We start from the raw sequence: 113,215 nt of genomic DNA, 5'->3' as shown, positions 1-113,215 counted from the left end.
TGCCGGACGTTCGACGACGGCGACGGTCCCCCGCCCCGCCCACCCGGCAGATCCGAGCGTCATCACGACCTCGGCGACATGGGTAGCGCCGACGTCGTAAGGCGGGTCGGCGAGTACGAGATCGACGGCCCTCGCCGCGCCCGCGGCCAGGACGGCCGCCACGTTTCCCCGCCGCACCACCGCACCGGTCGCACCGAGGGCCGCGATGTTCTGCTCGATCACCGCTGCTGCGCGCGGATCGGATTCCACGAACAGCGCCGTCGCGGCTCCTCGGGACAGCGCCTCCAAACCGAGCGCGCCAGAGCCCGCGTAGAGATCGAGCACGCTGATGCCGCTAAAGTCCATCCGCGCCGACAGCAGATTGAACAGAGCTTCGCGCACCCGGTCCGTCGTCGGCCGGGTGCCCCGGCCCGACTTCTGCTGCGGCACCGCGATCCGGCGGCCCCCGAAAGAGCCGGCGACGATCCGGGTCAGGATTCGTCCCCGGTCGCTTCGCCGCTGCTCGCCGAACCGATGACCACCAGAAGATCTCCGCCTTCGACCTGCGCGGTCGCCGCGACGGCGACGCGGCCGACGGTGCCCCCCTTGGGCGCGGTGATCGCGGCCTCCATCTTCATCGCCTCGATGGTCGCGATGGTCTGCCCCGCTTCGACGGCGTCGCCCTCGGCCACGCTGACCGTGACGACTCCCGCGAACGGGGCCGCGACGTGGTCGGGGTTGGTCCTGTCGGCCTTTTCGGCGGCGGGCACGTCGCTGGCCACACTGCGGTCACGCACCACGACCGGCCTGAGTTGTCCGTTGAGGATGCACATCACTGTGCGCATACCGCGCTCGTCGGGGTCCGAGATCGCCTCGAGACCGATCAGCAGTTCCACACCCCGCTCGAGCTGAACGCGATGCTCGTCGCCGTGGCGCAGGCCGTAGAAGAACTGGTTGGCCGACAGCGTCGATGTGTCGCCGTAGAGCTCGCGATGCGCCTCGAATTCCTTTGTCGGACCGGGGAACAACAACCTGTTCAGCGTCGCCTGGCGCTCCGGGCCCGCCTTGGCGAGTGCCGCCGTGTCCTCCGCGGAAAGATCCTCCTGCGGTTTGGCGGGCGCGCGTCCGGCAAGCGCCTTGGTCCGCAGCGGTTCCGGCCAGCCACCAGGCGGGTCACCCAGTTCACCGCGCAAAAACCCGATCACCGAATCCGGGATGTCGTAACGCTGCGGCTCGGAGGCGAATTCGTCGGCGGACACTCCCGCGCCGACCAGCGCCAGCGCCAGGTCGCCGACGACTTTCGAGGACGGGGTGACCTTGACCAGGCGGCCGAGGATCCGGTCGGCCGCGGCGTAGCTGGTCTCGATCTCCTCGAAGCGGTCGCCGAGCCCGAGCGCGATGGCCTGCTGCCGCAGGTTGGACAATTGCCCCCCGGGAATTTCGTGGTGATACACCCGTCCCGTGGGCGTGGTCGGGCCCGCCAGGGCAACATCGAAGGGGGCGTACACCTTTCGCAGCGCTTCCCAGTACGGCTCGAGGTCGCACACCGCCGCCAACGACAGCCCGGTGTCGTATTCGGTGTGCGCGGTGGCCGCGACGATCGAACTCAGTGCAGGCTGGCTCGTCGTCCCTGCCAGCGGCGACGACGCGCCGTCGACGGCACTCGCGCCGGCCTGCCAGGCCGCCAGGTAGGTGGCCAACTGCCCGCCCGGGGTGTCGTGGGTGTGCACGTGCACAGGCAGGTCGAAGCGGCTGCGCAGCGCGCGCAGGAGCATGTCGGCGGCCTGCGGGCGCAACAGACCGGCCATGTCCTTGATGCCGAGCACGTGCGCGCCCGCGTCGACGATCTGCTCGGCCAGCTTGAGGTAGTAGTCCAGCGTGTAGAGGTTCTCCCCCGGATCGGACAGATCGCCGGTGTAGGACATCGCGACTTCGGCGACGGCCGTTCCGGTTTCGCGCACGGCGTCGATCGCCGGGCGCATCGAGTCGACGTTGTTGAGGGCGTCGAAGATGCGGTAGATGTCGATTCCGGTCGCCGTGGCCTCCTGGACGAAAGCGTGGGTCACCGATTCCGGGTACGGCGTGTAGCCGACGGTGTTACGACCGCGCAGCAGCATCTGCAGACAGATGTTGGGCACGGCCTCGCGCAGTGCGGCGAGGCGGTCCCACGGATCCTCCTTGAGGAAGCGCAGCGCGACGTCATAGGTTGCGCCGCCCCAGCATTCGATCGAGAGCAGCTGCGGGGTCATACGGGCGATGTACGGCGCGACCATCAGCAGACCCGAGGTGCGGATTCGGGTGGCGAGCAGTGACTGGTGTGCATCGCGGAACGTGGTGTCGGTGATGCCGACGGATTTCGACTCGCGCATCCATCGCGCGAAGGCCTCCGGTCCCACCTCGGAGAGCAGATGCTTGCTGCCGCGGGGTGGCATGGAGTCGAGGTCGATGTCGGGCAGCTTGTCCTGCGGGTACACCGTCGACGTGCGGGGGCCGTGCTGCTGGTTCACCGTGACGTCGGCCAGGTAGTTGAGAATCTTGGTGCCACGATCGGCCGGCGTGTGCGACGTCAGTAGCTGCGGCCGTTCGTCGATGAACGACGTGTTGATGCGGCCGGCGCGAAAGTCCGGGTCGTCGATGACGGCCTGCAGGAACGGGATGTTCGTGGAGACGCCGCGCACCCGGAACTCGGCGAGGGCACGGTGGGCGCGCGCCACTGCCGTTGCGAAATCCCTTCCGCGGCAGGTCAGTTTGACGAGCATCGAGTCGAAGTGCGCGCCGATCTCGGCACCGAGCACAGCGCCGCCGTCCAGCCGGATCCCCGCGCCGCCCGGCGAGCGGTAGGCCGTGATCCGGCCCGTATCGGGCCGGAATCCGTTGGCCGGGTCCTCGGTGGTGATCCGGCATTGCATCGCCGCCCCACGGATCACGAGATCGTCCTGGTTGAGGCCCAGATCGGCCAGGTTCTCCCCCGACGCGATACGCAGCTGGCTGGCCACCAGGTCGACGTCGGTGATCTCTTCGGTGACGGTGTGCTCCACCTGGATGCGCGGATTGCACTCGATGAACACGTGATGGCCGCGTTCGTCGAGCAGGAATTCGACGGTGCCCGCGCACGTGTAGTCGATCTCGCGCGCGAAAGCGACTGCGTCGGCACAGATCTTCTGCCGTAGCTCCTCGGAGAGGTTCGGTGCCGGGGCGAGCTCGATGACCTTCTGGTGCCTGCGCTGCACGCTGCAGTCACGCTCGAACAGGTGCATGACGTTGCCGTCGGCATCCGCGAGGATCTGGACCTCGATGTGGCGCGGGTTCAACACCGCCTGCTCCAGATACACCGTGGCGTCGCCGAACGCCGACTCCGCTTCGCGGCTGGCCGCTTCGATCGCCTCGGCCAGGGCACCCCGCTCGCTCACGCGGCGCATGCCGCGTCCGCCGCCGCCGGAGACGGCCTTGACGAACACCGGGAATTCCATCGACTCTGCCGCGGCAACCAGCTCGTCGACAGACGCCGACGGCTCCGACGACGCCAGCACCGGCAGGCCTGCGGAACGGGCCGCGGCGATCGCGCGCGCCTTGTTGCCCGTCAATTCCAGCACCTGCGAGCTCGGCCCGACGAAGGTGATGCCCGCCGCCGCACACGCGGCGGCCAGTTCCGGGTTCTCGGAGAGGAACCCGTATCCCGGATACACCGCGTCGCAACCGGCTTCAGTGGCGACGCGCATGATCTCGTCGACAGACAAGTACGCCCGTACCGGATGTCCGACGTCACCGATCTGATAGGACTCGTCAGCCTTCAGACGGTGCAGTGAGTTGCGGTCCTCGTGCGGGTAGACCGCCACTGTCGCGATGCCCATCTCGTAGGCGGCGCGAAACGCACGAATCGCGATCTCACCACGGTTGGCGACAAGAACCTTCGTTATCCGACCAGCCACGGTTCACCTTAACCTTGCTGGTCAATCTCACAGAGCCGGACTGAGCGCTGTGATCAGATCCGTTCCTGCGGGTCGATCAGATGAGCGTCGACCAGTAGTTCCAGAAGCGTTCGAGGATCAGCAGCAGCACGCCGGTGAACCACAAGGTGACCAGCGACCAGCGCCAGGTGTGCAGTGTCCGCAGCAGGGCATTGCCGCTGCGCTGGGGTTGCACGGCGATGGAGGCGACGACCACCAGCAGCGGAATCGTCACTGCCCACACGACCATGCAATACGGGCACAACGCGCCGATGCGGTAGAGGCTCTGGAAGATCAGCCAGTGCACGAACACGGTGCCCAGCAGCGTGCCTGCGGCCAGACCGGCCCAGTACCAGCGGGGCAGATTCACCTTGGCCAGCGCCAGGATTCCCGAAACCACGACGACGGTGAACGACACGATGCCGATCAAGGGATTGGGGAAGCCGAACAGCGATGCCTGCGGCGTGATCATCACCGAACCGCAGGACAGCACCGGGTTGATGCTGCACGACGGGATGTAGTCCGGGTTGATGAGCAGCTCGATCTTCTCGATCGTCAGCGTCAGCGCCGCGGCGAGGCCGACGACGCCGGCGATCAGCACCCATACGGCGCTGCTGCGGGGGACCGCGACCCTCGCCGACTCCTCCGCCGCCGGATCGGTGTGCTCAGGCGAACTGGTCGCGGTCACCGTCATGACGCGGGAACCGGCTGCGGTTCAGGAGCCGGAGGGGCGGCTTCGAGACCCGGCACGTCACCGACGATCTCCTTGATCTTGGCGACCAGGGCGTCCGGCGTGCTGTATTGGTAGTCCTCGCCGTTGATGCGCACCGTCGGAGTGGACTTGATGCCCGTCGCCCCGGCCAGTCCGCTCACCAGGTCGACGTAGGTGCCGTTGTTGATGCAGTCGGGCACTCCGCCCGCTGCGCCGGACTGGCGGGCCACCTCGACGAGGCGGGCGTTGTCGGGGTAGCTGGAGCCGGTCTCGCCGGGCTGCTGGGCGTAGAGCGCGGCATGGAACCGGCGGAATGCCTCCACCGATTCGTCGGCGACGCAGTACGCGGCGCCGCCGGCGCGCGCCGGGTAGTTCTGGTTCTGTGGCCGGTCCAGGATGCCCACCATGTAGTAGTCCGCGGCGATCGCGCCGGCATCGACGAGCTTGTTGATCGTGGGGCCGAACTGCTGCTCGAACGCGCCGCAGTGGGGGCACAGGAAGTCCTCGTACATGCTCACCACGGCCTTGGGCTCGTCGGTACCTTCCTTCTTGATCAGGCTGGCCGACTCCACCCGGATCGCGCGCGACTCGCCGGCAGTGGGCTTGTCGTCGGCGGACAGCACGATGTAGAGCACCAAGCTGACCGCGAAGACGACGACGACGGCGGTCAGACCGATCTGGACGAGCAGGTTGCGCTTACGGTCGGCTGCCTTCAAGTCGTAGCGCGCGTTCTTCTTGGGTTTGGTGGCCACGGAACACAGAGTACCGGGGGCACGGGGCCCGCTTAGCCGACGCGGGTCAGATGCGCTCGGATGGCGGAGATGAAGTCGGCTGTGGCCGTGGCGCTGTCACCGCCGAGTGCGAAAAAGTTGGCGAAGCCGTGCACCACGGTGCCGTATTCGCGGTAGTCGACGGGTGTGCCCGCGGCACGCAGCGCCTCCGCGTACTGCCGGCCCTCGTCACGCAACGGATCGAAGCCCGCGGTGAGGATCAGCGCGGGCGACAAACCGGACAGATTGTCGGCGTGCATCGGCGACACCCGCGGATCGTCGGTCTTCATCCCGGTGCCGTCGAGGTGTGTCGTCTTGAACCACTCGATGTCATGCCTGGTCAGGAAGAATCCGTTGGCGAACAGCGTCATGGAGCGGGTCTGCGCGGCCGCGTTCGTGCCCGGGTAGATCAGCACCTGCAACGCGGGCAGCGGCGCTCTGTCGTCCCTGGCCCGCTGCGTCACGAGCGCGGACAGGTTGCCGCCCGCGCTGTCGCCGCCGACCGCGACGCGGGCCGGGTCGGCGCCGAGCGTGGCGGCGTTGTCGACGGCCCACAGGTAGGCCGCGTACGCGTCGTCGCAGCCGGCGGGCGCCTTGTGCTCGGGCGCGAGACGGTAGTCCACCGACAGGACGTGCAGGCGGGCGCCGCGGCAGATCTCACGGCACAGGTCGTCATGGGTCTCGATGCTGCCCATCGCATGACCGCCGCCATGGAAGAAGACCAGAAGCGGGGCATCGGCGTGGTCGGTGCGGTAATGGCGTACCTTGATCGGCCCTGCCGGGCCGGCGACGGTGAAATCCGTCACCGACGCGACCGGGATGTGTTGTTTGAAGCTGGCCGACAGGAGTTCCAGCTGCGCCCGCGCCGTGACCACGTCGTCGTCGCCGACCAGTCCGTCCAGTCCGAGCGCACGCTGACCGGCCAGCATCAGATGCAGGGTGGTGTCGAGTGTGTTGCCGTCCACGGTGATCGACCGTCCGCCGAGCATCAGTCGCTTGACGGCCTCAGGGATGTGGGGCAAGCCGCGCAGAGTGAGTCCGGCGGCCCTGTTCGCGACCTTCTCGGCCGTGCCCACCGTGCGGCGCGCGGATACGGCCGCCGGCGGGGGTGAGGTGGCGATATCGGTCATGGCAGCTCCTGTTCGTGGTCGTCACCGCGAATTCCGCGCCAGCCTACGGCGTGGCGCACGCCATCGGCGTTGCCAGGCCGGTATTAGGGAGACACAGCCGACGGCAATATAGTCGTCGCCAGCAACCCACTTCAGAGAAGAAGGTGACATGACGTCGGCGGCATCGATCCCCACCGTCACACTCAACGACGACAACACCATGCCGGTGATCGGCCTCGGTGTGGGTGAGTTGTCGGACGCCGAGACCGAGCGGTCTGTGCTGGCTGCGCTGGAGACGGGTTACCGGCTGATCGACACCGCCGCCGCGTACGGCAACGAGGCCGCGGTCGGCCGTGCCGTCGCCGCGTCGGGTGTGCCGCGCGAGGAACTGTTCATCACGACCAAGCTCGCCACCGCCGAGCAGGGTTTCCAGTCGTCGCAGGACGCCATCAAGGCGAGCCTGGAACGCCTCGGTCTCGACTATGTGGACCTGTACCTGATCCACTGGCCCGCGGAATCCGAGGGCAAGCACATCGACAGCTGGGGCGGACTGATGAAGTCCAAGGAGGTCGGGCTGGCCCGCTCGATCGGTGTCTGCAATTTCCACGACCACCACCTCGATGACCTCATCTCCCTGTCGTTCTTCACGCCGGCGGTCAACCAGATCGAGCTGCACCCGCTGCTCAACCAGGCACAGCTGCGGGCGGTCAACGCCGGGCACGGCATCGCGACCGAGGCCTACGGGCCGCTGGGCGTCGGAGCCCTTCTCGACAACGCTGCCGTGACCGCCATCGCCGAGGCACACTCCAAGACCCCGGCGCAGGTGCTGATCCGCTGGAGCCTGCAGCTGGGCAACATCGTCATCCCGCGCTCGTCATCGCCGGAGCGCATCGCGTCCAACTTCGACGTGTTCGGCTTCGAACTCACCGACGAGCAGATGTCGTCTCTTGACGGGCTCGACGACGGCACCCGGTTCCGTCCGGATCCGGAGACCTATACCGGCGCCTAGTTCGCGCTCTACTAGTCCTTGTAGTAGAAGGGCGGTAAGGTTCGCGCATGCGTACGCCGAAGGCGCGGGCCCGCTGGGCCCGCGGCGCCCTGGTCGGCGGCTCCTCGGCGGTCATGACCATCGGCGCGCACGCTGCGGCGGGCGCCGGCCTCCCGCACGGGAGCGCGCTGATACTCACCCTGCTGCTGTGCGCCACCGTCGGCGCCCTTGCCGCGAGCGTGCGCGTTCAGGGGCGGGTCTGCGGCTGGACCGCCACCACCGCCGCCCTGGGCGCCGCGCAGTTCCTCGGGCACGCGTCTCTCGCAGTCACCGGTCATCACCCTGACGGCTTCGACGTCATACCCGGGCCGTCGATGATCGCGGCCCATACGGCCGCGGCGGTCATACTCGGCGCGGCGATCTCGGCGGCCGAATACCTCTACGTCGTCTGCTCCTCGGTGCTGTGCTGGCTGCGACTGTTCGCAAGTTCTGCGCCGCGGCCGGTCCCCCGCGTTCGACGCCGCGCCACCAAAGTCGTTGCCGTCCGCCCTGTTCTGGTCACCGGACTGGGAATGCGCGCCCCGCCACGGGGTTTTGCGACCGTCTGACGGTCCGCTTCACCTTCGTATTCCTCTCGCGCCGGCGCATTCTCGTGCTGCCCGGCGATTGCCCGCTGTGGCGCCTGCGTGCGCCGACGGCGAACTCAGCGTCGCAACGACCGATAAGGCCTCCTGCATGACCATTCCCGATGACACCCTCGAACCCACCTCAACCCAGCCGCCACAGGCGATTCCGGCGCACCGTTGGCGCGCGCTCGTCGTGCGGCTCCATTTCTACGCCGGTGTCCTCGTGGCACCGTTCCTCATCGTCGCCGCCCTCACCGGCGGGCTGTATGCGCTCGCGCCGACCATCGAAAGTTTTGTCTACCGCGATGTTCTGAGCGTCGAACCGGCCGACAGGCCGGTGCCCCTCGACGTGCAGGTCGCCGCAGCGCTGTCGGCCCACCCGGGGCTGACGATCACCGGAATGCGACCTCCGGCAGCATCGGACGAGTCCACCCGTGTCTACTTCGCCGATCCCGGGCTCGACGAGGAACTGTTGCGCGCGGTGTTCGTCGACCCCTACTCCGGAAGGATTCTCGGCGAAGAGATCACCTGGCTGGGCTACCTGCCACTGAGCACATGGCTGGACGGTTTGCACCGCCACCTCAACCTCGGGGAGCCCGGCCGCATCTACAGCGAGATCGCGGCGTCCTGGCTGTGGGTGGTTGCGCTCGGCGGCCTGTACCTGTGGTCGGTCAAGGCTGCCGGTGACCGCCGCCGCGGCCGCAAGACCCGCATCCTGTCGGTCGATCGCACGACGACAGGGCGGTCGCGCACCCTCAACTGGCACGGAGCGACGGGAGTATGGCTTCTGGCCGGATTGCTGTTCCTGTCGGCCACCGGGATCACCTGGTCCACCTATGCGGGGGCGCACGTGAGCGACCTCCGTACGGCACTGAATTTGCAACGCCCACAATTGAATACGGAACTCTCCGGCGACGAGCATGCCGGCCACGCAGGGCATTCGGCCGGCCAGGGCGGGGCCGACCCGGCCACGGTCGATTACGCCGCCGTGCTTGACGCCGCCGCCGGGGTGGGTGTGCACCAACCGGTCGAGCTGACGCTGCCCTCCGAGCCGGGTCAGGGCGTCACGGTCACCGAGATCGACGAGCCGTTCCGCTGGACGACCAACTCGGCGTCGGTCGACCCCCGCGATCTCACCATCACCGGCGAAGTCGATTACTGGCGCGACTACTCGTTGATCGCCAAGCTCGCCGACTGGGGCATCCGCGCCCACATGGGCTTCCTGTTCGGTCTGGTCAACCAGCTCCTGCTGCTCGGTATCGCGGTCGGACTTCTGACCGTCATCGCCCGCGGATACCGAATGTGGTGGCAGCGCAGACCAACTCGCGGTTCGCGCTGGGCGGTCGGGAGGCCGCCCGTGCGTGGTAGTGTGCGGCGCCTGCATCCTCTCGCGACAGCCGGTGTCGCCGTGACGGTAGCGGCCGTCGGCTGGTTCCTGCCTCTACTCGGCCTCACGCTTGTGGCGTTCGTCGTCGTCGACGTCGTGCTCGGAGCCCTGAAGCGGCGGAAGGCGGGGTCCCATGCGTGACAGGGCGCTCGTCACGCTGCTGGCCGTCGTTGCCATGCTCGCACCGGCGTGTACGTCGACGGAAACCCGGGAAGCGCCGGCGATGGCGTCATCGGTGACGTTCGACGACCCGTGGGCCCGCGCCGCGGACTCGGGGATGACGGCGATGTTCGGCACGCTCACCAATGCCGGTGGCCACGAGGTGCGTATCGTCGGCGGCGAGTCCCCCGTCGCAGGGGTGGTCGAAATCCACGAGATCACCGCGGACGGCGGCACCCGAGTGATGCGGCCCAAAGACGGTGGCATCGCCATCGCTGCGGACAGCAGCCACGACCTGGCGCCCGGCGGTGATCACCTCATGCTGATGGATCTCAGAGAGCCGTTACGGCCCGGAGCGGACGTTGCGATCACGATCACGTTCGAGGATGGCTCGACGCTTCCCGTGACCGCTCAGGTACGCGACTTCGCCGGAGGAAACGAGGAATACTCCCCCGGCGGGCACCCCCATGGCTGAACGCAACGGGGCCCTGAGCCGACGCCGCCTCTTCACCGGGGGCGCCGCGATCGCCGCCGCCGCGACGGCGACGAGCTGCGCCACAGCCGAATCAGCCACGCCGGCAGCCGGTTTCGGCTCCGACGCTGAGGCATTCCACGGCCCGCACCAGGCCGGCATCGCCACTGCACCCCAGGCGCACGCCCTGCTGATTGCGCTGGATATGAAACCCGGTACGCGCGAACCACGAGACGCGCTCGCAGCGGTGCTCAAACTGTGGACCGCCGATGCGGCGAGGCTCACCCAGGGCCGGCCGGCGCTCGCCGACACCGAACCCGAACTCGCCCACCGACCCGCCCGACTGACAATCACGGTGGGCCTCGGCCCACGCGCGTTCGATCTGATCGGCCTGCCGCACCGTCGCCCGGACTCGGTCACCGAGCTGCCGTCGTTCGGCACCGACCGGCTCGACCCGCGATGGTCCGGAGGTGACCTGCTGCTGCAGATCTGCGCCGACGACCCCGTTGTCGTCGCGCACACGGCGCGTGTGCTGCTCAAGAACGTGCGGGCGATGACGTCGCAGCGGTGGCGGCAGCGCGGGTTTCGAACCGCGCGCGGCGCCGACGGGTCCGGAGTGACGATGCGCAATCTCATGGGCCAGGTGGACGGCACCGCCAACGTCCGCGAATCCGCCGAGCTCGCTCGATGCGTGTGGGACGACGGTTCGCGGCAGCCTTGGTTCGCAGGCGGTACGGTGCTGGTCCTGCGCAGGATCCGCGCCGAATTGGACACCTGGGACGAACTCGACCGCGCCAGCAAGGAATTGGCCGTAGGCCGGCGTCTCGACACCGGTGCGCCGCTGACAGGCACCGATGAGTTCGACGAGCCCGATCTGGCGGCCACGGAGAACGGAATCCCGATCATCCCGCCGAATTCGCATGTCGCGCTGGCACGGCACCGCTCTGAGGACGAGCGTTTCCTGCGGAGGGCGTACAACTACGACGACACACCGACCGGCACCGTCAGCGAGGCCGGCTTGATCTTCGCCTGCTATCAGCGAGATCCGTTGCGACAGTTCGTCCCCGTCCAGCGGCGCTTGGCCGAATCCGACGCGCTCAACCCCTGGGTCACGACGATCGGGTCAGCGGTGTTCGCAATCCTGCCAGGTACGGGTGAAGGCGGCTATCTCGGTCAGAGCCTCGTGGAGTGACCGTCACATCGTCGAGGGCATGCCCGCGCCGCCTGACATGGTGGGCGAGATCGACGGCGTGGGGATGGTAGGTGGCGCCATGACGGGGGGCGGGGCGATCGGAGGAGGTGCCATCACCGGTGGCGGTGCCATCACCGGTGGCGGTGCCATCACCGGTGGCGGTGCCACGGGTGGCGGCGCGGGCGGGACGGGCGGCGCGATCGGCGGCGCGGGCAGGTACGGACTTCCGACACACGCCGCGTCGGCGGGGTTGGACATGCAGTTCGGATCGAGGGGGCCCGTCGGTGCAGGCGGGGCGTACGGGCCGCCCTGACACACCGGGTCGGTCGGCATCGAGATGCAGCGCGGATCGGACGGGCCCGTGGGGCCACCCGGGTCCGGCGCCGCCGTGGCCGCTACGGCCGTGCCGGCCACGGCGGAGGTACACAAGGCCCAACCCACGACCACTCGCCGTAACGCGATGGTCACCGCTGACGCCGTCCCGCTCATCGCTGACTCCTTGTCCGTGTGCTCGATACCGCGGCCGCCGGAATTGTCGGCCTGGGCTCTTCATGGCCTCCAGCACCGTCCAGTCCACCGAATGACGACATCGACGCCGATGCGCGGGGTCCGCCATGACATACCGGACCGGTAAGCGTCAGGGAGACCACCGATCTCGTCGTCGCCGAGTCGGCCACCGCCGACGCCTTTCATCCACCACCCCTCAGGAGCACCCCGAACCCGCCCCGGAGATTTGCTGCTTTCGACATCGGACTTCCATAGTTGCACCTCTTCGCGACGAAGGGCAACCGTTCCCCCAACTTGGCGATTAGCTGCTCGCGTCAATAATCCCGACATGTCTACGAACCGGCGGCATGAGCGCGCTCACGCCGCGGGACACGTTCGAGCCGCCTCCCGCAGCACCGGCGCGGACGGCGCGTCGACAGGCAGTCCGTAGCCACGCAACACCTCGATGTACTGCATCGCGTACTGGCAGTGGAAAGCCGCGTTCGGCGGCATCCACAGCGACGGTTGCTTGTCCCCTTTGTCCTGGTTCGCCGCGCCGGACACAGCGAGGAGGTTGGCGGGATCGTTGGCGAAGCGGACCCGCAATTCGTCAGTCCAGTTGCGGGCACCGAGATCCCACGCCAGCGCCAGCGGCACCAGGTGGTCGATCTGCACGGACGCCCCCGTCTGGTTACCGCGGGTGAACGCCACTGCGGCATTGGTATAGGGGTCGAGGAGCTTTCCGGTCGCCACGGCGGTGGGGCACCGTGAAATCGACACGTAGGTTTTGTCGAGCAGGTCCCGGTCGAGGATGTCGTTACGGGTGTCGCAGCCGTTGTGACCGCCCGGGGCCGTCGTGTCGTCGGTCCACGACTCGCCGAAAGCGTCTCTGCGGTAGTCATTTCCGCGAACCCTCACCGGAATCTCGGCGATACCGGCCAGCACGTCGGAGCCGGGGGCAACAGTGGGGATGTCGGCTTCGGCGATGAACCGCGACGGGCCCTCCGACGTCGCGCTCACCTGGTAGGCGACGATCACCGCCAGCACGACGGCCACCGCGAGCCACAACGTCTGCTTGCGACTCACGACATGTCCAGGAACTGCACCTTGTCGGCGTCGATGAACGGCGCGGACAGGGCTGCCATGCCGGGGTCGAGCGGGTCGGCGTCGTACACCGTCTCGCAGAGTTCCCTGGCGGCCAGGATGATCTCGAGGTGATGGGCCAGCGACAGGAACTGCAATGTGATCGCGCGTCCCGATTGATGGAACCCCAGCACGTCACCTTCGCTGCGCTCCAGCAGGTCGAGGTCGGCCAACGCGAAGCCGTCCTGGGTGCTTGCCACCGCGGTCAATCTCTGCCCAGCTTTGGAGGATTCGGGAAGCTTGGTGACCAGAAGGCAGAGGCTCGGGTGCTCGCCTCGGCCGATGCGGCCGCGCAGCTGGTGCAGCTGGCTGATCCCGAAGCGGTCGCCGTCCATCACCACCATGACGGTGGCGTTGGGCACGTCCACGCCGACCTCGATCACCGTGGTACACACGAGGACATCGATCTCGCCTGCCCGGAACGCCGCCATCACCGCGTCCTTCTCGTCGCTGGGCAATCGGCCGTGCATCAGCCCGAGCCGCAGACCCGCCAAAGGGCCACGCTGCAGCCGGGCGAGCAGCTCGACAACGGTGACCGGCGGGGGTCCCTTCTCAAACGTCTCCTTCGCCTTTTTTGCTCTCGCCGCGGTCTTGCCTTCGGCGGGGGTGTCGTCCTCGTCGATGCGTGAAGCGACGACATAGGCCTGCCGTCCGGCGGCCACCTCTTCGGCGATCCGTTCCCACGCCCGGGCCAGCCACCGCGGATGTTCAGTCTCGAAGATCGTCGTCGTGGTGATGGGCTGACGGCCGCGGGGCAACTCGCGAAGCGTGGAGGTTTCCAGGTCCCCGTAGTACGTCAACGCCACCGTCCTGGGAATGGGCGTCGCGGTCATCACCAGCAGATGCGGCGTGATGCCGTCAGGAGCTTTGGCGCGCAACCGATCCCGTTGCTCGACACCGAACCGGTGCTGCTCGTCGACGACAACCATTCCCAGTCGGTCGAATTCGACCGCATCCTGCAGCAGCGCGTGTGTGCCGATCACGATCCCGGCCTCACCCGAAACGATCTCCCGGCGCACGTCGCGCTTCTGCTGGGCTGTCATCGACCCGGTCAGAAGCGCCACCCGGGTGCCGTGCTCGGCGCCACCGAGCTCGCCGGCACTCGCGAGCGGACCCAGCATCCCGCGCATGGACAGCGCATGCTGTGCGGCAAGGACTTCCGTCGGCGCGAGCAACGCGCACTGGTAGCCGGCGTCGATCATCTGCAGCATCGCCAGCAGCGACACCACCGTCTTGCCCGAGCCGACCTCACCCTGCAGCATGCGGTTCATCGGACGCGGGGCGCCGAGCTCCGCGGAGACGACGCCGAGGACGTCGCGCTGTCCCGCGGTGAGCTCGAACGGCATCTGCGCCATCATCGCGCTGAACAGGCCGCCGTCACGGCGCGGCGCGGACGGCCCCGAGGCGCCGAGCTCGCTGTTCCTTCGCGCGACAAGGCCCCATTGAAGGCCGACGGCTTCGTCGAACGTCAACCGCTCGATCGCTCGGGCGCGGTCCGCCTCGTTCTCGCTGATGTGGACGGCACGCAACGCCTCGTCTTCGGACATCAGATTGTGTTCACGCACAAACCAATCCGGCAGTGTCTCGGGAACGGGATCGAGGACGGCGAGGGTCTGCCGGATGCACGCGTAGATGTCCCAGGTCTGCACCTTCGACGTGGCGGCGTAGATCGGGAAGTAGTCCTTTTCGAACTCGGCGAGCAGGTCGTCGCCGGTCGCGCTCGAGGTCGACGCGATCGACGTGAGCGATTTCGTGCCCACGGTCTTGCCGGATTTCGCATTCAGCACCATGAACGCCGGGTGCGTGAGCTGCATCGTGCCGCGGAAGAACCCGACCTCCCCGGAGAGCATCACCTCGGTGCCTTCGACCAACGTGTGCTTGAGCCACTTGGCGTTGAAGAACGTCGCCGTCACCTTCGGCCGCCGGTCTCGCAGCGTCACGACCAGGAACTCGCGCTTGGGCTGTCGATTCGTCCATTTGGACTCGGCTTTCGCGATCACGTCGACGAACGTCACGTGCTCGCCCTCTTCGAGATCGAGTTCCTCCCCCTCACCCCGGACCGTCATCGCATCGCTGTACTTACGCGGGAAGTAGCGAAGCAGTTCGCCGACCGTACGCAGGCCGAGGTATTCCTCCAGCGGGCCGGCGGCCTTCTTGCCGATCACGAAGTCCAGGCGGTCATCCAGGGTCGCCACGTCACTCCACCCCGAGGAGCAGTGCGTCGGCGCGGTGGCCGGTGTGGAACGTGACCATCTCCGTGCCGGGATGGTTGCGGTGGACGTGATCGATGAGCGCCGCACCGACTCCGGGTTCCACGCCGTCGCCGGTAAGAACCGTAACCAGCTCTCCGCCCGCCGCGAGCAGAAGGTCGATCAAACCCGCTGCGGCAGAGGCGATGTCGTCACCGACGATGACGACCTCGTCGCCGGCGACTCCGAGCCCGTCGCCCGGTTTGCAGGTACCCGCCCACGTCAGGGCCTCTTCGGCGGCCACCCGCACCGATCCGAAACGCGCGCCTGCGGCAGCCCGAGCCATCGTGTAGCCGTCGTCGACGAGGCGGCGGTCGGGGTCGTGCACGGCCAGTGCCGCCAGCCCCTGCACCATCGACCCCGTCGGCACCGGAACCATGTCGATCCCCCAGTCCGACGCGACCGCGCATCCGGCGACGATCTCCTCGGCGGCCACGTAGCCGTTGGGCAGCACCATCACCTGCGCGGCGCCGGTGTTGACGAGGGCGTGCAACAGCTGCTGCGCGCTGACCGGCACATCGGCGGTGGGGCGCAGAACCTCTGCGCCCTCCCCGGTGAACAAGCTCTCCGCACCGTCGCCGTCCACGACAGCCAGCACCGCGCGCTCCCTGCTCCAGCTGCCGACAGGTAGCCGGTCGGCGCCACCGCTGAGCGCGGTGATCTGGATGCGGCTCAGCGCCCCCACCGCGAGTCCCGCCTCGACAGCGGCGCCGGCGTCGTCGGCGTGCACGTGAACCGAGTAGCGGCCGGCACCCGCTTCCCCCGACTCGCCGAATCCGGACGCGGCGATCGCGACGGAATCGCCCAATTCGTCGAGGCGGGCTCGCAGCCGTTCGACGTTTCCGGCCTCGCAGTCGCTGAGCAGGTACATGACCTCGAAGCTCGGGGACGATCTCGACGCCGGCGCCGCCTCGGCAGAGGCCGTCTTCCGGGCCGGCTGGTAGACGGCACGGCGCGTGGTCTGGCCCGTGAGCGTCGCCCCGAGCGCGTCGAGCAGGACCAGCAGGCCCCGCCCTCCGGCGTCGACGACACCGGCGTCGGCCAGCACGTCGAGCTGGGTGGGGGTGCGGTCGAGCGCGGACGCCGCGGCGCGGGTGCTCGCGGCAACGACTTCGGGGAGATCGGCCTGGTCGGAGACGGCGTCCTCGGCCGCGGCCGCGGCGTCATGGAGGACCGAGACGATGGTGCCCGGCACCGCTTGCCCCATGGACGCGACGACCAGGGTCACGGCGTGCCGCAATGCGGTGCTCAACAGCGGACCGCTGATGTCGCTGAGCACGCCGTCGCGGTCGTCGGCAGCCGCGGCGGTGACCTCGGCGATCGCCCGCAGGATCTGGGACAGGATCACCCCGGAGTTGCCCCGCGCGCCACGCAAGGCCCCGTCCGCGAGCGCCGCCGCCACCCGGGTGACGTCGTCGCCGGTGTCGGCGGCATCGGCCTGCGCCCACGCGGCACGCATCGTGAACAGCATGTTCGTGCCGGTGTCGGCGTCGGCGACCGGGAACACGTTGAGTCGGTTGATCTCATCGGTGTGGTTGATCAGGTCGGCGACGGCGGTGTGCGCCCAGTGTCGAAGGCCGGAACCGTCCAGCCGCCGCGCCGCCATCCCACCTCCAATTGTCGCCCCCGTCGGCGCCAGCCTAGTCAGTGTCACGGACACCACCGAAGACCCTGGTTCGGCGGTTGTGGACATGTGGAATCGGCGCGTTTTTGCGATCCCTGCGGGGGCCGGTATCCTGATCAGGTTGTCGGGTCACCCGGCCCTGTGCCGGTCGTTGGCCCCCAGTACTGACTTAACAAGGAGTTCTCACTATGGCTGCCGTGTGCGAGATCTGCGGGAAGGGCCCCGGCTTCGGTAAGTCGGTGTCGCACTCCCATCGCCGGACCAGCCGTCGGTGGAACCCGAACATCCAGTCCGTGCGCGCCGTGGCGACCCCGGGTGGCAACAAGCACCGCGTGAACGTGTGCACGTCGTGCTTGAAGGCCGGCAAGGTCTCGCGCGGCTAGTCGCTCGCTACGGCAGGCGCCAGTCGATCGGCTCGGCGCCTCGCTGCGTCAACAGTTCGTTGGCGCGACTGAACGGTTTCGATCCGAAGAATCCCCGCGACGCCGACAGCGGCGACGGATGCGGCGACTCGATGACCGCGGTGTCTTCGAGCATCGGCTTCAGCGTCGAGGCATCCCTGCCCCACAGCACGGCCACCAGTGGTTGCCGTCGTGCCACCAGCGCCCGGATCGCGCATTCGGTGACCGCTTCCCACCCTTTGCCGCGGTGGGATGCCGGCGTTCCCGGCCGCACCGTGAGGACTCTGTTGAGCAGCATCACGCCCTGTTCGCACCACGGTGTCAGATCGCCTGTCGACGGCGCGGGGTGGCCGAGGTCGTCGCGGTACTCCTTGAAGATGTTGTCGAGGCTGCGAGGCAGCGGGCGCACGTCAGGGGCCACCGAGAAGCTCAGGCCCACCGCGTGTCCCGGTGTCGGATAGGGATCCTGTCCGACGATCAGCACCCTGACCTTGTCGAGCGGGAATGTGAACGCGCGCAATACATTCGGGCCCGCAGGCAGATAGCGGTGCCCGGCGGACAGTTCGCTGCGCAGGAACTCACCCATCTGGGTCACCTGGGATTCGACGGGAGCAAGGGCGCATGCCCAACCGTCGTCGATCAACTCGCTGAGGGGACGTGCAGTCACGAGAGGCCAACATAGCGGGCACCGTCCATCAGAACGACTGCCAACCCGCATTGCCTGCCCACGTGTCGCCGTCGACCGTCACCCCGGGTCGGCCGGCGACGACGATTCCGATGGCACGCCAACCGCTCGGCACCGTCCCGGGAAAGGTCGCCACGAGCGCGTGGTCCTCCCCTCCACCGAGCACCCACTGCAGCGGATCGGCACCGGTCCGCGACGCGGCATCAGCCACCGCGTCTACCTCGGGCCGCAGGGCATCGCGCGCGATGTCGATGTGCACGCCGGAGGACGTCGCGATGTGCCCGAGGTCGGCCAGCAGACCGTCGGACACGTCCGTCATGGCGGTCGCGCCTGCACGGGCGGCGGCCGCACCCTGCCCGTAGGGCGGACGAGGGACGAGGTGGCGCGATCGAAGCTCATCGAATCCCGGAAGTGCCCTGTCCCACAACGTATATCCAGCTTGGGAGCGGCCCAGTTCGCCGGCGACCGCCACGACGTCGCCCGGCTGTGCGCCATCCCTGGGCACCGGTTGCCGCCCATCGAGGTCGCCCAGCGCTGCGACGGAGATCACCCACAGGGGCGCCTTGACGGTGTCGCCTCCGACGATGCCTGCGCCGACGAGGTCCGCCTCATGCCACATACCGTCGGCGAGCTCGACGGCGTGCGCGGTCGGGGTGTCACCGGGTGCGCCGAAGCCGACGACGAAGGCGGTGGACCTGGCACCCATCGCTTCGATGTCAGCGGCGTTCTGCGCGATGGCTTTTCGGCCGACGTCGTGCGGTGAAGACCAGTCGAGCCGGAAGTGCCGGTTCTCGACGAGCATGTCGGTGCAGACCACGGTCCTGCCGTCCCGGGCCGCTACGACGGCCGCGTCGTCGCCTGGGCCCAGCGTCACGAACGGCGGTTGACGACGGCCGGCCACCAGCCGGTCGATGACGGCGAACTCGCCCAACCCCGACAACGTCGCGTCGGCGTCCTCCGCCGTCATGTCAGTTCCTTTCACCTGCGGTACGTTTGGTCCCTGCGGCGTGGAGTCTATGCAGCCAGATGGAGGGATTTCGGCGTGGTCGAGGCTTTCGTTCTCATCCAGACCGAGGTCGGCCGCGCCGAGGTGATCGCCAAGCAGCTCGCGGCCTTGGCCGGCGTGCTGTCGTCGGAGTACGTCACCGGGCCCTACGACGTCGTGGCACGCGTCGGCGCCCCGTCCCTCGACGAGCTGAAGACCGCTGTGGTTCCCAGTGTGCAGCAGGTCGTCGGCATCACCCGCACCCTGACCTGTCCGATCGCCGACGGAGTGCAGCCCTAGAGTTTGGCGTGTGAACAGCCAGACCGGGGACAACCCGCCGCGCGCCGTGCTGATCGCCGCACTGGCACTCGCCGTCGCCGGCATCATCGGCGTGCTGGTGGCGGCCTTTGTCATGCAGCGCTCCCCCGCGCAGGATCCGGTCGCGGTCAGCGGTTTGCCCGCCCCGCAGGCGGACAGCCCGGAATGCCGGGCTCTGCTCGATGCGCTGCCCGACGAGCTGGGCGGCTACCGCCGGGCTTCGCTCGTCGATCCCGCGCCCCCGGGTGCCGCGGCGTGGCAGCCGGACGAGGCGGGCGAGGCGCTGATCCTGCGGTGCGGACTGGACCGGCCTGCCGACTTCGTCGTCGGTGCGCCGCTGCAGGTGGTCGACACGGTCTCGTGGTTCCGGGTGGACGAAGCCGGGGTGGGAGAGGACGTGGCAGATCCCGCCGGTGACGGCCGGAGCACGTGGTTCGCGGTCGACAGGCCGGTGTACGTGGCGCTCACGCTGCCACCCGGATCCGGGCCGACACCGATCCAGACGCTGTCGAAGACCATCGCGGAGACGCTTCACCCACGGCAGCCAGACCCGGCGCCCGTGCGTTGACGAGCGTGCCTTCCGGGCGGCGAATGGGTCCCCGAACCGCCCTCACCGCACGTTCGGTGGCCGCTAGCGCAGGCCGGTCCCCCGGGCCACGGCGGTCTCGACCATCGTGGCGAGCAGTGTCGGGTAGTCGACGCCGCTGGCCGCCCACATGCGCGGATACATCGAGATGGTGGTGAAGCCGGGCATCGTGTTGAGCTCGTTGATCACGGGTCCGTCGTCGGTGAGGAAGAAGTCGACGCGCGCCAGCCCCTGGCAGTCGATGGCCTGGAACGCGCGGATCGACAGCGCGCGGATCTCCTCGGCCACGGCGTCGTCCACCTTGGCCGGAACGTCGAGTTCGGCGCCGTCGTCCAGATATTTGGTCTCGAAGTCGTAGAACCCGTCTTCGCGTCCGCCGACGCCGGTCACGCGGATCTCGCCGACCGTGCTCGCTTCAAGATGGCCGTCCGGAAACTCGAGGACGCCGCATTCGAGTTCGCGTCCGGGAACCGCGGCCTCGACGATGACCTTCGGATCGTGGCGGCGGGCTGTTTCGATGGCCGCGGGCAGCAGATCCCAGCTGGTGACACGGCTGACGCCGATCGACGAGCCGCCGCGGGCAGGTTTGACGAACACCGGCAGCCCCAGGCGTTCGCGCTCTTCCAGTGACAGCGACTCGTCGCGTGGTCGCAGTACCACCTGATCACCGATCGGCAGGCCGGCGGCGGCGAGCAGCTTCTTGGTGAACTCCTTGTCCATGCCGGCTGCGCTGGCCAGCACGCCGGCGCCGACGTACGGCACGCCCGCGAGTTCGAGCAGACCCTGGACGGTGCCGTCCTCGCCGTACGGACCGTGCAGGACAGGGAAGACGACATCGACGGCGGCGAGCACGTCGCCCGCCGCCTCGCCCAGGGACAGCAGTTGACCACGACGAGCCGGATCGGCGGCCAGAGCGAGTTCGGTGCCTGAGGCTCCGGTGACGCCGGGCAGTGTGCCGTCGGTGATCGCAAGCGTTTCCGGCCGTCCGTCGGTCAGCACCCACGACCCGCCCGGTGTGATGCCGACGGCGGTCACCTCGAACCGTTCCGGATCGAGGTTGCGCAGGATGCTGCCTGCGGAAACACACGAGATCGCGTGTTCGGAGCTACGTCCGCCGTATACGACGGCGACGCGGATGCGGGCATTCACAACCTGGAGACGCTACCGTCTGAGCCGGTTCACGCCGGTCCGAGTGCCTGGCCGAGGTCGTTGAGCAGGTCGTCGGTGTCCTCGATGCCCATCGAGATCCGTGCGAAACCGGGCGCGACGGGGTCGCCCCACCGTGCTCGCCGGTCCACCGAGGTGTGGATGCCGCCGAAGCTGGTGGCAGCGACCAGGAGCTCGCTGCGGCGAACGAGGTCGTGGACCGCCCCAGCGTCGGCGAGCTCGACGGCGACGATGCCGCCGAAGCGGCGCATCTGCATCGACGCCACGGAATGGGACGGGTCTCCCGGCAGACCCGGGTACCGGACTGACCGCACGGCGGGATGGGAGCGCAGCATGAGGGCGACGGCCGCAGCGTTCTGGCACTGCCGCTCCAGCCGCAGCCCGGCGGTGCCGAGACTGCGCAGCACCAGCCACGCCTCGAACGCACCGAGGATCGGCCCGGAGAGCAATCGCTCGCGCTCGACACGCTCCATGAGTTCCGGATGGCTGCCCGCAACGTAGCCCGCGAGCACGTCGCTGTGTCCGGACAGCGCTTTGGTGGCGCTGGCCACCACCAGATCGGCGCCGAAGGACAACGGCTGCTGGCCCAGCGGCGACGCGGTGGTGTTGTCGACGACCAGCAGCGTTCCTTTCGACCGGCAGATCATCGCGAGCCGGTGCAGATCCACCACGTCCAGGCCGGGGTTCGACGGGGTTTCGGCCAGGACGACGTCCGCTTCGCGGGCCGCGTCACACATCTCGGCGCACCGCGCTTCGACGACGGTGACGCCGCGGCCGGCCAGGAACTCACCCGCGTAGGCACGCACCTGGTAGTAACCGTCGGCGGGGACGACCAGTGTGCGCCCCGGCTCGGCGACGACCCGCAGCACCGCGGTCAACGCGGCCATTCCCGACCCGAAAGACACTGCCGCAGAAGCACCTTCGAGTTGGGCCAAGGCGAACTCCAGTTGCCGCCACGTCGGATTGGACCGGCGACCGTAGCTGTCGAGGGAGTCGTCCTCGTCGGGGGGAAGGTGATAGGCCGAGGCCGGAACCGGAGAGGGTGAGACGGGGCCTCCGGGAATGGCTTCCGAAGAAACGGCTTTGACGCTCCGCGTGGAATCGCCGTGCGCGGCCGCCACTGTCTATTCCGGCTTCGTCGAGCGTCCGAGGAGCAGGGCCACCGCTTCGTCGACCGACAGGCCCTTGTGGCACACGCGATGTACGGCTTCGGTCAGCGGCATCTCGACGTCGTAACTCGACGCCAGCGCCAGGACCGACTGGCAGGAGGTGACGCCCTCGGCGACGTGCCCGCCGGTCGCGTCGAGTGCGGCCTGCATCGTTCCCCCCTTGCCCAACCGCTCGCCGAACGATCGGTTCCGCGAGTGCGGAGACGTGCACGTCGCCACCAGATCACCGATTCCGGCAAGTCCGGCCAACGTCGCGGGCTTGGCCCCCAAGGCAATTCCGAGTCTCATGATCTCCGCGAGTCCCCGGGTGATGATGGCGGCCGCGGTGTTCTCCCCCAGACCGACGCCGGCAGCCATGCCACTCGCGAGGGCGATGACGTTTTTGCAGGCGCCCCCGACCTCTGCGCCGATCACGTCGGCGTTCGTGTACGGGCGGAAGTAACCGGTGGCCAGCGCGCGCTGCAGCGCGACGGCGCGACCGGAGTCACTGCAGGCGACGACGGTGGCCGCCGGTTGTTCCTCGCCGATCTCGCTGGCAAGGTTGGGACCGGTGACGACGGCGATCCGGGACTGATCGGCGCCGGTGACCTGCGCGATGACCTGGCTCATCCGCATGAGGGAGTCGAGTTCGATTCCCTTGGCCAGGCTCACCAGTGAGGCGTCGGGACCGAGGTGACCCTTCCACAGTTCCAGGTTCGTCCGCAGTGTCTGGGACGGTACGGCGAGCAGCACCGTGCAGGCACTCGCCAGTGCTTCGGCGTGGTCGCTGGTGGCGCGGATCGACTCCGGCAGCGCGACGTCGAGGTAGTTCGCGTTGCGGTGAGTGGCGTTGATCTCGTCGGCGAGTTCGGGTCGCCGGGCCCAGAGCGTCACGCTGTTACCGGCGTCTGCCAATACTTTGGCCAACGCCGTGCCCCACGCTCCGGCACCCATCACCGCCGCCTCAACCACGGCTTCAGAGTAGCCGGGAATAATCGGCTGGCAGGATGACGCTCGTGACCGGCATGAGGAACTCCGATCCGGACGCCGACATCGCACTGGTGATCGCGGTCAAGCGGCTCACCGCCGCCAAGACGCGGCTCGCTCCGGTTCTTTCGGCGACGGCGAGGGGCGACGTCGTCCTGGCCATGCTGGTCGACACGATCACGGCGGCGCTGGCAGTTCCTGCGGTGCGGTCGGTGCTGGTGGTCACGCCCGACGAGGTGGCGGCAACTGCCGCGCGGCGGCTCGGCGCCGAGGTGCTCGCCGATCCGACGCCGGCAGGGCACGCCGACCCTCTCAACAATGCGCTGACCGCCGCCGAAACGGTCGTCCGGGGTGAGAACTCCAATATTGTTGTGCTGCAAGGCGATTTGCCGGCATTGAAATCAACCGAACTGGCCGAAGCCATCGAGGAGGCGCGCGCCCATCCCCGTAGCTTCGTCGCCGATCGGCAGGGCACCGGCACGGCTGCGTTGTTCTCCTTCGGGGTGCCACTCGCTCCGCACTTCGGCGCCGGCTCTGCGCGACGCCATCGGCAGTCCGGTGCCGTCGAATTGACGGGTGCCTGGCCGGGTCTGCGTTCGGACATCGACACCCCCGAAGACCTGGCCGCGGCGCGAGCACTCGGCATCGGTCCGGCGACGGCACAGGCCATCGCCCGTGCCGGATGAATTCGCTTACCCGTTGCCCCACTCGGTGGCATGAGCACCGGCGGATAGGGAATCATCGGACCCATGACCGAAGCCCAGACCCGACCTGATCAGACGGAGTCATCGGAGGCGGCCAGCGCGCCGGTGACGGGGTCTGCGGATTCGGCGCCGGAAGCGCCTCCCGCGGCGACCTCCCCCGCGGTCGAGAACCCTCTTCCCGAAAAGCGCTACCTGAACCGAGAGCTGAGCTGGCTGGACTTCAACGCCCGCGTTCTCGCGCTCGCCGCGGACCCCTCGCTTCCGCTGTTGGAGCGCGCGAAGTTCCTGGCGATCTTCGCGTCGAATCTCGATGAGTTCTACATGGTCCGCGTCGCCGGCCTGAAACGGCGTGACGAGATGGGGCTGTCTGTCCGGTCGGCGGATGGCCTGTCGCCTCGCGAACAGCTCCGCCGGATCAGCGAGCGCACACAGCAGATCGCCAGCAGGCACGCCACCGTGTTCCTCGATTCGGTGCGGCCCGCCCTTGCCGACGAAGGCATCTTCATCGTCACGTGGGCCGAACTCGACGACGCGGAGCGCGGGAGGCTGTCCACCTATTTCCACGAGCAGGTCTTCCCGGTTCTGACGCCGCTGGCCGTCGACCCCGCACACCCCTTCCCGTTCGTGAGCGGCTTGAGTCTCAATCTCGCCATCACCGTCAAGCATCCAGACGACGGAGGTCAGCACTTCGCGCGAATCAAGGTGCCCGACAACGTCGACCGGTTCGTCGAACTCAGCGCACGCGAGGACTCCCCCGGCGTGGTCCGCTTCCTCCCCATGGAGGAGTTGATCGCCGCGTTCCTGCCGGTGTTGTTCCCGGGCCTGGACATCGTGGAGCATCACGCCTTCCGGATAACGCGCAACGCCGACTTCGAGGTCGAGGAAGACCGCGACGAGGATCTGCTGCAGGCGCTGGAACGTGAGCTGGCGCGTCGGCGGTTCGGTTCGCCGGTCCGACTCGAGGTCTCCAACGACATGACCGAGAGCATGCTCGAACTGCTTCTGCGCGAACTCGACGTCGCGCCGGGCGACGTGATCGAAGTGCCCGGGCTGCTGGATCTCTCGTCGCTGTGGCAGATCTACGGCGTCGACCGGCCAGCGCTCAAGGACCCGCCGTTCGTGCCCGCCACCCCATCAGCGTTCGGCGAACGCGAAACCCCCAAGAGCATCTTCTCGGCGCTGCGCGACGGCGACGTCCTCGTCCACCATCCGTACGATTCCTTCTCGACGACCGTGCAGCGCTTCATCGAGCAGGCCGCGGCGGACCCCAATGTGTTGGCGATCAAGCAGACGCTCTACCGCACATCCGGTGACTCACCGATCGTCAACGCGCTCATCGATGCGGCCGAGGCGGGCAAGCAGGTGGTGGCGCTGGTCGAGATCAAGGCGCGGTTCGACGAACAGGCCAACATCAAGTGGGCCCGCGCACTGGAACAGGCGGGCGTGCACGTGGTCTACGGACTGATCGGATTGAAGACACATTGCAAGACCTGTCTTGTGGTGCGCCGCGAAGGTTCGACGATTCGGCGGTACTGCCACATCGGCACCGGCAACTACAACCCGAAAACCGCCCGCCTCTATGAGGATGTCGGCCTGCTCACCGCCGCGCCCGACATCGGCGCGGACCTCACCGACCTGTTCAATTCCCTGACCGGCTACTCCCGCAAGGAGTCCTACCGCAATCTCCTGGTCGCGCCGTACGGCGTCCGTCGCGGCATCATCGAACGCATCGAACGGGAGATCGCCGCGACGCGCGAGGGCGCCGACGGCCGGATCCGGTTGAAAGCCAACGCTTTGGTCGACGAGCAGGTCATCGATGCGCTCTACCGCGCATCCCAGGCCGGGGTCCACGTCGAGGTCGTGGTCCGCGGTATCTGTGCGCTGCTGCCCGGCGACCCTGCCTTCTCCGACAACATCGTGGTGCGGTCGATCCTCGGTCGATTCCTTGAGCATTCACGGATCATTCACTTCCGTGCCATCGACGAATACTGGATCGGCAGCGCCGACATGATGCATCGTAATCTCGACCGGCGCGTGGAAGTGATGGCGCAGGTTAAGGATCCACGATTGACCTCACAACTGAATGACATCTTCGACTCGGCGGTCGATCCGAGCACCCGGTGCTGGGAACTGAGCCCCGACGGCCACTGGACGGCGCGTCCCCAGGAGGGGCACACCGTGCGTGACCACCAGATGTCACTGATGGACCGCCACCGGCATCAATGACCGCGACGACGCGCGCACGGGGCGAGGCATGAGGGCCGGCAGGCCCCGCCCAGACTTTCCCGACACGCAGGAGTTTAGGTGCCGAAGGAGAAAGACCGGATGCAGCTGTGGTGAAGAAGTCCCCGATCCTGGCCGCCGGCGCCGTCCTGTGGCGTCCCCAGGACGGCACGGGCGAGCCGGAAGTCGCGATCGTCCACCGACCGCGCTATGACGACTGGTCGCTGCCGAAAGGCAAGCTCGACGCCGGTGAGACCGAGGCCGTCGCCGCTGTCCGGGAAATCGAGGAGGAGACCGGGTTTCGGTCACACCTCGGCCGGCGCCTGCCTTCGGTCACCTACCCGGTGGATCACGGCATCAAGAAGGTGCGCTACTGGGCATCCCGCGCCGGCGGAGGCGAATTCTGCCCCAACGACGAAGTGGACGAACTGAAATGGCTTCCGCCGAAGCAGGCGATGTCCGAGCTGGTCTACCCTCACGACCGCAAGGTCCTGCGCCGGTTCCTGAAGCTGCCCGCGGACACCCGAACGGTTCTCATCGTCCGGCACGGCACCGCGGGCGACAAGAAGCGGTATCGCGGTGACGATCGAAAACGACCGCTGGACAAGCGCGGCCGTGCCCAGGCCGAGTCTCTGGTCGGACAACTGCTCGCCTTCGGTGCCCACGATCTGTTCGCGGCTGATCGCACGCGCTGCCACCAGACGCTGGACCCGCTCGCCGCGGAACTGGGTACCACCATTGGCAACGAGGCGGCGCTGACCGAGGAGGCTTACGCCGACGACCGTAAGGCCACGCGCCAGCGCATCCTCGAGATCGCCGACACGGCACAGACGCCGGTGATCTGCACTCAGGGAAAGGTGATCCCGGACCTGATCGCCTGGTGGTGCGAACGAGACGGAGTGCGGCCGGACAAGTCCCGCAACCGCAAGGGCAGCACGTGGGTGCTGTCGCTGGCCGACGGGAAACTGATCGCGGCCGACCACATCGACAGTCCGCTACCGCCGAAAAAGTGACGCGGCAATTGAATTCAATTCAGGCTCGCGTCTTCACACGAAAACGCCGCGGATCCGGAGGATCCGCGGCGTAGTCGTCAGAACGTGACTACTTGCGTCCGCGCTTGGCCGGAGCCTTCTTGGCGGGCGCCTTCTTGGCGGGCGCGGCCTTCTTGGCCGGAGCCTTGGTAGCAGCCTTCTTGGCCGGAGCCTTCTTGGCGGGCGCAGCCTTCTTGGCAGCCGGAGCCTTCTTGGCCGGAGCCTTCTTGGCGGGCGCAGCCTTCTTGGCAGCCGGAGCCTTCTTGGCCGGAGCCTTCTTGGCCGGAGCCTTGGTCGCAGCCTTCTTGGCAGCAGGCGCCTTCTTGGCGGGAGCAGCCTTCTTCGCTGCGGCCTTCTTGGCCGGAGCCTTCTTGGCGGCCGCCTTGCGGGCGGTGCTCGCCGCGGCGACGCCACGCTTGACTGCGGGGCCGTCGGCCGGAAGCTTCTGTGCGCCAGCCACAACGGCCTTGAACTGAGCGCCGGGGCGGAATGCCGGAACGGAGGTGGGCTTGACCTTCACCGTCTCGCCAGTGCGCGGATTGCGGGCCACACGGGCCGCGCGGCGACGCTGCTCGAAAACACCGAAGCCGGTGATGGTGACGCTCTCACCCTTGTGCACCGCGCGGACGATGGTGTCAACGACGTTCTCCACCGCGGCGGTCGCTTGCCGACGATCCGAGCCCAACTTCTCCGTGAGTACGTCGATGAGCTCTGCTTTATTCATGCAAAACCTCCGAAACCAGTGGCCCTCCTTGGACCGACTAGTGCACACGGTAAACCTTTTGCCTGCTGATTTCCAAGAGCCACGCGCAATTTCAGGACCGCTCAGCGAATATTTTTCAATCCGCTTGGCCCCCTTACCGTCCTGGGAGGGCCTGCGAAAAGGGGGTTACAGGCGCGGGATTTCGGTGATTTCAGCCGCGGATCACGCGGGCAGAGTACGCGGTTTCCATTGCGGCCGGCGGCCCTCGAATTCTTCGATCTCAGGCAATTTCCGCAGCGTAAGGCCTATATCGTCGAGTCCTTCGAGAAGCCGCCACGCGGTGTAGTCGTCAATGTTGAACGGCACCATCATGGTTCCGGCAGTGATCGACCGATCTTGAAGATTTACAGTGATTTCCGTTCCGGGGTGCTGCTCGATCAGCTTCCACAACAATTCCACATCATCTTGTGAAACTTCGGCCGCGAGCAGACCTGCCTTGCCGGCGTTGCCGCGGAAGATATCGGCGAATCGGGGCGAGATCACCACCCGGAATCCGAAGTCCATCAGCGCCCAGACCGCATGCTCGCGCGACGACCCGGTGCCGAAATCCGCTCCGGCGACCAAAACCGAACCTTTGTCGAAGGGCGCCAGATTGAGCACGAAAGACGGATCGTTACGCCAGGCGGCGAACAACCCGTCCTCGAATCCCGTTCGTGTGACCCGCTTCAGGTACACCGCCGGGATGATCTGATCGGTGTCGACGTTCGAGCGGCGCAGTGGCACACCGATCCCGGTGTGGGTGCGAAAGGCTTCCATCTTCGGTCTCCTGTCAGGTTTCAGTGGCTGGTCTCGGCGAGGTCGGCAGGCGATGACAGCCTGCCGCGGACGGCGGTCGCGGCGGCGACCGCCGGCGACACCAAATGCGTACGGCCGCCCTTGCCTTGCCTGCCCTCGAAGTTTCGGTTGGACGTCGATGCGCAACGCTGCCCGGGCGAAAGCTGGTCCGGATTCATCCCGAGGCACATCGAGCAGCCGGCCTGACGCCATTCCGCTCCTGCCGCAGTGAAGATCTCACCGAGGCCCTCGGATTCGGCCTGCGCGCGCACCCGCATCGACCCGGGCACCACCAGCATCCGGACGCCGTCGGCGACCTTGCGACCACGGAGTACGTCGGCGACGACACGAAGGTCCTCGATCCGGCCGTTGGTGCACGAGCCGACGAACACCGTGTCGACCGGGATCTCGCGCATCGGGGTGCCCGCACGAAGGTCCATGTAGGTCAACGCCTTTTCGGCGGCGAGGCGCTCGGCCTCCTCGAAGATCAGTTCGGGGTCGGGCACGGAGTCCGACAGCGGGACGCCTTGGCCGGGGTTGGTTCCCCAGGTGACGAACGGGCTCAGCGTCGACGCGTCGATGTGGACCTCGGTGTCGAAGACCGCGCCCTCGTCGGTGCGCAGCTGCCTCCACGCCTCGACCGCGGCGTCCCAGTCCGCACCCTGCGGCGCGTGCGGGCGCCCCTTGAGGAACTCGAACGTCGTCTCGTCCGGGGCGACCATGCCGGCGCGGGCTCCCGCTTCGATGCTCATGTTGCAGACCGTCATCCGGCCTTCCATCGACAGCGATTCGATGGCGCTGCCGCGGTATTCGATGACGTGTCCCTGCCCGCCGCCGGTTCCGATCTTTGCGATGACGGCGAGGATGATGTCCTTGGCGCTCACGCCCGGCGGCAGTTCACCGTCGACGTTGACGGCCATCGTCTTGAAGGGTTTGAGCGCGAGGGTCTGGGTGGCCATCACATGTTCGACCTCAGACGTGCCGATCCCCATGGCGATCGAGCCGAATGCACCGTGGGTGGAGGTGTGGCTGTCGCCGCAGACGACCGTCATCCCGGGCTGGGTCAAACCCAGCTGCGGCCCGATGATGTGAACGATGCCCTGCTCGGTGTCGCCCATCGGGTGCAGCCTGATTCCGAATTCCTCGCAGTTGCGGCGCAGTGTCTCCACCTGGGTGCGCGACACGGGATCCGCGATCGGCTGGTCGATGTCGACAGTCGGCACGTTGTGGTCCTCGGTGGCGATCGTCAGATCGGGCCGACGCACCGGCCGTCCGGCCAGTCGCAACCCGTCGAAGGCTTGCGGGCTGGTGACCTCGTGGACGAGATGGAGGTCGATGTAGATCAGATCGGGCTGGCGCGCGGCGCCCTCACCGGTTCCGGGGACGACGACGTGGTCGTCCCAGACTTTTTCGGCGAGAGTGCGGGGCTGGTTCGCGATGGCCATCTTGACTATCTCACAATCTGGGAAGCTAGTATCTCCTTGTGAGACAGGATAGCGGCATCGGCGTTCTGGACAAAGCGATCACCGTGTTGCACGCGGTCGCCGAGTCGCCGTGCGGGCTGGCCGATCTGTGCGAACGGACGGGCCTGCCGCGCGCGACGGCGCACCGTCTGGCGGTCGGGCTCGAGGTACACCGGTTCCTCGCCAGGGAGGCTGACGGACAGTGGCGTCTCGGTCCGGCGCTCACCGAGTTGGCAGGCCATGTCAAAGATCCGCTGCTGTCGGCCGGGGCTGTCGTGCTGCCGCGCCTGCGCGAATTGACCGGCGAGAGTGTGCAGCTGTACCGAAGGGAAGGCACCACACGGGTCTGCGTGGCGGCCCTGGAACCGCCTGCCGGCCTTCGCGATACCGTCCCCGTCGGGACGCGCCTGCCGATGACGGCGGGCTCGGGGGCCAAGGTGCTGCTCGCCTATGCCGATGCGGGCACTCAGCAGGCCGTGCTCCCCGGCGCATCTTTCACCGACCGCGCACTCGCCGAAGTCCGCAAGCGCGGCTGGGCCCAGAGCGCCGCCGAACGCGAGCCGGGGGTGGCCAGCGTCTCGGCGCCTGTGCGCGACGGCCGGGGTGCCGTGATCGCGGCGGTGTCCGTGTCCGGGCCGATCGACAGGATGGGCCGCAGGCCCGGTGCGCGCTGGGCGGCTGACCTCGTCGCGGCCGCCGACGCACTGACGCGCCGCCTCTGACGTTCACGCCTCGAACTCGCGAGTGCGGTCACAGCGTCGAATCGCGTGAATCCGCGATCTGACGCACGCTCACGTGAGAAAGGTCTCACCGCGGCGACAAAAAAGCTCCGGACCTCGGTGAGGCCCGGAGCGATGTTGTACCCCCGATGGGATTCGAACCCACGCTACCGCCGTGAGAGGGCGGCGTCCTAGGCCGCTAGACGACGGGGGCTAGAACTGCTTTCCGGTTGGTCAGCATAGCTCAGGCGAGAATGCTGACCTAATCGCTGCCGTTGGCTGGGGTACCAGGACTCGAACCTAGAATGGCTGAACCAGAATCAGCTGTGTTGCCAATTACACCATACCCCATTGGCTGCTTGTAACCGCTGGTCACAAGCCGTTTTTCGGCTCTGCCCCGCCCCGGCTCGATCGTCTCGAGCCGACGCGAACCAACTCGCGAGCCGACGAGCAGACTACCAAAGATTTCGGACTGCTTTTCACGCCGGCGCTGTCACGCCTCCGGCGTTGCGGCCGCTGCCGCATGGTCGCGGCCGGCGCGCAACCGGTCCAGGCTGCGGTCACGGCCGAGCAGTTCCAGCGACTCGAACAGCGGAGGGCTCACCGAGGATCCCGTGGCGGCGACGCGGACCGGGCCGAACGCCTTCCTCGGCTTCAGTTCCAGGCCGTCGATGAGTGCCGCCTTGAGCGCCTCCTCGATCTGCGGCGTCCTCCACTGCGCGATGCCCTCCAGCGCCGCCACCGCAGCCGTCAGCACGGGAACGGCGTCCGGGCGCAGCTCCTTGCCCGCCGACTTTTCGTCGAGGGCGAAGGAAGAGTCGTCGAGGAACTTGAGCAGATCCCAGGCGTCACCGAGCACGACGATGCGCGTCTGCACCAGTGCCGCGGCTTCGGCGAACTGTGCGTCGTCCAAACCCGTTCGGTGGCCGCGGGTGGCGAAGAACTCCGCCAGCCGCCGGGCGAACTCGTTTTCGTCGAGCATCCGGATGTGCTCGGCGTTGAGAGCGTCGGCCTTCTTCTGGTCGAAACGGGCCGGGTTGGAGTTGACGTCGGCCACGTCGAAGGCGGCGACCATCTCGTCGAGGCTGAAGATGTCGCGGTCGTCGGCGATCGACCAACCCAGCAGCGCAAGGTAGTTGAGCAGCCCCTCGGGGATGAACCCGCGCTCGCGGTGCAGGAACAGGTTGGACTGCGGGTCGCGTTTCGACAGCTTCTTGTTGCCTTCGCCCAGGACCGGGGGCAGATGGGCGAATTGGGGTGTCATCTCGGCGACACCGATGCGAATGAGCGCCGCGTAGAGCGCAAGCTGGCGCGGGGTGGACGGCAGCAGGTCCTCCCCACGCAGCACATGGGTGATCTTCATCAACGCGTCGTCGACCGGATTGACCAAGGTGTACAACGGATCTCCGCTGCCACGGGTCAGCGCGAAGTCCGGCACCGATCCGGCGGGGAACGTCGTCTCGCCGCGGACGAGATCGACCCAGGTGAGGTCGGTGTCGGGCATCCGCAGGCGCACGACGGGCCGGCGACCCTCGGCCCGGAACGCGGCGCGTTGCTCGTCGGTCAGGTCGCGGTCGTAGTTGTCATATCCGAGTTTCGGGTTGCGGCCCGCGGCGATGTGCCGGGCCTCCACCTCCTCGGCCGTCGAGAATGCCTCGTAGGCCTCCCCCGCAGCCAGCAGGCGCTCGATCACATCCGTGTAGACGTCGCGGCGCAGGGACTGGCGATACGGGCCGTACGGGCCCCCGACTTCTGGTCCCTCGTCCCAGTCCATCCCGAGCCACCGCAGCGCATCCAGGAGCGCGAGGTAGCTCTCCTCGCTGTCCCGTTGGGCGTCGGTGTCCTCGATGCGGAACACGAATGCGCCGCCGGTGTGTCGGGCATAGGCCCAGTTGAACAGCGCGGTGCGGATCAGTCCGACGTGCGGGGTGCCGGTTGGCGACGGGCAGAACCTGACGCGAACCTTGGGCGCGGTCACGACTTGCCCTTGCGCACAACGGGATTGGTCAGCGTACCGATCCCTTCGACGGTGATGCCGACGGTGTCGCCGTGCTCGAGCGGGCCGACACCCTCGGGGGTGCCGGTCAAGATGAGGTCACCGGGAAGCAGCGTCATCACCGCCGAGATCCATTCGATGATCGCGCCGATGTCGTGGATCATCAGCGAAGTCCGGCTGCGCTGCTTGACCTCGCCGTTGACCTCGGTGCGGATCTCGAGATCGCCCGGATCCACATCGGTGACGATCCACGGGCCGACGGGACAGAACGTGTCATGCCCCTTCGCCCTCATCCACTGACCGTCCTTCTTCTGCTGATCGCGCGCGGACACGTCGTTGGCGATGGTGTAGCCGAGGATGTTCTCCGCCGCGCGGGACGCCGGAACGTCCTTGCAGGGCCGCCCGATCACGGCGGCCAGCTCGCCCTCGAAATGCACCGGATTCGCGTCGGCGGGAAGCTGGATCGGGACGCCCGGCCCGATGATCGCGGTGTTGGGTTTGAGGAAGATGATCGGATCCTCGAACGTCCCGCCGCCCATCTCTTCGATGTGCGCGGCGTAGTTCTTGCCCATACACACCACCTTGCTCGCAAGGATCGGTGCGAGGAGGCGGACATCGGCCAGCGGCCACTGCCTGCCGGTGAACGTCGGGTTGCCGAAAGGATGCTCGGCGATCTCGCGCGCGATCGCCTCGGCCGGATCGTCGGGCGGGCCTTCGATGGCGACGAAGGCGACTCCATCTGGACTGGCGATTCGACCGAGACGCATGAGGCCAGCCTAGTGCCCGGCCCCAGAGCCTCGGCGAGTGCGCCGGGAACGGCAACCGCTTCCCAGATTATGAGATAGTTGTTCGGTATTTTGAGACGACTGTGCGAGCATGGCGACATGCCCGCCGCCGAAATCAGTTCGATGAGGCGGTGGTCGATGCTGGTCATCGGACTGCTGGCGACTTTGTGCGCCAATGTGTTCATCAACGGTGTGGCGTTTCTCATCCCGACGTTGCACGCCGAACGCGGCCTGGACCTCGCCGCTGCGGGCCTGATGTCCTCGCTGCCCAGCCTCGGCATGGTCGTGACGCTGATCGCCTGGGGCTATGTCGTCGACCGCGTCGGCGAACGTCTCGTGCTCGTGCTGGGGTCGGCGTTGACCGCGGCGGCGGCATTCGCCGCCGCGTCGGCGGACTCACTGCCGATCACCGGGGTGTTCCTGTTCCTCGGCGGCATGGCGGCCGCCAGCAGCAACACCGCCAGCGGCAGGCTCGTGGTCGGATGGTTCGACGCCGAACGACGCGGGCTCGTGATGGGAATCCGCCAGACCGCCCAACCGCTGGGTGTCGGCGTCGGCGCGCTGGTGATCCCGCGGATCGCCGAGTTCCACGGTGTGACAGGCGCACTGCTGTTCCCCGCTGCGGTGTGCGGAGCCTCGGCACTGCTGTGTGCGGCGGCGGTGATCAATCCGCCCCGCCCGCCGCGCGCCGAGGCCACCGACACCGATCTCGCCAACCCGTATCGCCGATCGGCAATGCTGTGGCGGATTCATCTGACGTCGGTTCTGTTGGTGATCCCGCAGGTGTTCGTCTGGACGTTCACCTTGGTCTGGCTGATCTCCGAACATCGCTGGTCTCCCCAGTCGGCGGGCATCCTCGTGATGCTGGCCCAGATCCTCGGGGCCGCCGGCCGCATCGGCGCGGGCCGCTGGTCGGACTTCTACGTCACACGCTCCGGCGACGTCGTATCCTCACGGTTGCGGCCGATCCGCATCATCGCGGTGGCAGCGGCAGTGGCGATGGCGTTGCTCGCCGTCACCGACTGGCTCGACTCGCCTCTGAGCATTGCCGTCATGATCGCCGCGTCGGTGATCACGGTGTCCGACAACGGGTTGGCGTTCACGCTCATCGCCGAATACTCCGGCCCGTTCTGGAGTGGACGCGCGATGGGCACGCAGAACACGAGTCAACTGTTCGCCCAGGGCGTCGCACCGCCGCTGTTCGGCGGACTGATCGCAGTGGCCGGCTATCCGGTGGCGTTCGCGGTCTGCGCCGTTTTCCCGCTGCTCGCGATTCCATCGGTGCCGTTGGCGGTCGATCCGGATCGTTAAGCCCCGCCTGGCGATCTGGTGCGAGGCAATTCGATCAGCGCGGCGGCCAGAAAACACATCGCTCCGACGAACGTGCCGAGGTTGGCCAGCACTTCATCTTCTGTGACACCGTCCGTGCGCACGAAAGCCGCGGCAGCAGAGACCCCGAACGCCACGCAACCGATCAGGTTGACGACTGCCGCGAGCCGGTCCCCGCGCCCGAGCTCGCGCACTCCGAAGACCGCCATCATCGCCAGGGCACCGCTGACGAGAAAGAACAGAGACCCTGTCGCGTCAGGGACCCAGACGTAGCGGCGCTCCTCCAGCACGACATGCGCCCATACGGCAGCGCCGGTGCTGATGTTGAACAGCAGTGTCCCCGCGAATTGCACTGCCGCCGAGTACCATTCGAACCGCTTCGACCCGTCGGAGAGAACGAGCTGTATCCATGCCGCAGTCGTGAAGAACCACGAACCGATGAAGCACAACAGATTCGCCGTCCCCGCGCCGGCCCACGCCGCAAAGCCCGGCGCGGTCGCGAGCGCGAAGAATGTCGAACCGATCGCGAACAACCAGCACTGCCGCCCCAGGGACGCGAGCGCCGCGATGGCTAGAGCTTCCCGAGGATCCGGTCGCCGACCTGTGTTGTCGAGAGCTTCTCGTCGCCGCGGGTGGCGAGGTGTTCGGCGACCGCCTTGTCGACTCGTGCCGCCGCGTCGAACTCGGCCATGTGTGCCAGCAGCAGCGACACCGACATCACCGCGGCGGTCGGATCCGCGATCCCCTGGCCCGCGATGTCGGGAGCGCTGCCGTGCACCGGCTCGAACATCGACGGATTCGACAGCGTCGCATCGATGTTGCCGCTGGCGGCCAGTCCGATGCCCCCACACACGGCGGCAGCCAGGTCGGTGATGATGTCGCCGAACAGGTTGTCGGTGACGATGACGTCGAACCGGCCCGGGTCGGTCACCATGTGAATGGTCGCGGCGTCGATGTGCTGGTAGGCGATCTCGACGTCCGGGTATTCGGCGGCCACGGCCTGAACCGTGCGCCACCACAGGGATCCGGCGTTGGTCAGAACGTTGTTCTTGTGTACCAGCGTCAGGTGCTTCCGACGCTGCACCGCCCGGCCGAAGGCGTCCTGCACGACGCGGCGCACACCGTAGGCGGTGTTCACGCTGACCTCGGTGGCGATTTCGTGGGGCGTGCCGACGCGGATCGCGCCGCCATTGCCGGTGTAGGGGCCCTCGGTGCCCTCGCGGACGACAACGAAGTCGATCTCCGGATTGCCCGCAAGAGGGCTCTCCACCCCCGGATACAGGCGGCCGGGCCGCAGGTTGATGTGGTGGTCGAGCTCGAAGCGGATGCGCAGCAACAGCCCTCGCTCCAGCAGCCCGCTGGGCACCGACGGATCCCCGATGGCACCGAGCAGGATCGCGTCGTATCCCTTCAGCTCTTCCAGCACCGAGTCCGGGAGCACCTCGCCGGTCTTGTGGTACTGACGGGCCCCGAGGTCGTACTCGTTCTTCTCCACGCCAGGCAGCACCGCGTCGAGCACCTTCAGCGCTTCGCCGATGACTTCCGGTCCGATGCCGTCGCCGGCGATGACTGCGAGTTTCATGTCAGATCAACCACTTCCAAGGTCACGGCGGCGACATCGCTGCCGATGGCGGCGAGTACGTCCTGAGGTACCTCGCGGTCCAGTCGCAGCATGATCGTCGCGCCCTGACCGTCGGCGTCCTGGCTGAGCTGCGCGGCGAGGATGTTGACGGCCGCGCCTCCAAGAAGGGTGCCGATCTTGCCGAGCGCGCCCGGCTGGTCGTCGTAGTTGATGATCAGGTTGACGCCCTCGGCGCGCAGATCCAGGTTGCGGCCGTTGATCTGGACGATCTTCTCGACCAGCTGTGGACCCGACAGCGTGCCGGACACGTTGACCGTGGAACCGTCGGCAGCCACCGCGCGGACATCGACGAGGCTGCGGTGGTTGGGGCTCTCGGACTCGGCGTCGATGGAGGCCTCGACGCCGCGCTCGGCCGCCAGCGCCGGCGCGTTGACGAAGGTCACCTGATCCTCGATGACGGCGGAGAAAAGACCACGCAGAGCCGAAAGGCGCAGCACCTCCACCTCTTCGGAGGCGAGCTCACCGCGAACCTGCACGCAGAGGTTGGTGGGCAGCTCCGCGGAGAGGGCGCCGACCAACAGGCCGAGCTTGCGCACGAGGTCGAGCCACGGCGCGACCTCCTCGCCCACGACGCCGCCGCCGACGTTCACCGCGTCGGGCACGAACTCTCCTGCCAGCGCCAGTTTCACGCTTGCGGCGACATCGGTGCCGGCACGGTCCTGGGCCTCGGCGGTCGACGCGCCGAGGTGGGGTGTCACGACGACCTGGGGCAGCTCGAACAGCGGGCTGTCGGTGCACGGTTCGGTCGAGAACACGTCCAGACCCGCGCCGCGGACATGACCGCTGGTGATCGCGTCGGCCAGCGCCTGCTCGTCGATCAGGCCACCGCGGGCGGCGTTGACGATGATGACGCCCGGCTTGGTCTTGGCAAGCGCCTCTTTGCCGATCAGCCCGGCGGTCTCCTTGGTCTTGGGCAGGTGCACCGAGATGAAGTCGGCCCGACCGAGAAGTTCATCGAGGGTCAGCAGCTCGATGCCCAGCTGGGCGGCGCGCGCCTGGGAGACGTAGGGGTCGTAGGCGGTGATGTGCGCGCCGAACGCGGCCAGCCGCTGGGCGACCAGCTGGCCGATGCGGCCCAGGCCCACCACACCGACGGTCTTGCCGAAGATCTCGGTTCCCGAAAATGCCGACCGCTTCCAGGTGTGCTCACGCAGCGTGGCGTCGGCAGCAGGAATCTGGCGGGCTGTGGACAGCATCAGCGCCAGCGCGTGTTCGGCCGCACTGTGGATGTTGGATGTCGGAGCGTTGACGACCAGGACGCCGCGTGCCGTGGCGGCATCGACGTCGACATTGTCCAGCCCCACTCCGGCGCGGGCGACGATCTTGAGCTTCGGGGCCGCGGCGAGCACCTCGGCATCGACCGTGGTCGCCGACCGCACGAGCAGCGCATCGGCGTCGACCACCGCGGCGAGCAGCTTTTCTCGGTCCGGGCCGTCGACCCAGCGGACCTCGACCTGGTCGCCCAGGGCTTCCACCGTCGATTGGGCCAGCTTGTCGGCGATCAGTACAACAGGAAGACTCACGAGGCCTCAGCCTAATGGGCTCTAATGGCCGCGTGGAATTGACCGTCGTCGGGAGTGGGCCCAACGGGTTGTCGGCCGCAGTGATCTGCGCGCGAGCCGGTGTATCGGTGCGGGTCATCGAGGCCCAGCACACGTTCGGGGGCGGGGCGCGCACGCTGCCCGACCCGGAATTCAGCGGCGTCGCACATGACATCTGTTCAGCGGTGCACCCGCTGGCGCTGGCGTCGCCGTTCTTCGCCGCGTTCGACCTTCGGGCACGAGGAGTGGAATTCGCAGTGCCTGACATCTCCTATGGGAACCCGTTGCCGGGAGGTCGATCGGCCATCGGCTACCGCGACATCGAGCGCACCTGCGACGAGCTCGCGCAGGGCGAGTCGTGGCGCAGGCTCCTCGGGCCTCCGGCGGCGGACTGCGAAGGCGTCGTCGGGTTGCTGCTGGGCGACAAGCGCTCGGTCCCGCCCAGCATTCCCGCCGCGCTGCGGGTCGCGCCGCGGCTACTGGCGCAGGGCAGCCCGGCCTGGGGCACCCTCAAGGGCGAGGATGCCCGAGCATTGTTCACCGGCGTTGCTGCACATACGATTTCGCGGATGCCGTCGCTGGTGTCCGCAGGCGCGGGCATGATGCTGGCCACCTTGGGGCACGCGGTGGGCTGGCCCATCCCGGTTGGCGGTTCCCAGGCGATCCCCGACGCGCTGGTCGCCGACCTGCGCGCGCACGGCGGCGAACTGGTCCTCGGCGAGGAAGTGACCGCCCCGCCCCCGGGCGTGGTTCTCTACGACACCGCACCGACGGCGTTGCTGCGGATCTACGGCGACCGGCTGCCGGCCGGTTATGCGCGCACGCTGCGCCGCTACCGCTACGGGCCCGGGGTCGCGAAGGTCGATTTCGTGCTGTCGGACGAGATCCCGTGGCTGGATTCCCGCCTGGCCCACGCTCCGACACTGCACCTCGGCGGGGACCGAACAACGATGGCGCTGGCGGAAAGCGAAATCGCCAAAGGTCGCCACGCCGAATGGCCGATGGTCCTGGCCGCGCTCCCCCACCTGGCCGACCCAACCCGCGTGGATTCGCAGGGACGGCGCCCGCTGTGGACCTACGCCCACGTGCCCGCGGGGTCGACCGTCGACATGGCCGACGCCATCTCCGCAATATTCGAGCGTTTCGCTCCGGGCTTCAGGGACGTCGTCGTCGGGGTGCGCAGTGTGCCCGCGGCACAGATGTCCGAGCACAACGCCAACCTCGTCGGGGGCGACATCGGGGTGGGCGGCAACAACATGTTCAGCGCGCTGACAGGACCCGCGTTGCGGTGGAATCCGTGGGCCACGCCGATCCCGCAGACTTACCTGTGTTCCTCGGCGACCCCACCGGGTGGCGGGGTGCACGGGATGGCCGGGTTCTACGCTGCGCGCACAGTGCTCAAGCGGGAGTTCGGGATCACGGATATGCCACCCCTTTTCCCGTGATCGGAGCGTCAAACCGCGTGAGTAGGCTGCCGGTATGACGAAGCTTGCGGTCATCTATTACTCGGCGACGGGACACGGAACGGCGATGGCCACGCGGGTCGCCGCGGCCGCGGAGGCTTCGGGCGCCGAGGTCCGCCTGCGTCACATCGCCGAGACGCGCGACCCCGAATCGTTCGCGAACAATGCGGCGTGGACGGCCAATTACCACGCGACCAAGGATCTTCCGGCCGCCACCGGAGACGACATCGTGTGGGCCGACGCGGTGATCTTCGGCTCCCCCACCCGATTCGGCAACACCGCGTCGCAATTCCGCACATTCATCGACTCGCTGGGCGGGCTGTGGGCCAAAGGTCTACTCGCCGACAAGGTTTACGCGGGCTTCACGTCCTCGCAGACCGCGCACGGCGGCCAGGAGACGACACTGCTGACCCTCTACGTCTCGCTCATGCATTTCGGAGGCATCCTCGTGCCGCCCGGCTACACCGACGGCGTCAAGTTCGCCGACGGAAACCCCTACGGCGTCGGACATGTGACCGGACCGGAGAACCGCAACGAACTCGACGACGCCACGCTGGCCGCGCTCGACCACCTGGCCCGCCGCGTCGTCAGCGTTGCCGACCGGTTGAGCTAGGCCGGGTCGATGCCGCGCGGCAGCGCCCGCATGCCCGTCCGGATGGCGAGATAGATGAACGTCGACGTCACCAGGAAGATGGGCCATCCCATGGCAATTCGCGCCACAGCGAGCATCCCTTCCTGATCGGTGTCGTAGAGGTAGAACTGCACCGCGAACCGCGTCGCCGACACTGCGGCCATCATGAGCGTGACGAGATCGAACGCCGTCCGGACGCGTCGGGTGCGCCGCCAGGTGTCGTCGCGTCCTGTCATCCACGCCCACACCACCCCGATCAACGGGCGCCGGACCACCACGGAGACGGAGAACACCACCGCCATCGCCAGGTACATCCAGATGCCCGGCAGATAGAAGTCTTTGGCCTGCCCCGTCACGAGGGCGAAGCCCGCGCCGACGGCGATGCCCGCGAAACCGAAAAGCGCGGGCCGGGTGGATTCCCGCCGCACCAGCTGCCATGCCATCACGACGGCCCCGACGCCCACGGCCGCGATCAGCGCGGGCATCAAGCCTGCCAGCGCGTTGAGCGCGGCGAACACGATCACCGGAAGCGCCGAATACACCAGTCCGCTGATACCACCTGCACGGGCCAGCAGTGCGGCGGCCGGCGTGTCAGTGCCCGTCATGAAACCCGAGAGTACCGACCGCAGCGATTTCGGCGTGATTATCGCCGCTGAGCGGTGAAAAGCACGCCGAAATCGCTCCTGACTAAGCGGTTTCGGTGATGGGCCGGTCGACCCAGCTCATAAGGTCGCGCAGCTTCTTGCCGGTGACCTCGATCGGGTGCTCGGCGTTCTCCTTGCGCAGGCCTTCGAGCTCTTTGTTGCCGCCCTCGACATTGGCGACCAGACGCTTGACGAAGGTGCCGTCCTGGATCTCGGTCAGAATCTGCTTCATGCGCTTCTTGGTGTCGGCGTCGATGACACGCGGGCCCGACAGGTAGCCGCCGAACTCCGCGGTGTCGGACACCGAGTAGTTCATGCGCGCGATGCCGCCCTCGTACATCAGGTCGACGATCAGCTTGAGCTCGTGCAGCACCTCGAAGTAGGCCAGTTCGGGCGCGTAGCCCGCTTCGACCATGGTGTCGAAGCCGGCCTTGACCAGTTCCTCGGTACCGCCGCAGAGCACGGCCTGCTCGCCGAACAGGTCGGTCTCGGTCTCGTCCTTGAAGGTGGTCTTGATGACGCCGGCGCGTGCGCCGCCGATGCCCTTCGCGTAGGACAGCACCAGGGCAAGCCCTTCACCCTTGGGGTCCTGCTCGACGGCCACCAGGCAGGGCACACCCTTGCCGTCGACGAACTGGCGACGCACCAGGTGGCCGGGGCCCTTGGGGGCGACCATGCCGACGGTGACGTTGGCGGGCGGCTTGATGAGGCCGAAGTGGATGTTGAGGCCGTGCCCGAAGAACAGCGCGTCGCCGTCGTTGAGGTTCGGCTCGATGTCGTTGGTGAAGATCTCCGCCTGGGCGGTATCGGGTGCGAGCACCATGATCACGTCGGCCCACTTGGCGACCTCGGCGGGGGTGCCGACCTCCAGGCCCTGCTCTTCGACCTTCTCGCGCGACTTCGAGCCTTCCTTGAGGCCGACCTTCACCTGCACGCCCGAGTCGCGCAGGCTCAGTGAGTGCGCGTGCCCCTGGCTGCCGTAGCCGATGACGCCGACCTTGCGGCCCTGGATGACCGACAGGTCCGCGTCGTCGTCATAGAACATCTCAACTGCCATCTTCGTGAATCTTCTTTCTGTACTTGGCTTCTCGGGTTACTACTTGGTGCTGATCCCGCGTGGGCCGCGAGACAGCGACACCACACCGGATTGGACGATCTCGCGGACCCCATAAGGCTCGAGAACACGCAACAGCGCCTCGATCTTTTCAGGTGTTCCGGTGGCCTCGACAGTCAGTGACTCGGTGGAGACGTCGACGACCTTGGCGCGGAAGAGATTGACCGCCTCGATGACCTGGCCACGCGTGGTGGCATCGGTGCGCACCTTGATCAGTGCGAGCTCACGGGAGACGGAATTCTCCTCGTCCTGCTCGACGATCTTGATGACATTGATCAGCTTGTTCAGCTGCTTGGTGATCTGCTCCAGCGGAGACTCCTCGACGTCGACCACGATGGTCATCCGCGAGAGATCCTTGTGTTCGGTGGCTCCGACGGCCAGCGACTGGATGTTGTATCCGCGGCGGGAGAACAGCGACGCCACGCGAGCCAAGACGCCGGGCTTGTCCTCGACGAGCACCGACAGCGTGTGCGTGGTCGCCATTATGCGTGTCCCTCTTCGTTGTCGAACAGCGGACGGATGCCGCGTGCCGCCTGGATCTCATCATTGCTCGTGCCTGCGGCCACCATCGGCCACACCTGCGCGTCGGCGCCGACGACGAACTCGATCACGACGGGGCGGTCGTTGATCGCACGCGCCTGGGCGATGACGTCGGCGACGTCTTCGGCGCGCTCGCAACGCAATCCGACACATCCCAGCGCCTCCGACAACTTCACGAAGTCAGGGATGCGACGGGTGTGCGTGGCCAGATCCGTTTGGCTGTACCGCTCTTCGTAGAACAGCGTCTGCCACTGCCGAACCATGCCCAGGTTGCCGTTGTTGATCAGGGCGACCTTGATCGGCACGCCCTCGATGGCGCAGGTCGCCAGCTCCTGGTTGGTCATCTGGAAGCAGCCGTCGCCGTCGATCGCCCACACCTCGGCCTCGGGCCGGCCCATCTTGGCGCCCATCGCCGCGGGCACCGCGAAGCCCATCGTTCCCAGACCACCGGAGTTCAGCCAGGTCTTGGGCTTCTCGTAGGAGATGAACTGCGCAGCCCACATCTGGTGCTGACCCACGCCGGCCACGTACACCGCGTCCGGGCCCGCCATCTTGCCCAGCGTCTCGATCACGTACTCGGGGCTCAGGCTGCCGTCGCTCTGCGGGCCGTAGCTCAGCGGATAGGTGGACTGGATGCCGCGCAGGTACTCCCGCCAGTTGTCCAGGTCAACGGTGGTGCCGTCACGGCGCAGCGCCTCGACGAGATCGGTGATGACGTTCTTGACGTCGCCCACGATCGGCACGTCGGCGTGCCGGTTCTTGCCGATCTCGGCCGGGTCGATGTCGGCGTGGATGACCTTGGCTTCCGGCGCGAACGAATCGAGCTTGCCCGTCACGCGGTCATCGAAGCGGGTGCCCAGCGCGACCAGCAGATCACTGCGCTGCAGCGCCGCCACCGCCGCCACGGTTCCGTGCATGCCGGGCATACCCATGTTCTGCGGGTGACTGTCGGGGAACGCCCCTCGCGCCATCAACGTGGTGACCACCGGAATGCCGGTCAGCTCGGCCAGCTCGAGAAGCTGCTCGGACGCCTCGCCGCGGATGACGCCGCCACCGACGTAGAGCACCGGCTTGCGCGCCTCGGCGATGAGCTTGGCAGCTTCGCGGATCTGCCGGTTGTGGGGCTTGGTGTTGGGTTTGTATCCGGGCAGCTCGAACTGCGGTGGCCAGGCGAAGGTGCACTGACCCTGCAGCACGTCCTTGGGGATGTCGACGAGGACGGGCCCCGGCCTGCCGCTCTGGGCGATGTGGAACGCCTCGGCGATGACGCGGGCGATGTCGTCACCGTTGCGGACCAGGAAGTTGTGCTTGGTCACCGGCATCGTGATGCCGGAGATGTCGGCTTCCTGGAAGGCGTCGGTGCCGATGAGGGACCGGCCGACCTGGCCGGTGATGGCCACCATCGGGATGGAGTCCATGTAAGCGTCGGCCAGGGGTGTCACCAGGTTGGTGGCTCCGGGACCCGAGGTCGCCATGCACACCCCGACCCGACCGGTCGCATGGGCGTACCCGCTGGCCGCATGGCCACCACCCTGCTCGTGGCGCACCAGCACGTGGCGCAGTTTCTGCGAGTCGAACAGCGGGTCGTACACGGGCAACACGGCCCCGCCGGGGATACCGAAGATGACGTCGACACCGAGTTCCTCGAGCGAGCGGATGACCGCTTGCGCACCGGTGAGCTGGTGCGGGGCAACAGAATTCGGTTGGCGGTTGGCGTGCGCCTGGGCCGTCGCGGAGTTGTGCTTCGCGGCGGTCGCTGTCCCGTTCGTCGGGGTCACCGACTGCTCGGGCGGTCGCGTGGTGGGTGCGCTCACGGTGTCCTCTGGTCTCTCTGTTCTCGGTGCGATCTTCTCAAATCGGTGCTGGGGCAACAAAAAACCCCCGTCAGCCCAGCGGCTGTACGAGGGTTGCGCGTCGATGCTGTTGTGCTATGCCCGTACGAGGGCTAGCGCGGCATCAACGCGCAACCCAATTACTACGAGCATGGTCTGCATAGCAGACGACGGTAGCCGCTGAACTGGCCGAAGGTCAAATTACTCCCCACGAGCGTGCGCGCGAGTAGCAAGCACTGAAGCGATGGAATGATGGCGACATGCGTAAGCCCGCGGCATCGGAGTTGTCCCCGGTCGTCATCAGGATCTCGCCGATGGCCCACATCGCGGTCGGCTTCCTCGCGCTGGGGCTCTCCGCGACGGTGTTCGCCGGGCCCCCGTGGTTCGTCGTACTGCTGTTGATCCCGGTGGCCATGTCGATTGTGGTGGCGCGCTACCGAACCCTCGCCGACCGGGAAACCGTCACTGCACGCACGTTGCTCGGACGTCAGACGGTGCCCTGGGAGGACATCGACGGGTTGCGTTTCGGACGGAGGGCGTGGGCGGTGGCGCGACGCCGTGACGGCACCGAGTTCACTCTGCCTGCGGTGACGTTCTCGACGCTGCCGGTGTTGACCGAGGCCAGCGGCGGCAAGGTGCCGAATCCGTACGAACGGGAGGCTTAGCCGAGCGGGTTCGCGCCGTTGAGTAGAACCCAGATCGCAATGCCTGCCCCGACGCCGAGGATCAGGGCCGCGAACGAACCGACGAAGGGCCGCCGCGCCCAGCCGCGGCCTGCGTCGAGGCCGTACTTGCCGGGGCCGACCAAGATGATGGCCACCACGGCGAACAGCAGGATGATCTGGTATTCGTGGCCGTCGGTGAGGAACTGCGAGAGCCTCGCCTCGTTGTGCGCGGTCATCGCCTCGGCCAGCGTCGCGGTGACGAGGTAACCGAGCGCGCCCGCCGCCGCGATCGGCGTGAAGAGGCCGATCACCAACAGCACGCCGGCGGCTATCTGACCGCCCGCGGCCACATAGGACAGGATGTCGGCGTTGCGGAAACCCACGTCGGTGAGCTGATCGCGGAAGCCGCCGAGGCCCGGACCGCCCCACCAGCCGAACACCTTCTGCAGGCCGTGGCCGATGAGCAGGGCGCCGACCGCGACGCGAAGCAGCAGCAACCCGAGATCCTGGGTGCCCCTGCGATCGTCACCGACCCGGTCCGGATCGACGCCGACCTCGGTGGGCGCCGCCGTCGTCGCACCGTAGGCGCCCGCGGCCAGACCCGTGGTGGGCTGCACGTAGGGCAGTGGTTCCGGGTCGTTGAGCAGGGCGAACGGCTGCGGCTCGGAGGGCTTTGCCGAGTCGTAGCGCGGGATCGCGGTGGTTTCGAAGTCGCCGCCGTAGTGCGCGGACGGAAGATCGTCCTCGGGGTCCACCAGGCTCGCCGACGCGGGCCGGCCAGCCGAGTCGTCGGGCCGCTGCCAGGGGCGTGGGTCAAGGGGACTCGTCACGACAGCCAGGGTAAGTGCAGACGCAGCGGTCGCCGGGAATTGGCGCGGCGCGTTGAGCACGTGTTTTTCGGCAGGACCGCAGGTCCGGGCCGGTCGCGGCCGACGGCCACGTGGCGGGCCACTCCGTTCGATCCGTAACCTGGCGTGCATGAACGTGCGTCGGTCGTCAGGGGCTCTTGTCGCGCTGCTCTGCGCGTCACTGCTGGCCGGTGCCGGCTGCGCACGGTTCGACTCGGCGCAGTCGCAACCGTTCACCACCGAACCCGAACTCGCGCCGGGGCCGACGTCGACGCCACCCCCTCCGCCTCCGCTGCCGGCCAAGCCGTTCCCGAAGGAATGCCCTGCGCCCGGCGTCATGCAGGGCTGCCTGGGCAGCACCAGCGGCCTGATCATGCTGCCGGACAGCCAGTCGGCCCTCGTTGCCGAACGACTCACCGGCGACGTCAAGCAGGTGTCGGTGAAGGCGGAGCCGATCCAGAAGATGCAGATCCCCGTCGACGGCAGTGGTGACGGCGGGCTGATGGACATCGTGCTGTCCCCGACTTACGCGCAGGACCGGTTGATGTACGCCTACATCAGCACCCCCTCCGACAACCGGGTGGTCCGCATCGCCGAGGGCGATCCGCCCAAGCCGATCCTGACCGGGATCCCGAAGGGCGCCACCGGGAACACCGGCGCCCTGGTGTTCACCAGCCCGACGACGCTGGTGGTGCAGACCGGTGACGCGGGCAGCCCGGCCCTAGCCGCCGATCCCGGTTCGCTGGCGGGCAAGTTGCTGCGCATCGAGCAGCCGACGACCGTCAACCAGGCGCCGACGACGACCGCGCTGTCGGGCCTGGGCCCGGGCGGCGGCATGTGCATCGATCCGGCCGATCAGTCGCTTTACGTCACCGACCGCACGCCGACCGCCGACCGCCTGCAGCGGATCACGAAGGACTCACAGGTGTCGACGGTGTGGACGTGGCCGGACCGTCCCGGCGTGGCAGGGTGTGCCGCGCTGGACGGCACGGTGCTGGTCAATCTGGTCAACACGAAGCAGACCGTCGCGGTACGGATGGCACCGGAAACCGGTGCGGTGACCGGGGATCCGGAGGTGGTCCGCCAGGACCAGCACGGACACGCCTGGGCGCTTCAGGTCTCGCCGGACGGCAACGTGTGGGGAGCCACCGTGAACAAGACGACCGGCGACGCGATGAATCTCGACGACGTCGTCTTCCCGCTCTTCCCGCAGGGCGGCGGGTTCCCGCGCACGAACGCCGACAACACCTGATCGGCCGCCCCGGCTAGCTCGGACCGGAACCGGGCAGCCGCAGCATCAGCCGGGTCCCGCCCTGCGGGCTGTCCTCCAATGACGCTGTGCCGCCGTGTATTTCGGCTTGCTGGGCGACCAGCGCCAATCCGAGTCCGGACCCCGACCGGGATGCTGTCGTTCCGCGGTGGAACCGGGCGAACACCTCGGAGCGTTCCTCCTCCGGCACTCCCGAACCGTTGTCGTCGACGGCGATCTCGACACCCTCGTGCGAGCTGACGACACTCAGGCGGATCTGATTCGCGCCACCGTGTTTGACCGCATTCGCGATGGCATTGTCGATGACGAGCCGAAGGCCGGCCGGCATTCCCAACATCAGCACCGTCGTCGACGATGCCAGCGACACGTCGAGACCGGGATAGTGGTGCATCGCGTCATGGGCGGCGCGATCGAGCAGTTCGGCGACATCCACGGGCACGAAGTCGTCCACGGTCGTCAACTCGCCCTGGGCGAGACGCTCCAGAGCGGTCAGTGTCGCCTCGATGCGGGACTGGGTGCGGATGACGTCGCCGATGACCTCCTCGCGCTGCTCGGCTCCCAGATCCAGGGTGGACAGCACTTCGAGGTTGGTGCGCATCGCGGTGAGCGGAGTGCGCAACTCGTGTGACGCGACGGCGGCGAAGTCGCGAGCGGATTCCAGCGCTGCCCTGGTGCGCTGTTGCTCGTCCCCGATCCTGGCGAGCATGCCCTCGACGGCCTCGGAGATCTCGACGGCCTCCCACACCCCGCGCACCTGCACTTCGTCCGGATTGGACTGGGCGTTGATGGCTCGTGCCTGCTGAGCGAGCAGCCGGAACGGGTTGACCATGATCAGCGCGATCACCCAGCCCACCAGCATGGTCGTCAAGATCACCCCGGAGCAGATCCAGAAGACGCGCCAGTGCAGGGAGTCGATGCGGGCCTGGGTTTCGGCCAGCGGCGCGCCCAGTGCGACCGACGCGTTCCCGGTCTTGATTGTCCGAACCCGGTACTCCACGCCGTCGATCGTGGCGTCGGCGTAGCCGCTCTCCAGTTCGGGCAGCACGATGTCGGCGGGGATCGAAACCGTGGTTCCGCCGAAGCGGGCCGTCCGCACCAGGCCGCCCTCCGTGGGTTCCGGTCCGACGCCTTCCTGCGCGCTGCGCAGCAGCGTGTTGACGTCGCCGAGGCTCGACAGCGAATCCAAGCGTCGGTCCAGCTGGTCGTATTGGTCGTTGGTGACCCCGACCCACACCCACACTCCGAGGGTCAGTACGAGGATCGTCACGCCCAGCTGGGACAGGATGACGATCGATCGCAGCGACAGCCACCGCAGAGGATGTGCGAGGACGCGGAAGACCAGGTCCTGAATGCGCGTCATCGCGTTCGACTTTAGGCGCTAACTGCAGGCAGCCATGACAAGCTCGCGCACCCGCGCGGCGTCGGCCTGCCCTTTTGTCGCCTTCATCACCGCGCCGACGATCGCGCCGGCGGCCTGCACCTTGCCGCCACGGATCTTCTCGGCGACATCGGGATTGGCGGCGAGCGCCTCGTCCACGGCGGCTTGGATGAGCGAATCGTCGCGGACCACGACCAGCCCGCGGTCGTTCATCACCTGCTCGGGTTCGCCCTCACCCGCCAGCACGCCCTCGACGACCTGCCGCGCCAGCTTGTTGGACAGCTTGCCGTCGTCGACGAGCTTGACGACGGCAGCGACCTGCGCGGGAGTGATCGGCAACGCTTCGAGCTCCACCCCGGTTTCGTTGGCTTTCTGCACCAGGAAGTTTCCCCACCAGGCCCGGGCTGCGTCACTGGACGCGCCGTGCTCGACGGTGGCGGCGATGAGGTCGAGTGCACCGATGTTGACCAGATCGCGCATCACCTCGTCACCGATCCCCCATTCCTCCTGAATTCGCTTGCGCGCCAACCACGGAAGCTCGGGGATGGTGGCACGGAGCTGTTCGACGAGCTCCGCGCTCGGCGCCACCGGTTCCAGGTCGGGCTCGGGGAAGTACCGGTAGTCCTGCGCGGTCTCCTTGCTGCGACCAGGCGAGGTGTACCCGTCCTCGTGGAAGTGGCGCGTCTCCTGCGTCACCGTCTCGCCAGACTCCAGAACCGCTGCCTGCCTGCGCATCTCGTAGCGGACGGCCACCTCGACACTCTTGAGGGAGTTCACGTTCTTGGTCTCGGTGCGGGTGCCGAACTCGGCCCGGCCGATCGGCTTGATGGACACGTTCGAATCACAACGCATCGAACCCTGATCCATTCGGACATCCGAAACACCCAGGGCGCGCAACAGGTCCCGCAGGGCGGTCACATACGCGCGGGCGATCTCGGGTGCGCGCTCTCCGGCACCCTCCACAGGTTTGGTGACGATCTCGATCAGCGGCACACCGGAGCGGTTGTAGTCGGCGAGCGACGTCGTCGCCCCCGCGATGCGCCCGGTGTCACTGCCCAGGTGGGTGAGCTTGCCGGTGTCCTCCTCCATGTGGGCACGTTCGATCTCGATGCGCCACGTGGTGCCGTCGTCGAGAGGCACGTCGAGATGACCGTTGATCGCGATCGGCTCGTCGTACTGGGAGATCTGGTAGTTCTTCGGCTGATCGGGATAGAAGTAGTTCTTGCGCGCGAACCGGCCCCACGGCGCGATGTCGCAGTTCAGCGCCAGCCCGATGCGGATCGCCGACTCGACGGCTGTCTCGTTGAGGACGGGCAGCGAGCCCGGCAGGCCGAGGCAGACGGGGCAGACCTGCGTGTTGGGCTCGGCACCGAACTTGTTGGCGCACCCGCAGAACATCTTGGTCTCGGTCGACAGCTCGACGTGCACTTCGAGGCCCAGCACCGGCTCGTACTTGGCGATGACCTCGTCGTACTCAAGAAGTTCAGCGGTGGCCGAAGTCGTGGAAGACATGCAACGATCCTAGTGTTCACGACTCGGCGAGTTTCGGGTGCACGCCGGGGCTCATACCGAGACCCGTGGCCACCTTCTGCAGCAGCGCCAGCAGATCGGCGAGAAGCTTTCGCAGGCGCCTAACCGAAGAACTCGGCGGCGTCGTCGTAGCGGCTCTGCGGTACCAGCTTGAGCTGCTTGACCGCATCGGCCAGGGGAACCCGCCCGATCTCGGTGCCGCGGGCCGACACCATCATCCCGTATTCACCGGCGTGGGCCGCGTCGGCGGCGTTGACCCCGAACCGGGTGGCCAGCACGCGGTCGAAGGCGGTGGGGGTGCCGCCGCGCTGCACATGGCCGAGCACCGTGACACGCACCTCCTTCTTGATGCGCTTCTCCACCTCGATCGCCAGCTGCTGCGCGACGCCGGTGAACTTCTCGTGGCCGAACTCGTCCATACCGCCCTGGCGCAGCTGCATCGAGCCCTCGGCGGGCTTGGCTCCTTCGGCGACGACGCAGATGAAGTGCGCGTCGCCGCGCTGGAAGCGCCGCTTGACCAGCCGGCACACCTCTTCGACGTCGAATGGCTGCTCCGGGATCAGCGTCATGTGGGCGCCCGAGGCCATTCCCGCGTTGAGCGCGATCCAGCCGGCGTGCCGGCCCATCACCTCGACAAGCATCACGCGCTGGTGGGATTCGGCGGTACTGTGCAGCCGGTCGATGGCTTCGGTCGCGATGGTCAGCGCCGTGTCGTGGCCGAATGTGACGTCCGTGCAGTCGATGTCGTTGTCGATCGTCTTCGGCACGCCGACGACCGGCACCCCCTCTTCGGACAGCCAGTGCGCGGCGGTCAGTGTGCCCTCTCCCCCGATCGGGATGAGCACGTCGATGCCGTTGTCCTCGAGGGTCTGCTTGATCTGGTCCAGCCCGGCTCGCAGCTTGTCGGGATTGGTGCGGGCGGTGCCGAGCATCGTGCCGCCCTTGGCCAACAGGCGATCGTTGCGGTCATCGTTGGCCAGCTGAATGCGGCGATCCTCCAGGAGGCCGCGCCAGCCGTCGAGGAAGCCGACGACCGACGATCCGTACCGGGCGTCGCACGTGCGCACCACCGCCCTGATCACCGCGTTGAGGCCAGGACAGTCGCCACCGCCGGTCAGTACTCCGATACGCATGCGCCCCATCCTCCCCTGTTACAGCGCAGTTGGCAGCGGTCCTCGGGCCTTCTCGTAGGCCGCCCCGACCCGGTAGAGCCGATCGTCGGCAAGGGCGGGCGCCATGATCTGCAGGCCGACCGGCAGGTTGTCATCCGTCGACAGGCCCGACGGCACCGACATTCCGCAGTGCCCGGCCAGGTTCAGCGGCAGGGTGCACAGGTCGAACAGGTACATCGCCAGCGGATCGTCGACCTTTTCGCCGAGCGGGAACGCCGTGCTCGGGGTCGCGGGCGACACCAGCACGTCGACCGTCTTGTAGGCCTCGTCGAGGTCCCGTGCGATCAGTGTGCGGACCTTCTGCGCCTGGTTGTAGTAGGCGTCGTAGTAGCCGGCCGACAGCGCGTAGGCGCCGATCATGATGCGGCGCTTGACCTCCGGGCCGAACCCGGCGGCGCGGGTCAATGCCATGACCTCTTCGGCGCTGTGGGTGCCGTCGTCGCCGACGCGCAGGCCGTAGCGCATGCCGTCGAACTTCGCGAGGTTCGACGACACCTCCGACGGCAGAATCAGGTAGTAGGCCGGCAGGGAGTAGTCGAAGTGCGGGCAATCGACCTCGGTCACCTCGGCGCCGAGCGCCGTGAGCTGGTCGACGGCTGCGGTGAACGAGGCGAGCACACCGGGCTGATAGCCCTCGCCGCTGCGCAGCTGCTTGACCACACCGACCCGCACACCCTTCAGATCACCCTCTGCGCCTGCCCGGGCCGCGGCGACGACGTCGGGCACCGGCGCATCCACCGAGGTGGAATCCCGCGGGTCGTGACCGGCGATGACCTCGTGCAGCAGTGCGGTGTCGAGGACGGTCCGCGCGCACGGCCCGCCCTGGTCGAGCGACGATGCGCAGGCGATCAGTCCGTAGCGCGACACCGTGCCATAGGTCGGCTTCACCCCGACGGTCGCGGTCAGCGCCGCGGGCTGCCGGATCGAGCCTCCGGTGTCGGACCCGATGGCCAGTGGGGCCTGCAACGCGGCCAGCGCCGCGGCGCTACCGCCTCCGGAGCCACCGGGCACCCGATCGACGTTCCACGGGTTGCGTGTCGGCCCGTACGCCGAGTTCTCGGTCGAGCTGCCCATCGCGAACTCGTCCATGTTGGTTTTGCCCAGAATCGGGATACCGGCGGCGCGCAGCCGCGCGGTGACCGTCGCGTCGTACGGCGAGGTCCAGCCTTCGAGGATCTTCGAACCGCACGTCGTGGGCATGTCGGTCGTGGTGAAGACGTCTTTGAGCGCCAGCGGGACGCCCGCGAGCGGGGACGCCGGCTGTTCGCCCGCCGCGATGGCGCTGTCGACCGCGGCAGCGGCCTCGAGCGCCCTGTCCGCAGCAACATGCAGGAACGCGTTGTAGGTGCTGTCGGTGGCGGCGATCTGGTCGAGGTGCGCCTGCGTCGCCTCGGTCGAGGACACTTCTCTGGCCGCGATCTTGGCGCCCAGGGTCGCGGCGTCCAGCGTGATGAGCTCGCTCATTCGGCCTCTCCCAGGATCCGCGGCACCGCGAAGCGGCCGTCGACGGCGTTCGGGGCGGCGGCAAGTGCTTCCTCCTGCGTGAGGCACGGTGCCGGCTCATCGGAACGGAACACGTTGACCGATTTCAGCGGATTGTCGGTGGCCTCGACGCCGGTGACGTCGACTGCCTGGATCTGGCTGACGTGGCCGAGGATGGCGTCCAACTGCCCGGCGAAGCTGTCCAGTTCACTGTCGGTCAGGGCGAGTCGCGCAAGGCGCGCGAGGTGCGCAACCTCGTCTCGGGAGATTTGTGACACGACCAAGAAGCCTAGTCGAGGCTGCACGCGCAGCCTTCCGTCGAGTCGCCCGCTTCGGGCCCTCCGTGACACAGTGTTGGCCGTGCCTTCCTATCTGCTGCGGGTCCAGCTAGAGGACCGGCCCGGCAGCCTCGGCTCTCTGGCCGTCGCGCTGGGGTCGGTGGGCGCCGACATTCTGTCCCTCGACGTGGTGGAACGCTCCGTCGGCTACGCGATCGACGACCTGGTCGTGGAACTGCCGCCCGGCGCGATGCCCGACATGCTCATCACGGCCGCGGAGAACCTGCACGGTGTCTACGTCGACAGCATCCGTCCGCATACCGGCCTCCTCGAAGCGCATCGGGAACTGGAGCTCATCGACCATGTCGCCGCCGCCGACGGGAAACTCAAACAGCTTCAGGTGCTCGTCGACGAGGCGCCCAAGGTGCTGCGCGTCGGATGGAGCACGGTCGTCGACCTGACGGAGGCAGGGGTCGCACGCGTAGTCGGCAGTTCGGGGGCGCCCGAAACCCGGGCCGCCGAGCTGCCGTGGCTGCCCCTCGAGCGGGCCGAGGCACTGGAATCGACCGCCGACTGGGTTCCGCAGGTGTGGCGCGACATGGACACCACGCTGGCTGCCGCGCCTTTGGGCTCGTCGCGGACCGCGGTCATGCTGGGACGCGCAGGCGGTCCCGCGTTCCGCCCCAGCGAGGTCGCCCGGCTCGGCTATCTGGCGGGGATCATCGCCACCATCATCGGCTGACGCCTACTCGGGGGCGTCTTCCGGTGCCTCTTCGGTCGCAGGCCCGTTCTCCAGCAGAGCCCGGAAACCGTCTTCGTCGAGAACCGGCACACCCAGTTCGATCGCCTTGTCGTACTTCGAACCCGGTGAGTCGCCGGCCACCACGTAGGCAGTCTTCTTCGACACCGAGCTGGCTGCTTTCCCGCCCCGAGCAATGATCGCTTCTTTGGCCTCGTCTCTGCTGAACCCCGTCAGCGAGCCGGTGACCACGATCGAGAGGCCTTCCAGCGTGCGTTCGATGGTGGCGTCGCGTTCATCGGCCATCCGGACACCGGCGTCGCGCCATTTGTCCACGATCGCGCGGTGCCAATCGACGGTGAACCAGTCGATGACAGCCGAAGCGATCGTCGGACCGACGCCCTCGGTCCCGGCCAGCTGCTCTTCCGAGGCGGCCATGATGGCGTCCAGGCTGCCGAACTCGGTCGCCAGCGCCCGCGCGGCCGTGGGGCCCACGTGGCGGATGGACAGCGCGACCAGTACCCGCCACACCGGCTGCGCCTTGGCCTTGCCGAGATTGGCCAGCAGGCGCTTGCCGTTGGCCGACACCTCTCCGGCCTTTGTCGTGAACAGCTCGGTGCGCAGCAGGTCATCGGCGGTCAGGCTGAACAGGTCACCTTCGTCGGTGATCACCTCGGCCTGCAGCAGGGCGATGGCGGCCTCGTAACCGAGACCTTCGATGTCGAACGCGCCGCGGCCGGCAACGTGAAAGACGCGCTCGCGCAACTGCGCCGGGCACGTGCGCGAGTTGGGACAGCGGATGTCGGCGTCGCCTTCTTTGGCGGGCTTGAGTTCGGTACCGCATTCCGGACAGTGGGTGGGGAACTCGAATTCCCGCTCGCTGCCGTCGCGGAGATCGACGACCGGCCCGAGCACCTCGGGGATCACGTCGCCGGCCTTGCGGATCACCACCGTGTCGCCGATCAGCACGCCCTTGCGCTTGACTTCCGACGCGTTGTGCAGGGTGGCCAGCCCGACAGTGGAGCCGGCGACCTTGACCGGTTCCATGTACGCGAACGGTGTCACCCGCCCGGTACGCCCGACGTTGACGCGGATGTCGAGCAGCTTGGTCTGCGCCTCCTCCGGCGGATACTTGTAGGCGACCGCCCAGCGGGGGGCGCGCGATGTCGCGCCGAGGCGGCGCTGCAAAGAGACGTCATCGACTTTCACCACCAGACCGTCGATTTCGTGCTCGACGTCGTGGCGATGCTCCCCCCAGTAAGCGATGCGCTCGGTGACCGCCTCGAGACCTGTCACCTGAGCGGTGTGGTCGGACACCGGCAGACCCCAGGCCTTCAGGGCGCGATAGGCGTCATGGAGGGTCTTGGGCGCGAAGCCCTCGGCATGTCCGAGGCCGTGGCAGATCATTCTCAGCCGCCGCTTGGCCGTGACCGCCGGGTTCTTCTGGCGCAGCGAGCCCGCCGCGCTGTTGCGGGGGTTGGCGAACGGCGGTTTGCCCTCGGCGACAAGCCCCGCGTTGAGGTCTTCGAAGTCGGCGACCCGGAAGAAGACCTCACCGCGCACTTCGAGAACCCTGGGTAGTGGGAATTCCCGTGTGCCGCTCAGCTTCTCAGGGATGTCGTCGATGGTGCGGGCGTTGAGGGTGACGTCCTCTCCGGTGCGGCCGTCGCCGCGGGTGGCCGCGCGTTCGAGCCGTCCGTCGCGATACACCAGCGCCAGCGCGACCCCGTCGATCTTCAACTCGCACAGATACTGTGCGTCCGCACCGATCTCGTTCCTGATCCGCGCCGCCCACGCGGCCAGCTCCTCGGGATCGAACACGTTGTCCAGACTGAGCATGCGTTCGAGGTGATCGGCGGAGGTGAAATCGGTGGCGAAGCCGGCGCCGCCCACCAGTTGCGTCGGCGAGTCGGGCGTGCGTAACTCCGGATGCTGTTCTTCCAGGGCCTGCAGTTTGCGCAGCAGCGCGTCGAACTCCGCATCGGTGATGATCGGAGAATCCCGGACGTAGTAGCGGAACTGATGCCCACGGACCTCATCCGCGAGCTCCTGCCAGCTACGGCGTACATCGGCGTCGGGCGCGTCCTGGGCCTGTTCGGCCAGCACCGATTCTGGATCCGGGTTCGGCGCCTGGTTCCCCTTCGCACTCACCCTCGCAGGCTATCGAAGGGTCCCGACACGGTTGGGCACAGTTCGCCGGACCCACCATCGGCCGCTGCGTAGGCTGCACCCATGCCCCACCCAGTCATGTTTCGCGACGACGACCCGGGGCTTGCCGAGGTGCGAGAGATCGCGTTGGGCTTTCCGGAGGCGTTCGAGAAGGTGTCGTGGGGCCGGCCGGTGTTCTGCGCGCCGAAGATGTTCGTCATCTACGGCGGCAGCGTGAAGGGTGACGCCAAGGGCGAATACGTCCAGTACCCCCATTCGATCCTGGTGAAGGTCGACGCCGGCGAGCGCGCCGCACTGGAACAGGACCACCGCTTCTTCTTCCCCGCCTACATGGGGCCCTTCGGCTGGCTCGGCCTCGACCTGACCGCCGCGAAGGTGGACTGGAAGGAGGTTGCCGAACTGGCCGACGCGTCGTTTCGCATGGTGGCCGCCAGGAAATTGATCAAGCAGCTCGACCAACGTTGACCGTCCCAGCCCAGCGCCTTTCTCGATCGGAGACACCATGAGCTTCGCCAGCCCCTTCCCCGAGGTCGACATCCCCACCGCGAGCGTCTACGAATATCTCTTCGCCCAGATCACCGACGCCGAACTCGACACCGTCGCACTCATCGACGCGAAGTCGGGCCGCGAGACCACCTACCGGGAGATGGTTGCCCGCATCGACTCATTCGCCGGCGCCCTGGCTGCCCGCGGGATCGGTGTCGGCGATGTGGTCGGCTTGCTCGCCCCCAACAGCTCGGCGTTCGCCGTCTCCTTCCACGGCATCCTGCGCGCCGGCGCGACCGCGACGACGATCAACGCGCTGTTCACCGCCAAGGACATCGCCAAGCAGCTCACCGATTCGAACGCCACGATGCTGATCACGGTCACGCCGCTGCTGGCCCAGGCCAAGGAGGGGGCGTCGCTGGCGGGGCTCCCCGATGACAGTCTGGTGGTGCTCGACGGAGCGGGTCGCGACGGTACGGGTGACGGGGCGGGACACCCCAACGCCGCGGACCTTCTCGGCTCGGAAACCGCGGCGCCGCAGGTGAATTTCGCGCCGTCGTCGCATCTGGCGGCGCTGCCCTACAGCTCGGGGACGACCGGCAATCCCAAGGGCGTGATGCTCACTCACCGCAACCTGGTCGCCAACGTCGCCCAGATCCGCCCTCTGCACGGGATGCAACCCGACGACGTGGTGCTCGCGGTGCTGCCGTTCTTCCACATCTACGGAATGACCGTGCTGCTCAACGCCGCACTGCACGCGCGGGCCCGGTTGGTCATCATGCCGAGTTTCGACCTCGGCGAGTTCCTCGGCAACATCGCCGAACATCGGTGCACGATCGCGTTCATCGCACCGCCCGTCGCGGTGGCGCTGGCCAAGCATCCCCTCGTCGACGAACACGATCTGTCCTCCCTCAAGGTCGTCATGTCCGGGGCTGCGCCGCTCGACGCCGACCTCGGCCATGCCGTCGCAAAACGGTTGGGCTGCAAGGTTGTTCAGGGCTACGGCATGAGTGAGCTCAGCCCCGTCAGCCACATCACACCGTTCGACGGCGGCCGGGTGAACATGCATGAGGAGGCTCCGCTGAGCTCGGTCGGGTGGACGGTCTCCAACGCCGCATCGAAGCTGGTCGATCCCGAGACCGGCGACGAGATCGAGGTTCCGGATCAGGGTTTGAGCCAGACAGGCGAGTTGTGGTTCAAGGGTCCCAACGTGATGGCCGGCTATCTCAACAACGAAGCCGCGACGAAGGAGACCATCGACGACGACGGCTGGTTGCACACCGGTGACCTCGCCCAGGTCGACGACAAGGGGCTGGTCTACATCGTCGATCGGCTCAAGGAGCTGATCAAGTACAAGGGCTACCAGGTGCCGCCCGCCGAACTCGAAGCAGTGCTGCTCTCCCACCCCGACATCGCCGATGCCGCGGTGATCGGGGTGCGCGACGAGGAGGGTGAAGAAGTGCCGAAGGCGTTCGTGGTGGCGCAGGAAGGCGCCGAGCTGACCGACGCCCAGGTCATCGAGTTCGTCGCGAGCCATGTCGCCCCGTACAAGAAGGTGCGCCAGGTGGAGTTCATCGATGCCATCCCGAAATCGGCTTCGGGCAAGATCCTCCGGAAGGATCTACGGAAGTAGCGACCCGCCGGCTGGTTTCGGCCCAGCCGATCGATTCTCAGATTCCGTCGGGATCTTCGGCCATGGCGTCGACGGCCCGCTGGGTCAGTTCGATCGCTGCGCGCGCCCACGTCGCCGTCGCCGCGGCGAGCCCACACGCGGGGGTGATCCCGATGCGGTCCCGCAATACTCCCCGAGCGAAACCCAGCCGGTCGGTGATGCCCGCGACGGAGGTGGCGATCTGCTGCGGTGAAGGCCTCGGACCCGAGACGGCGGTGGGCACCGCGCCCAGCAGCACGGTCCTGCCCGAATCCACGAACTCACCGATGCCGTCCAGATCCGCGGCGGTCAGTGTGTCCACCTCTACCGATACCGCGCTGATCATGCTGCGCTGCAACATCTTCCAGGGCAGGCCAGGTGCGCAGCAGTGAAGGGCGACGTCGCCGCCCACCGCTGTCGCGCACTCGTCGAGCAGCGCGGTGACGACCGATTCGTCGACCGGATGCACGGGGCTCAGGCTGGTCACCCCGGTCAACCTTCCCGCCAGCGCCGCGGGAAGTGACGGCTCGTCGAACTGCACCACCACTGTGCTCTCCAGCCTGCGTTCGAGCTGCTGTCGATGCGCAGCGACGCCTTCGGCGAGCGAGGCGGTCAGGTCGCGGACGGCGCCGGAGTCGGTGATGGCACGGTGCCCGCCGGGCAGCTCAAGCTGGGCAGCAAGAGTGATCGGCCCGGGTGCCTGCACCTTGACCACACGCTCACCACCGCGCAGGCCCGCCTTCTCCCACGCCTCCTCCAGCGCGTCGAGATCCTCGTCGAGGAGACTCGCGGCACGCCGCGTCACCGAGCTTCGCCCCGGCGCGATGCGATAACCGCGCGGCACGGTGTCGATCGCGATGTCGACGAGCAGAGCCCCGGCACGCCCGATCATGTCGGCGCCGAGTCCGCGGCCCGGCAGCTCGACGAGATGCGGCAGGCGGTGGAGTTCGCCGACCACCACCTCGGCCGCCTCTCTCGCGGACGTGCCCGGCCAGGATCCGACGCCTGTCGCGGCGGCGAAAACACTCACTCGCCCGACGATATTCGACGCACTACAGTCCTGGTATGACGGGCCGCGCATCCACGGCGCTGATGTGCGCCGCCGCGGTGCTCACGACGGCCTGCAGTCAGACGGTGACCGGGATCGCCATCCGTCCGCCACCGGCCATCGACGAGAACTCACGCTCACCGGTCGACGTCGACCGCGTGCTGCTCGACCGCGCCCAGATGCAGGCCGTCACCGGCGCGGGAACAGACCTGACCGCGATCCCCGGAACGGAGAGTAAGTTCCCGGTCGACATCGAACAGATGATGAAAACCGTTCCTCCGCAATGCGACTGGGTGTATGCCGAGACCCAGGTGTTCGGCTCGGAGGTTGAGGAGTTCCACAAAACCACCTATCAGAATCCGCCCGACGGCGGCCTCATCTCGCAGGCCGCTGCGGGATACCGCGACGCGGCCACGGCCGAGCGGGCATTCGACGCGGTGGTGGAGCAGGTCGCACAGTGCGAGGCCAGCGGGTCCGGAACGGCGGTGGTAGGCGAGGTGACGGCATCGGAGAACTCGATCCACACCCGTCCCGGCAATTGCGGCCGCGATTACCGGGTGAAGTCCGTGGTGCTGGTCGAGGTCACGTTCTGCGCGTTCCCCGACTCGGTGCCCGACATCGTCATGACGAACATCCTGGCGAACGTGCCGGACTGAAGGTCGCCTAGTGCGCGGCGCGAATCGTGGCGCTCGCCAGTACTTCGTCGCCGTCGGGGTCGGGACGGTAGAGCACCAACGTCTGCCCGGGAGCGACGCCTCTGAGCGGATTGCGCAACGCAACCTCGAGGGTGTCGGCGCGTAGTTCGGCCACGGCATCGGCGATGCCGCCGTGAGCACGGACCTGGACCACGCACTCGACCGGTCCTGCGGGCGCGACGCCGGAGGTGAACACCGGCGCGTCGCCCAGCAGATTGCTGACTTCGAGGTCGGCGCGGTCCCCGACGTGGACGGTGCCGGTCTGCGCATCGATGCCCGTCACGTACCTCGGGCGACCGTCGGGACCCGGGCCGGGAATGCCGAGACCCTTGCGCTGGCCGATCGTGAAGCCGTGCACCCCGTCGTGTTCGGCGAGCACGGTGCCCGCCGCGTCGACGACGTTGCCGCGGCGCACGCCGATTCGCGCGCCGAGGAATGCCTTGGTGTCGCCGGACGGGATGAAGCAGATGTCGTGGCTGTCGGCCTTGTCGGCCACCGCCAGACCGCGCTGGGCCGCCTCCTCACGGATCTGCGGCTTCGGGGTGTCCCCGACCGGGAACACGGCGTGGCGCAGTTGCTCGGCGGTCAGCACCGCAAGCACATACGACTGATCTTTGTCGGCGTCGACGGCGCGCCGCAGCCGCCCCTCGGACAACCGAGCGTAGTGACCGGTGGCCAGCGCGTCGAAGCCGAGCGCCAGCGCGCGAGCGGACAACGCGGAGAACTTGATCCGCTCGTTGCAACGCACACACGGGTTGGGGGTCTCGCCGCGGGCATACGACTCCACGAAGTCGTCGATGACGTCCTCTTTGAATTGATCGGCGAAATCCCAGACGTAGAACGGGATGTCGAGCACATCGGCCACCCGGCGCGCGTCACCGGCATCTTCCTTCGAACAGCAGCCGCGCGATCCGGTGCGCAGGGTGCCCGGCGCCGACGACAGCGCCAGGTGCACGCCCACGACCTCGTGTCCGGCGTCGACCATTCTGGCAGCGGCCACAGAGGAGTCGACGCCGCCGCTCATCGCGACCAGTACCCGCATCGCTAGTGCCGCCCGGAACTGGCCAGGGCCGCCTGCCGGGCCCGCTCCACGGCGGCGGGCAGCACGTCGAGGACCGCGTCGACGTCGGCATCAGTGCTGGTGTGCCCCAGCGACATCCGCAGGGAGCCACGCGCGCTGGCCGGATCGGCGCCCATCGCCGTCAACACGTGCGAAGGTTGCGCCACGCCCGCCGTGCACGCAGAACCGGTCGAGCATTCGATTCCCTTGGCGTCCAGCAACATCAGCAGTGAGTCACCTTCGCAGCCGCGGAAGGTGAAGTGCGCGTTGCCGGGCAGCCTGCCCTCGCCGGGCGCGCCGTTGACTTCGACGTCGTCGATCGCGTCGAGCACACCCTCGACGAGCCTGTCACGCAGTTCGCGCACGCGGGCGGTACCGGCACCCAAGGCTTCCACGGCCGCACCGGCTGCGGCAGCCATCCCGACCACGCCCGCGACATCCTGTGTGCCAGAACGCACGTCACGCTCCTGGCCGCCGCCATGCAGTTGAGGCACGCACGCGGCGTCGCGGCGCAGCAGCAGTGCGCCGACACCGGTGGGCCCGCCGAACTTGTGCGCGGCAATGCTCATCGCCGACAGGCCGCTCGCGGCGAAGTCGACCGGAAGCTGACCGATCGCCTGGATCGCGTCGCTGTGGATGGGGATCCCGAATTCCGCTGCGACAGCAGCGAGTTCGGCGATCGGCATGATCGTGCCGACTTCGTTGTTGGCCCACATCACCGAGATCAGTGCGACGTCTGCGGTGTCGCTGAGCACGGCGCGCAGGTCGGCGGCGCTCACGGCGCCGTGTTCGTCGACGGGCAGCCATGTCACCTCGGCGCCTTCGTGTTCGACGAGCCACTGCACGGCGTCGAGGACTGCGTGGTGCTCGACGGGCGTGGTCACGATGCGACGAAGTTCCGGCGACGTGTCGCGACGAGCCCAGAAAATCCCCTTGACCGCGAGATTGTCACTCTCGGTGCCGCCCGCGGTGAAGATCACCTCCGAGGGGCGCGCGCCGAGCAGATGCGCGAGGGTCTCCCGGGACTCCTCGAGCCTGCGGCGCGCCAGCCGCCCGGACCCGTGCAGCGAGGACGCGTTGCCCACCGTCGCCATCGCAGCGGCCATCGCCTCGATGGCAGCGGGACGCATCGGGGTGGTGGCGGCGTGGTCGAGGTAGACCGGCCTGGGAGCTGGCGCGGACATAGCCGTTCCAGGATAGCCGTCGTGCTGCGGCTTCCCCCATCGCACTCAGGCGACGAGCGCGTGACCCTCACCGCACCCGGCGCTCGTCACCTGCGCCGATCGTTCCGCGCCGCGCACCGCGGCCTCACACCGGGCTGCCAGTTCGCGGCGGTCGTCTCCGGGCAGCTGCAGCGATTCGACGTGGATGTGACAGACGGTGCGGCGGGCCGTGATGACGCGCTTGACGGAGGTCAGCAGCGTGTCGTCACCGACGAACGCCGGCACGGTGGACTGACGTCCGTTCTTGTGGCGGTAGGTGAGACGCAGCGGCTGAACGGGCCTGCCCGCGTCGACGGCGGCCTGGAACATGGCGGGCCGGAAACGACCGAACCCCAGACCGCACCACGTGGTGCCCTCCGGGAACGCGACCACGGTGTGGCCGGACCGGAGGCGGTCGGCGACGGCGGCGACCACGGCGGGCAGCCTGCGCAGGCGGGCGCGGTCGATCGGGATGACCTTCATGATCCGTACGACGGGGCCCAGAGCCGGCCAGTCGGTGAGGTCGGCGCGGGCCACGAAGGACCCCGGCAGCACGGTCCCGATGGCGAACACGTCCAACCACGAGACGTGCCCGCTGACGACGAGTACGCCGCGCAGGTTGCGGATCGGTCCACCGGAGACGGACATCCGCACCCCGAGGGCACGCAACATCAGGCGGCAGTAGCCGCGCTGCAGGTGCGATCGGCCCGGCAGCGGAATCGCCAGCAGCCACACTCCGGAGAAGAGCGTCACGGCGGCGCAGACACGCAGAGTGGTGCGTAGGGCGACCACCCACTGGCGGCCGGGGCCGTCGGCGCCGGCGTGCACGCACCCGGCGCCACAGGTTGCGCGCTGCAACCAGGGGTGCTCGTCGGTGACCGTCATGCCGGCGATCCGACCGCATCCGCGGCGGCGCCCACGGAGCGCAGCCGTTTCAGGTACCTGACGTCGGCGCGGCGCTTGTCGAGCAGCGCCGGGAAGTCCCCGACCCCGAAGTCCGGGTCGTGGGCGGGTTCGCCGCAGATCTGCGCGCCGAGCCGCAGATAGCCGCGCATCAGCGGCGGCACGGTGACCCGGCCGGGCGGGTCGATGTCGTCGAGGGCGAGACCGTCGATGACCACGGGACGGTACGGGTGGACGGTGTACTCGGTCGGGGCGGCGTTGCGGCGCATGACGAAGTCGCGAACGCCGCGCAGCTGACTGCCCGGCGCATTCAGGCCCTGCGGATCCGCGACGGGAACCGACACACAGCCGGTGACGTAGTCGTATCCGCTGCGATCGAGGTAGGCCAGGATGCCCGCCCACATGAGCAGCACGACGGCCCCGTTGCGGTGATCGTGGCGTACGACCGCGCGGCCCATCTCGACCAGTGAGGGGCGAAGCGAATCGAGGGCGGTGACGTCGAATTCGGTGGCGGTGTAGAGCCCGCCGGCGGCGATGGCCCCCGGAGGGGGAAGCATGCGGTAGCAGCCGACGAGCTGGCCGCTGTCGTCGTCGCGCACCAGGAGGTGATCGCAGAATTCGTCGAACCGGTCGGCGTCCAGACCCGCTATCTCGCTCCCGGACCGGCGGCTGTCCTTCAGCGCGAACCCGGGCTCGGAGGTGAACACGTCATGGCGAAGGCGCTGGGCGGCCTCGATGGAATCGGCGTCGGTGCACAGCAGCATGGAGTATCGCGGGGCTGAACCGACCGGCCCGCTCGCACCGTAGGAATCGCTGGGGATGAGTACAGATGCAGTGCTCATGCCTGCACGGTCGCGCAGGCGTCGGGCGCGGCGGCAATCGACACGTGACGTGTTCGTGAGCGCCAGGTGACGGTTGGGTTCGTCACGATCGGAACGAGCGGGGGGCGCGCGACGAGCGAAGAAGCAAGTGGCCCCCGTCCCGGAGGGACAGGGGCCACTGCTGTTGCGTGAGCTGCGGGAGTTATCCCTTGCGCGCCTTGACGGCGTCGGTCAGCTGCGGGGTGACCTTGAAGAGGTCGCCGACGATGCCGAGGTCGGCGATCTCGAAGATCGGGGCCTCTTCGTCCTTGTTCACCGCGATGATCGTCTTGGACGTCTGCATACCGGCCCGGTGCTGGATGGCTCCCGAGATGCCCAGCGCGATGTAGAGCTGCGGGGACACCGTCTTACCGGTCTGGCCGACCTGGAACTGGCCCGGGTAGTAGCCGGAGTCGACGGCGGCGCGGGAGGCGCCGACGGCGCCACCCAGGGAGTCGGCCAGATCCTCGACGACCTTGAAGTTCTCCTCGCTACCGACACCGCGGCCGCCAGAGACGACGACGGTCGCCTCGGTCAGCTCCGGACGGTCGCCCGCGACGGCGGGTTCACGCGACGTGATCTTCGTGGCGTTCTCGGCCGCGGCGGGCACCTCGACGTTGACGACCTCACCGGCGCCGTCGGCCGGTTCGGCTTCGATCGAGCCGGGGCGCACGGTGATGACCGGGGTGTCACCGACAGCCTCGGCCTCGACGGTGTAGGCGCCACCGAAGATGGAGTGGATACCCTTGCCGCCTTCCCGGACCTCGACGACGTCGCCCAGGATGCCGGAGCCGATGCGGGCAGCCAGGCGTCCCGCGATCTCCTTGCCGTCCGCGCTGGCAGCCAGCACGACGCCTGCGGGCGTTGCGGACTCGGCGAGCGAGGCCAGCACGTCCACGTACGGGGTGATCAGGTAGTTCTCTGCGTCGTCCGACTCGGCGACGTAGATCTTGGCGGCGCCGGCGGACTTCAGGCCGTCGACGAGGCCATCGGCGGTGCCGGGCTTGCCGACGACGACCGCGGCGGGCTCGCCCAGTGCCCGGGCGGCGGTGATCAATTCGGCGGTGACTTTTTTCAACGCGCCTTCGGCGTGCTCGACGAGCACAAGTACTTCAGCCATGGGAGTTTCTCTCGTTTCTCAAGTCCGAAAGGAATGGTCTGCTAGATGATCTTCTGACCGACCAGGTACTCGGCGATCTTCTTGCCGCCTTCGCCCTCGTCGGTGACCTTCTCGCCCGCGGTCTTGGGCGGCTTCGGCGTCGACGACAGCACCTTGGATCCGGCGTTGGAGACGCCGACCTCGTCGGCTTCGACACCGATCTCGGCGAGCGTCAGCTTCGTCACTTCCTTCTTCTTGGCGGCCATGATGCCTTTGAAGGACGGGAAGCGCGGTTCGTTGATCTTCTCGTTCACGCTCACCACGGCGGGCAGGCTCGCCTCGAGGGTGAACACGCCGTCGTCGGTCTCGCGCTCGGCGGTGACCTTGCCGCCGTCGACGGTGAGCTTGCGCACGTGGGTCAACTGCGGCAGACCGAGGTACTCGGCGATGATGGCCGGCACGGCGCCACCGGTGCCATCGGTGGCCTCGTTGCCGGCGATAACCAGCTCGGTGCCCTCGATGGTGCCCAGTGCGCGGGCCAGGGCCCAGCCGGTCTGCACCATGTCGGAGCCGTGGAGGCCCTCGTCGACGAGGTGGACCGCTTTGTCGGCTCCCATGGAGAGCGCCTTGCGGATGGCCTCGGTGGCGCGCTCGGGACCCGCGGTCAGAACCGTGACGGTGCTGTCTCCGCCTTCTTTCTCCTTGATCAGCAGCGCCTCCTCGACGGCGCGCTCGTTGATCTCGTCCAGCACGGCGTCCGCTGCTTCCCGGTCGAGGGTCCAATCACCCTCGGAGAGCTTGCGCTCGGACCACGTGTCAGGGACCTGTTTGATCAGGACCACGATGTTCGTCATGACTCTGGTTCGTCCTCCTCGATGAGGCCGGCAACCGGCCTGGCATTACCACGTTCGAAGCGATCACCCCCATGTTACCCGCGGGTAACTTCAGGTGGATCTGAGAAACACCATAGCTGGTCGAACTTTGCGATCTGCTTCGCCCGGGGCTGGCGAAGAGTTCGTCATCTGCCGGTTAGGGGTTAGCCTGCCTTCCAATGAGCGCAACTGTGAGCAACGGCACGCGTGGGGACGACACACCCATGGCGTTGACCGGTGAGCGGACCGTCCCCGGCCTGGTCGAGGAGAACTACTGGTTCCGTCGTCACGAGGTGGTGTACCGCCGGCTTCTTGAGCACTGCCGCGACCGAGACGTGCTGGAAGCCGGCTGCGGCGAGGGCTATGGCGCCGACCTGATCGCCGACGTCGCCTCCAGCGTCATCGGCCTGGATTACGACGAGTCCGCGGTGGCGCATGTCCGCGCGAGATACCCCCGTGTCGACATCCGACAGGGAAATCTGGCGAATCTGCCGCTGCCGGACGGCTCCGTCGATGTCGTCGTCAACTTTCAGGTCATCGAGCACCTCTGGGATCAGGGCCAGTTCGTGTCCGAGTGCGCCCGCGTCCTGCGCCCGGCCGGGGTTCTGCTGATGTCGACACCCAACCGCATCACGTTCTCCCCCGGCCGCGACACTCCCGTCAACCCGTTCCACACGCGCGAACTCAACGCGGCGGAGATGACCGAGCTCCTCGAATCCGCCGGTTTCGTCCTCGACGGGGTCTACGGCGTTTTCCACGGCACACGACTCGGCGAGATGGATGCCCGGCACGGTGGCTCGATCATCGACGCCCAGATCGCCCGTGCCCTGGCCGATGCACCGTGGTCGGCAGAGTTGCTCGCCGACGTCGAAGCCGTGACCATCGATGACTTCGATCTGACGTCCGCAGCGGAGCGGAACATCGACGACAGCCTCGACCTGGTCGCGATTGCGGTACGCGCGTGAGCGCAGCGCCACCCGTCCCGGGACTCTTTACTCTCGTCCTGCACACACACCTGCCCTGGCTTGCGCACCACGGGAGATGGCCGGTGGGCGAGGAGTGGCTGTATCAATCCTGGTCCGCGTCCTATCTCCCGCTGGTCCGGGTACTGCGCACCCTGGCCGCCGAGAATCGCAGGCATCTGGTCACCCTCGGCATCACACCGGTGGTGGCCGCGCAGTTGGACGACCCGTACTGCCTTCAGGGCATGCATCACTGGCTGGCGAACTGGCAGCTGCGAGCCCTGGAGGCCGCGTCGACCCGCGTCGCGTCGGGCACCTCACCAGCATCGCAACCGAATGCGTTGCGACAGTTCGGTTCCCGGGAATACGCCGAGGCCGAGCGCGAGATCGCCGAATTCGACGCGCTGTGGCGGCACGGCGCAAGCCCGCTCGTGCGTGAACTGCTCGACGGTGAGGTCATCGAGTTGCTCGGCGGTCCGCTGGCCCACCCCTTCCAGCCGCTGCTGAACCCGCGACTGCGCGACTTCGCACTGCGGGAGGGACTCGCCGACGCGGCAGCGCGATTCGCCCACACACCCACCGGAATCTGGGCGCCCGAGTGCGCGTACGCCCCTGGCATGGAAGCCGGCTACTCCGCCGCAGGGGTCAGCCACTTCATGGTGGACGGGCCCTCCCTGCGCGGCGACACCGCACTGGGACGGCCGGTAGCCGATTCCGATGTCGTGGCGTTCGGCCGCGACCTGCAGGTGAGCTATCGCGTCTGGTCCCCGCGATCCGGCTATCCCGGCCATGCCGCCTACCGCGATTTCCACACCTATGACCACGCCACCGGCCTCAAACCGGCGCGGGTGACCGGCCGCAACGTGCCCTCAGAAGACAAGGCGCCCTACGATCCTGCGCGTGCCGAGGCCGCGGTGGACATCCATGTGGCCGACTTCGTCGAGACGGTCCGGCAGCGGCTGTCCGCCGAGAGTGCGCGCATCGGCAGGCCCGCACACGTGGTCGCCGCGTTCGACACCGAATTGTTCGGCCACTGGTGGTACGAGGGTCCGCTATGGCTGGAGCGGGTGCTGCGGGCACTGCCCGCCGCCGGAATCAGGGTCGGGACCCTCTCGGATGCCATCGACGGCGGCTACGTCGGGGCGCCTGTCGAATTACCGCCCAGCTCTTGGGGTTCGGGCAAGGACTGGCAGGTGTGGTCGGGCGAGAAGGTGGCTGACCTCGTGCAACTCAACAGCGAGGTCGTCGACACCGCATTGAGCACAGTCGACAAGGCGCTCGCACACGGCGCCTCGCTGGGGTCGCCGGCGCCAAGGGATTTCGTGGCCGACCAGATTCTGCGTGAGACCCTTCTGACCGTCTCCAGCGACTGGCCGTTCATGGTCAGCAAGGATTCGGCGGCCGACTACGCGCGCTACCGCGCCCACCTGCACGCGCACGCCACGCGTGAGATCTCCGCCGCGGTGGCCTCCGGCCGACACGAACACGCACAGCGATTGGCCGGGGGCTGGAACCGCGCCGACGGACTGTTCGGCGCGCTCGACGCGCGGAGGCTGTCTGCCCCATGAAGCTGAAAATACTTCTGGTGTCATGGGAATACCCGCCGGTGGTGATCGGCGGTCTGGGCCGCCACGTCCATCACCTGGCGACTGAACTCGTCATGGCGGGCCACGAGGTCGTCGTGCTGAGCCGCCGCCCCACCGGCACCGACCCGCAGACGCATCCGACCACCGACGAGGTCCACGAAGGCGTGCGGGTGATCGCGGCGGCCGAAGACCCCCACGAGTTCGCGTTCGGAACCGACATGATGGCGTGGACTCTTGCAATGGGTCACGCGATGATCCGCGCCGGCCTCGTGCTCACCGATTGGCACCCGGACATCGTGCACGCACACGACTGGCTCGTCGCGCAGCCGGCTGTGGCACTGGCCCAGTTCTTCGACGTCCCACTGGTTTCCACGATCCACGCCACCGAAGCGGGCAGACACTCCGGTTGGGTCTCCGGCGCCGTGAGCCGCCAGGTGCACGCGCTGGAGTCGTGGCTGGTGCGCGACTCGGATTCGTTGATCACGTGTTCGGCGTCCATGCGCGACGAGATCAGCACACTGTTCGGACCCGAACTGTCCGACATCACCGTGATCCCGAACGGGATAGACACCGACGGATGGCCGTTCGCCGAGAGGAAGCGGCATCCGGGGCCCGCGGAGCTGCTGTACTTCGGCCGCCTCGAGTACGAAAAGGGTGTGCACGACGCCATCGCCGCGCTGCCCCGGATCCGGCGCAGCCATCCGGGCACCACCCTGACGATTGCCGGCGACGGGACGCAACTGGACTTTCTGCAGGAGCAGGCGCGTAAACACAAGGTTCTCAAGGCAACGAATTTCGTCGGCCGCGTTGATCATTCGCAGCTACTTGCGCATCTTCATCGCGCCGACGTTGCGGTGCTGCCGTCGCACTATGAGCCCTTCGGGATCGTTGCGCTGGAGGCCGCAGCCGCCGGCACGCCTCTGGTGACGTCGACGGCAGGCGGGCTCGGCGAAGCCGTGATCAACGGCGTGACGGGAATGTCGCACCCGCCGAACAACATCGGAGCTCTGGCCACCGCGGTCCGCGCTGTCCTCGACTCCCCCGCCGCCGCCCAACGGCGGGCGATCGCGGCGCGGGAACGCCTGACATCCGACTTCGCCTGGCACACCGTGGCCGCCGAGACCGCTCAGGTGTACCTGGCGGCAAAGCGCGCGGTACGCAGGCCGCAGCCGCGACGACCGATCGAGGAACGCCCGCTGCCGGACCGGTAGCGCCTAGGATTTCTTCTCTCGCCACGCGCGCTCGAACGGAAGCCGCCAGGCATTGGGCGCTATCAGCTGGTGGATGGAGTTGGGTCCCCAGGTTCCCGGCTGGTAGCTCTTCACCGCGGGCGGATCCTCGAGCAAATCCATCGAACGCTCCCAGAGGGATTCGATGCCCTCGGCGGTGGTGAACAGCGTGTGGTCGCCGCGCATGGCGTCCAGGATCAGGCGTTCGTAGGCCTCGAGGACGTCGCCGAGTTGCTCGGTTTCCTGGGTGGAGAACTGCATCGACATTTTCTCCAGCTTCATTCCCGGCCCCGGCCGCTTGCCGTAGAAGGACAGCGACACCTTCGAGGCGTCGGCGAGATCGAACGTCAGGTGATCGGGACCCTGGGAGCCGACGCCGGAACCGGACGGGAACATCGTGCGCGGGGCCTCTTTGAACGCGATCGAGATGATGCGCATGCCCTCGGCCAGCTGCTTGCCGGTACGCAGGTAGATCGGCACCCCCGCCCAGCGCCAGTTGTCGATGCCGACCTTCAGGGCGATGAACGTCTCGGTATCGGAATCCCTTGCCACACCGTCGAGTTCGCGGTAGCCGACGAACTGACCACGAACCACGTTGCGGCTCTCGATCGGCAACATGGAGCGGAACACCTTGTTCTTCTCCTCGCTGATGGCCCGGGGTTCCAGCGCGGTCGGCGGTTCCATCACGACGAACGCCATCACCTGGAAGAGGTGGGTGACCACCATGTCCTTGAACGCGCCCGTGCTCTCGTAGAAGTTGGCCCGCTCGTCGAGGCCGAGCGTCTCGGGGATGTCGATCTGGATGTGGTCGATGAAGTTGCGATTCCAGATCGGCTCGAACAGGCCGTTGGCGAACCGGAACGCCAGAATGTTCTGCGCGGCCTCCTTGCCGAGAAAGTGGTCGATCCGGAAGATCTGCCGCTCCCGGAACGTCTCGTGGACGAAGTCGTTGAGTTCGACCGCACTGGCCAGATCGGTGCCGAACGGCTTCTCCATCACCACGCGCGACCGCGCCACCAAATCGGCTTCACGCAACATCGTGATGACCGCCCGCGCCGCCTTCGGGGGCACCGAGAGGTAGTGCAGCCGCTGCACCTGCGTGGTGTCGTCGGGAGCGAGGCGGCGCTCTGCCTCCGCAACGGCGGCGCCCAGCGCCTCGGGTCCCGCGCCCTGCGGCACGTACGTCAGAATTTTCGCGAAGTTGTCCCACTGCTTGTCGGTCAACTTGTGGGTGCCGTACTTCTCGATGGACTCCTTGGCCACTTCGCGGAACTCATCGTCGGTGAGATCCTCCAGCGATGTCCCGACAACCTGGATGTGGGGCGCCAATTCGGATTGGTCCAGGTACGCCATGCCGGGGATCAGCTTGCGCTTCGCCAGGTCGCCCGTAGCACCGAACAGCACGATGACGTGGGGCGCCAACGGTTCCTCATCCCTGCGGTAGGGGCGAGCGCCGGGTGCGGGATAGGAGATCGTCTGGGGCGTCCTTGTGGTCACGGGAAAATGCTGTCACCTGTGCCAGGCCGACGCAGCCCCTGCCGCGAACGACTCGGCCGAGTCGTCAGCGCGCCGCTTTCTTGTCGGCCGCGAACCCCTCGGCCGAGTCGTCAGCGCTGTTTCTTCCTTGTCGGCCTCGTCCCTCGGCCGAGTCGTCAGCGCGCCGCTTTCTTGCGTTCGATGTCGGCCAACGCCGCCGCCAGTTCGGCGCGCTCGTTGGCCGAGGTCTCCCACGACAGTTTGCGGTTCTTGACGACCTTCGCGGGCGCGCCGACGGCGATCGAGAAATCGGGGATGTCGCCACGGACCACGGCATGGGATCCGAGCACGCAACCGCGGCCGATCGTCGTGTTACGGAGCACGCTGACTTTGACGCCTACCCAGGTGTCGGGGCCGATGCGCACCGGGCCCTTGACGATCCCCTGGTCCTTGATCGGCAACTCGATGCTGTCCATCTTGTGGTCGAAGTCGCAGATGTAGCACCAGTCGGCCATCAGCACCGAATCGCCGAGCTCGATGTCGAGGTAGGTGTTGATCACGTTGTCCCGTCCGAGGACCACCTTGTCGCCGATGCGCAGCGACCCCTCGTGGCAGCGGATGGTGTTCTTGTCGCCGATGTGGACCCACCGCCCGATCTCCATCTGAGACAGCTCCGGCGTCGCCTGGATCTCGACGTCCTTACCGAGAAAGACCATTCCCCGGGTGATGATGTGCGGGTTTGCGAGCTTGAACTTCAGCAGACGGAAGTAACGGACGAGGTACCACGGGGTGTAGGCGCGGTTGGTGATCACCCATTTCAACGATGCGACCGTCAGGAATCTGGCTTGGCGCGGATCCTTCAAACGCGAACCTCGCCACCGCTTGTGCAACGGTGCACCCCACATCGTCGTCATGGCCGGACAGCCTACGCGCTCCTGGCACTGTGCAGCGGTTACCCTCACGTGGGCTCGAACTACGACGCGATCAGAAGGGATCTCGTGCTCCGGCGAATCACCGCGGTGGCTGTGACGGCACTGATGGCCGGTGTGCTCGCCGGTTGTGGCAACACCGATTCCTGGGTCGACGCCCGCGCCGCGACGGGCTGGCCGGCGCAATACGCCGACGCCGCGAACACGAGCTCCGCGCCCGTCTCAGGGGCCGAGAACCTGCGGCTGGAATGGGGGCGGTCGGTCAAGGGCAGCCTCGCCGCCCAGGTCGCTCTCGGTTCGGGCAACTATCTGGCCGTCAACGGACAGACCGAGGCCGGCTGTTCGCTGATGGTCTGGGAGGTCAACAACCGCGCCCGCCAACGCTGGTGCACTCGGCTGGTTCAGGGCGGCGGAGTCGCCAGCCCTCTGTTCGACGGTTTCGACAATCTTTACATCGGTCAGCCGGGCCTGCTGCAGTCCTTCCCGTCAACCCAGTGGGTGCGCTGGCGCACCCACGTGATCGGGCTGCCGCTGACGACGCGGATGGTGGCACCGGGCCGACTGCTGGTGGTCACCCACCTCGGCCAGGTGCTGGTCTTCGACGCCCATCGCGGCACGGTGACGGGCAATTCGCTCGATCTGGTCGGGGGGCTGGACCCCACCGACTCCGAGCGCGGACTCGCCGACTGCCGGCTGGCGCGGCGCGGTTGCCCGGTTGCTGCGGCTCCGGCCTACTCGGAGGCGACCGGCATGATCGTGCTGTCGCTGTGGGAGCCCGACGCCGAGAAGCCGGTGCTGGTCGGTCTGCGCTACCAGCAGGGGCAGACCCCGGAGCTGACGCGCGAGTGGACCAGCGACGCGGTCGGCGGCGGCCCGCTGGCCAGCCCGGTGCTGTCCCTGGATGGAACGACGGTCTACGTCAACGGCCGCGACGAGCATCTCTGGGCGATCAACAGCGCCGACGGCACCGAGAAGTGGGCGGTGCCGCTGAACTACCTCGCCCAGACTCCGCCGTCGGTGACCCCGGAAGGCTTGGTCATCGCCGGAGGTGGACCGGGCTCGCGGCTGACCGCGATCCGCGACACCGCCGAGGAGGGCGAGGAGGTGTGGACGAGCGAGGAGACGTCCCCACTGACCACGTCGAGCCTTGCCGACGTCGGCTACGCCGTGGTGCGTGACGGCGAGGGTGACGCGGCGGGCTTGGCCTTGCGCGTTTTCAATCTGGGCGACGGCAGCACGCTCAACACCTATCCGCTGCCGAATGCGAGCGGGTGGCCTGTCGGGGTGTCGATCGGGCATGACCGCCGGGTGATCGCCGCGACCAGCGACGGTCAGGTCTACGGATTCGCGCCGGCATGACCGGACAGTGACCGGTCTGCTAACAGCCAGTTCACACTAATGCAACACCCGCCACGGCCGGCTCTGCGACCATGCGTTCTGGAGCCTCACCCGCTGCGATGACGAAGGATGCGAAATGACTGACTTCCTCGGTGCCGTGAACGATCTCGTCTGGCACGAGACACTGGTCTACCTGTGCTTGGCGGCAGGGGTTTACTTCTCGATTCGATCCCGCTTCGTACAGGTCCGTCAGATCCCCGAAATGGTGCGTCTCATGCTCAGGGGCGAGAAATCGCCGTCCGGGGTCTCCAGCTTCCAGGCGCTCACCATGTCCCTGGCCGGACGGGTGGGCACCGGCAACATCGCCGGTGTGGCCACGGCCATTGCCTTCGGCGGACCTGGCGCCCTGTTCTGGATGTGGACGGTGGCCTTCCTCGGTGCGTCGACGTCGTTCGTGGAATGCACGCTCGGTCAGATCTACAAAGAACGCGACCAGTTGACCGGCGAGTACCGTGGGGGGCCGGCGTACTACTTCCGCACCGCGCTCTCCCACACCGCGGCAGCCGGGGCGATGAAGGTCTACGGGTACGTTTTCGCCGCGGTCACCCTGCTGGCCATGGGGCTGCTGCTGCCTGGCGTGCAGTCGAACTCGATGGCGTCGGCGATGAGCTCGGCGTGGGGCTTCTCCAAGTGGTGGGTGGCGATCGGGACAGTGATCGTGCTGGCCTTCGTCATCATCGGCGGGGTGAAGCGCATCGCGACGTTCGCCTCGATCGTCGTGCCGTTCATGGCGGTCGTCTACATCGCGCTCGCGCTCGTCGTCGTCCTGGTCAACGCCTCGGAGATCCCGGCGATCATCTCGTTGATCTTCTCCAGCGCCTTCGGGATCGATTCGGCGTTCGGCGCCATCATCGGCCTCGCCGTGATGTGGGGCGTCAAGCGCGGCATCTACTCCAACGAGGCCGGCCAGGGCACCGGACCGCATGCGGCCGCGGCGGCGGAGGTGTCACACCCCGCCAAGCAGGGCCTGGTCCAGGCATTCGCGGTGTACGTCGACACCTTGTTCGTGTGTTCGGCGACCGGCTTTCTCATCCTGTCCACCGGCGCCTACCGGGTCTTCGAAGGCGGAACCGCGGACGGCGCAGTGATCAGCGAGGGCGGCCGCATCCTTCCCGCCGACGCTGAGGTCGGGCCCGCATTCGCCCAGGCCGGGTTCGACACGCTGTGGAACGGCGCCGGCTCCAGCTTCATCGCGATCTCGCTGGCCTTCTTCTGCTTCACGACCATCGTCGCGTACTACTACATGGCGGAAACCAACCTGCGCTTCATTCTGGGACGCTTCGCCACCGTCAATGCCCGGTTCCTGCCCGGATCGTTGGGCGCCACCATGACGATGCTGCTGCAGGGGCTCATCCTGGTGGCGGTGACCTTGGGCGCCGTGTCGACCGCCTCGGATGCCTGGACCCTGGGCGACATCGGCGTCGGGCTGATGGCGTGGCTCAACATCATCGGGATCCTGATTCTGCAGCAGCCCGCCTACAAGGCCCTGCGCGACTACGAGAAGCAGAAGAAACAGGGCCTGGATCCCCAGTTCGATCCGGTGGCGCTGGGCATCAAGAATGCGACGTTCTGGGAGAACAGGAACCCTGCCACCGGCAAGGACCGCGAAACAGCTAAGGCGTGACCGGCGGCAGCGCCAACATCGAAGCGATGGCCGTCCGAGGAATCGTGGCCTGCAGCGCGCCGCCCGCGCCGGCCATGATTTCGCCCTGACCGAAGTAGAAAATCACTGAGTCGTCGGTGATGGCGAACTCCGTGTACTTGGCCGGGTCGAGGCCCGCCGATGGTGAGATCGGGGCGTCGACGCCGAGCTGACGGGCGATGTCGGCCTGCACGATCGGGAAGATGACGTCCAACGGCTCAGCGCCGGGCTTGAACAACGTGTCGAACGTGATCGGCGCCTTCGCGGCGACGTCCCAGTTGAACGACTTGAACCACGTCTGAGGATGGGCCCCGCCCACGTTCTCGTAGACCTCGAAGACCACGCTGCGCGTTCCGCCGTCATCGGGACCCGTCCGGTAACCGGTCCCCCGGGCGTCGAGGACGTAGGGCAGGTTCCACGAGCCGGGCATCTCGGAGACGTTCACGAAGCCGTCCCGGGTCTGCTTCAGGTACGCCGTGAGCGACTGCTGGTCGGGGTAATCCGCGGGGAACGTGTAATCCAGCCGGTAGGTGGGGTTTTCGGCGTGTACCCGACAGATCTGGTCGGCATCGACCAGGCCGCCCAGTTCGGCGCATGCCGAAGGGGCAGCGGCAACGACGGGTTGGGCGGGCGCCGTCGGCGCGGTCACCAAACCGGCCGTGATACCGGCCGCCGTCAGAGCAGCAGCGAGAAAGCGCATCGTCGACGTCCTCAGGATTGGGGGGCTACACATGAGATTTCGGTGCTGGTGTCAGCGTCGTTACGGCCAGGGTACGTGAGCGTTCACCGTGACGGACGACATAGGAATGCCGTTGCCCGGCTTGCGGCCCCGGAGCCCAGCCGGGTGATGACGACCGTCACCTGTGTCGAGCCCCGCAGGCGCAGCCGGGTGCGCAGCGCGTCGGGATCGACGTCGACACCGCGGACCAGGATTTCGGCCGCACCGACGTCGCGGGCCGAAAACGCCTGCCGGAGGTGGCGTTCGTTGAAGGCCAGCGTCTCGAGCACCTCGAAGCCCCGGACGCCGTGGGGCAGCTGGTCTCCGGACAGGTAGGCGATGTCGGGGTCGAGCTGCCACAGACCGTGCCGGACGGCGTAGTGGCGAACCAGACCGGCGCGCACGACGGCCCCGTCGGGATCGACGATCCAGCGGCCGGCCTCGGCGACGCCGCAGTCGTCGGGCGCGGTGTCGTCAATCTGTTCGCCGGTGTCGAGCATGGTGGCGCGGCGCCGCACTCCCCTGTCTCCGAGTCCGCGTGACCACAGGCACGCCTCCCGCACACTGCCGCCCAGTGACGTCACCTCGATCTCACCGTCGAAGCCCATCTGCTCGACGACGGCGAAATCGATTCCGGGAGCGCACTTCACGGCGTAGTTGCGCTCGCGCAGCACATCGAGGAGCTCATCGAGCGGCGGCAGGTAGGCACGCGGGTCGAAGCGGCGACGGGAGCCGCTGCGGCGCGCCGGGTCGACGAGGACGACCGCGTCGCCGGTGACGGGACGCAGCGCGTCGGCACGACACAGGGCGACGTCGGGTCCGTCGAGTCCGAGGTTGTGGCCGGCCATCGCCAGACGCACCGGGTCGATATCGCTGCCGACCGCGAAGCTCGCCCAATGGCGTAGCGCCGCAAGCTCGGTGCCGATCGAACACGTCGCATCGTGGACGACGGCTCCGCGGAGACGTCGGGCGCGATGCTCGGCGACCGGCCCCGCCGTCGACTGCTGTAGCGCCTCGTCAGTGAACAGCCACTCCGCCGCGCGCTCGAACTTCGCCGCACCCTTGCGGCGCAGCTTCACGGTCTCCACGATTACCGCGGTCCGGTCCCCGAATTGTTCTCTGGCCGAGGCGATATCGGGCACCAAAGACGAGTCGGTCAGCGCGTAGCGGGCGACCTCGGCCAGCGCGAGGCGTCCCGCATCGCTGCGGAGATACCTCACATCGTCGAGGCCGAAGGCTACGACTTCTCGGCCCCTGGCTTGACCCCCGTCACCATGACGTTGTAGAACCAGCCCTTCGGCACGACCCGGCGCCAGACGTTGGCATCCACCCACGACAGCGTCGTCCAGCTGCCGAACGCGAATTTCGCCCAGCCCCAGCCCAATCGGCCCGGGGGCACAGCGGCCTCGAACGTCCGGATGGGCCAGCCCAGCATGGCGGCGGTGAATTCCTCGCTGGCCGTACGCACCTCGATCGCGCCCGCGTTGGTCGCCATCGTCTCCAGATCGGCGGGATCGAAGGTGTGCAGATCGACGACCGCCTCGAGCGCCGCGGCACGCGACGATTCGTCCAGCTCGGCCTGCGGGCGGCGCCAGTCCGCGAGCATCGGAAGCTTCGTGATGTTCGTCGCCGCATGCCACGTCAGCGTGGAAAGCTCACGGGCGTAACGGTTTCCGACAGTCGTCGGCTCTCCGGCGAACACGAACCGCCCGCCCGGCTTGAGCACCCGCACGACCTCACGCAGCGACAGTTCGACGTCGGGGATGTGGTGCAGCACCGCATGGCCGACCACGAGGTCGAAGGTGTTGTCCTCGTACGGGATGCCCTCGGCATCGGCGACGCGGCCGTCGATGTCCAGGCCCAGCGATTGGCCGTTGCGGGTGGCCACCTTGACCATGCCGGGCGACAGGTCGGTCACCGAACCGCGACGCGCCACCCCGGCCTGGATGAGGTTGAGCAGGAAGAAGCCGGTACCGCAGCCGAGCTCGAGTGCTCTGTCGTAGGGCAGTTCGCGCTGGATCTCCTCGGGGACCGCGGCGTCGAACCGTCCGCGGGCATAGTCGACGCACCGCTGGTCGTAGGAGATCGACCACTTGTCGTCGTAAGTCTCGGCTTCCCAGTCGTGGTAAAGCACCTGGGCCAGTTTGGTGTCGTGCATCGCTGCTTCGACCTGCTCTTTGGTCGCACGCGGCTGCGGAGCGGGATCGGTGACATCAGAACTCGTCATGAGGGCAGCCTAACGTCTCGCGAACGAAGCTTTCGCCGCAGCCAGGACCTCGGGCGGGTAGTCCACGAAGCGTCTCGCCCAGGCCAGCGCGGCGTCGTACACGCCGTCGGGGGCCACCATCTCGTCGATCAGGCCGAGCTCCAAAGCCTCGCGCGCGTCCACGAATCGCCCGCTGAACACCAGGTCCTTGGCCTTGCTCTTGCCGACGGCGTCGGCCAGCCGGCCCGCCCCGTCGCCCACCGGCGCCAGGCCCGCCAGGATCTCTGTCGCTCCGAACTTGACGTTGTCGCCGCTGACCCGCCAATCGGCGGACAATGCCAGTGTCAGGCCCGCCCCCAGCGCGTAGCCGGTGATCGCTGCGACGGTCGGCTTCGGCAGCGCCGCCAGCGCGTCGATCGCTTCCTCGCAGACCCGCGCCGCCACCGCGGCTTCGTCGGCGGTGAGGGTGTGCAGCTCGGGCATGTCCTCCCCGGCGGAGAAGATCTCGTGACCGCCGAAGACGATGACGGCGGCGATGTCGTCACGTCCGCCAAGTTCGGCGGCAGCGTCGGAGATCTCGCGGTGCACCTGCCGGGTCAGCGCATTGGTGGGAGGCCGCGACAGGAGCAGCGTCGCGATGCCGCGCTCGGCACCGTTTTCGGGGTACACGACCCCGACGAATTCCCTCACGCGAGCGGTGCCCCGTCGGTGTATCCCTGCGGTGCGCGCCTGTTCCGGGCCTCGTTGTAGCGATCGCTGTTGAAGAACTCGATCTCCCAGTTGCCACCCTTCTTGGCCTCCAGCGACGGTTCGACCGCGACGATCTTGCGTTCCACCGCCAACACCTCGGCGACGGTGCGCCCGTTGAGTGCGTCGAGCTGGGTCCACGTCGGAGGGAGTAGGAAGCTGCGGCCCTCCGCGAAATCGTCGAGGGCGGCTTGCGGGGTCACCCAATCAGCTTTGTCGGTCTCGGTGTTGTCGCCGTCGGCGCGCTGCCCGTCCGGCAGGGCACCGACGAAGAAGAACGTGTCGTAGCGGCGGGTCCGCTCCTCCTTCGGTGTCACCCAATTCGCCCACGGCCGCAGGAGGTCCGCCCGCAGCACGAGCTTTTCCGCGTGCAGGAACTCACCGAACGACAGCGACTTGTTCTCCAGGGCCGCCCGCTGCTCGCGGTACACCGAGGCGTCGTCGACCAGCAGATCGGGGTCGTCCGCCGGGCCTGCGAACAGGACTCCGGACTCTTCGAACGTCTCCCGGGCGGCGGCACACACCAGCGCCTCGGCGAGTTCTTCGTCCACACCGAAGCGTCGCGCCCACCACGCCCGGTCGGGTCCGTGCCACGCGACGTCGGCGTTGCGGTCACGGTTGTCGACGCCCCCGCCGGGAAAGACCATGACGCCCGCGACGAAGTCCATCGCCGAATGGCGCCGCATCAGGAAGATCTTGATTCCTTCCGGGGTGTCGCGGACCAGCATCACCGTCGCAGCGGGGCGGGGTACCAACGGGTCGCTCACTGGCGCCTCCTGTGTGCGGCGCGGCTGCGCACGCGCCGCGCGAAATAGCGTCCGTCGAGAACATCCAGGGCGATGGACTGCCCGAACGCCTTGGACAGGTTGTCGGCGGTGAGCACGTCGGGCAGGAGCCCGGCGTCGACGACCTTGCCCTCCGACAGGATCAGGCAGTGTGAAAAGCCCGGAGGGATCTCTTCGACGTGGTGGGTGACCAGGACCAGGGCCGGGGCGTCCGGATCAGCGGCGAGGTCGCTCATCCGGGCAACGAGCTCCTCGCGGCCGCCGAGGTCGAGACCTGCCGCGGGCTCGTCGAGCAGCAGCAGCTCAGGGTCGGTCATCAGGGATCGCGCGATCAACACCCGCTTGCGTTCACCTTCCGACAGGGTGCCGTAGGTGCGCTCCGCGAGATGCTCGGCGCCGACGCTCTCCAGCGTGTCGACCGCCTGCTCGTAATCGACGTCGTCGTACTTCTCCCGCCATCGCCCCATCACCGCGTAGCCGGCGGAAACGACGACGTCGCGTACCACTTCGTCGTCAGGGACCCGTTGCGACAGCGCGGCGCTGCTGAGACCGACGCGGGACCGCAACTCCGACATGTCGACCCGGCCGAGCCGCTCGCCCAGCACATAGGCGGTGCCGGATGACGGGTGCTCCATGGCCGCGGCCATGCGCAGCAGCGAGGTCTTGCCCGCCCCGTTGGGGCCGAGGACCACCCATCGCTCGTCGAGTTCGACCGACCATGTCACGGGCCCGACGAGGACCCGGCCGTTGCGGCGCAGACTGACCTTCGCGAAGTCGATCAGCAGGTCGGGGTCGGCTGCTTCTTCTTCCTCGACAGGCACCCGCTCATCGTAGTCAGGCCGAGAACGCCCAGCCGCGCGCGCCGTTGACGACGACGCGGTCCGCGGCGCCGGCAGTGGACGAGACCAGTTCGGCGTTGCGCTCGTCGACGTCGGTGACCCAGGCGTGGGCGGCGTCGGGACGCTTGCCGAACTCGACATGGCGGGCGAGCAGCCGCTCGATGCGGGTCCGTTCGTCGGCGACGACGAACCACACCTGGTCCATGGCCCGCCGGGCGCGCCGCCACGGTGGACGATCCAGCAGCAGATAATTGCCCTCCGTGATGACAAGTCGCGAGGAGGGCGGCACGACGACAGCGGCGGCGAGCGGCTGCTCCAGGTCTCGTTCGAACCCGGGAGCGTAGACGTCGCCGTCGATGTCCTGGCGTAGGCGTTCCAGCAGGCTGGCGTAGCCCGCGGCGTCGAAGGTCTCCGGCGCGCCTTTGCGGTCCGACCACCCGAGGCGGCGCAGCTGCACGTCAGCGAGGTGAAAGCCGTCCATCGGAACATGCGCGACCCATCCCGGCCCGCGTCGCTGCGCGATGACATCGAGCAGCGCCCGCGCCAGTGTGGACTTGCCCGCTCCGGGGCTGCCGGCGATCCCGAGCACGGCCCGGGGTGCGCTCTCCCCCAGCGCGATGGCGTCAGCCGCCAACGACTCCAATACCTGTGGGCTGCTCATCCTTGTCATCATCGACGGCTCGCTGCGCCGAATCCACGGGGGCCCAGCCACTCACGGCGAGTATCCGGTCGGGCGTCAGCCGGACGAACAGCTGCACCAGCGGGCCGATGCCGAACGCGTACACCACGGTGCCGATGCCGACCGTCCCACCCAGCAGCCAGCCGACAGTCAGCACAGAGACCTCGATTGTCGTGCGCACCAACCGAACCGATCGTCCGGTTCGCACGACCAGTCCGGTCATCAGGCCGTCGCGGGGCCCCGGGCCGAGGCCGGCGCCGATGTAGAGAACCGTGCTGAACGCGTTGAGGACCACCGCGCCGAGCATCAGCGCGATCCTCACTGTGATGGACGTCGGCGCAGGGAGGAGCCACAGCGCGACGTCGACGGTGACCGCGATGACGATGACGTTGGCGACGGTGCCTACGCCGGGCCGGTTCCGCAGCGGGATCCAGGCCAGCAGCACCGCCACGCCGACCACCGCGGAGGCCAGTCCGATCGTCATGCCGGTCCGCAACGCCAGGCCCTGGTGGAAGACGTCCCAGGGGTCCAGTCCCAGGCCACTTCGCACCATCATCGCCATCGACAGGCCATAGCCCGACAGCCCGACGAGCAGTGCCGTTGCGCGTGCCACGGCGAACAATTACGCGTGGTCCGGAAAGTGCATGCGGATCGCGTCGAGTTCGCTGCGCACGCGGCGAGCGTCCGCATCGCGTTCATCGAGCATCCCGCCCATGGGCGGCAGGTAGTAGAGATCAGCGAGTCGGTGCGCCAGACGAGATATCCAGTGGGTCATGTGGCTATCGTCTTCCACAACTGGCTTGCTCTTCAATATCCAGTCGGGCCATACTGGCTCCAATGACTGAAGCACTGGCTACCCGTTCGCTCGATGTGGACCTCCTGACGCGCGAGCTCGGCAATTGGCGAACGTCCAGTCGTAGCGGCCCGGCCTATGTCGGCCTGGCCGACGCAATCCGCCTGCTGATCATCGACGGTCGGCTACCGGTGGGCGCGCGACTACCGAGTGAGCGCGCACTCGCCGACGCGCTGCGGGTGTCCCGCACCACCGTCACCGCCGCCTACACCCAGCTGCGCGACGACGGATACCTCAATGCCCGCCGCGGTGCGCGCAGCACCACCGCGCTGCCCGTCGAGCCGGTGCCGCCGGTTCGCATCACATCCTCGGCGGCGAACCTCGCCGCCGCCACACTGGCCGGCCCGGCCGCGGTGCTGTCGCGGGCGTTCGCCGAGGCCGCCGAACAAGTCACCCCCTATCTGCACGACATCGGCATCGAGCTGACCGGGGTTCCCGCGCTGCGCTCCGCTATCGCCGAAAGATACTGTGCGCGTGGACTTCCCACCGATCCCGACGAGATCATGGTGACGACGGGTGCGCTGCACGCCATCGGCCTGATCCTGGCCACCTACACCCAGCCCGACGACCGGGTACTCGTCGAGCAGCCGACCTACCACGGAGCGCTGGCGGCAATGGCGACCCGCGGCGTGCGACCCGTACCCGTGGCGCTGGCCCCTGGCGGTTGGGAACTCGACGCGGTGGAAGCCGCCATCGGACAACTCGCGCCGAATCTGGCCTACTTGATCCCGGACAATCACAACCCGACCGGGATGACGATGCCGGTGGCGGATCGAAAGCGACTGGCGCACATCATCGGTGAGACACGAACCCGCACCATCATCGACGAGACGATCACCGACATGTGGCTCGACGAGCAGGTGCCGCCACCATTCGCGTCCGTCGTCACGGCGCGTCGTGACCTGGTCATGACGGTCGGGTCGATGTCGAAGTCCTTCTGGGGCGGGTTGCGGATCGGATGGATTCGGGCCGACCGCACCACGCTGGCGACCATAGGCGCACTGCGCCCGGCGATCGACATGGGCACCCCGATCGTCGAACAGATCGCTGCCGCAAGGCTTTTGGCCGCAGAAGGCGAGGTGCTTCCCGAGCGGCGCGACATTCTGCGGTCGCGACGTGCCCTGCTGCTGCGGCTTCTGGCCCAGCATCTGCCCGATTGGGAGCCGGTGCCCGGCACGGGCGGGCTGTCACTGTGGGTGCGGCTGCCCGCGCCGATGAGTTCGGCATTGTCGGCAGCCGCGTCACGGATGGGTTTGGAGATCCCTCCCGGCCCGCGGTTCGGGCTCGACGGCACGCTGGAACGCTTCATCCGGGTGCCGTTCACCCTGCCCGACGATCAGCTCGTCGAGGCCGTCGAACTGCTCGCGCGCGCGTGGCGCAGCGTCACCGGGCTGACCACACCGGAACCGGCGGCCGTGGTGGTGTGATTTCGGTGTAGTTGGTCAACGCCAGCGAGACCACGTACACCGAAATCCCGGCGTCAGTCGGGGATGTCGACGCGGCGGACGACACCGTCGAGCGCGTCGGCGGCTTCGATCTCCCCACGGGTCACCCCGAGGATGAACAACACGGTGTCCAGGTACGGGTGGTTCAGTGACGCGTCGGCCACCTCGCGCAGGGCCGGCTTGGCGTTGAACGCCACACCGAGCCCGGCGGCCGACAGCATGTCGATGTCGTTGGCGCCGTCGCCGACGGCCACCGTCTGCTCCATCGGCACCCCGACCTGGGCCGCGAAATCGCGCAGCGCCTTAGCTTTCGCGGGCCGGTCGATGATGGGCCCGACCACCCGTCCGGTGAGCTTGCCGTCGACGATCTCCAGGTGGTTGGCGGCGACATAGTCGAGCATCAGTTCTTCGGCCAGCGGTTGGATGACCTGGCGGAAACCACCGGACACCACACCGCAGTGGTACCCGAGGCGCCGCAGGGTCCGAATGGTCGTACGCGCCCCTGGGGTCAGCTCCAACTGGTCGGCCACCTCGTCGACAACCTCGGCGGGCAGGCCTTCGAGAGTGGCCACCCGGCGGTGCAGCGATTCGGCGAAGTCGAGTTCGCCCCGCATCGCCGCTTCGGTCACCTCGGCGACCGCGGCCTCGGCGCCGGCGTGCGCGGCCAGCATCTCGATCACCTCGCCCTGGATCAGAGTGGAATCGACGTCGAACACGATCAGCCGCTTGGCCCGCCGCGTGAGGCTGTAGTCCTCGACCGCGATGTCGACGCTCTGCTCGACAGCAACTCTGGCGAGTACCGCCTGCAGTTCGCGGTACGCGCCCGACGGTACGGACACCCGTAGCTCCAGGCCCGTCACCGGGTAGTCAGAGACTCCGCGGATCGTGTCGATGTTGACGCTCAGGTTCGCGGCTTCGCGTGCTACGACCCCGAAGGCGCCCGCGGTGATCGGCCTGCCCAGCACCACGATGGTGTGCGTGGACGGGTCCCGCAGCACCGGCAGGTGATCGCTGCCCTCGATGGTGACATCGAGGCCTACGTTCCAGATCGCCTTCTGCACCTCATCGCGCAGCGCTGTTCCGCCCGCGACGTCGGCGGGACCTGCGACGAGGACGCCGAGCGTCAACCGGCCGCGGACGACGACCTGTTCGACGTTGAGCAGTTCGACGTCGTGTCCCGACAGCACCTCGAAGAGCGCAGACGTGACACCTGGTTTATCGCGACCGGTGACGGTGATGAGCACCGACACCCTCGACGTTGTCACCCCGGTGAACCGCTCCGCGTCAGGTACGGACGTTCTCTTCGTTGCGCGTCACGTCGCCGTCCTCCGGACCGTGGGCACGACCCACGTGGGCCTCGCGGCGCATCCGCTCGACCATGTGCGGGTAGTGCAGCTCGAAGGCCGGACGCTCCGAACGGATGCGCGGCAGCTCGGTGAAGTTGTGCCGCGGCGGCGGGCAGCTGGTGGCCCACTCCAGGGAGTTGCCGTAGCCCCACGGATCGTCGACCGTGACGACCTCGCCGTAGCGCCAGCTCTTGAACACGTTCCACAGGAACGGCAGCGTCGACAGGCCGAGGATGAACGCACCGATCGTCGAGATGACGTTCAGCGTGGTGAATCCGTCGCTGGGCAGGTAGTCCGCGTAGCGCCGCGGCATGCCCTCGTCGCCCAGCCAGTGCTGCACCAGGAACGTGGTGTGGAAGCCGATGAAGGTGAGCCAGAAGTGCACCTTGCCGAGCCGCTCGTCGAGCAGACGGCCCGTCATCTTCGGGAACCAGAAGTAGATGCCCGCGTAGGTCGCGAACACGATGGTGCCGAAGAGCACGTAATGGAAGTGCGCGATGACGAAGTAGCTGTCGGTGACGTGGAAATCCAGCGGCGGGCTGGCCAGCAGCACGCCCGACAGACCACCGAGGAGGAATGTCGCGATGAAGCCGACGGAGAACAGCATCGGTGTCTCGAACGTCAACTGGCCTTTCCACATCGTGCCTATCCAGTTGAAGAACTTGATGCCCGTCGGCACGGCGATGAGGAAGGTCATGAAGGAGAAGAAGGGCAGCAGCACGGCGCCGGTGGCGTACATGTGGTGCGCCCACACCGCGACCGACAGCGCCGCGATACCCAACGTCGCGTAGATCAGGGTGGTGTAACCGAAGATCGGCTTGCGGCTGAACACCGGGAAGATCTCCGACACGATCCCGAAGAACGGGAGCGCGATGATGTACACCTCGGGATGCCCGAAGAACCAGAACAGGTGCTGCCACAGCAGAACACCGCCGTTGGCAGGGTCGTAGACGTGGGCGCCGAGATGGCGGTCGGCGGCAAGACCGAAAAGAGCGGCGGTCAGCAGCGGGAAGGCCAGCAGCACCAGGATCGACGTCACCAGGATGTTCCAGGTGAAGATCGGCATCCGGAACATCGTCATGCCGGGAGCGCGCATGCAGACCACCGTGGTGATCATGTTGACGCCGCCGAGGATGGTGCCCAGACCACCGACTGCGAGACCCATGATCCACAGGTCGCCACCCGGGCCGGGCGAATGAATCGCATCGGTCAGCGGTGAGTACGCGGTCCAGCCGAAGTCTGCGGCGCCGCCGGGGGTGATGAAGCCCGCGGTGGCGATCAGCGCGCCGAACAGGAAGAGCCAGAACGAGAACGCGTTGAGGCGCGGGAACGCGACGTCGGGGGCGCCGATCTGAAGCGGCAACACCAGGTTGGCGAACCCGAACACGATCGGGGTGGCGTAGAACAGCAGCATCACCGTGCCGTGCATGGTGAACAGCTGGTTGTACTGCTCGTTGGAGAGGAACTGCAGGCCGGGCGCGGCCAGCTCCGTGCGGATGAACAGCGCCATCAGGCCGCCGATGAGGAAGAACGCGAAGCACGCGACGCAGTACATGATGCCGATCAGCTTGTGATCGGTCGTCGTGATCAGCTTGTAGATCAGGTTGCCCTTGGGGCCGATCCGCGCCGGGAAGGGGCGACGGGCTTCGAGCTCACCGATTGGGGGCGCTTCGGCTACCAACTGGTCCTCCAACCTTCCGTGACGCTGACCGGATACCCGGATTGAGCGTCGGGAGACCGACAATTCGGACGTCGGCGAACCGACACATCGTCTTGAATCCTAGACCCCCAGTCTGCCCGAGGTCGCGGTGGTCCTACAAACTGTCGTAATCAATTCACGCCCGGTGCCGCGACGGGCGTTGAGCTGCTGCAAAGCACCAGGATGTTACGGTCGGCGCGTGCTGTTCACGGGAGCGCGGGCGGGCCGACGGGTCTCCCGGTCGGCGGCGCAGGCAGCGCTCGGCGCCACTGTCGTCGTCCTCGCTCTCAACGGCTGCGGCGCCGGCGGGGCCCCGGTCACCGGCAACGGCGGCAGCGGCAGTTCGGTGATCACCAGCACGACGCGCATCGCGGGCGCCGGTGTGCTCGGCAACGATCGGCGGCCGGACGAATCGTGTGCGCCAGAGCCTGCGCGTCTCGACGACGGACCTGCTGACCGTGAGGTGCGCAATGCGACCGGACACGGGGTTTCCCCGCCGATTCCCGAGACAACGACGGTCCGCGCCGATCCGCAGCGCATCGTGGCGCTCTCCGGTGACCAGCTGGATGCGTTGTGTGCCCTCGGCCTGCAGTCGCGCGTCGTCTCTGCGGCCCTGCCGGACGGCTCCGACACCCAACCTTCCTATCTGGGGGCCGTCGTGCACGAGCTGCCCGGAGCCGGAAGTCGAACCACTCCGGACCTCGAAGCGATCCGCGGAGCCGGCCCCGATCTCATCCTCGGTTCGGTGGCGCTGACACCCGAGGAGTATCCGGCGCTGTCGGACATCGCCCCGACCGTGTTCGGCGGTGCGCCGGGGGCCGCATGGAAGGACAACCTGCGTCTCGTCGGCGCGGCCACGGGTCGCCGCGAAGCGACCGACGCGATGATCGAGGACTTCGACCGGGCGGCCGACAGGACCGGTGCGGACAACGATGCGACCCACTTCCAGGCGTCGGTCGTGCAGTTCACCGATACCACGATGCGGGTGTTCGGCGTCGACAACTTCGCCGGCAGTGTGCTCGCCGATGTCGGCGTCGATCGTCCTGCGGCACAACGTTTCACCGACAAGCCGTACCTCGAGATCGGAGTCACCGACGAGGACCTCGGTGACTCCCCCGACTTCTCGGCGGCCGAAGGCGACATCGTGTATGTGTCGTTCGCCACCTCGCAGGCGCGCGACCGCGCACCCGAGGTGATGGAAAGCGATGCGTGGAAACGCTTGTCCGCCACCCGAGACAATCGTGTGTTCGCGGTGAACAACGAAGTGTGGCAAGGGGCAGACGGTGGCGGGAACATCGTCGCCGCCCGCGGCATTCTCGCCGATCTGCGCTGGGTGAACTCGCCGATCAACTGACGTCACGCCCTGCCGGGAGTGATGACCGCAACTATCTTTGAGGTCCCGGTATGGGACTAACCGGCCGCAGCCGAGGTGTTGTGAGCAGTGTCTGCAACGTCGCGGACCCGTTTTGTCGCGCCTCTTCACGGGGTAGGCGAATTCCACAGACGATGACCGAAAGGTTGAGATGAGCACCGTAACCGCCTATGCAGCCCCTTCTGCGACGGAGGCGCTGAGCCAGACCACGATCACCCGACGCGAGGTCGGCGCGAACGACGTGTCGATCGAGATTCATTTCGCCGGCATCTGCCATTCGGACATCCACACCGTGCGTGGCGAGTGGGGCAAGGTCAAGTACCCGATGGTGCCCGGCCATGAGATCGCCGGCCTGGTCACCGAGGTCGGATCCGACGTGACCAAGTTCAAGGTCGGCGACCGCGTGGGTGTCGGCTGCTTCGTCGACTCCTGCCGCGAATGCGAATACTGCCTGGCCGGCGAGGAGCAGTACTGCAACAACCCCGGCATGGTCGGGACCTACAACGGCACCGGTCGTGACGGGCAGCCGACCCAGGGCGGGTACAGCGGCGCCATCGTCGTCGACGAGAACTATGTGCTGAACATCCCCGAGTCCATCCCGCTGGACAAGGCGGCACCGTTGCTGTGCGCCGGCATCACCACGTATTCGCCACTGCGGCACTGGAATGCGGGTCCCGGCACTCGTGTCGCGGTCATCGGCCTCGGCGGCCTGGGGCACCTCGGCGTCAAGCTCGCCGTTGCATTGGGCGCTCACGTGACCGTGCTGAGCCAGTCGCTGAAGAAGATGGAGGACGGTTTGCGGCTCGGCGCCTCCGAGTACTACGCCACCAGCGACCGGGATACCTTCACGAAGCTGAAGGGCTCCTTCGACCTCATCCTGAACACGGTGTCGGCGAATCTCGACCTCCAGGATTACCTGGGGCTGCTCACGCTCGACGGCACGCTCGTCGAACTGGGCATGCCCGAACACCCGATGGAAGTTCCTGCGTCAGCGCTGATCTTCGGTCGCCGCCGAATCTCCGGTTCGCTCATCGGCGGTATCGCCGAGACGCAGGAGATGTTGGACTTCTGCGCCGAGCACGATGTGACACCCGAAATCGAGGTCGTCACACCCGACTACATCAACGAGGCCTACGAGCGCGTCCTGGCCAGCGACGTGCGCTACCGCTTCGTGATCGACACCGAAACCCTTCGCTGACTGCGACTCGGCCGTCTCCGCCGCCGGAGACGGCCGAGCTGGGAGTTGTCTGGGAGCGGTGTTAAATCTGGATGACCCCGGTTGAGGGGTGGTCTATACAGTGCGACGCTCTCTTCGGTCTGCAGCGTGGCAGGCAGTCAAACGATTGCAATCCGAAGGAGAAACGCCGTATGGCGAGCGATTCCGTTTCGGCGTCCACGACCGTGGAGCCCGCGCCGGCAGGATTGAAGAAGGGCGCGGTCGGCATGGTCGCGGTCATCTTCATGGCCGTCGCAAATGCTGCGCCGATCACCGCGATGACCGGCAACACACCGATCGCAGTGGGTTACGGCAACGGACTCGGCGCACCCGCAGGCTTCCTCTTCGCAACGATCATCCTGACGCTGTTCGCGCTCGGATACGTCGCGATGGCCAAGCACATCACCACCACCGGTGCTTTCTACGGCTTCATCTCCCACGGTCTGGGCCAGGTGTGGGGCATGGCCAGCGGCTTCCTCGCCACCTTCGCCTACATCGTCTTCGAGGGATCGCTGATCGGCGGTTGCGCCTATTTCGCCAATGACGCGGTGAACACCATTGTGGGAGTCGACATCCCGTGGCTGGTGTTCGCGGTCGGAGCGATTCTGATCATCGCCGCACTGTGCTACTTCCACATCAGCTTCACCGCGGCAATTCTCGGAGTGACTCTCGTGGCAGAAGTGTTGATCCTGTTCGGACTCGCCTTCTCGGTGATCGTCAAGGGCGGCGGACCAGACGGATTCATGCTGGATCAGACAGTGCTGCTGAACAATGCGTTCGAAGGTCTGCCCGGCGGCGCGTTCGGGACCGCCGCGGCAGCCGGTTCGATGGCGATCGGCCTGTTCTTCGCGTTCTGGTCCTGGGTCGGGTTCGAGACCACCGCCGTCTACGGCGAAGAATCACGCAACCCGAAGAAAATCATCCCTAGGGCCACGCTGATCGCGGTCATCGGCCTGGGCCTGTTCTACACGTTCATCTCCGCGATGGTGCTGGCAGGCAACGGCGCCAAGGCTTCGGTCGAGGCGTCGATCAGCGCATCGCCACTGGACCTGTTCTTCGGGCTGGTGGAGACCAACCTGGGCGGGTTCCTGCTCGACGTCTACAAGATCCTGCTGGTCATCGGGTCCTTCGCCTGCGCGCTGGCCTTCCACAATGCGGCCTCGCGCTACCTTTTCGCCCTCGGGCGCGAGATCCCCTCCGCCGCAGCGCGAAAGACCATCGGCGCCGCGCACCCCAAACACGGTTCGCCGTACATCGCGTCCACGCTGCAGAGCGCCATCACCTTGGTGATCGTCCTGCTGTTCGCCGGCTTCACCGCGGTGCAGGTTCCCGACGCCGACGGCGTGCCCGTGGACACCCCGGCGCTGGTTCCCTACGTGAACATCTACGGGCTTCTCGCGTTGATCGGCACTGCAGCGATCATGCTGGTGCAAGCGATCTGTTCGGCTGCGGTGATCTCGTACTTCTGGGCGCGGAAGACCCACCGCGGCAACGTGATCACCACCTTGATCTGCCCGGCCATCGGCGGTGTGGCGATGCTGTACGTGGTGTGGCTGCTGTGGGACAACCGCGCGTTCGCGGCCGGACTGGCCGCGAACTCCCAGGTGTTCAAGGCCGGCCCGTACATGATCCTTGCCGTGTTCGTCATCGGTCTGGCGTATGCCCTGTGGCTTCGCTCGGCCAAACCGGACGCGTACGCCGAGATCGGCCGCACCGTGATCGAGGACAGCCACGAGCGTTAGGACATCCTGGCGGCGGCTTCACTGAGAGCTCGCACGACGCTGTTCTTCGCGAGAGGAACCTTGAAACCGTTGTGCTGCAACGGTGAGGCGCCTGCGAGCGCAGCCTCGGCCGCCGCCAGGAAGGTTTGCCGCTCGGGTGCCCGGCCGATGAGTGCCGCCTCTGCGGCCGGCACCCTCCACGGTGTGGAGGCGACGCCCCCGAGGGCGATGGCAGCCGAGCGAATCACGCCGTCCTCCACATGTACGGCCGCAGCCACCGACACCAGGGCGAACGCGTAGCTGTGCCGGTCCCGGACCTTGAGATACCAGCTGTTCGGCCCGAACGGCGACGGCGGCAACTCGACGGCGACGATGAGTTCGTCGGGGCTCACCGAAGTGTCGCGGTCCGGGTGCGCACCGGGTGGGACATAGAAATCGCCGATGGCGATCGCGCGCTCCCCCTCAGGTCCGCAGACGTGGATCACGGCGTCGAGCGCCGCGAGTGCCACGGCCATGTCCGACGGGTGGACGGCCACACAGGGCGAGCTGGTTCCGAACACCGCATGCTCGCGATTGAAGCCGTCGCGGGCCCCGCACCCCGAGCCGGGGATGCGCTTGTTGCACTGCGCGAAGCCGGGATTCATGAAGTACGGGCACCGTGTGCGCTGCATCAGGTTTCCACCCGCGGTTGCCATGTTACGGATCTGCGTTGTCGCTCCGGACAGAATTGCCTGGGACAGCAGCGGATACCGAGTCCGTACAAGCCTGTGATTGGCGACCGCACTGTTGGTGGCGCCTGAACCGAGACGGATTCCCCCGTCCCGGGTCTCGGTGATCGTATCGATGCCGAGCCCGCCGACGTCGACGAGCACTTGAGGTTGCTCGACCCCCGACTTCATCAGGTCGAGAAGGTTGGTCCCGCCCGCGAAGAATTTCGCCCCGGTCTCACGTGCACGCGAGATCGCGTCGGGCACCGTCGTTGCGCGCTGGTAGTCGAAGGGCTTCATGACTCGTCGTGAACCGATTTGATCGCCGCGACGATGTTGGCGTGCGCACCGCATCGACAGATGTTTCCTGCCATCCGTTCCCGAACTTCGCTGTCCAAGAGACTTTTCGGGCCGTTCGTCACGTCGGCGACCGCCCCGTTGAACGACTCCCCGGACAGGTCACCGCGGTCGAACTCGCGCAGCATGGCCCGCGCCGAGCAGAGGTGGCCCGGGGTGCAGTAGCCGCATTGGAATCCGTCATGCTCGACGAACGCCCGTTGAAGCGGATGGAGCTCGTCACCGTCGGCGAGGCCTTCGACGGTACGGATGTCGGAGCCGTCGATCGACACGGCCAGGGTGAGGCAGCTCAACACCCTCTGCGTGTCGACCTCGACGGTGCACGCGCCGCAGAGGCCGTGATCGCACCCCTTCTTGGTGCCTGTCAGCGACAGGCGCTCCCTCAGCAGGTCGAGCAGTGTCGACCTGACATCGACATCCACCGGTGTGCTGACCCCGTTGACGGTCAGACGGATTCGATGGGGGAAGGTCATGTCCGCTCCTTCGTGCTGGGCTCCAGAACTGCTTCGATCGTCATGGGCAATTCACGCAACCTCTTTCCCGTCGCGTGATAGATCGCGTTGGCGACGGCGGCGGGTACCCCGCATGCGCCGATCTCGCCGATTCCCCGGACGCCGATCGGATCGAGCGCATAGTCCGCGCCGCTGACGAACGCGATGTCGAATGCAGGCTGGTCGGCGTGCGTCGGGACGTAGTACTCGCCGATCATCTGACCGGTGTGGGGGTCGAACGGCACCTGTTCCATGAGTGCCATCCCCAAGCCGAACGTGATGCCACCCATGATCTGGTTGGTGGCCAGTTTGGGGTTGAGCACGCGCCCGCAGTCCATCACGGCGACCCAGCGGGTAATCGTGGCCCGGCCGATGTCTTCGTCGACCTCGACTTCGCAGAAATGCGCGCCGAACGACTGCGACACCGAGCCGTTGTGTTCTGGCTCGACGCTGGATCGCGTAAAGGTCAGCGCCGCCGCCAGATCCGGGCCCGCGTGGGCGATCAGCTCGGCAAGGCGCGGCCCGTCCATCGGATTGGCGAGCTCCGGCCGGGAGGCTTCGACCCACGCATCGAGTCGCCGTCGCCACTCCCGAGCGGCGGCGAACACCGCGGAGCCGACGGTCGCGGTGGTCTGCGAGGCGCCGCTGTACGGAGCATCTGGGAACTCCGAGTCGCCCGAGTCGAACGCAACGTGAGACAGGGGCATACCGGTTCCGTCCGCAGCCAGCTGTGTCATCACGGTGCGGACTCCGGTGCCGATCTCATGCGTCGCCGCACTGAAGCGGACCGATCCGTCAGGCCGTGTCTCGACACCGCAGGCCGCCGGCATCCTGCGGCCGGGATAGGTCGCGGTCGCCATCCCCCACCCCACACGAACCCCGTCGCGCTGCATCACCCTTGCCTGCGGCGGACGCCCGGCCCACCCGAATCGCTCCATTCCCTCGACGTAGCACCGGGTCAGGTGAGCGGCCGACCACGGACGACCGTTGGTCTGGTCATAGGGAACGAGGTTGGCCATCCGCAGCGCCACCGGATCCTTTCCGGTCGCGGCTGCCATTTCGTCCATTGCGACTTCCAGCGCGAACAAGCCTGGCGCTTCACCCGGACCGCGCATGAAACACGGTGTAGGAGCATTGATCCGGGCCACGGTGTGTGTCACCTCCAGCCGCGGAGAGCGATACAGGAACCGAGAGGAGAGGCCTGCAGGCTCGCAGAAGTGGGCGACCGTGGACGTCTCCGTGACGGTGTGGTGTTCGGTGCTGGCGATCAGACCGTCATCGTCGGCGACCATACAGACGCGCTGCTCGGTACGGGGCCGGTGCCCGGTCGAGGTGAACATCTGATCTCGGGTGAGCACCAACTTCACGGGGCGATTGACCGCGCGCGCTGCCACGGCACAGAGGACGACATGCATCCACAGAAAGCTTTTCGACCCGAACGCCCCGCCGACCACCGGCGACACGATCCGGACCCGATCTTCCGGTATCCCCAGATAAGCCGCGAGAACTCGTCGTTCGCCCGTGATCCACCGTGTGGAGTCGTGGACGGTGAGGCGGTCTCCTTCCCAGTGCGCGATCGTGGCCGACAGCTCCATCGGATAGTGCGCATTGACCGGGGTTCGGTAGGTTTCCGCGACGGTGATGCCGCGTGGTTCGTCGACGGCCCCCCTCCGGTCCTGGAGTTTCTCGTCGACCAGCTTGACGAAATGGTCTGGGCGGTAAGCGCCGTGTCGGATCAGCGCTCCCGGTGGGTCATGGGCCGGGGGCCCGTCGACGACGTCGGCTGCGCACAGCTGAGCTGTCGATCGGATGTAGTGAAAGTCCAGTGTCGCTGCGGCCTGCGTCGCATTCTCCAGCGAGTCGGCCACCACCAGAGCCATGTGCTGACCGGCGTGCTGCACCGTCAGATCCGACAGCGGTGTGCGGCGTTCCAGTGGTAGGTCCCATGTCAGGTCTTCTGGAAGGACCTGCAGACGTGGGCAGTTCAACGGCGTCAGAACGTATTTCACACCCGGAGCCGCTTCAGCCCGGCTCACGGCGGCAACGATGGACGCGGCGGTGACCCGGCCGTGCGTGATCGGAGACTGCACCAGTGCCGCGTGCCACAACGCGCCCACCGGGGTGTCGGCGGCATACTGCGCGCGCCCTGTCACCTTGTCGATTCCGTCGACGCGGTCGATGGAGCGCCCAGCGGAGTCGGCCATGCGTTCAAGTTTCGCACTGATGCCGCGTACGGGTCGTCGATGTTGGCTGGACTCCTCGGTTACCGGTAGCACCCAAATCACGCCGCAACACTGCCGATTCGCCGGTTGATGCGACAATGTGACGCTATGTGCGCGCTGAGGGTGGTCGTCGCCGACGACGACGTGCTGTTGCGTGAGGGGCTGGCCAGCCTGCTCGAGCGTTCGGGGTTCGAAATCGTCGGGCAGGCGGGCGACGGCGAGGCGCTGCTGGAACTGGTCCGCGGGCAGCAACCCGATCTCGCACTCGTCGACATCCGCATGCCGCCGTCACACACCAGCGAAGGTCTCGACGCGGCCCGCGTGATCCGAGACGAGTCACCCCAGGTCGGCATCGTGGTGCTGTCGGCCCACGTCGACGTCGACCACGCCATGGAGCTTCTGGCGGGTGGCCGCGCCATCGGCTACCTGTTGAAGACGCGGGTGACCGATGTCGCGGATTTCGTCGACACCTTACAGCGCATCGCCAACGGCGCCTCGGTCGTCGACCCTGCTCTCGTCGCCGAACTCGTGTCGGCGCGTAAACGCGACGATCCCCTCGGCGCGCTCAGCGTGCGCGAACGCGAGGTGCTGACGCTGATGGCCGAGGGGTTGTCGAACGCCGGTATCGGGCGACGGCTCTGGGTCACCGAGGGTACCGTGGAAAAACACGTGCGCAGCATTCTCACCAAGCTCGACCTGCCCGAGACAGGCGATGACCACCGGCGGGTGCGTGCGGTCATCATGTACCTGGAAACCCGCTAGGAGTCTTTCCCCAGAAGCCGCATGACCGCCGTGGGCGACAACGCGAATTTGGGAAGGAAGCCCAGCGCCGGACTGGCGGCGATCAGGTCGGCGAAGTCCTGTTCGTCATGGGTGGACGTCAGGATCACCGGGATGTCGCACAGCCGCTCGGCGATGTCGAATCCGCTTTCGGCGCCCAGGTCCACGTCGACCAGCGCGACATCGGGACGAAGTTCAGCGGCCCGGCGCACCGCCTCCTCGCCGTCGCAGGCAGTACCGACCACCTCGATTCCGCCTCGCTCGAGCATCGCGCGGGCCGCGTCGCGGAAGTCGGCACTGTCGTCGACGATCAGGCAGCGCGGACCATTCATGCCTCGAGCTTGTCAGGCGGGACCGCCGATGGCATTCCTGTTAACGGGAAAGATCGCCGATTACCATCGGCCGGTGACCTGGCAATCAGCGCCCACCCGCTTCCTGGAGGAGGTCGTGCGCTCCCCCGCCCGGCCCCTCGGCCTGGGCATTGTCGTGGCGGCGGGCTTTCTCGCCGGTGAAGTGCTCGCCGTTTTCGCGCTCAAGAAGATCGCTCCCGAGAACGCTTTCGGGGCGATCCTGTTGCTGGGTGTGTTGGTCGTCTCCGCCGGATGGGGTTTCGGTCTCTCCATCGCCACCTCGCTGGCCAGCGCGGTCGTGTACGCCTATCTCCACCTCGAGGGTCGCGACAGCCTCGCGCCCGCTCTCGCCGTGTTTCTGACCCTTGCGTTCCTGACCAATGCCCTTGTGGGACAGGCGCGACTGCGCGCCGCCGAGGCGGAGCAAAGGCGCCTGGAAGCCGACCTGTCCGCAGATCTGGCCCGGGTGATGTTGCGTGCGCCCGCGCTCGGTCCTGCGCTCGACGACGCGGGCAGGCGCCTCGCCGACGTGCTCGGATTGCCTTACGCGACGTTGTCGGTCGGGGCTGCTGCCCCGGGCAGCGACCAGATGGCCATCGGCCTGCGTGACGGAACCGAGGACAGCGGAACACTTCTCGTCCCGCGAGATCTGCCGGTCGCCTCGGTACGGCGCGTGCACCGCATGGTGCCTTCGCTGCAGGCACTGCTGGCCGCGGCGTGCGACCGGGAAGGTATCACCGCCGAACTCGAGGCCAGCCGCCGCGAGCTCGAGCGGTTTTTCGCCGTCGCCACCGATCTGCTGTTCATGGGCGTGAGCGAGGGCGGCTCCGCACGACTCACACGGATCAACCCCGCGTTCGAACGGGCTCTGGGTTACTCGGCTGCCGAACTGGTCTCCCGCCCCCTCGTCGACCTCATCCATCCCGATGACCGGCAAAGCACACGCGCCGCGCTTGCCGAGGTGCCGCAGTCAGACGGGGCCATCAAGTTCGAGAACCGGTGCCGGCGCCGCGACGGCGATGTGCGCTGGCTCGAATGGAACGTCGTCTTTGATCACGGGGTGCTTCTCGGCGGAGCGCGGGACGTGACCGATCGTCGGCGCGAGCAGGACCGACTCCGAGCGGCCCGCACCCAGCAGGCGGCCCTAAGGCGGGTGGCAACCTTGGTGGCGCGCGGGGCCGCATTGCGCGACGTCTACGAGGTCGCCGTTGCCGAGCTTGCGGACAGCCTCGGCGTCGAGCATGTGACGTTGGCCGCCTTCCACAACGACGACATCGGCGTCGTCCTGGCCGGGCTCAACCACGGCGACCAGCCGGGATGGGTTGTCGGCGAACGCTTTCCGATTGAAACGGGCAGTGTCAGCGACCAGGTCCGCACCACCGGCGCGCCTGCCCGCATCGACGACTATGACGCGTTTTCCCCTCACATCGCCACGCGGCTGCGCCGGTTCGGGGTCCGCGCCGGCGCGGGAGCCCCGCTGATCGTCGACGGCAGGATCCACGGCGTGCTGCTCGTCGGATCCTATGTTCCGCACGGGATCCCCGAAACCGCCGAGGCACACATCCGCGATTTCGCCGACCTCATCTCCACGGCGATCGTCAACGCCGAGACCCGCGCCGAACTCACCGCGTCCCGGGCACGCATCGTGGCCGCGGCTGACGAAGCCCGTCGCGGATTCGAACGCGACCTCCACGATGGGGCCCAGCAGCGGATCGTCTCGCTCAGCCTGCAGCTGCGCGCGGTCGAGGCGGCCGCCGAAGGCGACGACGAGCTGCGCACCCAGTTGTCGACGGTGGTCGACGGGCTGGCGGGATTGCACTCGGATCTACAGGAGTTGTCACGGGGTCTGCACCCTGCGGTGTTGTCGCGGGGCGGGCTACGACCGGCTATGCGCAACTTGGCGCGCCGATCACCGGTGCCGGTCGAACTGGACGTCGACGTGGAGCACCGCCTTCCGGAGCCCGTAGAGGTCGCCGCGTATTACGTTGTGGCGGAGGCGTTGACGAACGTCGCCAAACACGCGAACGCCGATTCGGTCACGGTGCGGATCGGACTCGCAGAAGATGACAGCGTGCTGCGCCTGACGGTGTCCGACGACGGATCAGGAGGTGCGTCCGCCGGCGGCGGCTCAGGGCTGGTGGGCTTGCGGGACCGGGTGGAGGCGTTGTCGGGCGAGCTTACGGTGACGAGCCATCCCGGTGACGGCACGACCGTGACCGCCACCATCCCGGTTTCGCACTCAACCTGAGGTCTCGGCCCCTTTCAGGATGAGGTCGGCCACCGAGGCTGCGACGTCCCGCTCGGATTGATCGGTGCTGATCACGTTGTGCAGCATCGCGGTGATCATGACGGCGCCGAAGATGCTGATCGCGCTGCTCTGCGGGTCGGCGAATTCGCGCAGCGAACCGTCGGCGGCGCCCGCCTCGAGCACCCTGGCGATCGGGTCGTAAAACGCCTGCTGTGCGGCGCTCGCCAGCTCGGGAAGTCGGATCGCTCGGCCGAGGTCACCGACCAGTGCCCGGCTGCTTCCGGGGCGTCTCATCGTGTGTTCGACCTGAACGGTGATGACCGCGACCAAGCGGTCCTTGCCGCGGCCTGGCCCGTCCGCAGCGGCGGCGACCTCGCGGGCGATCGCTGCCAGCGAATCTTTGAGCAGGAACGCCAGGATCTCGTCCTTGCCTGCGAAGTGGTAGTACAGCGTGGCTTTCGGAACGCCGGAAGCCTTCGCGATGTCCTCGATCTTGGTCTTTTCCAAGCCGTTAGCAGCGATCACGTCGGCGGCGGCATACAGCTTCTCGGCTACCGACGCCGGCACCTTGCGACCGCCCTGCTCCTCCACTTCCTCAGTCTAGGGGCGCAACTGGACTGCAATGTTGTACTTTGAGTACAAACATTCGATCCAAGACGACGGGAGGGCACGGTGGCCGATCAGAGCGCTGACGTCGTAGTGGTCGGATTCGGCGCCGCGGGCACGTGCGCAGCTTTGGAAGCGAGGTCTCGCGGAGCCGACGTGCTCGCCATCGACCGCTTCAACGGGGGCGGCACAACCCAGGTTTCCGGAGGCATCGTCTACGCCGGCGGTGGAACGTGGGTCCAGAAAGAAGCCGGAATCGAGGACAGCAGCGAAGCGATGCTGGCGTATCTGCGGGCCGAAATCGGCGATTCCGTCCGCCCGGAAACGCTCCGCCAGTTCGTGGATGCCAGTCCCGGGATGATCGACTGGCTCACCCAGCACGGCGTTCCCTTCGAGGCGTCGGTGTGCCCGTATAAGACGTCCTTCCCGAACAACAAGTACTACCTGTACTTTTCGGGCAGCGAGAATTCGGGACGGTTCCGAAGCGTTACTCCGCCCGTGCAGCGCGGACACCGCGCCAAAGGGGCGGGTGCATCGGGTAGGAAGATCTATCAACCGCTCGCAACCGCAGCGGCACGCCACGGGGTGCGCACTCAATTCCTCACTCGCGCAGAATCTCTGCTGACCGACGGCGGCAGAGTCACCGGCCTGCGAGCCACCACGCTGGCCGACGCGCCTGCTTCGGTACGGTCGCGCTACAGCTGGTACGCCGCACTGGCGGTCAAACCCGGCATCTATTACCCGCCGCTGCGCAGGGCGATGGAACGGCGGATGGAACACCTGGAGCATCGCCACGGCCGCACGATCGACATCCACGCCAGAAAAGCAGTGATCCTGTGCGCCGGCGGATACATCGCCAACCGGGACCTGATCGCCACGCATGCTCCCGACTACCTTGACGGACTGCAACTCGGCACCTCCGCCGACGACGGTTCCGGGATGCGCCTCGCGACCGACGTCGGCGCCGCAACAGACCGCCTCGACAACGTTTCGGCGTGGCGGTTCATCACTCCCCCGAGCGCATTCCTCGGCGCACTGGTGGTCGACGCGCACGGTCATCGCTTCATCGACGAAACGCGCTACGGCGCCGCCGTCGGCCACGAGATGGTCCGACACCACGACGGACGAGCCTGGATTCTGGCCGACGACCAACTGCTGCGGCAGGCCCGCAAAGACCTCAAGCGTCAGGCGATCTGGTTTCAGCGTTTGCAGATGGAGGCGATGCTGCGCTTCGATCGCGTGCAGGCCGACACAATCGAGGCCGTCGCACTCAAGGCCGGTGTCGATGCACAGGGCCTGCACGACACCGTTGCGGCTCACAACGCGGCCGCCCGCGCGGGATTGCCGGACCCGATGGGCAAGCCCGCCGAATTCGTCCGGCCCGTGGCGCGAGGCCCGTATTCACTGATATCGATAGCGGTGAGGCCGAGCTTGATCAATCCGTGCCCGATGTTCACCCTCGGCGGCCTGGTCGTCGACGAAGCCACCGGCGCAGTGACAACGGCTGCGAGACAAGCGATTCCGGGGCTCTACGCCGCTGGTCGCACCGCGGTCGGCATTTGCGCCAACTCGTATGTGAGCGGCTTATCGCTGGCCGATTGCGTCTTCTCCGGCCGCAGGGCCGCAGAGCACGCCGTCATGCAGAGCCCGCAGCGCTAGAAGTCCCAGTCCTCGTCTTCGGTGTTCACGGCCTTGCCGATCACGTAGCTCGACCCCGAGCCCGAGAAGAAGTCGTGGTTCTCATCGGCGTTCGGTGACAGCGCCGACAGGATCGCCGGGTTGACGTCCGTCTCATCGCGCGGGAACAGCGCCTCGTAGCCCAAATTCATCAGTGCCTTGTTGGCGTTGTAGCGCAGGAACTTCTTGACATCCTCGGTCAGCCCGACCTCGTCGTACAGATCCTGCGTGTACTCGACCTCGTTGTCGTAGAGCTCGAAGAGCAGCTCGTAGGTGTAGTCCTTGAGCTCCTGGCGGGTCGCGTCGTCGGTCAGCGCGAGGCCCTTCTGGAACTTGTAGCCGATGTAGTAGCCGTGCACGGCCTCGTCGCGGATGATCAGCCGGATCATGTCGGCGGTGTTGGTCAGTTTCGCCCGGCTGCTCCAGTACATCGGCAGGTAGAAGCCGGAGTAGAAGAGGAAGCTTTCCAGCAGGGTGGAGGCCACCTTGCGCTTCAGCGGCTCGTCGCCCTTGTAGTACTGCATGACGATCTCGGCCTTGCGCTGGAGGTTGGGGTTCTCCTCCGACCAGCGGAACGCGTCGTCGATCTCCGACGTCGAGCACAATGTCGAGAAGATGTTGGAATAGCTGCGGGCGTGCACGGACTCCATGAATGCGATGTTGGTGTACACCGCTTCCTCGTGCGGGGTCAGCGCGTCGGGGATGAGGCTGACGGCGCCGACGGTGCCTTGGATGGTGTCCAGCAGCGTCAGGCCGGTGAAGACCCGCATCGTCAGCTGCTTCTCGTGTGCGGTGAGCGTGTTCCACGACGGGATGTCGTTGGACACCGGCACCTTCTCGGGCAGCCAGAAGTTGCCCGTGAGCCGCTCCCACACCTCGGCGTCTTTGTCGTCTTGCAGGCGGTTCCAGTTGATGGCCGAGACACGGTCGATCAGTTTCATGCCTTCGCTCACAAGAACCCCATTTCACCTGCGAAAAGTAGTCACACCGGGCCGATCCGGACCGGCAGCACCGACACTACCCCTGGTGCCTGACGCCACGCGGCAACACGAGATGTTGTGTCTGGCGTGTCGCGTCGCGCACCCTGGATCCCGGCTCGGCAGAAGCCGCCCAAGTCGCCGGGCAACGTCGTCCGGACGGCTACTCTGCCAGGCATGGCGTCCGACGCACCTCCGCAGGAGGTCCGTTTCTGCCGCAGTGCCGACGGCACCCGGATCGCGTTCGCCATGCATGGTTGCGGGCCTCCGCTGCTTCTCACGACATGCTGGCTCAGCCATCTCGAGTTCGACTGGGAAAGCCCGGTATGGCAACACTTCCTGCGCGACCTCGGCCGCATCGCGACGGTGATCCGCTACGACGAACGCGGCTTCGGCATGTCCGACTGGGATGTCTCGGACTTCAGCCTGTCCGCGCGCGTGGCCGATCTCGCGGCGGTTGTCGACGCGGCACACCTGGATCGGTGCGCGATGGTGGGCATGTCGCAGGGTGGGCCGGTCGCGATCCGATACGCGGTCGAGAACCCTGACCGCGTGTCCCGGCTGATCCTCTACGGCACGTACGGGATAGCCGATCGCAGCGAGGAGTCCAGAGAACTCGAAAGCGTGTTCCAGCAGATGATCAAGGTCGGGTGGCGGCGCCCCGACAGCACATTCCGGCGCGTCTTCACCGATCTGATGATCCCGGGCGCATCCGAAGAACAGGCCGGCTGGCTGGACGCCCTGCAGGCCCGTGCCACGTCGACGGAGAACGCGATGCGCTCACGTGCCGCCCGCGCCGACGCCGACGTGGGCGCGCTGCTCCCCGAGGTCACGATGCCCACCCTGGTGGTCCACGCGCGGGGCGACCGGATGAACGATTTCGCCGACGGCCGCGAACTCGCGGCACGGATACCGAATGCCAGGCTGGTGACACTCGACAGCGACAACCACATCACTTTGGCCGACGAACCTGCCTGGGGCGTGTTCGTCGACGAGGTCGGCGCGTTCCTCGCCCACGACCGGGCCGCCGCCCCGAGCACGCCGGCTGCCTTGCGAACCCTCACCGACAGAGAGCGCGACGTGCTGCGGATGGCCGGTCTGGGACGGGACAACGCCGAGATCGCCAGAGAACTCGCACTTTCGGTGCGTACCGTCGAACGTCATCTGACGAGCATCTACACCAAGCTGGGCCTGGCCGGCCGGTCTGCCCGCGCCGCGGCGGTCGCCCGCCTCCTGCGCGGCTGACCTGCGTGTCGGCCGCCATCGCAGCCGCGTCCACGCCTGCGAAGTCGGCGGTCAACACGGATCCGGCGGGTCACGTCAGTCCATAGCGTCCTAAGTGTCAGCACCCAACACTCATGGAGGACAACATGACCAACGACCGCAAAGCCGCGATCAGCCTCACCACCGGCCTCGAAGACGCCGAGAAAGTGACCGTGGCATTCCTGGTCGCGCTCGGCGCTGCCGAGGCGGGCCGGCCCACGATGATGTTCCTGGCGAAAGAGGCTGTCCGCCTGGCAGTTTCCGGTGTCGCCGTCGCGACCGCGTGCGAGAGCTGCCCGCCCCTTCAAGACCTCGTCGAGCGCTACGAGAAGGCCGGCGGCCGCTACCTCGTCTGCCCGCTGTGCGTCAACGCGAAGAAGCTCGATCCGTCGACGTTCATCGCAGGTGCTGAAATGGGCGGCACAATCCAGCTCTGGGAGTGGATCGGCGACGGCGCAACGACGTTCAGCTATTGAAGCGACGACGACGAGCCGTTGCGATGGCCGCGGGCACCACGCTGCTGAGCAGAACTCAGGCGACCTCTTCGCGTCGTTTGACGCCTTCGTGCAGCGGCACCTCGGGGTCGATCTTGATACCGAGCACCTCGCAGGTGCCGTTGATGGAGCCGACCATGATCGTCGTCAGATAGTCGACGAACTTCTCCGACGGCAGTCGCCGTGGGCTGTCCTGATCGCTCCCGAGCCACCAATCGGTGGCCGACGCCGCGGCGCCGAATGTCGCGAAACCGGCCAGCTCGAAGGCCGCGTAGTCGAGCTCCATCTCTTCGAGCTCGTTGTTGAACATGTCGGCCATCGCGAGCGTGATGTGGCGTCCCTCGTTGAGCGCCCGCATCGCCGATTCGCTCTGCTCGGCGAACCGGCCCTGCATGAGGAAGCGCACCACGTTCGGGTGCTCGTCGACGAGCCGGACGTACTGCTCGACGGCGCGAAGGATGACGGTGCGCGCCGGGTCGGTGGAGATGTTGATCGACGGGAAGATCGCCGACCACAGCATGTCGCGCATGCGCTGACCGATCGCCTGGAACAGGTCTGATTTGTCCGTGAAGTGGCGGTAGATCTTCGGCTTCGCCGTGCCCGCTTCCTCGGCGATCTCGCGCAGCGATACCTCGGGGCCCAGTTGGTCGATCGCCCGGAATGCGGCGTCGACGATTTCGGAGCGCACCTTCTTGCGGTGCTCGCGCCAGCGCTCACTGCGGGCGTCCACCTTGACGCCCGATTCGTCGCCCGGGCGTGCCCTCGACCCTCGTCGCACCCGATCACTGTACCCGCTCGGGCCCCGCTGACCTGCTCAGACCGCGCCGCCGGGGCGCATCTCACAGCTCTGTGACGGTGCAATCCCTCGGCGCGATGGATAGCGCGAGTTTGGGTACTATCGCTGCGACATCCGCTCGACGAGAGAGTTCTATGACGCAGCGATACGACGTGGTCATCGCAGGCGGTGGGCCGTCTGGCGCCGCCGCCGCATGGCAGGCCGCGCAAACCGGCGCCAAGGTCGTGGTCTGCGACAAGGCACAGTTCCCGCGCTCGAAGCCCTGCGGCGACGGGTTGACGGCACGCGCGGTCAGTTATCTGCAGAAGATGGGCCTGGCCGACGAGGTCGCCACCTACCACCGGGTGAACCGGGTCACCGTGTTCAGCCCGAGCCGCTGGGAGCTGTCGTTCCCGAAGCGCCCCGGCATGCCCGACCACGGCCACACCGTCAGCCGCGAACACCTCGACACGGTTCTGCTCAAGCACGCCGAGTCCGCCGGCGCCGAGATCCGGCAGGGCGCCGAGGTGTCCGGGCCCGAGTTCGACGCCAACGGCCGCGTCATCGGCGTCGTCCTCAAGGGCGGCGAGAAGGTGTATGGCGACGCGGTGATCGCCGCCGACGGCGCCTACTCCCCTATCAAGCGAGCACTGAAGATCGATTCCGAGTACAACGGCTATTCGGCGATCGCAATCCGCTCGGAGATGCCGGCCAACCGCGCGGACTCCGACTCGCTGGACATCTACCTGAAGCTGCTGTTCGACGGCGATCAGTTGCCCGGCTACGGCTGGGTGTTCCCGATGGGCAACGGGATCTTCAACATCGGCCTCGGCTACGTGAACAGCTACAAGAACTGGCAGTCGATCAACGCCACCCAGTTCCTCGGCGAGTTCCTGCGCACGCTGCCCCGTGAATGGGAGCTGCCCCCGATCGAGGAACTCAAGAAGAACAAGAGTGTGCGGGCCTGGCGTCTGCCCATGGGCTTCACGGCCTGGCCGCCCTGGCGTCCGGGTGTGCTGTTCACCGGCGACTCGCTGGGTGCGGGCAAGCCGGCCTCGGGTGCGGGCATCTCGAAGGCGCTCGAATCCGGTTTGGCCGCGGGCGAGTGCGCGGTGGCAGCACTGACCAACGGCGGGCCCGACGACTTCACCAATTACGCGCAGCGGATGGAAGCGGCGTGGGGCAGGGAGTACAAGCGGGGCCGCTACATGCACAAGTTGATCGGGCAACCCAAGCTCGCGAACGCGGGCGTGAAGCTCATCGACAATGCGGCATTCCGCGATCGCATGCTCAAGGCGTTGTACAAGAAGGCCCAGGGCCCGCAGCACAGCTTCTGATCTGTCGATGGTCGAGCCGGGGCTGACCGACGAGGAGATCGCGCGCGTCGAGGACACTTTCGGCTTCCAGTTCGCCGACGACCACCGGGAGTTTCTTTCCGCCGGGCTGCCCGTGGGCCCGTCGTGGCCGAACTGGCGCGGCGAAGGCCGCAAAAGCCTCGTCAAACGACTGCAACTGCCGGCAGAGGGCATCCTGTTCGCGGTCGAGTGGAGCCGGTTCTGGCACGACGGGTGGGGGCAGCAGCCGGCCCGGATGAAGGACGCATTGCGTTCCGCGAGATACCACCTCGCACGTGCCCCGCAGCTTGTCCCGGTTTTTTCTCACCACTACCTGCCCGCCGGTCGTGGGACGTCCGGCCATCCGGTCTTGTCGGTCGTCCGAACCGACGTGGCCGTCGCGGGGGTGAACCTTGCCGGCTACGTGGACGGGAAGCCCGGTGACGGCGCGGTGTCGACCGTCGAGTTCTGGTCAGATCTGGTTCCGCGAAGCGGTGTCGGTCCTCAGCGGTAGACCTGTCGCATGACCACAGCTCACCTGTCTGCGTTCATCTGTTATCGCGATCCGGATGCCGCTGTCCGATGGATCAGCGATGTCCTGGGCTTCGATCTGGTGCGCGAGTTCCGCTTTGAAGGCAACCTGACCCATGCCGAGTTGAGGCGCGGTGATGCGGTGGTGTGCGTGCAGCGTGACGACCGGGGCTACGACGTCCCGGCCCCCAAGGGGGATTGCGTCGGCGCAGGCATGTACGTGGTCGTCGACAAGGGCGGCATCGTCGCGATCCACCAACGGGCGGTGGCCTCCGGGTCGACGGTGCTCATCGCGCCGGAGACGACGGCGTGGGGCAACTTTCGGACGGAGCTGCTCGATCCGGAAGGTCGCCAATGGTCGATCGGTGCCTATCACCCCGGCCAGTAGCCTCGCGGTCATGGAGCAGCGAATCAGTTTGATCACGCTCGGTGTCGACGACCTCGCGAGGGCGCGGCGCTTCTACGAGGAGGGCCTCGGCTGGGTTCCGAAGGCAACACCAGACGGTGTCGTGTTCTACCAACTCGCCGGGATAGCGCTGGCTCTGTTCGGCCGTGCAGATCTTGCCGAGGATGCGCATCACCCCGTCGACGGCAAATTCAGTGGCATCACGATCGCGATCAACCAACGTTCCGAGGCGGACGTCGACGCGGTGCTGGCGCAGGCGGAGGCAGGGGGCGCGACCATTCTCAAACCGGCTGAAAAGGTGTTCTGGGGCGGCTACTCCGGGTATTTCGCCGACCCGGACGGGCATGTGTGGGAGGTTGCGCTCAATCCCGAGTGGACCATCAACGACGACGGCACATTGACGATCTAGCTGCCAGAAGAACAATCGGCGCAGTCATCCCGCCGCACACTAGCGGCCGCGCCGCGCACCGCCACCCGGCTTGCGGGCGACCTTGCCGGCGGCGGCGCGGGCGGCCTGTTTGGCCAGCGTCTTCTCCCGGGCGGAGCGTTTCGGTGCCGGCTCCGCCTGCGTTCGGGATGAACCGGGTTTACGCCCACGCACGATGCCGATGAACTCCTCGACGAGTTCCGACTGGGGCCCCTCCGGGATCGCGAGCGCCACCGGACAGGTGGGCGCATCGACTATCGGGCGATACGTCAGATCTTTGCGGTGATAGAGACGGGCCAGTGACTGCGGAGCGATGAGTGCGCCCATCCCCGCCGCGACGAGTTCTATTGCACCTTCTGTGGTTTCGGGCCGGTGGTCGACCGGGACGCCGGGAGCGTCCGCCCAGACGACGACGTCGTCGAGCGGCAGCAGCGTGGGTTCGTCGACGAGGTCGGCGGCGGTGAGCTCGTCGACGGCGGTGAGAAGGTGATCGGCGGGCACCACCGCAACGGTGGATTCGTCGTACAGAGGGATCGTGGCCAAGCCGGAGGTGTCGGTGGGCAACCGGAGCAGCGCCACGTCGACGGCACCCGCCCGAACTTGGTCGGCGGCGTCCGCCGCGGCGACGCTGTGCAACTCCAGCCGGATGCCGGGACGGCGCTGGGCCCAGATCCGCGCCCACTTCGCAGGCGTCCCGCCGGGCACGTACCCGAGGGTCAGCGAGGGCCGGGTCATCGCCTCAGGCTACCGATACCCTGAACCCATGAGCAGGCCGAACGCGCAGTCCATGAAGCCCGCCACGGCGGCCAAGAAGCTGGACGTGTACCTGCCCGCGACACCGACCGAGTTTCGGGAAAACGCGATCACCCGGGATGAGCTCGCTGCGCTGCAGTCGGATCCACCGCAGTGGCTCAAAGATCTCCGCAAAGACGGGCCGCATCCGAAGAACCTGGTCGCGGCGAAGCTCGGCGTCTCGATTGCCGGGCTGGGACGCGGCGGCATCACCGAGGCGCTGACCACCGAAGAGATCGAGGCGCTTCTTGTGGAGATGCCCGATTGGCTGGTCGCGGAGCGCGAGAGCTATCAGAACGTCCTGAGCGAAGAGCGACGCCTGAAGGCGCTGCGCACAGACAAAGCCCGGAGAGGCTGATGACCGGTCAAGGCTGAGGCGTCGCATCGCTCGCCGAAAATTGGTGTCAGGCGGTATGTGGCGGCAGTCCTAGGCTGGAAGTGCCCGAAACCGGGTGAATCGCCACGAGAAAGCGAGACCGGCATGACTTCCAAGAGGATCGGTTTCCTGGCCACCGCGGCTGTTGCACTCGCCGCCGGGTCGGCTCTGACGGTGAGCATCGCACCGGCATCGGCGTGGCCGATACCGTTCACCGCTGAACAGCAGAACTTCATCAACCAGTCCCGAGCCGCGGGCTTCCCCGGCAACGACGACGCCATCATGACGGCCGGGCTGCAGGCGTGCCGGGTGCTCTACACCGGCCAAGGGCATGACGCCGCCGTGGCCGCGGTGACCGCGCCCTATGGTGCGAGCCCGCAGCAGGCCAGCGCACTGGTCGGCGCCGCCCGCGGCACCATGTGCACGCAGGCCCCCGGCTGATCGTCCGAAGACGCCGAAATGCACAGCGCCGCCGGGGAAACCACCGGCGGCGCTGGACGTTTCAGCTCACAACATGCAGCTGACGCAACCCTCCACCTCAGTACCCTCGAGAGCCATCTGGCGTAGGCGGATGTAGTAGAGCGTCTTGATTCCCTTGCGCCAGGCGTAGATCTGCGCCTTGTTCACGTCGCGGGTGGTGGCGGTGTCCTTGAAGAACAACGTCAGGCTCAGCCCCTGGTCCACATGCTGAGTGGCCGCGGCGTAGGTGTCGATGACCTTCTCGTAGCCGATCTCGTAGGCGTCCTGGTAGTACTCCAGGTTCTCGTTGGTCATGTAGGGCGCCGGGTAGTAGACGCGACCGATCTTGCCTTCCTTGCGGATCTCGACCTTCGACGCGATCGGGTGGATCGAACTCGTCGAATGGTTGATGTAGGAGATCGATCCGGTCGGCGGAACCGCCTGCAGGTTCTGGTTGTAGATGCCGTGCTGCTGCACGGACTCCTTCAATCGTTTCCAGTCGTCCTGGTTGGGGATTCGGATACCGGCATCGGCAAACAGCCCGCGCACCTTGTCGGTCTTGGGTTCCCACACCTGATCGGTGTACTTGTCGAAGAACTCCCCTGACTTGTACTTCGACTTCTCGAACCCGCCGAATGCCGTACCCCGTTCGATCGCAAGGCGATTCGAGGCGCGCAGCGCGTGGTAGAGCACGCAGTAGAAGTAGATGTTGGTGAAGTCGACGCCTTCTTCGGAGCCGTAGAAGATCTGCTCGCGGGCGAGGTAGCCGTGCAGGTTCATCTGGCCCAGGCCGATGGCATGTGAGCTGTTGTTGCCCTGCTCGATGGAGGGCACCGACCAGATGTGGGTCTGGTCGCTCACCGCGGTCAGCGCACGGATGGCCACCTCGATGGTCTGCGCGAAGTCCGGCGAGTCCATGGCCTTGGCGATGTTGAGCGAACCGAGGTTGCACGAAATGTCCTTGCCGACTTTGGCGTAGGACAGATCCTCGTTGAACAGTGACGGCGTCGACACCTGCAGGATCTCCGAGCACAGGTTGCTGTGCGTGATCTTGCCCTCGATCGGGTTGGCCCGGTTCACCGTGTCCTCGTACATGATGTACGGGTAGCCGGACTCGAACTGCAGCTCGGCCAGCGTCTGGAAGAACTCGCGCGCCTTGATCTTCGTCTTGCGGATCCGCGCGTCGTCGACCATCTCGTAGTACTTCTCGGTGACGGAGACATCGGCGAACGGAATGCCGTACACACGCTCGACGTCGTACGGCGAGAACAGGTACATGTCCTCGTTGTTCTTCGCCAGCTCGAACGTGATGTCCGGGATCACCACGCCCAGCGAGAGCGTCTTGATGCGGATCTTCTCGTCGGCGTTCTCGCGCTTGGTGTCGAGGAACCGGTAGATGTCGGGGTGGTGCGCGTGCAGATACACCGCGCCCGCACCCTGCCGGGCACCGAGCTGATTGGCGTAGGAGAACGAGTCCTCCAGCAGCTTCATGATCGGGATGACGCCGGAGCTCTGGTTCTCGATGTTCTTGATCGGCGCGCCGTGTTCGCGAATGTTGGACAGCAGCAACGCCACTCCGCCACCACGCTTGGACAGCTGCAGCGCCGAATTGATCGAGCGCCCGATCGACTCCATATTGTCTTCGATGCGCAGCAGGAAGCACGACACCGGCTCGCCGCGCTGCTTCTTGCCCGAATTGAGGAATGTCGGCGTGGCCGGCTGGAACCGGCCGTCCATGATCTCGTCGACCAGCTGCTCGGCCAGCGTGGTGTCGCCCGAGGCCAGCGTCAGGGCCACCATCACGACACGGTCCTCGAAGCGCTCCAGGTAGCGCTTTCCGTCGAAGGTCTTCAGCGTGTAGGAGGTGTAGTACTTGAACGCGCCGACAAAGGTCGGAAACCGAAACTTCTTGGCGTACGCGCGATCCAGCAGCGTCTTGACGAAGTTCCGCGAGTACTGGTCGAGCACCTCGCGCTCGTAGTAGTTCTTCTGGACGAGGTAGTCGAGCTTCTCGTCCTGGTTGTGGAAGAAGACCGTGTTCTGGTTCACGTGCTGCAGGAAGTACTCCCGCGCCGCCTGAACATCCTTCTCGAACTGAATCTTGCCGTCGGCGTCGTACAGATTCAGCATCGCGTTCAGCGCGTGGTAGTCCATCTCCCCCGGGAGCGCATGCGCGCCGGTGGAGGTTAGCGGTTCTGCAGCTGTGACGGTTGGTGGCACGTCTGGTCCTTCCAGAAGTCTTGTAATCCTGCGCGGACGGCGAAGACGTCGTCCGTCGTTCCCATGAGTTCGAACCGATAGAGAAATGGAACGCCGCATTTCCGGGACACGACGACCCCCGCGTAGCCGAATTCGGCGCCGAAATTGGTGTTGCCCGCCGCGATGACGCCGCGGATCAACGACCGGTTGTGTTCGTTGTTGAGGAAGGCGATCACCTGCTTGGGGACGTATCCCCCGCGATCGGGATCGGGACCGTTGGCGTGTCCACCGCCGTAGGTGGGCAATACCAGGACGTAGGGAACCCCAACCTGAATCCGGTCCTTGAGCGGGATCCGGATGGCAGGAAGCTCGAGCTTTTGCACGAAACGATGGGTGTTCTCCGACACGCTGGAGAAGTAGACGAGATTGCTCACGATCACCTCTCCGATGTCACTTGATCGACTGAAACTCAGTCGTGGCCGCGCTGCGTGCCACCGACTAAGCGGTGGCCGCTACCGCTGCCAGCGCCTTGATCCGGTCGGGACGGAAACCCGACCAGTGGTCGTTACCTGCCACGACGACGGGGGCCTGCAGGTAACCGAGGGCCATGACGTAATCGCGCGCCTCGCTGTCGACGGAGATGTCGACGACGTCGTAGGCGATGCCCTGCTTGTCGAGAGCCTTGTAGGTGGCGTTGCACTGGACGCAGGCGGGCTTGGTGTACACGGTGACAGTCATTTGCGGGCTCCCTCAGCGAAATTCTTCTTCGACGACCTGTGGTTCGTTGTCACTCCACACCCCACCTGACGAACGGCCGGCTGGACGATCGACGCTCTCTCATCCTCAACGTCGAGCCGAGCAAGGAACTTCCTCCCGGACTCCCCGGTGAAGATAAAGTGCATCTTCGGTCGCTCTCCACCCTAGCCACTAGATGTTGTGCCCCGTTAGTAGAGCACACACAAGATGGTCGTAATCACACGTTTGGAATTTTGCCTGGTAACTGCGGTGTGTCGCGTCGCCTTTGGCGTGTCGCAGATCACAACGGCGATGCCGCGACTGCCTATGTCCGGTGTATCAGAGGGCACCGACATTTCCCGTCAGGCGGGCCCGGGAATCGTCCGAAGCCCAGCAAATCGCCTCCGCACGCCCCCGACCGGTGGCCGAAAGCGCCCGCGCATGCGCGGGCACACCACGCAAAGCAGAAGCCACGTCCATCGGGACGTGGCTTCTGCGATCGAGCCTGAGGTCAACCGATCTCGGCGGCCAGCTTGCCGACGATGTCACGCAGGCGAGCCGCAACTTCGGTGTTCTCGCGAGGGTGCTTGCCGTCGAGGGAGTTCGTCGGGACCGAGAGATCGAGGCCCTCGACCACCCGCGGACCCGCGATCCCGAAGGACTTGCGGGTCTCGTCGTGCGCCCACACACCGCCGTACTGACCGAGCGAAGCCCCGACGACCGCCAGGGGCTTGCCCTTGAGCGCGCCCTCGCCGTACGGACGGGACAGCCAGTCGATGGCGTTCTTCAGCACCCCGGGGATGGACCCGTTGTACTCAGGAGTGACGACCAGGGCCGCGTCGGCGCGAGCCGCCGTCTCTCGCAGCGCGACGACGACGTCGGGGACGTCGTCGTTGTCGATGTCCTCGTTGTAGTGGGGCAGTTCGCCAAGCCGGTCGAACCACTCGAACGTCACGCCTTCGGGCGCCGACTCGGTGGCCAGTTCCGCCAGCTGGCGGTTCACCGAAGCCGCACGCAGACTCCCGACGAGCACAAGTACCGTATTGCCGACGCCGTCCGACATCGCTCTCCTCCTCGTTGGTTCATTCGATCCTCCCACGGCGTAACCGGACCATGGTCCGTTCTATTCCTGCTGAGTTAAAGTTGCAGGGTGAGCGTGGTGGAGAATCGGAGCGACCTGCCGGTGCTGCCGGCGGGTGAACCGGGGCCCCCCGAACGCGGAGATGCGGCCCGCAATCGCGCACTGCTGCTCGATGCGGCACGGCGTCTCGTCGACGAGCGCGGGGCCGACTCCGTCACCACCGATGACATCGCAGCCGCCGCGGGCGTCGGCAAAGGAACGCTGTTCCGCCGCTTCGGCAGCCGGGCCGGGCTGATGATCGTGCTCCTCGACGAGGACGAGAAGATCCAGCAGCAGGCGATCCTGTTCGGCCCGCCGCCGCTGGGGCCGGGCGCTCCGCCCCTGCAGCGCCTGCTGGCCTACGGCCGAGAACGCCTGAAGTTCGTCGACACCCACCGGGCCCTGCTCTCCGACGTCGGCCGAGACCCGCAGATGCGCTACAACGCGCCGATGATGTTGCATCACAGCCACATCCGATTACTGCTCGACGCCGCGGGAACCACAGGAGATCTCGACACGCAGGCCACCGCGTTGCTGTCGCTGCTCGACGCCGACTACGTCCATCATCAGCTCACCGACCTCGGCCGCACTCTGCAGGAACTCGGTGACGCATGGGAGACGGTGGCACGCAAGCTCTGCGGGTCATGACCGGCTCCGGGACCACGGCCCGGACTCAGTGGATCCTGCACGTCGATCTGGACCAGTTCCTCGCCTCGGTCGAATTGCAGCGCCATCCCGAGTTGGTCGGCGTGCCGGTCATCGTGGGCGGCAACGGCGATCCGACCGAGCCGCGCAAGGTGGTCACCTGCGCGTCCTACGAAGCCAGAGAATTCGGCGTGCACGCGGGAATGCCGTTGCGCACCGCGGCGCGCCGATGCCCCGACGCCACATTCCTGCCGTCCGACTCGCAGGCCTACGATGCCGCATCCGAGCGCGTGATGGGCTTGCTGCGCGATCTCGGCCATCCGGTGGAGGTGTGGGGCTGGGACGAAGCGTACGTCGGTGCGCGCGTTGATGATCCGGTCGAGCTGGCCCGCCGTGTCCAGGACGTGGTGGCCACGGAAACGGGCCTGTCGTGTTCGGTGGGCATCAGCGACAACAAGCAACGCGCCAAGGTAGCCACGGGCTTCGGCAAGCCGGGCGGGGTGTTCGCGCTGACCGAGGACAACTGGATGACGATCATGGGCGATCGTCACGTCGACGCCCTGTGGGGCGTGGGGCCCAAGACCGCCAAGAAGCTTGCCGCGATGGGTATTACGACGGTCGCTGACCTCGCCGGCACCGATTCCGCAGAACTGACGTCGGCATTCGGGCCGACGA

General features: G+C 67.2%; 108 protein-coding genes and 2 tRNA genes (2 of these 110 running past the window's edge). 44 read left to right on the top strand and 66 right to left on the bottom strand.

Features of this window, described 5'->3' with window-relative positions:
• The 5 genes from rsmD to ACAG24_RS14750 all read right to left on the bottom strand — a co-directional run.
• A protein-coding gene (gene rsmD / locus ACAG24_RS14770) for a 16S rRNA (guanine(966)-N(2))-methyltransferase RsmD (RefSeq protein WP_370473088.1) crosses the window boundary here: on the bottom strand, nt 1–474 show its 5' portion. Its footprint begins 96 nt before the window's first position; only the first 474 of its 570 coding nucleotides appear in the window; its start codon is at nt 472–474; its stop codon lies beyond the left edge, outside the window.
• Entirely contained in the window at nt 471–3,908 is a 3,438-nt protein-coding gene (locus ACAG24_RS14765) for a pyruvate carboxylase (RefSeq protein WP_445206194.1), read from the bottom strand. The genes rsmD and ACAG24_RS14765 overlap by 4 nt, the downstream gene beginning before the upstream one ends.
• A gap of 76 nt (nt 3,909–3,984) precedes the next feature.
• On the bottom strand, nt 3,985–4,620 hold the full coding sequence (locus ACAG24_RS14760; protein WP_370472964.1) for a vitamin K epoxide reductase family protein: 636 nt from the start codon (nt 4,618–4,620) through the stop codon (nt 3,985–3,987).
• Entirely contained in the window at nt 4,617–5,390 is a 774-nt protein-coding gene (locus tag ACAG24_RS14755) for a DsbA family protein (RefSeq protein WP_370472963.1), read from the bottom strand. Before ACAG24_RS14755 ends, ACAG24_RS14760 begins: the two co-directional genes overlap by 4 nt.
• A gap of 32 nt (nt 5,391–5,422) precedes the next feature.
• A complete protein-coding gene (locus tag ACAG24_RS14750; protein ID WP_370472962.1) occupies nt 5,423–6,538 on the bottom strand; it encodes an alpha/beta hydrolase in 1,116 nt (371 codons plus the stop codon).
• A 148-nt stretch (nt 6,539–6,686) separates the two neighbouring features.
• On the opposite strand from ACAG24_RS14750, the gene ACAG24_RS14745 reads away from it, so the two are divergent.
• From ACAG24_RS14745 to ACAG24_RS14720, 6 genes are all read left to right on the top strand, one after another.
• The gene (locus ACAG24_RS14745; RefSeq protein ID WP_370472961.1) at nt 6,687–7,526 is read left to right on the top strand and encodes an aldo/keto reductase; all 840 of its coding nucleotides are present in this window, start codon (nt 6,687–6,689) and stop codon (nt 7,524–7,526) included.
• 47 nt (nt 7,527–7,573) lie between these two features.
• Nucleotides 7,574–8,113: a hypothetical protein gene (locus ACAG24_RS14740; RefSeq protein WP_370472960.1), complete on the top strand. Its 540-nt coding sequence runs from the start codon at nt 7,574–7,576 to the stop codon at nt 8,111–8,113.
• Between the two features lie 127 nt (nt 8,114–8,240).
• Nucleotides 8,241–9,659 carry a PepSY-associated TM helix domain-containing protein gene (locus tag ACAG24_RS14735; RefSeq protein ID WP_370472959.1) on the top strand — a complete coding sequence of 473 codons (1,419 nt, stop codon included), beginning with the start codon at nt 8,241–8,243 and terminating at the stop codon, nt 9,657–9,659.
• Nucleotides 9,652–10,152 (top strand): copper chaperone PCu(A)C, encoded by a 501-nt coding sequence (locus tag ACAG24_RS14730; RefSeq protein WP_370472958.1) that lies wholly within the window; start codon nt 9,652–9,654, stop codon nt 10,150–10,152. Before ACAG24_RS14735 ends, ACAG24_RS14730 begins: the two co-directional genes overlap by 8 nt.
• Complete coding sequence (locus tag ACAG24_RS14725) at nt 10,145–11,341, top strand: Dyp-type peroxidase (protein WP_370472957.1); 1,197 nt, start codon at nt 10,145–10,147, stop codon at nt 11,339–11,341. The genes ACAG24_RS14730 and ACAG24_RS14725 overlap by 8 nt, the downstream gene beginning before the upstream one ends.
• A 19-nt stretch (nt 11,342–11,360) precedes the next feature.
• Nucleotides 11,361–11,654, top strand: coding sequence for a hypothetical protein (locus tag ACAG24_RS14720; RefSeq protein ID WP_370472956.1), 294 nt, complete (start codon nt 11,361–11,363; stop codon nt 11,652–11,654).
• 551 nt (nt 11,655–12,205) lie between these two features.
• On the opposite strand, the gene ACAG24_RS14715 is transcribed toward ACAG24_RS14720, so the two are convergent.
• The 3 genes from ACAG24_RS14715 to fakA are packed head-to-tail and all read right to left on the bottom strand — an operon-like array spanning nt 12,206 to nt 16,825.
• Complete coding sequence (locus ACAG24_RS14715; RefSeq protein ID WP_370472955.1) at nt 12,206–12,913, bottom strand: HNH endonuclease family protein; 708 nt, start codon at nt 12,911–12,913, stop codon at nt 12,206–12,208.
• Nucleotides 12,910–15,165, bottom strand: a complete 2,256-nt coding sequence (gene recG, locus ACAG24_RS14710) for an ATP-dependent DNA helicase RecG (RefSeq protein ID WP_370472954.1) — start codon at nt 15,163–15,165, stop codon at nt 12,910–12,912. Before recG ends, ACAG24_RS14715 begins: the two co-directional genes overlap by 4 nt.
• 1 nt (nt 15,166) lies before the next feature.
• Nucleotides 15,167–16,825, bottom strand: a complete 1,659-nt coding sequence (gene fakA / locus ACAG24_RS14705) for a fatty acid kinase ATP-binding subunit FakA (RefSeq protein WP_370473086.1) — start codon at nt 16,823–16,825, stop codon at nt 15,167–15,169.
• 206 nt (nt 16,826–17,031) lie between these two features.
• Here fakA and rpmB point away from each other — a divergent pair, with 206 nt between their 5' ends.
• On the top strand, nt 17,032–17,226 hold the full coding sequence (rpmB, locus tag ACAG24_RS14700; RefSeq protein WP_370472953.1) for a 50S ribosomal protein L28: 195 nt from the start codon (nt 17,032–17,034) through the stop codon (nt 17,224–17,226).
• 7 nt (nt 17,227–17,233) lie between these two features.
• Here the strand turns inward: rpmB and ACAG24_RS14695 are convergent, their stop codons facing one another.
• Both ACAG24_RS14695 and ACAG24_RS14690 read right to left on the bottom strand, forming a co-directional pair.
• Nucleotides 17,234–17,911, bottom strand: a complete 678-nt coding sequence (locus ACAG24_RS14695) for a uracil-DNA glycosylase (RefSeq protein WP_370472952.1) — start codon at nt 17,909–17,911, stop codon at nt 17,234–17,236.
• 28 nt (nt 17,912–17,939) lie between these two features.
• Nucleotides 17,940–18,896 (bottom strand): thiamine-phosphate kinase, encoded by a 957-nt coding sequence (locus ACAG24_RS14690; RefSeq protein WP_370472951.1) that lies wholly within the window; start codon nt 18,894–18,896, stop codon nt 17,940–17,942.
• Nucleotides 18,897–18,971: 75 nt separating this feature from the next.
• On the opposite strand from ACAG24_RS14690, the gene ACAG24_RS14685 reads away from it, so the two are divergent.
• Both ACAG24_RS14685 and ACAG24_RS14680 read left to right on the top strand, forming a co-directional pair.
• Entirely contained in the window at nt 18,972–19,214 is a 243-nt protein-coding gene (locus tag ACAG24_RS14685; RefSeq protein WP_370472950.1) for an Lrp/AsnC ligand binding domain-containing protein, read from the top strand.
• Between the two features lie 10 nt (nt 19,215–19,224).
• Nucleotides 19,225–19,800, top strand: a complete 576-nt coding sequence (locus tag ACAG24_RS14680) for a DUF3515 domain-containing protein (protein ID WP_370472949.1) — start codon at nt 19,225–19,227, stop codon at nt 19,798–19,800.
• A gap of 63 nt (nt 19,801–19,863) precedes the next feature.
• Here ACAG24_RS14680 and ACAG24_RS14675 read toward each other — a convergent pair whose 3' ends face one another.
• The 3 genes from ACAG24_RS14675 to ACAG24_RS14665 are packed head-to-tail and all read right to left on the bottom strand — an operon-like array spanning nt 19,864 to nt 23,105.
• Complete coding sequence (locus ACAG24_RS14675) at nt 19,864–20,967, bottom strand: D-alanine--D-alanine ligase family protein (protein ID WP_370472948.1); 1,104 nt, start codon at nt 20,965–20,967, stop codon at nt 19,864–19,866.
• 29 nt (nt 20,968–20,996) lie between these two features.
• Nucleotides 20,997–22,106 (bottom strand): cystathionine gamma-lyase, encoded by a 1,110-nt coding sequence (locus tag ACAG24_RS14670; RefSeq protein ID WP_370472947.1) that lies wholly within the window; start codon nt 22,104–22,106, stop codon nt 20,997–20,999.
• Nucleotides 22,107–22,109: 3 nt separating this feature from the next.
• Nucleotides 22,110–23,105, bottom strand: coding sequence for an NAD(P)H-dependent glycerol-3-phosphate dehydrogenase (locus tag ACAG24_RS14665; protein ID WP_445206193.1), 996 nt, complete (start codon nt 23,103–23,105; stop codon nt 22,110–22,112).
• 53 nt (nt 23,106–23,158) lie between these two features.
• Between ACAG24_RS14665 and cofC the strand changes: the two genes are divergently transcribed.
• The 3 genes from cofC (at nt 23,159) to mutT1 (ending at nt 27,060) form a co-directional block, all read left to right on the top strand.
• The gene (gene cofC, locus ACAG24_RS14660) at nt 23,159–23,806 is read left to right on the top strand and encodes a 2-phospho-L-lactate guanylyltransferase (RefSeq protein ID WP_374150781.1); all 648 of its coding nucleotides are present in this window, start codon (nt 23,159–23,161) and stop codon (nt 23,804–23,806) included.
• Between the two features lie 63 nt (nt 23,807–23,869).
• Nucleotides 23,870–26,050 (top strand): RNA degradosome polyphosphate kinase, encoded by a 2,181-nt coding sequence (locus tag ACAG24_RS14655; RefSeq protein ID WP_370472945.1) that lies wholly within the window; start codon nt 23,870–23,872, stop codon nt 26,048–26,050.
• Between the two features lie 107 nt (nt 26,051–26,157).
• On the top strand, nt 26,158–27,060 hold the full coding sequence (gene mutT1, locus ACAG24_RS14650) for an 8-oxo-(d)GTP phosphatase MutT1 (protein ID WP_370472944.1): 903 nt from the start codon (nt 26,158–26,160) through the stop codon (nt 27,058–27,060).
• 88 nt (nt 27,061–27,148) lie between these two features.
• On the opposite strand, the gene ACAG24_RS14645 is transcribed toward mutT1, so the two are convergent.
• The 3 genes from ACAG24_RS14645 to leuC all read right to left on the bottom strand — a co-directional run bounded on the left by ACAG24_RS14645 (nt 27,149) and on the right by leuC (nt 30,060).
• The gene (locus ACAG24_RS14645; protein ID WP_370472943.1) at nt 27,149–27,802 is read right to left on the bottom strand and encodes an HU family DNA-binding protein; all 654 of its coding nucleotides are present in this window, start codon (nt 27,800–27,802) and stop codon (nt 27,149–27,151) included.
• Between the two features lie 201 nt (nt 27,803–28,003).
• On the bottom strand, nt 28,004–28,597 hold the full coding sequence (leuD, locus tag ACAG24_RS14640; protein ID WP_370472942.1) for a 3-isopropylmalate dehydratase small subunit: 594 nt from the start codon (nt 28,595–28,597) through the stop codon (nt 28,004–28,006).
• A gap of 20 nt (nt 28,598–28,617) precedes the next feature.
• Nucleotides 28,618–30,060 carry a 3-isopropylmalate dehydratase large subunit gene (gene leuC / locus ACAG24_RS14635; RefSeq protein WP_370472941.1) on the bottom strand — a complete coding sequence of 481 codons (1,443 nt, stop codon included), beginning with the start codon at nt 30,058–30,060 and terminating at the stop codon, nt 28,618–28,620.
• 38 nt (nt 30,061–30,098) lie between these two features.
• Here leuC and ACAG24_RS14630 point away from each other — a divergent pair, with 38 nt between their 5' ends.
• Nucleotides 30,099–30,800 (top strand): IclR family transcriptional regulator, encoded by a 702-nt coding sequence (locus ACAG24_RS14630; RefSeq protein WP_370472940.1) that lies wholly within the window; start codon nt 30,099–30,101, stop codon nt 30,798–30,800.
• Nucleotides 30,801–30,938: 138 nt separating this feature from the next.
• Here ACAG24_RS14630 and ACAG24_RS14625 read toward each other — a convergent pair.
• The 4 genes from ACAG24_RS14625 to ACAG24_RS14610 form a co-directional block, all read right to left on the bottom strand.
• A tRNA-Glu gene (locus tag ACAG24_RS14625) sits at nt 30,939–31,011 on the bottom strand.
• A 62-nt stretch (nt 31,012–31,073) separates the two neighbouring features.
• Nucleotides 31,074–31,148, bottom strand: a tRNA-Gln gene (locus ACAG24_RS14620).
• 142 nt (nt 31,149–31,290) lie between these two features.
• Complete coding sequence (gltX, locus tag ACAG24_RS14615; RefSeq protein WP_370472939.1) at nt 31,291–32,775, bottom strand: glutamate--tRNA ligase; 1,485 nt, start codon at nt 32,773–32,775, stop codon at nt 31,291–31,293.
• Nucleotides 32,772–33,560, bottom strand: a complete 789-nt coding sequence (locus tag ACAG24_RS14610; protein WP_370472938.1) for a fumarylacetoacetate hydrolase family protein — start codon at nt 33,558–33,560, stop codon at nt 32,772–32,774. Before ACAG24_RS14610 ends, gltX begins: the two co-directional genes overlap by 4 nt.
• A gap of 117 nt (nt 33,561–33,677) precedes the next feature.
• Here ACAG24_RS14610 and ACAG24_RS14605 point away from each other — a divergent pair, with 117 nt between their 5' ends.
• Nucleotides 33,678–34,889: an MFS transporter gene (locus ACAG24_RS14605; protein ID WP_370472937.1), complete on the top strand. Its 1,212-nt coding sequence runs from the start codon at nt 33,678–33,680 to the stop codon at nt 34,887–34,889.
• Here ACAG24_RS14605 and ACAG24_RS14600 read toward each other — a convergent pair.
• From ACAG24_RS14600 to serA, 3 genes are read right to left on the bottom strand one after another with little or no spacing between them, the layout of a single operon-like run.
• On the bottom strand, nt 34,886–35,440 hold the full coding sequence (locus ACAG24_RS14600) for a hypothetical protein (protein WP_370472936.1): 555 nt from the start codon (nt 35,438–35,440) through the stop codon (nt 34,886–34,888). The genes ACAG24_RS14605 and ACAG24_RS14600 overlap by 4 nt on opposite strands.
• A 38-nt stretch (nt 35,441–35,478) precedes the next feature.
• Entirely contained in the window at nt 35,479–36,489 is a 1,011-nt protein-coding gene (locus ACAG24_RS14595; protein WP_370472935.1) for a 3-isopropylmalate dehydrogenase, read from the bottom strand.
• The gene (gene serA, locus ACAG24_RS14590; RefSeq protein WP_370472934.1) at nt 36,486–38,072 is read right to left on the bottom strand and encodes a phosphoglycerate dehydrogenase; all 1,587 of its coding nucleotides are present in this window, start codon (nt 38,070–38,072) and stop codon (nt 36,486–36,488) included. The genes ACAG24_RS14595 and serA overlap by 4 nt, the downstream gene beginning before the upstream one ends.
• A gap of 32 nt (nt 38,073–38,104) precedes the next feature.
• Here serA and ACAG24_RS14585 point away from each other — a divergent pair, with 32 nt between their 5' ends.
• Both ACAG24_RS14585 and wrbA read left to right on the top strand, forming a co-directional pair.
• The gene (locus tag ACAG24_RS14585; protein WP_370472933.1) at nt 38,105–39,535 is read left to right on the top strand and encodes a phytoene desaturase family protein; all 1,431 of its coding nucleotides are present in this window, start codon (nt 38,105–38,107) and stop codon (nt 39,533–39,535) included.
• Between the two features lie 34 nt (nt 39,536–39,569).
• Complete coding sequence (gene wrbA / locus ACAG24_RS14580; RefSeq protein WP_370472932.1) at nt 39,570–40,166, top strand: NAD(P)H:quinone oxidoreductase; 597 nt, start codon at nt 39,570–39,572, stop codon at nt 40,164–40,166.
• Here the strand turns inward: wrbA and ACAG24_RS14575 are convergent.
• From ACAG24_RS14575 to ACAG24_RS14560, 4 genes are all read right to left on the bottom strand, one after another.
• On the bottom strand, nt 40,163–40,789 hold the full coding sequence (locus ACAG24_RS14575) for a DUF3159 domain-containing protein (RefSeq protein WP_370472931.1): 627 nt from the start codon (nt 40,787–40,789) through the stop codon (nt 40,163–40,165). The genes wrbA and ACAG24_RS14575 overlap by 4 nt on opposite strands.
• Nucleotides 40,790–40,871: 82 nt before the next feature.
• Nucleotides 40,872–41,885 carry a ketol-acid reductoisomerase gene (gene ilvC / locus ACAG24_RS14570; protein WP_445206192.1) on the bottom strand — a complete coding sequence of 338 codons (1,014 nt, stop codon included), beginning with the start codon at nt 41,883–41,885 and terminating at the stop codon, nt 40,872–40,874.
• Nucleotides 41,886–41,924: 39 nt separating this feature from the next.
• Nucleotides 41,925–42,425, bottom strand: coding sequence for an acetolactate synthase small subunit (ilvN, locus tag ACAG24_RS14565; protein ID WP_024447862.1), 501 nt, complete (start codon nt 42,423–42,425; stop codon nt 41,925–41,927).
• Nucleotides 42,425–44,296 (bottom strand): acetolactate synthase large subunit, encoded by a 1,872-nt coding sequence (locus ACAG24_RS14560; RefSeq protein WP_370472930.1) that lies wholly within the window; start codon nt 44,294–44,296, stop codon nt 42,425–42,427. The genes ilvN and ACAG24_RS14560 overlap by 1 nt, the downstream gene beginning before the upstream one ends.
• Nucleotides 44,297–44,574: 278 nt before the next feature.
• Between ACAG24_RS14560 and ACAG24_RS14555 the strand changes: the two genes are divergently transcribed.
• Nucleotides 44,575–44,979 (top strand): PH domain-containing protein, encoded by a 405-nt coding sequence (locus ACAG24_RS14555; protein WP_370472929.1) that lies wholly within the window; start codon nt 44,575–44,577, stop codon nt 44,977–44,979.
• Here ACAG24_RS14555 and ACAG24_RS14550 read toward each other — a convergent pair.
• Nucleotides 44,976–45,809 carry a DoxX family protein gene (locus ACAG24_RS14550; RefSeq protein ID WP_370472928.1) on the bottom strand — a complete coding sequence of 278 codons (834 nt, stop codon included), beginning with the start codon at nt 45,807–45,809 and terminating at the stop codon, nt 44,976–44,978. The two genes, ACAG24_RS14555 and ACAG24_RS14550, sit on opposite strands and share 4 nt — an antisense overlap.
• Before the next feature lie 148 nt (nt 45,810–45,957).
• Between ACAG24_RS14550 and ACAG24_RS14545 the strand changes: the two genes are divergently transcribed.
• Nucleotides 45,958–47,079: a PQQ-dependent sugar dehydrogenase gene (locus ACAG24_RS14545; RefSeq protein ID WP_370472927.1), complete on the top strand. Its 1,122-nt coding sequence runs from the start codon at nt 45,958–45,960 to the stop codon at nt 47,077–47,079.
• A gap of 13 nt (nt 47,080–47,092) precedes the next feature.
• Here the strand turns inward: ACAG24_RS14545 and ACAG24_RS14540 are convergent, their stop codons facing one another.
• The 5 genes from ACAG24_RS14540 to gatC all read right to left on the bottom strand — a co-directional run bounded on the left by ACAG24_RS14540 (nt 47,093) and on the right by gatC (nt 52,937).
• Nucleotides 47,093–48,457 (bottom strand): sensor histidine kinase, encoded by a 1,365-nt coding sequence (locus ACAG24_RS14540; RefSeq protein WP_370472926.1) that lies wholly within the window; start codon nt 48,455–48,457, stop codon nt 47,093–47,095.
• An 18-nt stretch (nt 48,458–48,475) separates the two neighbouring features.
• A complete protein-coding gene (gene gatB, locus ACAG24_RS14535; RefSeq protein ID WP_370472925.1) occupies nt 48,476–49,987 on the bottom strand; it encodes an Asp-tRNA(Asn)/Glu-tRNA(Gln) amidotransferase subunit GatB in 1,512 nt (503 codons plus the stop codon).
• Nucleotides 49,988–50,106: 119 nt separating this feature from the next.
• Nucleotides 50,107–51,138, bottom strand: a complete 1,032-nt coding sequence (locus ACAG24_RS14530) for an ATP-dependent 6-phosphofructokinase (protein ID WP_370472924.1) — start codon at nt 51,136–51,138, stop codon at nt 50,107–50,109.
• 18 nt (nt 51,139–51,156) lie between these two features.
• Entirely contained in the window at nt 51,157–52,641 is a 1,485-nt protein-coding gene (gene gatA / locus ACAG24_RS14525; protein ID WP_370472923.1) for an Asp-tRNA(Asn)/Glu-tRNA(Gln) amidotransferase subunit GatA, read from the bottom strand.
• Nucleotides 52,638–52,937: an Asp-tRNA(Asn)/Glu-tRNA(Gln) amidotransferase subunit GatC gene (gene gatC / locus ACAG24_RS14520; protein ID WP_370472922.1), complete on the bottom strand. Its 300-nt coding sequence runs from the start codon at nt 52,935–52,937 to the stop codon at nt 52,638–52,640. Before gatC ends, gatA begins: the two co-directional genes overlap by 4 nt.
• Before the next feature lie 73 nt (nt 52,938–53,010).
• Between gatC and ACAG24_RS14515 the strand changes: the two genes are divergently transcribed.
• Nucleotides 53,011–53,679: an ACT domain-containing protein gene (locus ACAG24_RS14515; RefSeq protein ID WP_445206191.1), complete on the top strand. Its 669-nt coding sequence runs from the start codon at nt 53,011–53,013 to the stop codon at nt 53,677–53,679.
• 3 nt (nt 53,680–53,682) lie between these two features.
• Here the strand turns inward: ACAG24_RS14515 and ligA are convergent, their stop codons facing one another.
• Nucleotides 53,683–55,782 (bottom strand): NAD-dependent DNA ligase LigA, encoded by a 2,100-nt coding sequence (gene ligA / locus ACAG24_RS14510; RefSeq protein WP_370473082.1) that lies wholly within the window; start codon nt 55,780–55,782, stop codon nt 53,683–53,685.
• 126 nt (nt 55,783–55,908) lie between these two features.
• Between ligA and ACAG24_RS14505 the strand changes: the two genes are divergently transcribed.
• Both ACAG24_RS14505 and ACAG24_RS14500 read left to right on the top strand, forming a co-directional pair.
• A complete protein-coding gene (locus ACAG24_RS14505) occupies nt 55,909–56,310 on the top strand; it encodes an MmcQ/YjbR family DNA-binding protein (protein ID WP_370472920.1) in 402 nt (133 codons plus the stop codon).
• A 37-nt stretch (nt 56,311–56,347) separates the two neighbouring features.
• Nucleotides 56,348–57,964 (top strand): 4-coumarate--CoA ligase family protein, encoded by a 1,617-nt coding sequence (locus tag ACAG24_RS14500; protein WP_370472919.1) that lies wholly within the window; start codon nt 56,348–56,350, stop codon nt 57,962–57,964.
• 37 nt (nt 57,965–58,001) lie between these two features.
• Here the strand turns inward: ACAG24_RS14500 and ACAG24_RS14495 are convergent, their stop codons facing one another.
• Nucleotides 58,002–59,012, bottom strand: a complete 1,011-nt coding sequence (locus ACAG24_RS14495; RefSeq protein ID WP_370472918.1) for a uroporphyrinogen decarboxylase/cobalamine-independent methonine synthase family protein — start codon at nt 59,010–59,012, stop codon at nt 58,002–58,004.
• Nucleotides 59,013–59,047: 35 nt separating this feature from the next.
• Here ACAG24_RS14495 and ACAG24_RS14490 point away from each other — a divergent pair, with 35 nt between their 5' ends.
• Nucleotides 59,048–59,686 carry a sensor domain-containing protein gene (locus tag ACAG24_RS14490; RefSeq protein ID WP_370472917.1) on the top strand — a complete coding sequence of 213 codons (639 nt, stop codon included), beginning with the start codon at nt 59,048–59,050 and terminating at the stop codon, nt 59,684–59,686.
• Between the two features lie 7 nt (nt 59,687–59,693).
• On the opposite strand, the gene mnmA is transcribed toward ACAG24_RS14490, so the two are convergent.
• The 6 genes from mnmA to ACAG24_RS14460 all read right to left on the bottom strand — a co-directional run bounded on the left by mnmA (nt 59,694) and on the right by ACAG24_RS14460 (nt 65,703).
• Nucleotides 59,694–60,767: a tRNA 2-thiouridine(34) synthase MnmA gene (mnmA, locus tag ACAG24_RS14485; protein ID WP_370472916.1), complete on the bottom strand. Its 1,074-nt coding sequence runs from the start codon at nt 60,765–60,767 to the stop codon at nt 59,694–59,696.
• Nucleotides 60,768–60,769: 2 nt separating this feature from the next.
• Entirely contained in the window at nt 60,770–61,969 is a 1,200-nt protein-coding gene (locus ACAG24_RS14480; protein ID WP_370472915.1) for a cysteine desulfurase family protein, read from the bottom strand.
• A gap of 45 nt (nt 61,970–62,014) precedes the next feature.
• Nucleotides 62,015–62,872: a lysophospholipid acyltransferase family protein gene (locus ACAG24_RS14475; protein WP_370472914.1), complete on the bottom strand. Its 858-nt coding sequence runs from the start codon at nt 62,870–62,872 to the stop codon at nt 62,015–62,017.
• Nucleotides 62,869–63,732, bottom strand: coding sequence for a GNAT family N-acetyltransferase (locus ACAG24_RS14470; protein WP_370472913.1), 864 nt, complete (start codon nt 63,730–63,732; stop codon nt 62,869–62,871). The genes ACAG24_RS14475 and ACAG24_RS14470 overlap by 4 nt, the downstream gene beginning before the upstream one ends.
• Nucleotides 63,733–63,913: 181 nt before the next feature.
• Nucleotides 63,914–64,870 (bottom strand): electron transfer flavoprotein subunit alpha/FixB family protein, encoded by a 957-nt coding sequence (locus tag ACAG24_RS14465; protein WP_370472912.1) that lies wholly within the window; start codon nt 64,868–64,870, stop codon nt 63,914–63,916.
• A gap of 41 nt (nt 64,871–64,911) precedes the next feature.
• Entirely contained in the window at nt 64,912–65,703 is a 792-nt protein-coding gene (locus ACAG24_RS14460; protein WP_370472911.1) for an electron transfer flavoprotein subunit beta/FixA family protein, read from the bottom strand.
• 197 nt (nt 65,704–65,900) lie between these two features.
• On the opposite strand from ACAG24_RS14460, the gene ACAG24_RS14455 reads away from it, so the two are divergent.
• Genes ACAG24_RS14455 through ACAG24_RS14445 form a run of 3 tightly spaced genes read left to right on the top strand, consistent with a single transcriptional unit; the run spans nt 65,901 to nt 69,480 of the window.
• Entirely contained in the window at nt 65,901–66,686 is a 786-nt protein-coding gene (locus tag ACAG24_RS14455) for a class I SAM-dependent methyltransferase (protein ID WP_370472910.1), read from the top strand.
• Nucleotides 66,683–68,251, top strand: a complete 1,569-nt coding sequence (locus ACAG24_RS14450) for a 1,4-alpha-glucan branching protein domain-containing protein (protein ID WP_370472909.1) — start codon at nt 66,683–66,685, stop codon at nt 68,249–68,251. Before ACAG24_RS14455 ends, ACAG24_RS14450 begins: the two co-directional genes overlap by 4 nt.
• Before the next feature lie 2 nt (nt 68,252–68,253).
• Nucleotides 68,254–69,480: a glycosyltransferase family 4 protein gene (locus ACAG24_RS14445; protein WP_370473081.1), complete on the top strand. Its 1,227-nt coding sequence runs from the start codon at nt 68,254–68,256 to the stop codon at nt 69,478–69,480.
• A 3-nt stretch (nt 69,481–69,483) separates the two neighbouring features.
• On the opposite strand, the gene zwf is transcribed toward ACAG24_RS14445, so the two are convergent.
• Both zwf and ACAG24_RS14435 read right to left on the bottom strand, forming a co-directional pair.
• The gene (gene zwf, locus ACAG24_RS14440) at nt 69,484–70,995 is read right to left on the bottom strand and encodes a glucose-6-phosphate dehydrogenase (protein ID WP_370472908.1); all 1,512 of its coding nucleotides are present in this window, start codon (nt 70,993–70,995) and stop codon (nt 69,484–69,486) included.
• Nucleotides 70,996–71,150: 155 nt separating this feature from the next.
• A complete protein-coding gene (locus tag ACAG24_RS14435; protein ID WP_370472907.1) occupies nt 71,151–71,888 on the bottom strand; it encodes an acetyltransferase in 738 nt (245 codons plus the stop codon).
• An 84-nt stretch (nt 71,889–71,972) separates the two neighbouring features.
• Between ACAG24_RS14435 and ACAG24_RS14430 the strand changes: the two genes are divergently transcribed.
• The gene (locus ACAG24_RS14430; RefSeq protein ID WP_370473080.1) at nt 71,973–73,262 is read left to right on the top strand and encodes a BamB-related PQQ repeat family beta-propellar protein; all 1,290 of its coding nucleotides are present in this window, start codon (nt 71,973–71,975) and stop codon (nt 73,260–73,262) included.
• Nucleotides 73,263–73,377: 115 nt separating this feature from the next.
• Nucleotides 73,378–74,925, top strand: coding sequence for an alanine/glycine:cation symporter family protein (locus ACAG24_RS14425; protein ID WP_370472906.1), 1,548 nt, complete (start codon nt 73,378–73,380; stop codon nt 74,923–74,925).
• Here ACAG24_RS14425 and ACAG24_RS14420 read toward each other — a convergent pair.
• From ACAG24_RS14420 to ACAG24_RS14380, 9 genes are all read right to left on the bottom strand, one after another.
• Nucleotides 74,915–75,643: an esterase gene (locus ACAG24_RS14420; protein ID WP_370472905.1), complete on the bottom strand. Its 729-nt coding sequence runs from the start codon at nt 75,641–75,643 to the stop codon at nt 74,915–74,917. The genes ACAG24_RS14425 and ACAG24_RS14420 overlap by 11 nt on opposite strands.
• 83 nt (nt 75,644–75,726) lie before the next feature.
• Nucleotides 75,727–76,953, bottom strand: a complete 1,227-nt coding sequence (locus ACAG24_RS14415) for a class I SAM-dependent methyltransferase (protein ID WP_445206195.1) — start codon at nt 76,951–76,953, stop codon at nt 75,727–75,729.
• Complete coding sequence (locus ACAG24_RS14410) at nt 76,899–77,888, bottom strand: class I SAM-dependent methyltransferase (protein ID WP_370472903.1); 990 nt, start codon at nt 77,886–77,888, stop codon at nt 76,899–76,901. Before ACAG24_RS14410 ends, ACAG24_RS14415 begins: the two co-directional genes overlap by 55 nt.
• A 9-nt stretch (nt 77,889–77,897) precedes the next feature.
• A complete protein-coding gene (locus tag ACAG24_RS14405) occupies nt 77,898–78,557 on the bottom strand; it encodes an enoyl-CoA hydratase (RefSeq protein WP_370472902.1) in 660 nt (219 codons plus the stop codon).
• The gene (locus ACAG24_RS14400; protein WP_370473079.1) at nt 78,554–79,342 is read right to left on the bottom strand and encodes an NUDIX hydrolase; all 789 of its coding nucleotides are present in this window, start codon (nt 79,340–79,342) and stop codon (nt 78,554–78,556) included. Before ACAG24_RS14400 ends, ACAG24_RS14405 begins: the two co-directional genes overlap by 4 nt.
• A 35-nt stretch (nt 79,343–79,377) precedes the next feature.
• On the bottom strand, nt 79,378–80,220 hold the full coding sequence (locus ACAG24_RS14395) for an ABC transporter ATP-binding protein (RefSeq protein WP_370472901.1): 843 nt from the start codon (nt 80,218–80,220) through the stop codon (nt 79,378–79,380).
• A 13-nt stretch (nt 80,221–80,233) separates the two neighbouring features.
• Nucleotides 80,234–80,899: a nucleoside/nucleotide kinase family protein gene (locus ACAG24_RS14390; protein ID WP_370472900.1), complete on the bottom strand. Its 666-nt coding sequence runs from the start codon at nt 80,897–80,899 to the stop codon at nt 80,234–80,236.
• Entirely contained in the window at nt 80,862–81,479 is a 618-nt protein-coding gene (gene yczE, locus ACAG24_RS14385) for a membrane protein YczE (protein WP_370473078.1), read from the bottom strand. The genes ACAG24_RS14390 and yczE overlap by 38 nt, the downstream gene beginning before the upstream one ends.
• Before the next feature lie 60 nt (nt 81,480–81,539).
• Nucleotides 81,540–81,692, bottom strand: coding sequence for a hypothetical protein (locus ACAG24_RS14380; protein ID WP_370472899.1), 153 nt, complete (start codon nt 81,690–81,692; stop codon nt 81,540–81,542).
• A gap of 62 nt (nt 81,693–81,754) precedes the next feature.
• On the opposite strand from ACAG24_RS14380, the gene yczR reads away from it, so the two are divergent.
• Nucleotides 81,755–83,197: a MocR-like transcription factor YczR gene (gene yczR, locus ACAG24_RS14375; RefSeq protein WP_370472898.1), complete on the top strand. Its 1,443-nt coding sequence runs from the start codon at nt 81,755–81,757 to the stop codon at nt 83,195–83,197.
• Between the two features lie 53 nt (nt 83,198–83,250).
• Here yczR and serB read toward each other — a convergent pair whose 3' ends face one another.
• Together serB and ctaD are read right to left on the bottom strand one after the other, a co-directional pair.
• Complete coding sequence (gene serB / locus ACAG24_RS14370; protein WP_370472897.1) at nt 83,251–84,480, bottom strand: phosphoserine phosphatase SerB; 1,230 nt, start codon at nt 84,478–84,480, stop codon at nt 83,251–83,253.
• A gap of 19 nt (nt 84,481–84,499) precedes the next feature.
• Nucleotides 84,500–86,242: an aa3-type cytochrome oxidase subunit I gene (gene ctaD, locus ACAG24_RS14365; protein WP_370473077.1), complete on the bottom strand. Its 1,743-nt coding sequence runs from the start codon at nt 86,240–86,242 to the stop codon at nt 84,500–84,502.
• Nucleotides 86,243–86,459: 217 nt separating this feature from the next.
• On the opposite strand from ctaD, the gene ACAG24_RS14360 reads away from it, so the two are divergent.
• From ACAG24_RS14360 to ACAG24_RS14350, 3 genes are all read left to right on the top strand, one after another.
• Entirely contained in the window at nt 86,460–87,614 is a 1,155-nt protein-coding gene (locus ACAG24_RS14360) for an iron-siderophore ABC transporter substrate-binding protein (RefSeq protein WP_370472896.1), read from the top strand.
• 169 nt (nt 87,615–87,783) lie between these two features.
• Nucleotides 87,784–88,830 carry an NAD(P)-dependent alcohol dehydrogenase gene (locus ACAG24_RS14355; RefSeq protein WP_370472895.1) on the top strand — a complete coding sequence of 349 codons (1,047 nt, stop codon included), beginning with the start codon at nt 87,784–87,786 and terminating at the stop codon, nt 88,828–88,830.
• Between the two features lie 170 nt (nt 88,831–89,000).
• Nucleotides 89,001–90,590 (top strand): APC family permease, encoded by a 1,590-nt coding sequence (locus tag ACAG24_RS14350; protein ID WP_370472894.1) that lies wholly within the window; start codon nt 89,001–89,003, stop codon nt 90,588–90,590.
• Here the strand turns inward: ACAG24_RS14350 and ACAG24_RS14345 are convergent.
• The 3 genes from ACAG24_RS14345 to ACAG24_RS14335 are packed head-to-tail and all read right to left on the bottom strand — an operon-like array spanning nt 90,587 to nt 94,328.
• Nucleotides 90,587–91,576 carry an FAD binding domain-containing protein gene (locus ACAG24_RS14345; protein ID WP_370472893.1) on the bottom strand — a complete coding sequence of 330 codons (990 nt, stop codon included), beginning with the start codon at nt 91,574–91,576 and terminating at the stop codon, nt 90,587–90,589. The two genes, ACAG24_RS14350 and ACAG24_RS14345, sit on opposite strands and share 4 nt — an antisense overlap.
• The gene (locus tag ACAG24_RS14340) at nt 91,573–92,106 is read right to left on the bottom strand and encodes a (2Fe-2S)-binding protein (RefSeq protein WP_370472892.1); all 534 of its coding nucleotides are present in this window, start codon (nt 92,104–92,106) and stop codon (nt 91,573–91,575) included. The genes ACAG24_RS14345 and ACAG24_RS14340 overlap by 4 nt, the downstream gene beginning before the upstream one ends.
• Nucleotides 92,103–94,328, bottom strand: coding sequence for a xanthine dehydrogenase family protein molybdopterin-binding subunit (locus ACAG24_RS14335; protein ID WP_370472891.1), 2,226 nt, complete (start codon nt 94,326–94,328; stop codon nt 92,103–92,105). The genes ACAG24_RS14340 and ACAG24_RS14335 overlap by 4 nt, the downstream gene beginning before the upstream one ends.
• Before the next feature lie 126 nt (nt 94,329–94,454).
• Here ACAG24_RS14335 and ACAG24_RS14330 point away from each other — a divergent pair, with 126 nt between their 5' ends.
• Nucleotides 94,455–95,108, top strand: coding sequence for a response regulator (locus ACAG24_RS14330; RefSeq protein WP_370472890.1), 654 nt, complete (start codon nt 94,455–94,457; stop codon nt 95,106–95,108).
• Here ACAG24_RS14330 and ACAG24_RS14325 read toward each other — a convergent pair.
• The gene (locus ACAG24_RS14325) at nt 95,105–95,458 is read right to left on the bottom strand and encodes a response regulator (RefSeq protein ID WP_370472889.1); all 354 of its coding nucleotides are present in this window, start codon (nt 95,456–95,458) and stop codon (nt 95,105–95,107) included. The two genes, ACAG24_RS14330 and ACAG24_RS14325, sit on opposite strands and share 4 nt — an antisense overlap.
• A gap of 73 nt (nt 95,459–95,531) precedes the next feature.
• Here ACAG24_RS14325 and ACAG24_RS14320 point away from each other — a divergent pair, with 73 nt between their 5' ends.
• A complete protein-coding gene (locus tag ACAG24_RS14320) occupies nt 95,532–97,724 on the top strand; it encodes a PAS domain-containing protein (RefSeq protein WP_370472888.1) in 2,193 nt (730 codons plus the stop codon).
• Here ACAG24_RS14320 and ACAG24_RS14315 read toward each other — a convergent pair.
• A complete protein-coding gene (locus tag ACAG24_RS14315; RefSeq protein WP_370472887.1) occupies nt 97,716–98,315 on the bottom strand; it encodes a TetR/AcrR family transcriptional regulator in 600 nt (199 codons plus the stop codon). The genes ACAG24_RS14320 and ACAG24_RS14315 overlap by 9 nt on opposite strands.
• A gap of 81 nt (nt 98,316–98,396) precedes the next feature.
• Between ACAG24_RS14315 and ACAG24_RS14310 the strand changes: the two genes are divergently transcribed.
• The gene (locus ACAG24_RS14310; protein ID WP_370472886.1) at nt 98,397–99,989 is read left to right on the top strand and encodes an FAD-binding protein; all 1,593 of its coding nucleotides are present in this window, start codon (nt 98,397–98,399) and stop codon (nt 99,987–99,989) included.
• On the opposite strand, the gene nrdF is transcribed toward ACAG24_RS14310, so the two are convergent.
• Complete coding sequence (gene nrdF / locus ACAG24_RS14305) at nt 99,986–100,948, bottom strand: class 1b ribonucleoside-diphosphate reductase subunit beta (protein ID WP_036465041.1); 963 nt, start codon at nt 100,946–100,948, stop codon at nt 99,986–99,988. The two genes, ACAG24_RS14310 and nrdF, sit on opposite strands and share 4 nt — an antisense overlap.
• A gap of 213 nt (nt 100,949–101,161) precedes the next feature.
• Here nrdF and ACAG24_RS14300 point away from each other — a divergent pair, with 213 nt between their 5' ends.
• Both ACAG24_RS14300 and ACAG24_RS14295 read left to right on the top strand, forming a co-directional pair.
• Complete coding sequence (locus tag ACAG24_RS14300) at nt 101,162–102,229, top strand: alpha/beta fold hydrolase (protein ID WP_370472885.1); 1,068 nt, start codon at nt 101,162–101,164, stop codon at nt 102,227–102,229.
• A 125-nt stretch (nt 102,230–102,354) separates the two neighbouring features.
• Nucleotides 102,355–102,723: a DsrE family protein gene (locus ACAG24_RS14295; protein WP_370472884.1), complete on the top strand. Its 369-nt coding sequence runs from the start codon at nt 102,355–102,357 to the stop codon at nt 102,721–102,723.
• A gap of 55 nt (nt 102,724–102,778) precedes the next feature.
• On the opposite strand, the gene ACAG24_RS14290 is transcribed toward ACAG24_RS14295, so the two are convergent.
• Nucleotides 102,779–103,519 (bottom strand): TetR/AcrR family transcriptional regulator, encoded by a 741-nt coding sequence (locus tag ACAG24_RS14290; RefSeq protein ID WP_370472883.1) that lies wholly within the window; start codon nt 103,517–103,519, stop codon nt 102,779–102,781.
• Between the two features lie 152 nt (nt 103,520–103,671).
• Here ACAG24_RS14290 and ACAG24_RS14285 point away from each other — a divergent pair, with 152 nt between their 5' ends.
• The 4 genes from ACAG24_RS14285 to ACAG24_RS14270 are packed head-to-tail and all read left to right on the top strand — an operon-like array spanning nt 103,672 to nt 106,196.
• The gene (locus tag ACAG24_RS14285; protein ID WP_370472882.1) at nt 103,672–104,853 is read left to right on the top strand and encodes an NAD(P)/FAD-dependent oxidoreductase; all 1,182 of its coding nucleotides are present in this window, start codon (nt 103,672–103,674) and stop codon (nt 104,851–104,853) included.
• Between the two features lie 7 nt (nt 104,854–104,860).
• Nucleotides 104,861–105,364 (top strand): SMI1/KNR4 family protein, encoded by a 504-nt coding sequence (locus tag ACAG24_RS14280; protein ID WP_370472881.1) that lies wholly within the window; start codon nt 104,861–104,863, stop codon nt 105,362–105,364.
• A gap of 9 nt (nt 105,365–105,373) precedes the next feature.
• On the top strand, nt 105,374–105,769 hold the full coding sequence (locus ACAG24_RS14275) for a VOC family protein (protein ID WP_370472880.1): 396 nt from the start codon (nt 105,374–105,376) through the stop codon (nt 105,767–105,769).
• Between the two features lie 10 nt (nt 105,770–105,779).
• On the top strand, nt 105,780–106,196 hold the full coding sequence (locus tag ACAG24_RS14270; protein WP_370472879.1) for a VOC family protein: 417 nt from the start codon (nt 105,780–105,782) through the stop codon (nt 106,194–106,196).
• A 39-nt stretch (nt 106,197–106,235) separates the two neighbouring features.
• Here the strand turns inward: ACAG24_RS14270 and ACAG24_RS14265 are convergent, their stop codons facing one another.
• Entirely contained in the window at nt 106,236–106,949 is a 714-nt protein-coding gene (locus ACAG24_RS14265) for a LysR family transcriptional regulator substrate-binding protein (RefSeq protein WP_370472878.1), read from the bottom strand.
• A gap of 28 nt (nt 106,950–106,977) precedes the next feature.
• Between ACAG24_RS14265 and ACAG24_RS14260 the strand changes: the two genes are divergently transcribed.
• Complete coding sequence (locus ACAG24_RS14260) at nt 106,978–107,364, top strand: DUF5997 family protein (protein ID WP_370472877.1); 387 nt, start codon at nt 106,978–106,980, stop codon at nt 107,362–107,364.
• Between the two features lie 123 nt (nt 107,365–107,487).
• Nucleotides 107,488–107,823, top strand: coding sequence for a DUF732 domain-containing protein (locus ACAG24_RS14255; RefSeq protein WP_370472876.1), 336 nt, complete (start codon nt 107,488–107,490; stop codon nt 107,821–107,823).
• Nucleotides 107,824–107,889: 66 nt separating this feature from the next.
• Here ACAG24_RS14255 and nrdE read toward each other — a convergent pair whose 3' ends face one another.
• The 4 genes from nrdE to ACAG24_RS14235 form a co-directional block, all read right to left on the bottom strand.
• Nucleotides 107,890–110,061 carry a class 1b ribonucleoside-diphosphate reductase subunit alpha gene (nrdE, locus tag ACAG24_RS14250; RefSeq protein ID WP_370472875.1) on the bottom strand — a complete coding sequence of 724 codons (2,172 nt, stop codon included), beginning with the start codon at nt 110,059–110,061 and terminating at the stop codon, nt 107,890–107,892.
• On the bottom strand, nt 110,028–110,474 hold the full coding sequence (gene nrdI, locus ACAG24_RS14245; RefSeq protein ID WP_370472874.1) for a class Ib ribonucleoside-diphosphate reductase assembly flavoprotein NrdI: 447 nt from the start codon (nt 110,472–110,474) through the stop codon (nt 110,028–110,030). Before nrdI ends, nrdE begins: the two co-directional genes overlap by 34 nt.
• 64 nt (nt 110,475–110,538) lie before the next feature.
• Nucleotides 110,539–110,778, bottom strand: a complete 240-nt coding sequence (nrdH, locus tag ACAG24_RS14240) for a glutaredoxin-like protein NrdH (protein ID WP_268784991.1) — start codon at nt 110,776–110,778, stop codon at nt 110,539–110,541.
• 508 nt (nt 110,779–111,286) lie between these two features.
• On the bottom strand, nt 111,287–111,838 hold the full coding sequence (locus ACAG24_RS14235) for an NADPH-dependent FMN reductase (protein ID WP_370472873.1): 552 nt from the start codon (nt 111,836–111,838) through the stop codon (nt 111,287–111,289).
• Between the two features lie 87 nt (nt 111,839–111,925).
• Between ACAG24_RS14235 and ACAG24_RS14230 the strand changes: the two genes are divergently transcribed.
• Nucleotides 111,926–112,543, top strand: coding sequence for a TetR/AcrR family transcriptional regulator (locus tag ACAG24_RS14230; RefSeq protein WP_370472872.1), 618 nt, complete (start codon nt 111,926–111,928; stop codon nt 112,541–112,543).
• A protein-coding gene (locus tag ACAG24_RS14225) for a DNA polymerase IV (RefSeq protein WP_370472871.1) crosses the window boundary here: on the top strand, nt 112,540–113,215 show its 5' portion. It continues 410 nt past the right edge of the window; only the first 676 of its 1,086 coding nucleotides appear in the window; the start codon lies at nt 112,540–112,542; its stop codon lies beyond the right edge, outside the window. Before ACAG24_RS14230 ends, ACAG24_RS14225 begins: the two co-directional genes overlap by 4 nt.

Origin of the sequence: Mycobacterium bulgaricum, assembly GCF_041287165.2 — a bacterium.
GTDB lineage: Bacteria > Actinomycetota > Actinomycetes > Mycobacteriales > Mycobacteriaceae > Mycobacterium > Mycobacterium bulgaricum.
The sequence above is the reverse complement of the archived record's forward strand: the minus strand, read 5'-3'. Positions and strand labels throughout refer to the sequence as shown.

Coding starts and splice junctions, on each gene's coding strand:
- ACAG24_RS14760 (WP_370472964.1), bottom strand. CDS start 4,620: ATGACGGTGACCGCGACCAGTTCGCCTGAGCACACCGATCCGGCGGCG.
- ACAG24_RS14750 (WP_370472962.1), bottom strand. CDS start 6,538: ATGACCGATATCGCCACCTCACCCCCGCCGGCGGCCGTATCCGCGCGC.
- ACAG24_RS14745 (WP_370472961.1), top strand. CDS start 6,687: ATGACGTCGGCGGCATCGATCCCCACCGTCACACTCAACGACGACAAC.
- ACAG24_RS14740 (WP_370472960.1), top strand. CDS start 7,574: ATGCGTACGCCGAAGGCGCGGGCCCGCTGGGCCCGCGGCGCCCTGGTC.
- ACAG24_RS14735 (WP_370472959.1), top strand. CDS start 8,241: ATGACCATTCCCGATGACACCCTCGAACCCACCTCAACCCAGCCGCCA.
- ACAG24_RS14730 (WP_370472958.1), top strand. CDS start 9,652: ATGCGTGACAGGGCGCTCGTCACGCTGCTGGCCGTCGTTGCCATGCTC.
- ACAG24_RS14725 (WP_370472957.1), top strand. CDS start 10,145: ATGGCTGAACGCAACGGGGCCCTGAGCCGACGCCGCCTCTTCACCGGG.
- ACAG24_RS14720 (WP_370472956.1), top strand. CDS start 11,361: ATGCCCGCGCCGCCTGACATGGTGGGCGAGATCGACGGCGTGGGGATG.
- fakA (WP_370473086.1), bottom strand. CDS start 16,825: ATGGCGGCGCGGCGGCTGGACGGTTCCGGCCTTCGACACTGGGCGCAC.
- rpmB (WP_370472953.1), top strand. CDS start 17,032: ATGGCTGCCGTGTGCGAGATCTGCGGGAAGGGCCCCGGCTTCGGTAAG.
- ACAG24_RS14690 (WP_370472951.1), bottom strand. CDS start 18,896: ATGACGGCGGAGGACGCCGACGCGACGTTGTCGGGGTTGGGCGAGTTC.
- cofC (WP_374150781.1), top strand. CDS start 23,159: ATGAGGAACTCCGATCCGGACGCCGACATCGCACTGGTGATCGCGGTC.
- ACAG24_RS14655 (WP_370472945.1), top strand. CDS start 23,870: ATGACCGAAGCCCAGACCCGACCTGATCAGACGGAGTCATCGGAGGCG.
- ACAG24_RS14645 (WP_370472943.1), bottom strand. CDS start 27,802: ATGAATAAAGCAGAGCTCATCGACGTACTCACGGAGAAGTTGGGCTCG.
- leuD (WP_370472942.1), bottom strand. CDS start 28,597: ATGGAAGCCTTTCGCACCCACACCGGGATCGGTGTGCCACTGCGCCGC.
- leuC (WP_370472941.1), bottom strand. CDS start 30,060: ATGGCCATCGCGAACCAGCCCCGCACTCTCGCCGAAAAAGTCTGGGAC.
- ACAG24_RS14610 (WP_370472938.1), bottom strand. CDS start 33,560: ATGCGTCTCGGTCGAATCGCCAGTCCAGATGGAGTCGCCTTCGTCGCC.
- ACAG24_RS14605 (WP_370472937.1), top strand. CDS start 33,678: ATGCCCGCCGCCGAAATCAGTTCGATGAGGCGGTGGTCGATGCTGGTC.
- ACAG24_RS14595 (WP_370472935.1), bottom strand. CDS start 36,489: ATGAAACTCGCAGTCATCGCCGGCGACGGCATCGGACCGGAAGTCATC.
- wrbA (WP_370472932.1), top strand. CDS start 39,570: ATGACGAAGCTTGCGGTCATCTATTACTCGGCGACGGGACACGGAACG.
- ACAG24_RS14575 (WP_370472931.1), bottom strand. CDS start 40,789: ATGACGGGCACTGACACGCCGGCCGCCGCACTGCTGGCCCGTGCAGGT.
- ilvC (WP_445206192.1), bottom strand. CDS start 41,885: ATGGCAGTTGAGATGTTCTATGACGACGACGCGGACCTGTCGGTCATC.
- ilvN (WP_024447862.1), bottom strand. CDS start 42,425: ATGGCGACCACGCACACGCTGTCGGTGCTCGTCGAGGACAAGCCCGGC.
- ACAG24_RS14555 (WP_370472929.1), top strand. CDS start 44,575: ATGCGTAAGCCCGCGGCATCGGAGTTGTCCCCGGTCGTCATCAGGATC.
- ACAG24_RS14545 (WP_370472927.1), top strand. CDS start 45,958: ATGAACGTGCGTCGGTCGTCAGGGGCTCTTGTCGCGCTGCTCTGCGCG.
- ACAG24_RS14540 (WP_370472926.1), bottom strand. CDS start 48,457: ATGACGCGCATTCAGGACCTGGTCTTCCGCGTCCTCGCACATCCTCTG.
- gatB (WP_370472925.1), bottom strand. CDS start 49,987: ATGTCTTCCACGACTTCGGCCACCGCTGAACTTCTTGAGTACGACGAG.
- ACAG24_RS14530 (WP_370472924.1), bottom strand. CDS start 51,138: ATGCGTATCGGAGTACTGACCGGCGGTGGCGACTGTCCTGGCCTCAAC.
- gatA (WP_370472923.1), bottom strand. CDS start 52,641: ATGAGCGAGCTCATCACGCTGGACGCCGCGACCCTGGGCGCCAAGATC.
- ACAG24_RS14505 (WP_370472920.1), top strand. CDS start 55,909: ATGCCCCACCCAGTCATGTTTCGCGACGACGACCCGGGGCTTGCCGAG.
- ACAG24_RS14500 (WP_370472919.1), top strand. CDS start 56,348: ATGAGCTTCGCCAGCCCCTTCCCCGAGGTCGACATCCCCACCGCGAGC.
- ACAG24_RS14490 (WP_370472917.1), top strand. CDS start 59,048: ATGACGGGCCGCGCATCCACGGCGCTGATGTGCGCCGCCGCGGTGCTC.
- mnmA (WP_370472916.1), bottom strand. CDS start 60,767: ATGCGGGTACTGGTCGCGATGAGCGGCGGCGTCGACTCCTCTGTGGCC.
- ACAG24_RS14480 (WP_370472915.1), bottom strand. CDS start 61,969: ATGTCCGCGCCAGCTCCCAGGCCGGTCTACCTCGACCACGCCGCCACC.
- ACAG24_RS14475 (WP_370472914.1), bottom strand. CDS start 62,872: ATGACGGTCACCGACGAGCACCCCTGGTTGCAGCGCGCAACCTGTGGC.
- ACAG24_RS14470 (WP_370472913.1), bottom strand. CDS start 63,732: ATGAGCACTGCATCTGTACTCATCCCCAGCGATTCCTACGGTGCGAGC.
- ACAG24_RS14465 (WP_370472912.1), bottom strand. CDS start 64,870: ATGGCTGAAGTACTTGTGCTCGTCGAGCACGCCGAAGGCGCGTTGAAA.
- ACAG24_RS14460 (WP_370472911.1), bottom strand. CDS start 65,703: ATGACGAACATCGTGGTCCTGATCAAACAGGTCCCTGACACGTGGTCC.
- ACAG24_RS14455 (WP_370472910.1), top strand. CDS start 65,901: ATGAGCGCAACTGTGAGCAACGGCACGCGTGGGGACGACACACCCATG.
- ACAG24_RS14435 (WP_370472907.1), bottom strand. CDS start 71,888: ATGACGACGATGTGGGGTGCACCGTTGCACAAGCGGTGGCGAGGTTCG.
- ACAG24_RS14425 (WP_370472906.1), top strand. CDS start 73,378: ATGACTGACTTCCTCGGTGCCGTGAACGATCTCGTCTGGCACGAGACA.
- ACAG24_RS14420 (WP_370472905.1), bottom strand. CDS start 75,643: ATGCGCTTTCTCGCTGCTGCTCTGACGGCGGCCGGTATCACGGCCGGT.
- ACAG24_RS14410 (WP_370472903.1), bottom strand. CDS start 77,888: ATGACGAGTTCTGATGTCACCGATCCCGCTCCGCAGCCGCGTGCGACC.
- ACAG24_RS14400 (WP_370473079.1), bottom strand. CDS start 79,342: ATGCTGGTCCGCGACACCCCGGAAGGAATCAAGATCTTCCTGATGCGG.
- ACAG24_RS14390 (WP_370472900.1), bottom strand. CDS start 80,899: ATGAGCAGCCCACAGGTATTGGAGTCGTTGGCGGCTGACGCCATCGCG.
- yczE (WP_370473078.1), bottom strand. CDS start 81,479: ATGGCGATGATGGTGCGAAGTGGCCTGGGACTGGACCCCTGGGACGTC.
- ACAG24_RS14380 (WP_370472899.1), bottom strand. CDS start 81,692: ATGACCCACTGGATATCTCGTCTGGCGCACCGACTCGCTGATCTCTAC.
- yczR (WP_370472898.1), top strand. CDS start 81,755: ATGACTGAAGCACTGGCTACCCGTTCGCTCGATGTGGACCTCCTGACG.
- ACAG24_RS14355 (WP_370472895.1), top strand. CDS start 87,784: ATGAGCACCGTAACCGCCTATGCAGCCCCTTCTGCGACGGAGGCGCTG.
- ACAG24_RS14350 (WP_370472894.1), top strand. CDS start 89,001: ATGGCGAGCGATTCCGTTTCGGCGTCCACGACCGTGGAGCCCGCGCCG.
- ACAG24_RS14345 (WP_370472893.1), bottom strand. CDS start 91,576: ATGAAGCCCTTCGACTACCAGCGCGCAACGACGGTGCCCGACGCGATC.
- ACAG24_RS14340 (WP_370472892.1), bottom strand. CDS start 92,106: ATGACCTTCCCCCATCGAATCCGTCTGACCGTCAACGGGGTCAGCACA.
- ACAG24_RS14335 (WP_370472891.1), bottom strand. CDS start 94,328: ATGGCCGACTCCGCTGGGCGCTCCATCGACCGCGTCGACGGAATCGAC.
- ACAG24_RS14330 (WP_370472890.1), top strand. CDS start 94,455: ATGTGCGCGCTGAGGGTGGTCGTCGCCGACGACGACGTGCTGTTGCGT.
- ACAG24_RS14325 (WP_370472889.1), bottom strand. CDS start 95,458: ATGAATGGTCCGCGCTGCCTGATCGTCGACGACAGTGCCGACTTCCGC.
- nrdF (WP_036465041.1), bottom strand. CDS start 100,948: ATGAAACTGATCGACCGTGTCTCGGCCATCAACTGGAACCGCCTGCAA.
- ACAG24_RS14300 (WP_370472885.1), top strand. CDS start 101,162: ATGGCGTCCGACGCACCTCCGCAGGAGGTCCGTTTCTGCCGCAGTGCC.
- ACAG24_RS14295 (WP_370472884.1), top strand. CDS start 102,355: ATGACCAACGACCGCAAAGCCGCGATCAGCCTCACCACCGGCCTCGAA.
- ACAG24_RS14285 (WP_370472882.1), top strand. CDS start 103,672: ATGACGCAGCGATACGACGTGGTCATCGCAGGCGGTGGGCCGTCTGGC.
- ACAG24_RS14280 (WP_370472881.1), top strand. CDS start 104,861: ATGGTCGAGCCGGGGCTGACCGACGAGGAGATCGCGCGCGTCGAGGAC.
- ACAG24_RS14275 (WP_370472880.1), top strand. CDS start 105,374: ATGACCACAGCTCACCTGTCTGCGTTCATCTGTTATCGCGATCCGGAT.
- ACAG24_RS14270 (WP_370472879.1), top strand. CDS start 105,780: ATGGAGCAGCGAATCAGTTTGATCACGCTCGGTGTCGACGACCTCGCG.
- ACAG24_RS14265 (WP_370472878.1), bottom strand. CDS start 106,949: ATGACCCGGCCCTCGCTGACCCTCGGGTACGTGCCCGGCGGGACGCCT.
- ACAG24_RS14260 (WP_370472877.1), top strand. CDS start 106,978: ATGAGCAGGCCGAACGCGCAGTCCATGAAGCCCGCCACGGCGGCCAAG.
- ACAG24_RS14255 (WP_370472876.1), top strand. CDS start 107,488: ATGACTTCCAAGAGGATCGGTTTCCTGGCCACCGCGGCTGTTGCACTC.
- nrdH (WP_268784991.1), bottom strand. CDS start 110,778: ATGACTGTCACCGTGTACACCAAGCCCGCCTGCGTCCAGTGCAACGCC.
- ACAG24_RS14235 (WP_370472873.1), bottom strand. CDS start 111,838: ATGTCGGACGGCGTCGGCAATACGGTACTTGTGCTCGTCGGGAGTCTG.